Origin of the sequence: Alkalihalophilus pseudofirmus OF4 (genome assembly GCF_000005825.2) — a bacterium.
GTDB classification, from domain to species: Bacteria; Bacillota; Bacilli; order Bacillales; family Bacillaceae_D; genus Alkalihalophilus; species Alkalihalophilus pseudofirmus.
The window spans coordinates 519,041-634,383 of the sequence record NC_013791.2 but is presented as its reverse complement, the minus strand read 5'-3'; the positions used below and the strand labels follow the sequence as shown (position 1 = coordinate 634,383).

Annotated in this window: 110 protein-coding genes, 16 tRNA genes, 3 rRNA genes and 1 pseudogene (2 of these 130 running past the window's edge); 45 read left to right on the top strand and 85 right to left on the bottom strand. The window is 40.9% G+C overall.

Annotated elements, in window-relative coordinates:
* Positions 1-374 carry the 5' portion of a DUF3298 and DUF4163 domain-containing protein gene (locus BPOF4_RS03195; protein ID WP_041822578.1) on the bottom strand. Its footprint begins 229 nt before the window's first position, so the window shows 374 of its 603 coding nt (coding positions 1-374); it begins with the start codon at positions 372-374; its stop codon lies beyond the left edge, outside the window.
* 123 nt (positions 375-497) lie between these two features.
* Complete coding sequence (locus BPOF4_RS03190; protein ID WP_012957615.1) at positions 498-3,317, bottom strand: 5'-nucleotidase C-terminal domain-containing protein; 2,820 nt, start codon at positions 3,315-3,317, stop codon at positions 498-500.
* Between the two features lie 399 nt (positions 3,318-3,716).
* On the opposite strand from BPOF4_RS03190, the gene BPOF4_RS03185 reads away from it, so the two are divergent.
* Positions 3,717-5,342: a PAS domain-containing sensor histidine kinase gene (locus BPOF4_RS03185; protein ID WP_012957614.1), complete on the top strand. Its 1,626-nt coding sequence runs from the start codon at positions 3,717-3,719 to the stop codon at positions 5,340-5,342.
* A 40-nt stretch (positions 5,343-5,382) separates the two neighbouring features.
* Here the strand turns inward: BPOF4_RS03185 and BPOF4_RS03180 are convergent, their stop codons facing one another.
* The 28 genes from BPOF4_RS03180 to BPOF4_RS03050 form a co-directional block, all read right to left on the bottom strand.
* A complete protein-coding gene (locus BPOF4_RS03180) occupies positions 5,383-5,748 on the bottom strand; it encodes a rhodanese-like domain-containing protein (RefSeq protein ID WP_012957613.1) in 366 nt (121 codons plus the stop codon).
* A gap of 11 nt (positions 5,749-5,759) precedes the next feature.
* Positions 5,760-6,098 (bottom strand): polysaccharide deacetylase family protein, encoded by a 339-nt coding sequence (locus BPOF4_RS22760; RefSeq protein ID WP_274378527.1) that lies wholly within the window; start codon positions 6,096-6,098, stop codon positions 5,760-5,762.
* Between the two features lie 38 nt (positions 6,099-6,136).
* Positions 6,137-6,379 carry a polysaccharide deacetylase family protein gene (locus tag BPOF4_RS22755; RefSeq protein WP_012957611.1) on the bottom strand — a complete coding sequence of 81 codons (243 nt, stop codon included), beginning with the start codon at positions 6,377-6,379 and terminating at the stop codon, positions 6,137-6,139.
* 43 nt (positions 6,380-6,422) lie between these two features.
* Positions 6,423-6,800 (bottom strand): rhodanese-like domain-containing protein, encoded by a 378-nt coding sequence (locus BPOF4_RS03170; protein ID WP_012957610.1) that lies wholly within the window; start codon positions 6,798-6,800, stop codon positions 6,423-6,425.
* A gap of 44 nt (positions 6,801-6,844) precedes the next feature.
* On the bottom strand, positions 6,845-7,249 hold the full coding sequence (locus BPOF4_RS03165; protein ID WP_012957609.1) for a YidH family protein: 405 nt from the start codon (positions 7,247-7,249) through the stop codon (positions 6,845-6,847).
* 330 nt (positions 7,250-7,579) lie between these two features.
* Positions 7,580-8,407, bottom strand: a complete 828-nt coding sequence (locus tag BPOF4_RS03160; RefSeq protein ID WP_012957608.1) for an SPL family radical SAM protein — start codon at positions 8,405-8,407, stop codon at positions 7,580-7,582.
* Positions 8,408-8,523: 116 nt separating this feature from the next.
* A complete protein-coding gene (locus BPOF4_RS03155) occupies positions 8,524-8,898 on the bottom strand; it encodes a VOC family protein (RefSeq protein WP_012957607.1) in 375 nt (124 codons plus the stop codon).
* 284 nt (positions 8,899-9,182) lie between these two features.
* Entirely contained in the window at positions 9,183-10,853 is a 1,671-nt protein-coding gene (ilvD, locus tag BPOF4_RS03150; protein WP_012957606.1) for a dihydroxy-acid dehydratase, read from the bottom strand.
* Between the two features lie 571 nt (positions 10,854-11,424).
* A tRNA-Leu gene (locus BPOF4_RS03145) sits at positions 11,425-11,506 on the bottom strand.
* Positions 11,507-11,532: 26 nt separating this feature from the next.
* Positions 11,533-11,609 (bottom strand) — tRNA-Arg (locus tag BPOF4_RS03140).
* A gap of 6 nt (positions 11,610-11,615) precedes the next feature.
* Positions 11,616-11,704, bottom strand: a tRNA-Leu gene (locus BPOF4_RS03135).
* A gap of 16 nt (positions 11,705-11,720) precedes the next feature.
* A tRNA-Cys gene (locus BPOF4_RS03130) sits at positions 11,721-11,794 on the bottom strand.
* An 18-nt stretch (positions 11,795-11,812) separates the two neighbouring features.
* A tRNA-Gly gene (locus tag BPOF4_RS03125) sits at positions 11,813-11,887 on the bottom strand.
* Positions 11,888-11,893: 6 nt separating this feature from the next.
* Positions 11,894-11,968, bottom strand: a tRNA-Gln gene (locus tag BPOF4_RS03120).
* Between the two features lie 10 nt (positions 11,969-11,978).
* A tRNA-His gene (locus tag BPOF4_RS03115) sits at positions 11,979-12,054 on the bottom strand.
* 13 nt (positions 12,055-12,067) lie between these two features.
* Positions 12,068-12,141 (bottom strand) — tRNA-Trp (locus BPOF4_RS03110).
* 7 nt (positions 12,142-12,148) lie between these two features.
* Positions 12,149-12,233, bottom strand: a tRNA-Tyr gene (locus BPOF4_RS03105).
* Between the two features lie 74 nt (positions 12,234-12,307).
* A tRNA-Phe gene (locus BPOF4_RS03100) sits at positions 12,308-12,383 on the bottom strand.
* A 12-nt stretch (positions 12,384-12,395) separates the two neighbouring features.
* A tRNA-Asp gene (locus BPOF4_RS03095) sits at positions 12,396-12,472 on the bottom strand.
* A gap of 4 nt (positions 12,473-12,476) precedes the next feature.
* Positions 12,477-12,553 (bottom strand) — tRNA-Met (locus tag BPOF4_RS03090).
* Positions 12,554-12,583: 30 nt separating this feature from the next.
* Positions 12,584-12,659 (bottom strand) — tRNA-Val (locus BPOF4_RS03085).
* 25 nt (positions 12,660-12,684) lie between these two features.
* A tRNA-Glu gene (locus tag BPOF4_RS03080) sits at positions 12,685-12,759 on the bottom strand.
* Positions 12,760-12,785: 26 nt separating this feature from the next.
* Positions 12,786-12,879 (bottom strand) — tRNA-Ser (locus BPOF4_RS03075).
* Between the two features lie 4 nt (positions 12,880-12,883).
* A tRNA-Asn gene (locus BPOF4_RS03070) sits at positions 12,884-12,958 on the bottom strand.
* 8 nt (positions 12,959-12,966) lie between these two features.
* Positions 12,967-13,082: ribosomal RNA gene (gene rrf / locus BPOF4_RS03065) — 5S ribosomal RNA — on the bottom strand.
* 242 nt (positions 13,083-13,324) lie between these two features.
* A 23S ribosomal RNA gene (locus BPOF4_RS03060) occupies positions 13,325-16,264 on the bottom strand.
* 242 nt (positions 16,265-16,506) lie between these two features.
* Positions 16,507-18,058: ribosomal RNA gene (locus BPOF4_RS03055) — 16S ribosomal RNA — on the bottom strand.
* Together the 16S, 23S and 5S rRNA genes with 16 tRNA genes alongside form the textbook arrangement of a ribosomal RNA operon.
* A gap of 273 nt (positions 18,059-18,331) precedes the next feature.
* Positions 18,332-19,201: a nucleotidyltransferase-like protein gene (locus BPOF4_RS03050; RefSeq protein ID WP_012957605.1), complete on the bottom strand. Its 870-nt coding sequence runs from the start codon at positions 19,199-19,201 to the stop codon at positions 18,332-18,334.
* Between the two features lie 193 nt (positions 19,202-19,394).
* On the opposite strand from BPOF4_RS03050, the gene BPOF4_RS03045 reads away from it, so the two are divergent.
* On the top strand, positions 19,395-19,751 hold the full coding sequence (locus BPOF4_RS03045) for a YgzB family protein (RefSeq protein ID WP_012957604.1): 357 nt from the start codon (positions 19,395-19,397) through the stop codon (positions 19,749-19,751).
* 68 nt (positions 19,752-19,819) lie between these two features.
* On the opposite strand, the gene perR is transcribed toward BPOF4_RS03045, so the two are convergent.
* The 5 genes from perR to BPOF4_RS03020 form a co-directional block, all read right to left on the bottom strand.
* Entirely contained in the window at positions 19,820-20,257 is a 438-nt protein-coding gene (perR, locus tag BPOF4_RS03040) for a peroxide-responsive transcriptional repressor PerR (protein WP_012957603.1), read from the bottom strand.
* Between the two features lie 118 nt (positions 20,258-20,375).
* On the bottom strand, positions 20,376-20,663 hold the full coding sequence (locus tag BPOF4_RS03035) for a cyclic-di-AMP receptor (RefSeq protein WP_012957602.1): 288 nt from the start codon (positions 20,661-20,663) through the stop codon (positions 20,376-20,378).
* A gap of 18 nt (positions 20,664-20,681) precedes the next feature.
* Positions 20,682-21,635: a D-2-hydroxyacid dehydrogenase gene (locus BPOF4_RS03030; protein ID WP_012957601.1), complete on the bottom strand. Its 954-nt coding sequence runs from the start codon at positions 21,633-21,635 to the stop codon at positions 20,682-20,684.
* A gap of 84 nt (positions 21,636-21,719) precedes the next feature.
* A complete protein-coding gene (gene bcp, locus BPOF4_RS03025) occupies positions 21,720-22,193 on the bottom strand; it encodes a thioredoxin-dependent thiol peroxidase (RefSeq protein ID WP_012957600.1) in 474 nt (157 codons plus the stop codon).
* Positions 22,194-22,258: 65 nt separating this feature from the next.
* On the bottom strand, positions 22,259-22,684 hold the full coding sequence (locus tag BPOF4_RS03020; RefSeq protein WP_012957599.1) for a potassium channel family protein: 426 nt from the start codon (positions 22,682-22,684) through the stop codon (positions 22,259-22,261).
* Positions 22,685-22,890: 206 nt separating this feature from the next.
* On the opposite strand from BPOF4_RS03020, the gene sda reads away from it, so the two are divergent.
* The 3 genes from sda to BPOF4_RS03010 all read left to right on the top strand — a co-directional run bounded on the left by sda (position 22,891) and on the right by BPOF4_RS03010 (position 26,035).
* Positions 22,891-23,046, top strand: a complete 156-nt coding sequence (gene sda, locus BPOF4_RS21510; RefSeq protein WP_012957598.1) for a sporulation histidine kinase inhibitor Sda — start codon at positions 22,891-22,893, stop codon at positions 23,044-23,046.
* A 188-nt stretch (positions 23,047-23,234) separates the two neighbouring features.
* Entirely contained in the window at positions 23,235-24,533 is a 1,299-nt protein-coding gene (locus BPOF4_RS03015) for a glutamate-1-semialdehyde 2,1-aminomutase (RefSeq protein ID WP_012957597.1), read from the top strand.
* Positions 24,534-24,949: 416 nt separating this feature from the next.
* A complete protein-coding gene (locus BPOF4_RS03010; RefSeq protein ID WP_012957596.1) occupies positions 24,950-26,035 on the top strand; it encodes an FUSC family protein in 1,086 nt (361 codons plus the stop codon).
* A gap of 51 nt (positions 26,036-26,086) precedes the next feature.
* Here the strand turns inward: BPOF4_RS03010 and BPOF4_RS03005 are convergent, their stop codons facing one another.
* The 4 genes from BPOF4_RS03005 to fabL all read right to left on the bottom strand — a co-directional run bounded on the left by BPOF4_RS03005 (position 26,087) and on the right by fabL (position 29,788).
* Complete coding sequence (locus tag BPOF4_RS03005) at positions 26,087-27,832, bottom strand: ABC transporter ATP-binding protein (protein ID WP_012957595.1); 1,746 nt, start codon at positions 27,830-27,832, stop codon at positions 26,087-26,089.
* A gap of 78 nt (positions 27,833-27,910) precedes the next feature.
* Positions 27,911-28,438 carry a nucleoside tri-diphosphate phosphatase gene (gene ntdP, locus BPOF4_RS03000; RefSeq protein ID WP_012957594.1) on the bottom strand — a complete coding sequence of 176 codons (528 nt, stop codon included), beginning with the start codon at positions 28,436-28,438 and terminating at the stop codon, positions 27,911-27,913.
* A gap of 309 nt (positions 28,439-28,747) precedes the next feature.
* The gene (locus tag BPOF4_RS02995; protein WP_012957593.1) at positions 28,748-28,978 is read right to left on the bottom strand and encodes a gamma-type small acid-soluble spore protein; all 231 of its coding nucleotides are present in this window, start codon (positions 28,976-28,978) and stop codon (positions 28,748-28,750) included.
* Positions 28,979-29,038: 60 nt separating this feature from the next.
* Entirely contained in the window at positions 29,039-29,788 is a 750-nt protein-coding gene (fabL, locus tag BPOF4_RS02990) for an enoyl-[acyl-carrier-protein] reductase FabL (RefSeq protein WP_012957592.1), read from the bottom strand.
* A gap of 121 nt (positions 29,789-29,909) precedes the next feature.
* On the opposite strand from fabL, the gene BPOF4_RS02985 reads away from it, so the two are divergent.
* From BPOF4_RS02985 to BPOF4_RS02970, 4 genes are all read left to right on the top strand, one after another.
* Positions 29,910-30,131 (top strand): hypothetical protein, encoded by a 222-nt coding sequence (locus BPOF4_RS02985; RefSeq protein WP_012957591.1) that lies wholly within the window; start codon positions 29,910-29,912, stop codon positions 30,129-30,131.
* 129 nt (positions 30,132-30,260) lie between these two features.
* Positions 30,261-31,415: an LL-diaminopimelate aminotransferase gene (locus tag BPOF4_RS02980; protein ID WP_012957590.1), complete on the top strand. Its 1,155-nt coding sequence runs from the start codon at positions 30,261-30,263 to the stop codon at positions 31,413-31,415.
* Positions 31,416-31,427: 12 nt separating this feature from the next.
* Positions 31,428-32,390 (top strand): NADPH:quinone reductase, encoded by a 963-nt coding sequence (locus tag BPOF4_RS02975; protein ID WP_012957589.1) that lies wholly within the window; start codon positions 31,428-31,430, stop codon positions 32,388-32,390.
* Positions 32,391-32,495: 105 nt separating this feature from the next.
* Positions 32,496-32,831 (top strand): hypothetical protein, encoded by a 336-nt coding sequence (locus tag BPOF4_RS02970; protein ID WP_012957588.1) that lies wholly within the window; start codon positions 32,496-32,498, stop codon positions 32,829-32,831.
* 294 nt (positions 32,832-33,125) lie between these two features.
* Here BPOF4_RS02970 and BPOF4_RS02965 read toward each other — a convergent pair whose 3' ends face one another.
* Genes BPOF4_RS02965 through BPOF4_RS02955 form a run of 3 tightly spaced genes read right to left on the bottom strand, consistent with a single transcriptional unit; the run spans position 33,126 to position 35,340 of the window.
* Entirely contained in the window at positions 33,126-33,881 is a 756-nt protein-coding gene (locus BPOF4_RS02965; RefSeq protein WP_012957587.1) for an SDR family NAD(P)-dependent oxidoreductase, read from the bottom strand.
* A gap of 48 nt (positions 33,882-33,929) precedes the next feature.
* Entirely contained in the window at positions 33,930-35,018 is a 1,089-nt protein-coding gene (mutY, locus tag BPOF4_RS02960) for an A/G-specific adenine glycosylase (RefSeq protein ID WP_012957586.1), read from the bottom strand.
* A gap of 10 nt (positions 35,019-35,028) precedes the next feature.
* Complete coding sequence (locus tag BPOF4_RS02955) at positions 35,029-35,340, bottom strand: MFS transporter (RefSeq protein ID WP_012957585.1); 312 nt, start codon at positions 35,338-35,340, stop codon at positions 35,029-35,031.
* 153 nt (positions 35,341-35,493) lie between these two features.
* Here BPOF4_RS02955 and BPOF4_RS02950 point away from each other — a divergent pair, with 153 nt between their 5' ends.
* The gene (locus BPOF4_RS02950) at positions 35,494-36,477 is read left to right on the top strand and encodes a metal-dependent hydrolase (protein WP_012957584.1); all 984 of its coding nucleotides are present in this window, start codon (positions 35,494-35,496) and stop codon (positions 36,475-36,477) included.
* 48 nt (positions 36,478-36,525) lie between these two features.
* Here the strand turns inward: BPOF4_RS02950 and BPOF4_RS02945 are convergent, their stop codons facing one another.
* Positions 36,526-36,792 carry a YfhJ family protein gene (locus tag BPOF4_RS02945; RefSeq protein WP_012957583.1) on the bottom strand — a complete coding sequence of 89 codons (267 nt, stop codon included), beginning with the start codon at positions 36,790-36,792 and terminating at the stop codon, positions 36,526-36,528.
* A gap of 140 nt (positions 36,793-36,932) precedes the next feature.
* On the opposite strand from BPOF4_RS02945, the gene sspK reads away from it, so the two are divergent.
* Both sspK and BPOF4_RS21500 read left to right on the top strand, forming a co-directional pair.
* Positions 36,933-37,073: a small acid-soluble spore protein K gene (sspK, locus tag BPOF4_RS21505; protein ID WP_012957582.1), complete on the top strand. Its 141-nt coding sequence runs from the start codon at positions 36,933-36,935 to the stop codon at positions 37,071-37,073.
* A 26-nt stretch (positions 37,074-37,099) separates the two neighbouring features.
* On the top strand, positions 37,100-37,249 hold the full coding sequence (locus BPOF4_RS21500; protein WP_012957581.1) for a YpzG family protein: 150 nt from the start codon (positions 37,100-37,102) through the stop codon (positions 37,247-37,249).
* Between the two features lie 31 nt (positions 37,250-37,280).
* On the opposite strand, the gene BPOF4_RS02940 is transcribed toward BPOF4_RS21500, so the two are convergent.
* On the bottom strand, positions 37,281-37,592 hold the full coding sequence (locus BPOF4_RS02940) for a YfhH family protein (RefSeq protein WP_012957580.1): 312 nt from the start codon (positions 37,590-37,592) through the stop codon (positions 37,281-37,283).
* A 54-nt stretch (positions 37,593-37,646) separates the two neighbouring features.
* On the bottom strand, positions 37,647-38,468 hold the full coding sequence (gene recX, locus BPOF4_RS02935; RefSeq protein ID WP_012957579.1) for a recombination regulator RecX: 822 nt from the start codon (positions 38,466-38,468) through the stop codon (positions 37,647-37,649).
* A gap of 124 nt (positions 38,469-38,592) precedes the next feature.
* Between recX and BPOF4_RS02930 the strand changes: the two genes are divergently transcribed.
* From BPOF4_RS02930 to BPOF4_RS02910, 7 genes are all read left to right on the top strand, one after another.
* Entirely contained in the window at positions 38,593-39,498 is a 906-nt protein-coding gene (locus BPOF4_RS02930) for a TIGR01777 family oxidoreductase (RefSeq protein WP_012957578.1), read from the top strand.
* Between the two features lie 332 nt (positions 39,499-39,830).
* Positions 39,831-40,415, top strand: coding sequence for a GNAT family N-acetyltransferase (locus BPOF4_RS02925; protein WP_049779907.1), 585 nt, complete (start codon positions 39,831-39,833; stop codon positions 40,413-40,415).
* A 63-nt stretch (positions 40,416-40,478) separates the two neighbouring features.
* Positions 40,479-40,601: a YfhE family protein gene (locus BPOF4_RS21495; RefSeq protein WP_012957576.1), complete on the top strand. Its 123-nt coding sequence runs from the start codon at positions 40,479-40,481 to the stop codon at positions 40,599-40,601.
* A gap of 89 nt (positions 40,602-40,690) precedes the next feature.
* Entirely contained in the window at positions 40,691-40,855 is a 165-nt protein-coding gene (sspA, locus tag BPOF4_RS21910) for a gamma-type acid-soluble spore protein SspA (protein WP_012957575.1), read from the top strand.
* A 379-nt stretch (positions 40,856-41,234) separates the two neighbouring features.
* Positions 41,235-41,699 (top strand): diaminobutyrate acetyltransferase, encoded by a 465-nt coding sequence (ectA, locus tag BPOF4_RS02920; protein ID WP_274378526.1) that lies wholly within the window; start codon positions 41,235-41,237, stop codon positions 41,697-41,699.
* A 98-nt stretch (positions 41,700-41,797) separates the two neighbouring features.
* Positions 41,798-43,081, top strand: coding sequence for a diaminobutyrate--2-oxoglutarate transaminase (ectB, locus tag BPOF4_RS02915; RefSeq protein ID WP_012957573.1), 1,284 nt, complete (start codon positions 41,798-41,800; stop codon positions 43,079-43,081).
* A gap of 89 nt (positions 43,082-43,170) precedes the next feature.
* Positions 43,171-43,560, top strand: a complete 390-nt coding sequence (locus BPOF4_RS02910) for an ectoine synthase (protein ID WP_012957572.1) — start codon at positions 43,171-43,173, stop codon at positions 43,558-43,560.
* 252 nt (positions 43,561-43,812) lie between these two features.
* Here BPOF4_RS02910 and BPOF4_RS02905 read toward each other — a convergent pair whose 3' ends face one another.
* Entirely contained in the window at positions 43,813-44,109 is a 297-nt protein-coding gene (locus BPOF4_RS02905; protein ID WP_012957571.1) for a hypothetical protein, read from the bottom strand.
* 310 nt (positions 44,110-44,419) lie between these two features.
* On the opposite strand from BPOF4_RS02905, the gene BPOF4_RS02900 reads away from it, so the two are divergent.
* The 3 genes from BPOF4_RS02900 to BPOF4_RS02890 all read left to right on the top strand — a co-directional run bounded on the left by BPOF4_RS02900 (position 44,420) and on the right by BPOF4_RS02890 (position 46,701).
* The gene (locus tag BPOF4_RS02900) at positions 44,420-45,223 is read left to right on the top strand and encodes a glutamine ABC transporter substrate-binding protein (RefSeq protein WP_012957570.1); all 804 of its coding nucleotides are present in this window, start codon (positions 44,420-44,422) and stop codon (positions 45,221-45,223) included.
* Between the two features lie 126 nt (positions 45,224-45,349).
* Positions 45,350-45,979 carry an amino acid ABC transporter permease gene (locus BPOF4_RS02895; RefSeq protein WP_049779906.1) on the top strand — a complete coding sequence of 210 codons (630 nt, stop codon included), beginning with the start codon at positions 45,350-45,352 and terminating at the stop codon, positions 45,977-45,979.
* Complete coding sequence (locus BPOF4_RS02890) at positions 45,979-46,701, top strand: amino acid ABC transporter ATP-binding protein (protein ID WP_012957568.1); 723 nt, start codon at positions 45,979-45,981, stop codon at positions 46,699-46,701. The genes BPOF4_RS02895 and BPOF4_RS02890 overlap by 1 nt, the downstream gene beginning before the upstream one ends.
* A 626-nt stretch (positions 46,702-47,327) precedes the next feature.
* Here the strand turns inward: BPOF4_RS02890 and BPOF4_RS02880 are convergent.
* The gene (locus BPOF4_RS02880; protein WP_012957564.1) at positions 47,328-48,974 is read right to left on the bottom strand and encodes a M20/M25/M40 family metallo-hydrolase; all 1,647 of its coding nucleotides are present in this window, start codon (positions 48,972-48,974) and stop codon (positions 47,328-47,330) included.
* A 160-nt stretch (positions 48,975-49,134) separates the two neighbouring features.
* On the opposite strand from BPOF4_RS02880, the gene BPOF4_RS02875 reads away from it, so the two are divergent.
* Positions 49,135-49,890 carry a (S)-benzoin forming benzil reductase gene (locus BPOF4_RS02875; RefSeq protein ID WP_012957563.1) on the top strand — a complete coding sequence of 252 codons (756 nt, stop codon included), beginning with the start codon at positions 49,135-49,137 and terminating at the stop codon, positions 49,888-49,890.
* Positions 49,891-49,967: 77 nt separating this feature from the next.
* Here BPOF4_RS02875 and BPOF4_RS02870 read toward each other — a convergent pair whose 3' ends face one another.
* Positions 49,968-50,870 carry an aldo/keto reductase gene (locus BPOF4_RS02870; protein ID WP_012957562.1) on the bottom strand — a complete coding sequence of 301 codons (903 nt, stop codon included), beginning with the start codon at positions 50,868-50,870 and terminating at the stop codon, positions 49,968-49,970.
* A 171-nt stretch (positions 50,871-51,041) separates the two neighbouring features.
* On the opposite strand from BPOF4_RS02870, the gene BPOF4_RS02865 reads away from it, so the two are divergent.
* The gene (locus BPOF4_RS02865) at positions 51,042-51,305 is read left to right on the top strand and encodes a hypothetical protein (protein ID WP_012957561.1); all 264 of its coding nucleotides are present in this window, start codon (positions 51,042-51,044) and stop codon (positions 51,303-51,305) included.
* Between the two features lie 47 nt (positions 51,306-51,352).
* Here the strand turns inward: BPOF4_RS02865 and BPOF4_RS02860 are convergent, their stop codons facing one another.
* On the bottom strand, positions 51,353-53,755 hold the full coding sequence (locus tag BPOF4_RS02860; RefSeq protein ID WP_012957560.1) for a penicillin acylase family protein: 2,403 nt from the start codon (positions 53,753-53,755) through the stop codon (positions 51,353-51,355).
* A gap of 122 nt (positions 53,756-53,877) precedes the next feature.
* Positions 53,878-55,293: a 23S rRNA (uracil(1939)-C(5))-methyltransferase RlmD gene (gene rlmD, locus BPOF4_RS02855; protein ID WP_012957559.1), complete on the bottom strand. Its 1,416-nt coding sequence runs from the start codon at positions 55,291-55,293 to the stop codon at positions 53,878-53,880.
* A 135-nt stretch (positions 55,294-55,428) separates the two neighbouring features.
* Between rlmD and BPOF4_RS02850 the strand changes: the two genes are divergently transcribed.
* Positions 55,429-55,791 carry a hypothetical protein gene (locus BPOF4_RS02850; RefSeq protein ID WP_012957558.1) on the top strand — a complete coding sequence of 121 codons (363 nt, stop codon included), beginning with the start codon at positions 55,429-55,431 and terminating at the stop codon, positions 55,789-55,791.
* Positions 55,792-56,129: 338 nt separating this feature from the next.
* Here the strand turns inward: BPOF4_RS02850 and pdaA are convergent, their stop codons facing one another.
* The 6 genes from pdaA to BPOF4_RS02825 all read right to left on the bottom strand — a co-directional run bounded on the left by pdaA (position 56,130) and on the right by BPOF4_RS02825 (position 60,518).
* Positions 56,130-56,930 carry a delta-lactam-biosynthetic de-N-acetylase gene (gene pdaA / locus BPOF4_RS02845; RefSeq protein ID WP_012957557.1) on the bottom strand — a complete coding sequence of 267 codons (801 nt, stop codon included), beginning with the start codon at positions 56,928-56,930 and terminating at the stop codon, positions 56,130-56,132.
* Positions 56,931-57,314: 384 nt separating this feature from the next.
* Positions 57,315-58,838, bottom strand: a complete 1,524-nt coding sequence (locus BPOF4_RS02840) for a fumarate hydratase (protein ID WP_274378533.1) — start codon at positions 58,836-58,838, stop codon at positions 57,315-57,317.
* Positions 58,839-59,012: 174 nt separating this feature from the next.
* The gene (locus BPOF4_RS02835; RefSeq protein ID WP_012957554.1) at positions 59,013-59,210 is read right to left on the bottom strand and encodes a cold-shock protein; all 198 of its coding nucleotides are present in this window, start codon (positions 59,208-59,210) and stop codon (positions 59,013-59,015) included.
* A gap of 161 nt (positions 59,211-59,371) precedes the next feature.
* Positions 59,372-59,545 carry a hypothetical protein gene (locus BPOF4_RS21905; RefSeq protein WP_012957553.1) on the bottom strand — a complete coding sequence of 58 codons (174 nt, stop codon included), beginning with the start codon at positions 59,543-59,545 and terminating at the stop codon, positions 59,372-59,374.
* Between the two features lie 133 nt (positions 59,546-59,678).
* On the bottom strand, positions 59,679-60,317 hold the full coding sequence (locus BPOF4_RS02830; protein WP_012957552.1) for a histidine phosphatase family protein: 639 nt from the start codon (positions 60,315-60,317) through the stop codon (positions 59,679-59,681).
* A gap of 12 nt (positions 60,318-60,329) precedes the next feature.
* On the bottom strand, positions 60,330-60,518 hold the full coding sequence (locus tag BPOF4_RS02825) for an SE1561 family protein (protein ID WP_012957551.1): 189 nt from the start codon (positions 60,516-60,518) through the stop codon (positions 60,330-60,332).
* A gap of 257 nt (positions 60,519-60,775) precedes the next feature.
* Between BPOF4_RS02825 and yfkAB the strand changes: the two genes are divergently transcribed.
* The gene (gene yfkAB, locus BPOF4_RS02820; protein WP_012957550.1) at positions 60,776-61,888 is read left to right on the top strand and encodes a radical SAM/CxCxxxxC motif protein YfkAB; all 1,113 of its coding nucleotides are present in this window, start codon (positions 60,776-60,778) and stop codon (positions 61,886-61,888) included.
* Between the two features lie 262 nt (positions 61,889-62,150).
* Here the strand turns inward: yfkAB and BPOF4_RS02815 are convergent, their stop codons facing one another.
* Complete coding sequence (locus tag BPOF4_RS02815; RefSeq protein ID WP_012957549.1) at positions 62,151-62,999, bottom strand: YfkD famly protein; 849 nt, start codon at positions 62,997-62,999, stop codon at positions 62,151-62,153.
* Between the two features lie 126 nt (positions 63,000-63,125).
* Here BPOF4_RS02815 and proC point away from each other — a divergent pair, with 126 nt between their 5' ends.
* Positions 63,126-63,920: a pyrroline-5-carboxylate reductase gene (gene proC, locus BPOF4_RS02810; RefSeq protein WP_012957548.1), complete on the top strand. Its 795-nt coding sequence runs from the start codon at positions 63,126-63,128 to the stop codon at positions 63,918-63,920.
* A gap of 135 nt (positions 63,921-64,055) precedes the next feature.
* Here proC and BPOF4_RS02805 read toward each other — a convergent pair whose 3' ends face one another.
* The 4 genes from BPOF4_RS02805 to BPOF4_RS02790 all read right to left on the bottom strand — a co-directional run bounded on the left by BPOF4_RS02805 (position 64,056) and on the right by BPOF4_RS02790 (position 68,088).
* A complete protein-coding gene (locus BPOF4_RS02805) occupies positions 64,056-65,405 on the bottom strand; it encodes an IS1182 family transposase (protein ID WP_012957547.1) in 1,350 nt (449 codons plus the stop codon).
* A 131-nt stretch (positions 65,406-65,536) separates the two neighbouring features.
* Positions 65,537-66,151 (bottom strand): YczE/YyaS/YitT family protein, encoded by a 615-nt coding sequence (locus BPOF4_RS02800; RefSeq protein ID WP_012957546.1) that lies wholly within the window; start codon positions 66,149-66,151, stop codon positions 65,537-65,539.
* Between the two features lie 47 nt (positions 66,152-66,198).
* On the bottom strand, positions 66,199-67,569 hold the full coding sequence (locus tag BPOF4_RS02795) for an MATE family efflux transporter (protein ID WP_012957545.1): 1,371 nt from the start codon (positions 67,567-67,569) through the stop codon (positions 66,199-66,201).
* A 138-nt stretch (positions 67,570-67,707) separates the two neighbouring features.
* Complete coding sequence (locus BPOF4_RS02790; RefSeq protein ID WP_012957544.1) at positions 67,708-68,088, bottom strand: OsmC family protein; 381 nt, start codon at positions 68,086-68,088, stop codon at positions 67,708-67,710.
* 159 nt (positions 68,089-68,247) lie between these two features.
* Here BPOF4_RS02790 and BPOF4_RS02785 point away from each other — a divergent pair, with 159 nt between their 5' ends.
* The gene (locus tag BPOF4_RS02785; protein WP_012957543.1) at positions 68,248-69,453 is read left to right on the top strand and encodes an MFS transporter; all 1,206 of its coding nucleotides are present in this window, start codon (positions 68,248-68,250) and stop codon (positions 69,451-69,453) included.
* Positions 69,454-69,493: 40 nt separating this feature from the next.
* Here BPOF4_RS02785 and BPOF4_RS22110 read toward each other — a convergent pair whose 3' ends face one another.
* The 5 genes from BPOF4_RS22110 to BPOF4_RS02770 form a co-directional block, all read right to left on the bottom strand.
* The gene (locus tag BPOF4_RS22110; protein ID WP_158305547.1) at positions 69,494-69,646 is read right to left on the bottom strand and encodes a hypothetical protein; all 153 of its coding nucleotides are present in this window, start codon (positions 69,644-69,646) and stop codon (positions 69,494-69,496) included.
* Between the two features lie 328 nt (positions 69,647-69,974).
* A complete protein-coding gene (locus tag BPOF4_RS02780) occupies positions 69,975-70,331 on the bottom strand; it encodes a hypothetical protein (protein ID WP_012957542.1) in 357 nt (118 codons plus the stop codon).
* 118 nt (positions 70,332-70,449) lie between these two features.
* Positions 70,450-71,409, bottom strand: a complete 960-nt coding sequence (locus BPOF4_RS02775) for an MBL fold metallo-hydrolase (protein WP_012957541.1) — start codon at positions 71,407-71,409, stop codon at positions 70,450-70,452.
* Between the two features lie 70 nt (positions 71,410-71,479).
* Complete coding sequence (locus BPOF4_RS22405) at positions 71,480-71,626, bottom strand: hypothetical protein (protein WP_012957540.1); 147 nt, start codon at positions 71,624-71,626, stop codon at positions 71,480-71,482.
* A 241-nt stretch (positions 71,627-71,867) separates the two neighbouring features.
* Positions 71,868-72,293, bottom strand: coding sequence for a hypothetical protein (locus BPOF4_RS02770; protein WP_012957539.1), 426 nt, complete (start codon positions 72,291-72,293; stop codon positions 71,868-71,870).
* A 208-nt stretch (positions 72,294-72,501) separates the two neighbouring features.
* Between BPOF4_RS02770 and BPOF4_RS21490 the strand changes: the two genes are divergently transcribed.
* From BPOF4_RS21490 to BPOF4_RS02760, 3 genes are all read left to right on the top strand, one after another.
* A complete protein-coding gene (locus tag BPOF4_RS21490) occupies positions 72,502-72,642 on the top strand; it encodes an FbpB family small basic protein (RefSeq protein ID WP_012957538.1) in 141 nt (46 codons plus the stop codon).
* Between the two features lie 167 nt (positions 72,643-72,809).
* Positions 72,810-74,153 carry a cytochrome ubiquinol oxidase subunit I gene (locus BPOF4_RS02765; protein WP_012957537.1) on the top strand — a complete coding sequence of 448 codons (1,344 nt, stop codon included), beginning with the start codon at positions 72,810-72,812 and terminating at the stop codon, positions 74,151-74,153.
* Between the two features lie 31 nt (positions 74,154-74,184).
* Positions 74,185-75,213, top strand: a complete 1,029-nt coding sequence (locus BPOF4_RS02760; RefSeq protein ID WP_012957536.1) for a cytochrome d ubiquinol oxidase subunit II — start codon at positions 74,185-74,187, stop codon at positions 75,211-75,213.
* A gap of 306 nt (positions 75,214-75,519) precedes the next feature.
* Here the strand turns inward: BPOF4_RS02760 and BPOF4_RS02755 are convergent, their stop codons facing one another.
* The 4 genes from BPOF4_RS02755 to BPOF4_RS02740 form a co-directional block, all read right to left on the bottom strand.
* A complete protein-coding gene (locus BPOF4_RS02755) occupies positions 75,520-77,217 on the bottom strand; it encodes a methyl-accepting chemotaxis protein (protein ID WP_012957535.1) in 1,698 nt (565 codons plus the stop codon).
* Between the two features lie 175 nt (positions 77,218-77,392).
* Entirely contained in the window at positions 77,393-79,165 is a 1,773-nt protein-coding gene (locus tag BPOF4_RS02750) for a M3 family oligoendopeptidase (RefSeq protein ID WP_012957534.1), read from the bottom strand.
* A 584-nt stretch (positions 79,166-79,749) separates the two neighbouring features.
* The gene (locus BPOF4_RS02745; RefSeq protein ID WP_012957533.1) at positions 79,750-80,292 is read right to left on the bottom strand and encodes a chromate transporter; all 543 of its coding nucleotides are present in this window, start codon (positions 80,290-80,292) and stop codon (positions 79,750-79,752) included.
* A complete protein-coding gene (locus tag BPOF4_RS02740) occupies positions 80,289-80,855 on the bottom strand; it encodes a chromate transporter (protein WP_012957532.1) in 567 nt (188 codons plus the stop codon). Before BPOF4_RS02740 ends, BPOF4_RS02745 begins: the two co-directional genes overlap by 4 nt.
* Before the next feature lie 224 nt (positions 80,856-81,079).
* Here BPOF4_RS02740 and BPOF4_RS02735 point away from each other — a divergent pair, with 224 nt between their 5' ends.
* On the top strand, positions 81,080-81,529 hold the full coding sequence (locus BPOF4_RS02735) for an Lrp/AsnC family transcriptional regulator (protein WP_012957531.1): 450 nt from the start codon (positions 81,080-81,082) through the stop codon (positions 81,527-81,529).
* A gap of 166 nt (positions 81,530-81,695) precedes the next feature.
* On the opposite strand, the gene BPOF4_RS02730 is transcribed toward BPOF4_RS02735, so the two are convergent.
* On the bottom strand, positions 81,696-83,315 hold the full coding sequence (locus BPOF4_RS02730) for a gamma-glutamyltransferase family protein (protein ID WP_012957530.1): 1,620 nt from the start codon (positions 83,313-83,315) through the stop codon (positions 81,696-81,698).
* Between the two features lie 205 nt (positions 83,316-83,520).
* Here BPOF4_RS02730 and BPOF4_RS02725 point away from each other — a divergent pair, with 205 nt between their 5' ends.
* The 4 genes from BPOF4_RS02725 (at position 83,521) to BPOF4_RS02710 (ending at position 87,797) form a co-directional block, all read left to right on the top strand.
* Positions 83,521-84,072, top strand: coding sequence for a GNAT family N-acetyltransferase (locus tag BPOF4_RS02725; RefSeq protein ID WP_012957529.1), 552 nt, complete (start codon positions 83,521-83,523; stop codon positions 84,070-84,072).
* A gap of 85 nt (positions 84,073-84,157) precedes the next feature.
* A complete protein-coding gene (locus BPOF4_RS02720; protein WP_012957528.1) occupies positions 84,158-85,246 on the top strand; it encodes an endospore germination permease in 1,089 nt (362 codons plus the stop codon).
* The gene (locus tag BPOF4_RS02715; RefSeq protein WP_012957527.1) at positions 85,243-86,664 is read left to right on the top strand and encodes a spore germination protein; all 1,422 of its coding nucleotides are present in this window, start codon (positions 85,243-85,245) and stop codon (positions 86,662-86,664) included. The genes BPOF4_RS02720 and BPOF4_RS02715 overlap by 4 nt, the downstream gene beginning before the upstream one ends.
* The gene (locus tag BPOF4_RS02710) at positions 86,661-87,797 is read left to right on the top strand and encodes a Ger(x)C family spore germination protein (protein ID WP_012957526.1); all 1,137 of its coding nucleotides are present in this window, start codon (positions 86,661-86,663) and stop codon (positions 87,795-87,797) included. Before BPOF4_RS02715 ends, BPOF4_RS02710 begins: the two co-directional genes overlap by 4 nt.
* A 24-nt stretch (positions 87,798-87,821) precedes the next feature.
* On the opposite strand, the gene BPOF4_RS02705 is transcribed toward BPOF4_RS02710, so the two are convergent.
* The 4 genes from BPOF4_RS02705 to rnhA form a co-directional block, all read right to left on the bottom strand.
* Positions 87,822-89,279: a catalase gene (locus tag BPOF4_RS02705; RefSeq protein WP_012957525.1), complete on the bottom strand. Its 1,458-nt coding sequence runs from the start codon at positions 89,277-89,279 to the stop codon at positions 87,822-87,824.
* Positions 89,280-89,566: 287 nt separating this feature from the next.
* Positions 89,567-90,943 (bottom strand): lysine N(6)-hydroxylase/L-ornithine N(5)-oxygenase family protein, encoded by a 1,377-nt coding sequence (locus BPOF4_RS02700; RefSeq protein WP_012957524.1) that lies wholly within the window; start codon positions 90,941-90,943, stop codon positions 89,567-89,569.
* Between the two features lie 48 nt (positions 90,944-90,991).
* Complete coding sequence (locus BPOF4_RS02695) at positions 90,992-92,353, bottom strand: aldehyde dehydrogenase (protein WP_012957523.1); 1,362 nt, start codon at positions 92,351-92,353, stop codon at positions 90,992-90,994.
* Positions 92,354-92,404: 51 nt separating this feature from the next.
* Positions 92,405-93,046 carry a ribonuclease H gene (rnhA, locus tag BPOF4_RS02690; protein ID WP_012957522.1) on the bottom strand — a complete coding sequence of 214 codons (642 nt, stop codon included), beginning with the start codon at positions 93,044-93,046 and terminating at the stop codon, positions 92,405-92,407.
* A 103-nt stretch (positions 93,047-93,149) separates the two neighbouring features.
* Between rnhA and BPOF4_RS22400 the strand changes: the two genes are divergently transcribed.
* On the top strand, positions 93,150-93,287 hold the full coding sequence (locus tag BPOF4_RS22400; protein ID WP_012957521.1) for a hypothetical protein: 138 nt from the start codon (positions 93,150-93,152) through the stop codon (positions 93,285-93,287).
* Positions 93,288-93,346: 59 nt separating this feature from the next.
* Positions 93,347-93,598 carry a hypothetical protein gene (locus tag BPOF4_RS02685; RefSeq protein ID WP_012957520.1) on the top strand — a complete coding sequence of 84 codons (252 nt, stop codon included), beginning with the start codon at positions 93,347-93,349 and terminating at the stop codon, positions 93,596-93,598.
* A 278-nt stretch (positions 93,599-93,876) separates the two neighbouring features.
* On the opposite strand, the gene BPOF4_RS02680 is transcribed toward BPOF4_RS02685, so the two are convergent.
* The 4 genes from BPOF4_RS02680 to nadB all read right to left on the bottom strand — a co-directional run bounded on the left by BPOF4_RS02680 (position 93,877) and on the right by nadB (position 98,925).
* Positions 93,877-95,235, bottom strand: coding sequence for an MATE family efflux transporter (locus BPOF4_RS02680; RefSeq protein WP_012957519.1), 1,359 nt, complete (start codon positions 95,233-95,235; stop codon positions 93,877-93,879).
* Positions 95,236-95,388: 153 nt separating this feature from the next.
* Positions 95,389-96,486 carry a quinolinate synthase NadA gene (nadA, locus tag BPOF4_RS02675; protein WP_012957518.1) on the bottom strand — a complete coding sequence of 366 codons (1,098 nt, stop codon included), beginning with the start codon at positions 96,484-96,486 and terminating at the stop codon, positions 95,389-95,391.
* A gap of 1 nt (position 96,487) precedes the next feature.
* Positions 96,488-97,342: a carboxylating nicotinate-nucleotide diphosphorylase gene (gene nadC / locus BPOF4_RS02670; RefSeq protein ID WP_041822566.1), complete on the bottom strand. Its 855-nt coding sequence runs from the start codon at positions 97,340-97,342 to the stop codon at positions 96,488-96,490.
* The gene (gene nadB / locus BPOF4_RS02665; RefSeq protein ID WP_158305546.1) at positions 97,339-98,925 is read right to left on the bottom strand and encodes an L-aspartate oxidase; all 1,587 of its coding nucleotides are present in this window, start codon (positions 98,923-98,925) and stop codon (positions 97,339-97,341) included. Before nadB ends, nadC begins: the two co-directional genes overlap by 4 nt.
* Positions 98,926-99,011: 86 nt before the next feature.
* Between nadB and BPOF4_RS02660 the strand changes: the two genes are divergently transcribed.
* Positions 99,012-100,178: an IscS subfamily cysteine desulfurase gene (locus BPOF4_RS02660; RefSeq protein WP_041822212.1), complete on the top strand. Its 1,167-nt coding sequence runs from the start codon at positions 99,012-99,014 to the stop codon at positions 100,176-100,178.
* Positions 100,179-100,703: 525 nt separating this feature from the next.
* Here BPOF4_RS02660 and BPOF4_RS02655 read toward each other — a convergent pair.
* From BPOF4_RS02655 to BPOF4_RS02640, 4 genes are all read right to left on the bottom strand, one after another.
* The gene (locus BPOF4_RS02655; RefSeq protein WP_012957514.1) at positions 100,704-101,606 is read right to left on the bottom strand and encodes a polysaccharide deacetylase family protein; all 903 of its coding nucleotides are present in this window, start codon (positions 101,604-101,606) and stop codon (positions 100,704-100,706) included.
* A 41-nt stretch (positions 101,607-101,647) separates the two neighbouring features.
* Positions 101,648-101,986, bottom strand: a complete 339-nt coding sequence (locus BPOF4_RS02650) for a hypothetical protein (protein WP_012957513.1) — start codon at positions 101,984-101,986, stop codon at positions 101,648-101,650.
* 152 nt (positions 101,987-102,138) lie between these two features.
* Entirely contained in the window at positions 102,139-103,494 is a 1,356-nt protein-coding gene (locus BPOF4_RS02645) for a sodium-dependent transporter (RefSeq protein WP_412675589.1), read from the bottom strand.
* A gap of 156 nt (positions 103,495-103,650) precedes the next feature.
* Positions 103,651-104,052 carry a thiol-disulfide oxidoreductase DCC family protein gene (locus BPOF4_RS02640; protein WP_012957511.1) on the bottom strand — a complete coding sequence of 134 codons (402 nt, stop codon included), beginning with the start codon at positions 104,050-104,052 and terminating at the stop codon, positions 103,651-103,653.
* Between the two features lie 167 nt (positions 104,053-104,219).
* On the opposite strand from BPOF4_RS02640, the gene glcT reads away from it, so the two are divergent.
* From glcT to mreBH, 3 genes are all read left to right on the top strand, one after another.
* Complete coding sequence (glcT, locus tag BPOF4_RS02635; RefSeq protein ID WP_012957510.1) at positions 104,220-105,050, top strand: glucose PTS transporter transcription antiterminator GlcT; 831 nt, start codon at positions 104,220-104,222, stop codon at positions 105,048-105,050.
* A 212-nt stretch (positions 105,051-105,262) separates the two neighbouring features.
* On the top strand, positions 105,263-107,293 hold the full coding sequence (gene ptsG, locus BPOF4_RS02630) for a glucose-specific PTS transporter subunit IIBC (protein WP_012957509.1): 2,031 nt from the start codon (positions 105,263-105,265) through the stop codon (positions 107,291-107,293).
* A gap of 454 nt (positions 107,294-107,747) precedes the next feature.
* Entirely contained in the window at positions 107,748-108,755 is a 1,008-nt protein-coding gene (gene mreBH, locus BPOF4_RS02625; RefSeq protein WP_012957508.1) for a rod-share determining protein MreBH, read from the top strand.
* A 39-nt stretch (positions 108,756-108,794) separates the two neighbouring features.
* Here mreBH and rbsK read toward each other — a convergent pair.
* A pseudogene (gene rbsK / locus BPOF4_RS02620) lies at positions 108,795-109,685 on the bottom strand (ribokinase).
* Positions 109,686-110,053: 368 nt separating this feature from the next.
* On the opposite strand from rbsK, the gene BPOF4_RS02610 reads away from it, so the two are divergent.
* Together BPOF4_RS02610 and BPOF4_RS02605 are read left to right on the top strand one after the other, a co-directional pair.
* Positions 110,054-111,661: an ABC1 kinase family protein gene (locus BPOF4_RS02610; protein ID WP_012957504.1), complete on the top strand. Its 1,608-nt coding sequence runs from the start codon at positions 110,054-110,056 to the stop codon at positions 111,659-111,661.
* A gap of 14 nt (positions 111,662-111,675) precedes the next feature.
* Positions 111,676-111,912 carry a hypothetical protein gene (locus tag BPOF4_RS02605; protein ID WP_012957503.1) on the top strand — a complete coding sequence of 79 codons (237 nt, stop codon included), beginning with the start codon at positions 111,676-111,678 and terminating at the stop codon, positions 111,910-111,912.
* 175 nt (positions 111,913-112,087) lie between these two features.
* Here BPOF4_RS02605 and BPOF4_RS02600 read toward each other — a convergent pair whose 3' ends face one another.
* On the bottom strand, positions 112,088-112,846 hold the full coding sequence (locus BPOF4_RS02600; RefSeq protein WP_012957502.1) for a DUF1835 domain-containing protein: 759 nt from the start codon (positions 112,844-112,846) through the stop codon (positions 112,088-112,090).
* A gap of 454 nt (positions 112,847-113,300) precedes the next feature.
* Here BPOF4_RS02600 and BPOF4_RS02595 point away from each other — a divergent pair, with 454 nt between their 5' ends.
* Positions 113,301-115,343, top strand: the 5' portion of a protein-coding gene (locus tag BPOF4_RS02595; protein WP_012957501.1) for a S8 family peptidase. It continues 369 nt past the right edge of the window; only the first 2,043 of its 2,412 coding nucleotides appear in the window; its start codon is at positions 113,301-113,303; its stop codon lies off the right edge, out of view.

Here is a 115,343-nt window from a genome sequence, read left to right as displayed (position 1 = left end):
TTCAACCTCTTGATGTAAGGAGCATCAGGTTTAAATAATTCCTTCAGCTTATAAACTTTTCCTGTTTGTACATCCATTGTCAGGGAGCGCAGCGTAGATAGGCCATGAGCCCCGCCAGAATAGGAATAGTGTAGATTCGTAAGACTGACAATATTCCTTTCGTTCGTTTTCACCTCATAGCCACCCGTAATCTCAGTTTCTGGATAATCATAAAATCCTTGCTTCGTAATCATCGTTTGCACTTGCTGATAGATCCTCTCATTTAATTTCTCTTCTATGGTGTGATCAACTAAGCCAGCAAGCTGCGGGTAGTAAACATCGAGCTTCGGCTGGAGCAGGTGACGAGTACGAATCTCAACAGGCAGTATCGACATATTCAATCCACGTTCCCTCCTTCTCATCATTGTTTGATATATATGCAGAGGAGGAATACTTAACGTCAGATACATAAAACAAAATAAAGAGACAGCATCCATCTGCTGTCTCTTCTATCTTGATTAGTTAAATTCAGGGTGTTTTACTGCTTCAAATCCCTTAAAATGATCGCGTTCACCTAAGACGGTTACTTTTTCTCCGTGCAGTTCAGGATTTGTTACTAATCCATAGTTCGCACGGTCTTCAGGCTTAAGCTGAACGATCATCATTTTGCTTTGGTCCGTTTCATTCGGATCATCGGCAATAAGTACACTTAAATCATCGTAATAAGCTGGAGCTAGGGCTACATGATTTTTTGAACGAGCATTTCCAACTATATAGCCGCTTACTTCTACTTCACCCTCAGATTGATTCAGGGCATCTTCAACAGATAAAGGACCTTGTGGCTCTTGCTCTTCATCATCACCTGGTTCTTCATCACCTGGCACCGCTTCAAATGTGAAAGCTGATGGGTTTCTCATGCCTGGTGTTTGGAAATAAGCTTCAAGAGAACCAGTAATCGATACATATTTCCCTAGATTATCAAGGTGGGATACTAAGTTTAAACCTGTGCGCACTGTTGTTCCATTTACTAATTGAACTGGCAGCATCTTCTCACGATCTGTTTCATTAGGATCATCTGCAAGCAACAGGTTAGAAGCTGCATGTGTCCCTTCACCTAAGATCACTTGATTCGAGTTAATCGACCCAACAATGTATCCACGAACATTCGCAATACCTGAATTCTGTGCAATCGCTTCAGCTACTGTTAGGAAACGATCTCCATCAGGAAGGTCTACGCCTTCAATAGAAATTCGTTCTCCCTCAATATAATCAATCGCACCATCATGATTTTGAATATACTCAACTGTCGCTTCCCAAACGGTACCTTCTGATTGAGATAAAGTAGAGTCACTTAGACGATAGAATCCTTGGCCATGCATGTAATCGTTGTAAGCAACTGTATAGTTTGCATCAAGATCTAGCTCTGTACCATCTTCATTAAATAACAGAACATCCTGCATCCCTGAACCACTCTCACTAGGGATCAATTGATACTTGATTCCAGAAGCTTGCAGGTCTACTCCACGGTGGTAGCTAGATTGTGATAAAATCACTTCTTTCAATTTAGCTCCTGTAGTCTCTACAACAACAATTTCATTTCCAAATCGATCAAGTGCTTCAATTTGTTTATCTGTAATGTATCCTGCAGGAATTTCTCCTGATACAGAAGAGCCGTTTAGTAAAGCAATATCTGCATCAGCCTTATCACGGATTGCATCTGTATAAAGATTTCCCATACCTACATCAGCAATGTTTTTATTGCTAGAAAACAGTCCATTGTCCGTTGTTCCAATCACTTCACCTGGCATTGGACCGCTTGGATCAACAGAAATCTTAATTCTTCCTTCGCGAATGTAGTTAATTGCTTCTCCATTCTCTGTAAGCTCTTTTGCATAGTCGATCATCGCTGTAGTCATTTGACCTACTAACGGATTAACAATCGTTCCTTCAAACTCATAACCAGATCCGCCTGTCCCGATATAATCAGGCACAGCAATCGTGTAACGTTCCTCTAAATCAAGGGGCTGTCCATTTCTTGTTAAGTTTACATCTAATAGATTTCCAACAGGCCCTGCTACAATTTCATATTCAAAGCCTGATGCTTGCAAGTCAATTTGATTACGGTCCCCGCGAGAATAAGAGAATGCGAGAACATCTTTAATCGCCTGACCTGTCATTTCATAAACCATAATTTCATTCGCAAATGGCTCGATCGCATAAATATCGCCTACCGTTACTTCACCAGGTGCGATACTATCACGAATTCCGCCATTATTTGTAATTGCAAAGTCCGTATCTGCATATGCACTCATTGCATCTGTCCAGAAGTTTCCAAGCGGCGCATCATACTCATAACGTCCATCACGGCTTAACCCTGTATCTGAATAACCAATGACTTCACCAAGAAGTTCATTCATTTCTTCGTTGTATACATCAATGATTGCTTGTACATCTTTATCTACACTCGTTAGCTGGCTAACGTTTTGAACAAAGCCCTCTGTTACTGTCACTTCATTTGTTGCAGTATTAAGCTGCAGATTTAAGTTACCGACGAAGTTCAAGTTGCCATTTGTCTGTACAATTGGGGTTCCGTTTACGACTGCCGGTGCATTTAACAATGTGTGGCTGTGTCCGCCAATAATCACGTCAAAATAGTCTACTTCCTCTGCTAAACGGCGGTCATCATTATGTCCAATATGAGTCAACGCGATAATAATGTCGGATTGATCCTCAAGTTCTTCTTGATACTGCTTTGCAACCGCAGTATAATCAGCTTCAAAATCAATACCAACTACTCCAGCAGGGGCAGTTGATGGAGGGGCTTGAGTAAGAGAAAATACTGCTACATTTACTCCGTTCACATCAAAGATTTCATATGGCTTTGGCTGTTCAATCGCAATGGATTCATCAAATACTTCCATATTAGCAGCCATCCATGGGAAGTTTGATTCTTCCATTCTCTCAGCAAAGATCTCTTGACCGTAATCAAACTCATGGTTTCCGATTGTCATTGCATCTACACCAACAAGGTTAAGAATATCAATGATCGGTTTTCCGTAGTTTAGATCGACTACAGGATTGCCGCTAAAAATATCTCCTGCATCTAAATATAGAGAATAATCAGCCGCTTCACGTTGCTCATTAATATACGCTGCAGCAGCTCCAAAACCATCGATACTCGCATGAATATCATTGGTGTATAACACACGTAAATCTACTATTTCTTCATTTAATTCCTCTGCGTGTGCTTGATTCGAAGCAAAAGGGATTGCTAATAATACTAGACAAAGAATAATAGAGAGAATCTTCTTCCATCTAATTGAATCATTTTTAAACATCTCATACCCTCCATAATATGTAGTTTAAATGGCCATTGCCGAGCATTTTCCATTGACTCATTTCGACAACATTTTCCATTCGTTCTAAGTCTAGCATTATTTTTTGTAAATTTGGTATAGCCTAAATTAACTTATAATTACATAAAAAACTTCATTTTAACCAAACTGTTACATTATATAGTTCATAGTTAGCAGATCAAAAGATTCGTTTTTGATAGACCTAAAGGTTCATCCTCTTCTTATAGGGATTTGTCGAATTTTTTCTCCGTATTAGGAAATGTTTCTAGTGAATTAGTACATTTTTTTGATGCGAATATGGTTATAATAAATAGTTAGATACTACTTGATTCAGCTGAGACGAAACGTTGATCAAGGAATAAGAGAGAAGGCGGCTTTGAGATGAGTTACAAGAAGAAAATGCTTCTTATCTATTTGGTCTTAGGTTTGGTCTGGATTGTCTTCACGGACTACCTAGTCTTAATGTTAGACCTTGGGACCTATCTTAGCATCCAGAAAATCAAAGGAATTATCTTTGTGGTGTTAACTGGATTTTTCATTTACTATATTCTAGGAAAACGAGAAGAAGTTGAACTCCTTAAAAATGAGAAGGAGAAACTGACAACCCTGATTAATTCTATGGTTGATTTTGTTAACTTTAAAGACGGGGAAGGACGCTGGATTGAATCGAATGAATTCGGTCTAAAGCTTTTTCAACTAGAGGATGTTGATTACCGCGGAAAAACAGATGCTGAACTTGCAAAGTATACAGACTTTTATCATGATGCCCTGAATTACTGCATGACATCGGATGAGGAGACATGGCAAGCAGCTAAAGTGACACGCTGCGAAGAAGTCATACCGCTGCCGAATGGGGATGAGAAAACGTTTGATACGATTAAAGTGCCTCTTTTCAAACCAAATAAAGAACGTAAAGGATTAGTTGTGATCGGGCGAGATATTACGGAGAGAAAGCTAGCAGAGAAGCAAATGAAAGAGAATGAACTTAAATATAAATCTCTTTTTAAATATAATCCTGAGCTCGTCTTCATGGTGGATTTAAACGGAACGATTACAGACTTAAATCCTAAGTTCGAACCTCTGACTGCCTACAACGATGATGAAGCAATGGGCACACCGATTTTTAACTACATTTGCGAAAAAGACAAGACGCGGATCTTTGAAGCATTTAATGCAGTCATTAAAGAAAAGCGAGCTAAAACTAATCGTGAAGTAGCGATCTGCCATAAAGAAGGGAAAAAGGTTATCGCTCACTTCGCATTTGTACCGATTATTATTGATAATGAAACAACAGGAATTATCGGTTATGCCACTGATATTACTCAAATACTTGAGACGGAAGAAAAGCTTAAAACTACAGAAAAACTTGCTGTGATTGGAGAACTTGCTGCGGGGATTGCCCATGAAATCAGAAATCCGCTCACTTCTTTAAAAGGGTTCGTGCAAATGTTTCAGTCTGAGAGCAAAAAGGAGAACTTTATCCATACGATTATGTTAGATGAACTTGATCGGATCAATTCGATTGTCAGTGAGCTGCTCGTATTATCAAGACCGCAAGAAATTACGTTCTCTAAGAAAAATATAAATCACTCCATAAAAGATGTCTTAACCCTGCTTGAGTCAGAGATGAACTTACACGGGGTGTCTGTTGATTTTCAAACAGAGCATGATCCAACACTCCTTGATTGTGAGCCGAATCAATTTAAGCAGCTATTCATTAATCTGCTTAAAAATGCGATCGAAGCAGAGGCCAAGAACATATGCATTCATATCAAGAAACAAGATGACTCCATTATTGTGAGGATTGCAGATAACGGCCAAGGCATTAGTGAAGAGAGAATCAAAAAATTAGGAGAACCTTTCTATTCCGAAAAAGAAAAGGGAACTGGATTAGGGCTGACAGTCAGCTTTAAAATCGTGGAAGCTCATAACGGAACAATTAAATATGATAGTAAAGTTGGAACGGGCACGACCGTCACTATGACGTTTCCAACAAAAGAAGACTAGAGCAATGAATCTGCTCTAGTCTTCTTGTTTTTAATGGAGATCAGCCTCTCCAAGCGGACATTCCGCCTTTGACATTTGTTATATTCGAATATCCTAATTTCTTTAATGTACCGCAGGCCTTATTGCTTCTCATCCCGCTTTGACAGATCACAATCACTTCTTTATCCTTTGAAAGCTCGTTATGACGACCTTTTAGCTCATGCAATGGAATGTTTTTAGCTTGTTTAATTTTACGTCCGCTGAATTCCCCTTGCGTTCTTACATCAACAAGCTGTACATCTTTTCGTGTTAATTCTTTTCTTAGTTCTTCAGTTGTGATTTGTTTTACGCCATTAGCAGGTAAAATTCTCTTCACAACAAACCATACGATAAAAGCAATAAATAATCCTTGAATAATTAATTCCATTCTAACTCCCCCTATAATGTCCTAAAACTGAAGCCGTCTCTTTTTAATTCTTTTATCAATTGTGGCAGTACATATAATGTCTGCTCTAATTCATGCAGCAGGATAATTGATCCATTTTCTACGTTTTCTACTACATTTGAAACGATTTTATCCGGATCTTTTTTTAACTCCCAGTCATAAGAAGGAACATCCCAAAGGACTACATCGAGCTGCATAGCAGCTGCAATATTCAGTGTATCCACATTATATTGACCGAAAGGCGGTCTAAAATGCTGAATGGGCAGGCCTATGATCCTCTCCATTTCTCTTTTGCTCGTTTCGATCTCTTTTCTCTGCTTATCTGCATTCAATTGAGCAAGATTTGGATGTCTATGAGTATGTGTCCCTATCAATGCCCTTCAGCTATCGTTCTTTTCCACAGCCGCTTATAATGAAGTAACCGAGACTGCCAAAAGAACATGGCTTGAACCTGCTCCTCATTTAACACATCAAGAAATGAACCTATGTATTTACTAGGCCCATCATCAAAGGTTAATACAACTGCCTTCTCACCTTCTAAAGAAAAGTCAGCTTTTGTGATCAAATGATGTTCTCTTAGTGAGTGGTCTCCAACCGCTCTAGCACTTGGCATTCAAGGACTTTTCACTATAGACCCCACCTCTGCTCTGTATATTCTACAATCCGTATGCCTCTTTACCACGACAAGGGTGAGGAGTCGCCTCATTCTTAATCATAAAGCCTCCTACACGATACCCTTTACTCTTTAGAAAACGTGCGCTTAAATTAGCCTCTTGTCTTTCTGCACAAACGAGATAGATTATCTTCTTATCTAGGTCGTGATAATATCTTTTAAGATAGGCTAACGGAATATTCATTGTCCCGTCTATACTTGTTTTATTTGCAACGGGAAAATCACGTACATCGAGAATAACAACCTCATTTTTATCTTTTATATTCTGTATATCAGTACATTTTAAACCGATAACAGGTATATATCTTTTATACAAAAAGTACGCAATGCCCATTGCCATAATGACAACCACACTTGTCATGTAAATCACCTCACCCTTATACACCATTAGGTATACTGCGTTTCTTACGTTCCAGCCATTAGATAGAAATAGTACACCATAAATAATACTAAAATCATAAAAATTACGGCAGTCATATACACGATAAACTTAAAAGAAGAATGAAACTCTTGTGTATTAATCATTTTCCTGTTACGAAAATACACATGAGTAGCGAGTGCGATTGTCAATAGACCGAGCATGAGTGAAAAACCGCTTATAAACATTGCTAATGCATTATCCATAAATTGATGCAAAGGCGTATTAAAGTGAAGAGTCGTAGCTAAAAACCCTAGCCCAATAATAGCAATAGCCGTTCTAATCCACGCTAGATACGTTCGCTCGTTTGCTAGATGCTGTTGAATATATTTAGATTCGACCGTCTCATTTTTACTAGCACCATTCTTGCTCTCATTCTTCTGTTCATCCATATAAGCCTCCGATCTTACCCTTATAGCTATTTATTTGAAAAAACCCATAAAGTACAGGCCGACATTATATACAATAAAGATAGCTCCTACCAGGAACCATAAGTAAACAGCTGGTCATATAGGCGGCTTAGATGCCTTTTTGGCCCCATCTGTTCCTTTCTTTGTTATGCCTCACTGATCACTTTTGCATGCATGTTTTTCTTGTTCTGACATCAGGAACTTCCTCCTCTTCTTTTACTTTATATCTACATTATATACCTATAAGGGTATAAGGTCAAACAAAAAGAAACGTTCTTTGCATGTGGCTAAAGAACGTTAAGATTACTTTAATTAATAAGGCATAAATCCTTCCTTGCTGATTAAGATTTGATCAGAAGAGAACGCCGTTTTCATTTGTTCATACGCATACTCGTGTACATGTTCGCCGTACCATTTTTCTAATTCTTCCGCCGTAAATCGTTCTTTTATTTTAAGCCGCTCCGTTCTCTTCCCATTACTTCCATCTCCCGTGTAAAAATCATCAATGACAATTCGGTTAACGAGAGCAGCCAGCGTTTCTGGGAATTGTTTTGAAAAAGGGAGTACAGGCGCCACCGCGGCTTGTACTGGCAAGTCATTTTTTTGAAGCTCTCCGATTGCCTTCAGCCTTGCTTGAATTGGAGGGGCTTGTGGTGAGAAGTTTTTTCGTACTTCATCGAGATCTGTCTCAACTGTCACACTGAGGCGCAGGCTGTCTTTAAGCTTTAAAAACAAGTCAATGTCTCGCGTGACAAGCGGGCTCCGTGTCTGCACAAAAAGAAAGTCTGGAGGCATCTCTACCATTGCTTCAAGCAGGGACCTTGTTATGTTTTCTTTATACTCAACTGATTGATATGGATCTGTCGCAGATGCCATAAAGATCGTTACTTCCTTCCCCCGTTTTCGCAGGCTGCTCATTTCACGAATATACTTTTCATGAATGCCCTGTTTAATATCAACCCATTCACCCCACTCTTCTCCTCTAAATAAGCCAACCGGACTCTGTCTCACGTAACAGTAAGAACATCCAAATAAGCAGCCTGTATAAGGATTAAGAGAATGGGTGTATCCATATAAAAATCCGCTCGCAGGAGTTAATATTTTTTTCGGTTCTTTGTATGCCATTTGATGCCGAGTCAACTGAGATCCCTCACTTTCTATCTGTTTCTCTTATTCCCTTTTGTGCAGATTACAATCCTCCATTGCAGATAAAAAAGACCCTGACCATCGTCAGAGTCTTAGAGTAGGTATAAGAGTTACCAATGCACCTGAAGCTGATTTCCATCGGGATCATAGAAATAAAAGTAAGCATGACCGTTGTCTTCTTTTATTTCCTCTACTTTTACTCCCTGCTCAGATAAGTGCTGATGAAATTCTTGCAGCTTAGGACTTGTGAAACCAACACAAAACGCAGATTCTCCGTTCACTGAAAAATGAGCATACGTCTCCTCTGTAGTTGGCACTAAGATAATCAACAAAGGCCCCTCATTCACTTTCATGATCGCAAAAGGATCGTGGGTAATGCTCAAAAGTTGAAACCCTAACACATCTGTGTACCACATCGAGGCCTTATCTAACTTTCTTACCGGAATGCGAATGTAATGGACTTGATCAATGAATGATTGGTTCATGGTACTCTCCCCTCTTTGTAAAAACTAGTTATGAAGTGTATTAGACGTGAGGGAGAGATATCCTTTCATTTTTTAGAATAGGATAGTTATTATCTTGCTAGGGCAGGTATTCTTTATGCAAGAAGAAAGACGATTACGCTAAGGATAATCGTCTTTTAATGATTGTATACGAATGAAGTGTGAAGCATTATAAGAACCTTGTTGGTTTATAGGTATAGGTCCTCCTTGCAAATCAGCATAACAACGTGGGCCAATCTCTTTATTGTTCTTCCTCAAGTAAATTATTAATCAGTTATTGCCCCTTTAGATGCAGAGGAAACTAAACGTGCGTATTTAGAAAGATACCCTTTTAAATTTTGTTGGGGAGCAGTCCATTCCTTTGCTCTCACCTCAAATTCTTCTGGTGATATATCAACTTGGAGTTCCTGAGTCTCACTATTGATCGTGATCATATCTCCTTCTTTAATTAATGCTATTGGTCCACCTACCTGTGCTTCAGGAGCGATATGACCAACGACTAATCCATGTGTACCTCCTGAAAATCTCCCATCAGTTATTAAACCGACCTTTTCGCCTAAACCTTTTCCAACTACGATGGCAGTAATAGACAGCATTTCAGCCATCCCTGGGCCGCCCTTAGGACCTACATAGCGGATCACGATAACATCTCCTGAATTAATCTCATTGTTTAACACAGCTTTAGTAGCATCTATTTCTGTATCAAACACACGAGCAGGTCCGGTTATTTCTTTTATTTTTAATCCTGACATTTTTGCTAAAGCTCCCTCAGGTGCCAAGTTTCCTTTCAAGATAACTAAAGGCCCTGTTTTACGCTTAGGATTTTCAAAAGAGATAATTTCTTGACCTTCCCTTAATGGTTCCACTTCAGCAAGATTTTGTTCGAGTGTTTTCCCAGTAACTGTCATACACTCACCATGAAGAAGCCCCTTTTCAAGAAGTAATTTCATCACTCCCGGTACGCCTCCAATTTCTGATAAGTGTTCCATAACATATCGCCCGCTTGGTTTAAGATCTGCAATATGCGGCACACGCTCTCCGATTCGCTCAAAATCATCTAAGTCAAGGTCAACATCAACTGAATGAGCCATAGCGAGTAAATGTAGTACTGCATTAGTAGATCCACCAAGAGCCATTACAACTGTGATGGCATTCTCAAATGCCTGTTTAGTCATAATATCCTTTGGAGTAATCCCTTTTTCAAGTAAATTCATCACTGCCTTTCCTGCTTCTTCACAATCTTTTAATTTATCTGGCGTTTCGGCTGGATTGGAAGAACTTCCTGGCAGACTCATTCCCATTGCTTCGATCGCCGAGGCCATTGTATTTGCTGTATACATTCCGCCACATGACCCAGCTCCCGGACAGGCTTGACATTCAATTTTATGTAGTTCATCACGGTCTATATCTCCATTATTGTATTTTCCTACTCCCTCAAAGGCAGAAACAATATCTATGTCTTTCCCATCTACTTTTCCTGGTCGAATCGTCCCCCCATATACAAATACAGACGGCAAATTTAAACGCCCTATCGCAATCATACATCCTGGCATATTTTTATCGCATCCACCAATTGCTACAACCCCGTCATAACTTTGAGCACCGATTACTGTTTCAATGGAATCGGCTATAACCTCCCGACTCGGTAATGAATAACGCATCCCTTCAGTTCCCATTGAGATACCATCTGATACTGTAATCGTATTGAAAATAAAAGGAGCTCCCCCATTCTCTAAAGTTCCTTCCTTTGTCTTTAGAGCCAACTTATCAATATGCATGTTACACGGTGTAACTTCACTCCATGTACTAGCAATTCCTACAAAGGGTTTATTAAAGTCTTCGTCATTAATCCCCGTTGCCCTGATCATTGCACGATTTGGGGCACGATTTATATCGTTAAAAACTGAACTACGGCTTTTCGAAATATTTTTACTCATTTGAACACATTCTCCTTCATCTTTATAATTTTAAAATAAAATGTATAGCTAGATTATTGTATCTAAAAACAAGTTAAAGCATTTTGTTGATCCATCTTGGTAAACACCACTGTACACAGGTTTTGTCTATTGCAAACTTCCACTTCCAAGTAAACTATAAGTTTACTTTATTTAGAAAAAAAACAACCCCTCAACTTAAAAATCCTGAAGCTTTGTATAATTTTATCGAAATATAAAGAATATTAAAATATCATAATAACATACTTCAACAAAAAAAGCATTAATCCCTCTTTAGATCAATGCTTTTTTAGAAAGTATGTATTCAATCTTTGCAGCTATTTAACAAATTTGTAGTTGAGGTATCTTCTAACAAGATAAGACGTAAAGAGCGTGTTCACGTCGGAAGTGTTCACCTTGTTCTTAAGCTCTTCATAATTCCTCAACAGTTAATTATTTTCGTCTCTTCACTAATAGGCTCCTACACACGATTTTAATTATTTTGATCGTGTTATGAGAACAACAAAAAAGACCTCAACATAACGTTGAAGTCTTGGTATTAGAAGTTATTAAGTACCGGTGGTCGGGGTCGAACCGACACTCCAGAAGGAACACGATTTTGAGTCGTGCGCGTCTGCCAATTCCGCCACACCGGCAAATAAAAAAAGATAAAAAAAAATAATGGTGCGCCCTGAGAGATTCGAACTCCCGACCTTTTGATTCGTAGTCAAACACTCTATCCAGCTGAGCTAAGGGCGCAATATATGGTGCCGAGGGCCGGACTTGAACCGGCACGGTAGTCACCTACCGCAGGATTTTAAGTCCTGTGTGTCTGCCAATTCCACCACCCCGGCACGGCAGAAAAATCATTGGAGGCGGCACCCGGATTTGAACCGGGGATAAGGGTTTTGCAGACCCGTGCCTTACCACTTGGCTATGCCGCCTCAATTTAAACAAAAAAATGGAGCGGAAGACGAGATTCGAACTCGCGACCCCCACCTTGGCAAGGTGGTGTTCTACCACTGAACTACTTCCGCAAAAAATGGCTGGGCTAGCAGGATTCGAACCTACGCATGACGGAATCAAAATCCGTTGCCTTACCGCTTGGCGATAGCCCAAAATTAAAAATGGGGCGACTGATGGGAATTGAACCCACGAATGCCGGAATCACAATCCGGTGCGTTAACCACTTCGCCACAATCGCCGTAATAATATATTGGCAGGGGCAGTAGGAATTGAACCCACACCGGAGGTTTTGGAGACCTCTGTTCTACCTTTAAACTATGCCCCTATGAAGATGGTGGAGGGGGACGGATTCGAACCGCCGAACCCTGAGGGAGCGGATTTACAGTCCGCCGCGTTTAGCCACTTCGCTACCCCTCCAAACAACAATACCTATAATACAATATCATCTATCAATTCGTCAATACTAAATTAAGATAATTGATATATTAAGATGGTGGCTTGGGACGGAATCGAACCGCCGACACATGGATTTTCAGTCCATTGCTCTACCGACTGAGCTACCAAGCCTTATTTTTAAAATGGCGGTCCGGACGGGACTCGAACCCGCGACCTCCTGCGTGACAGGCAGGCATTCTAACCAACTGAACTACCGGACCATTTTGGTTGCGGGGGAAGGATTTGAACCTCCGACCTTCGGGTTATGAGCCCGACGAGCTACCGAACTGCTCCACCCCGCGTCGTTTTAAAGTATATAAGTATGATATAAATGGTGGAGGATGACGGGCTCGAACCGCCGACCCCCTGCTTGTAAGGCAGGTGCTCTCCCAGCTGAGCTAATCCTCCATCGCAGAAATAATAGATGTATAAATGGTGACCCGTACGGGATTCGAACCCGTGTTACCGCCGTGAAAGGGCGGTGTCTTAACCGCTTGACCAACGGGCCAACTAATAAGTATATGAAATCTTTGCTGGCGGAGAGCGAGGGATTCGAACCCTCGAGACGGTTTTACACCGCCTACACGATTTCCAATCGTGCTCCTTCGGCCAACTCGGACAGCTCTCCTAATTGGCTCCACAGGTAGGACTCGAACCTACGACCGATCGGTTAACAGCCGATTGCTCTACCACTGAGCTACTGTGGAATAATAATGCCTGGCAACGTCCTACTCTCACAGGGGGAAGCCCCCAACTACCATCGGCGCAAAAGAGCTTAACGACCGTGTTCGGCATGGGAACGGGTGTGACCTCTTTGCTATCGCCACCAGACTATGATTTACTTCAGATGATCTTCACATTTCTTCGTCAGCTTCCTCATTCATGTCCTCACGTATGCTTTATACGCTCCGGGCATTCACTTCGTTGCTTCCTCGAACTGCTCGATCCTCTTTGTAAATGTTTGAGATGGTTCTCTCAAAACTAGATAATGCCCACAGGATGTGGGTACCAGGCGTTGCGACAGGACGTCGCGAACTTAGCGTGGTTCAGTAAACACATATGTCAAGAATAATTTGGATAAGTCCTCGACCGATTAGTATCTGTCAGCTCCACATGTCGCCATGCTTCCACACCAGACCTATCAACCTCATCATCTCTAAGGGGTCTTACTGGATTAACTCCATGGGAAATCTCATCTTGAGGGGGGCTTCATGCTTAGATGCTTTCAGCACTTATCCCGTCCACACGTAGCTACCCAGCGATGCTCCTGGCGGAACAACTGGTACACCAGCGGTGTGTCCATCCCGGTCCTCTCGTACTAAGGACAGCTCCTCTCAAATTTCCTACGCCCGCGACGGATAGGGACCGAACTGTCTCACGACGTTCTGAACCCAGCTCGCGTACCGCTTTAATGGGCGAACAGCCCAACCCTTGGGACCTACTTCAGCCCCAGGATGCGATGAGCCGACATCGAGGTGCCAAACCTCCCCGTCGATGTGGACTCTTGGGGGAGATAAGCCTGTTATCCCCAGGGTAGCTTTTATCCGTTGAGCGATGGCCCTTCCATGCGGAACCACCGGATCACTAAGCCCGACTTTCGTCCCTGCTCGACTTGTAGGTCTCGCAGTCAAGCTCCCTTTTGCCTTTGCACTCTACGAATGATTTCCAACCATTCTGAGGGAACCTTTGGGCGCCTCCGTTACTGTTTAGGAGGCGACCGCCCCAGTCAAACTGCCCACCTGACACTGTCCCTGAACCGGATCACGGTTCGAGGTTAGAATGTCAGCACAGTCAGGGTAGTATCCCACCGACGCCTCCATCGAAGCTGGCGCTCCGACTTCCAAGGCTCCTACCTATCCTGTACAAACTGTACCAACATCCAATATCAAGCTACAGTAAAGCTCCATGGGGTCTTTCCGTCCTGTCGCGGGTAACCTGCATCTTCACAGGTACTATAATTTCACCGGGTCTCTCGTTGAGACAGTATCCAAGTCGTTACACCATTCGTGCGGGTCGGAACTTACCCGACAAGGAATTTCGCTACCTTAGGACCGTTATAGTTACGGCCGCCGTTTACTGGGGCTTCAATTCAGAGCTTCTCCCGTAAGGGATAACCCCTCCTCTTAACCTTCCAGCACCGGGCAGGTGTCAGCCCCTATACTTCGCCTTGCGGCTTCGCAGAGACCTGTGTTTTTGCTAAACAGTCGCTTGGATCTTTTCACTGCGGCTCTCTCGGGCATACACCCTACCAGAGCACCCCTTCTCCCGAAGTTACGGGGTCATTTTGCCGAGTTCCTTAACGAGAGTTCTCCCGAGCGTCTTAGAATTCTCTTCTCGCCTACCTGTGTCGGTTTGCGGTACGGGCACCTCTCACCTCGCTAGAGGCTTTTCTTGGCAGTGGAGGATCAGGAACTTCGGTACTACATTTCCCTCGCCATCACAACTCAGCCTTCATGAGAAGCGGATTTGCCTACTTCTCAGCCTAATTGCTTGGACGCACATATCCATCAGTGCGCTTACCCTACCTTACTGCGTCCCCCCATTACTCAAACGGTGAGGAGGTGGTACAGGAATTTCAACCTGTTGTCCATCGCCTACGCTTTTCAGCCTCGGCTTAGGTCCCGACTTACCCTGAGCGGACGAGCCTTCCTCAGGAAACCTTGGGCTTTCGACGGAGGGGATTCTCACCCCTCTTTTCGCTACTCATACCGGCATTCTCACTTCTAAGCGCTCCACCAGTCCTCACGATCTGACTTCGCTGCACTTAGAACGCTCCCCTACCACTGACACCTAAGGTGTCAATCCATAGCTTCGGTGATACGTTTAGCCCCGGTACATTTTCGGCGCAGAGTCACTCGACCAGTGAGCTATTACGCACTCTTTAAATGGTGGCTGCTTCTAAGCCAACATCCTGGTTGTCTGGGCAACTCCACATCCTTTTCCACTTAACGTATACTTTGGGACCTTAGCTGATGGTCTGGGCTGTTTCCCTCTTGACTACGGATCTTAGCACTCGCAGTCTGACTCCCGAGTAAAAGTTTTTGGCATTCGGAGTTTGACTGAATTCGGTAATCCTGTGGGGACCCCTAGTCCAATCAGTGCTCTACCTCCAAAACTCTCAACCTCGAGGCTAGCCCTAAAGCTATTTCGGGGAGAACCAGCTATTTCCGAGTTCGATTGGCATTTCACCCCTACCCACACCTCATCCCCGCATTTTTCAACATGCGTGGGTTCGGGCCTCCATTCAGTGTTACCTGAACTTCACCCTGGACATGGGTAGATCACACGGTTTCGGGTCTACGACGGCGTACTCATTCGCCCTATTCAGACTCGCTTTCGCTACGGCTCCGCCTTATCAGCTTAACCTTGCACGACATCGTAACTCGCCGGTTCATTCTACAAAAGGCACGCTGTCACCCATTAACGGGCTCCAACTAGTTGTAGGCACACGGTTTCAGGATCTGTTTCACTCCCCTTCCGGGGTGCTTTTCACCTTTCCCTCACGGTACTGGTTCACTATCGGTCACTAGGGAGTATTTAGCCTTGGGAGATGGTCCTCCCGGATTCCGACGGGGTTTCACGTGTCCCGCCGTACTCAGGATCCACTCAGGAGGAAATAGAATTTCGACTACAGGGCTGTTACCTTGTGTCGCGGACCTTTCCAGATCGCTTCGCCTATCCTATTTCTTTGTAACTCCGTATAGAGTGTCCTACAACCCCAAGAGGCAAGCCTCTTGGTTTGGGCTGATACCGTTTCGCTCGCCGCTACTCAGGTAATCGCATTTGCTTTCTCTTCCTCTGGGTACTTAGATGTTTCAGTTCCCCAGGTCTGCCTCCTCATACCCTATGTATTCAGGTATGGGTACTATTCCATTACGAATAGTGGGTTCCCCCATTCGGAAATCCTCGGATCAAAGCTCACTTACAGCTCCCCGAGGCGTTTCGCCGTTCGTCGCGTCCTTCTTCGGCTCCTAGTGCCAAGGCATTCACCGTGCGCCCTTTCTAACTTAACCAAAATTTAAAAAAGGTTGTTGAATTCTTGACATGCTCGTTCAATCTTCTCTATTAAAAGATACCGATGAACAAATATGTTTACATTTCATTATCTAGTTTTCAAAGAACCAAGTACTAACTCTTACTCAACTTGGTGAGAATTAGTATCTAATTGAAGGATAGTTCCTTCAAAACTGAACAAAAGATCCAAAGCGTATATGATCGTAAGATCATACATCGACTAGAGTTAAATACTCCATAGAAAGGAGGTGATCCAGCCGCACCTTCCGATACGGCTACCTTGTTACGACTTCACCCCAATCATCTGTCCCACCTTAGGCGGCTGGCTCCAAAAGGTTACCTCACCGACTTCGGGTGTTACAAACTCTCGTGGTGTGACGGGCGGTGTGTACAAGGCCCGGGAACGTATTCACCGCGGCATGCTGATCCGCGATTACTAGCAATTCCGGCTTCATGTAGGCGAGTTGCAGCCTACAATCCGAACTGAGAATGGCTTTATGGGATTCGCTCAACCTCGCGGTTTTGCAGCCCTTTGTACCATCCATTGTAGCACGTGTGTAGCCCAGGTCATAAGGGGCATGATGATTTGACGTCATCCCCACCTTCCTCCGGTTTGTCACCGGCAGTCACCTTAGAGTGCCCAACTGAATGCTGGCAACTAAGATCAAGGGTTGCGCTCGTTGCGGGACTTAACCCAACATCTCACGACACGAGCTGACGACAACCATGCACCACCTGTCACTTTGTCCCCCGAAGGGGAAAGCTCTATCTCTAGAGTGGTCAAAGGATGTCAAGACCTGGTAAGGTTCTTCGCGTTGCTTCGAATTAAACCACATGCTCCACTGCTTGTGCGGGCCCCCGTCAATTCCTTTGAGTTTCAACCTTGCGGTCGTACTCCCCAGGCGGAGTGCTTAATGTGTTAACTTCGGCACTAAGGGCATCGAAACCCCTAACACCTAGCACTCATCGTTTACGGCGTGGACTACCAGGGTATCTAATCCTGTTTGCTCCCCACGCTTTCGCGCCTCAGCGTCAGTTACAGACCAGAGAGTCGCCTTCGCCACTGGTGTTCCTCCACATATCTACGCATTTCACCGCTACACGTGGAATTCCACTCTCCTCTTCTGTACTCAAGTCTCCCAGTTTCCAATGACCCTCCACGGTTGAGCCGTGGGCTTTCACATCAGACTTAAGAGACCGCCTGCGCGCGCTTTACGCCCAATAATTCCGGACAACGCTTGCCACCTACGTATTACCGCGGCTGCTGGCACGTAGTTAGCCGTGGCTTTCTGGTTAGGTACCGTCAAGGTGCCGCCTTATTCAAACGGCACTTGTTCTTCCCTAACAACAGAGCTTTACGATCCGAAAACCTTCATCACTCACGCGGCGTTGCTCCGTCAGACTTTCGTCCATTGCGGAAGATTCCCTACTGCTGCCTCCCGTAGGAGTCTGGGCCGTGTCTCAGTCCCAGTGTGGCCGATCACCCTCTCAGGTCGGCTACGCATCGTCGCCTTGGTAAGCCGTTACCTTACCAACTAGCTAATGCGCCGCGGGCCCATCTGTAAGTGATAGCCAGAGGCCATCTTTTACCGCTCCACCATGAGGTGGAACGGGTTATCCGGTATTAGCCCCGGTTTCCCGGAGTTATCCCAGTCTTACAGGCAGGTTGCCCACGTGTTACTCACCCGTCCGCCGCTGACATCAGGGAGCAAGCTCCCATCAGTCCGCTCGACTTGCATGTATTAGGCACGCCGCCAGCGTTCGTCCTGAGCCAGGATCAAACTCTCCATAAAAGTGTTTGATTAAGCTCACTTACACAGGATGAAAAATCATCTTGCGTTAATAATTGACGAGATATCATGTATCTCTATTTCGCTTGGCTTTTGTTCAGTTTTCAAAGAACTCGTTTGTCGTTGTTGGCGACTTCATTATCTTATCAAATCGTAATTTGAATGTCAACAACTTTTTTGAAAGTGTTTTTCGTGCGTAACAACTGTTGTTGTCAGCGACAAGTAATAATTTATCACGCACGCAAAACAAAGTCAACACTTTTCATCAATTTTATTTTAAGTATTTAATCTATAGCGAATATGGTGGATTCCTTGTGCTTTTGATTCATGATGATCTATTACTAGAAACTCTTTCTCTATTAAGAAATTGACCAACAATTCAAGGTCAATCCGGTAATCTTGCACCTCTGGTATCTCCATCATTTCAGCAATCGTAAATGAGTCTCCTCTATCTGCTAGTAATGAACGAAAATGCTCAGAACCAATTTCTGTTTTAGAACGGACAGCTATTTCAGTTGCTAAGATTAATAATTCAATCCGTTGTTCTAGGGACTCCTCACTCTTAAGAAGTTCTCTATAGAGTTTGTATGTTTCAGGTTCAATTTTTCTTACTTGGTCCCACACAGTCACCTCTGGATAATATCCATGATTAATGACTGCAAGCCTTGCTAAGTGATGAAGAGAATGCATCATGTTACTGAACGCATCAAAAGGTTGTTCATTATAGAATAAAATCTTTCCCTCATCGAATCGTCTTAGCATCTTTGTAAATTGAATGGTCATCTTCTTCATTCGATCACCAGGAGGAAAGGTTTCAATTCTTTCTTTTACTCCTTTAAGGAATTCGTTGCGATCAAATACTACTTTACCATGAAATAGCCAATCCACTAACCTGCGATGTGTTCCTGCTATTAATGAATGGTGCATTGTTGTTTGACTTAACGAATGCAGAGCTACTTTCATATCATCCACTTGATAGTGTTTTACATGCCAGTCTACTTCTGGATTATTTTTTATGACTAACACAATGGCATCAAAGCCATCTAATATTGATAACGGGGATAACTCTTTTTGGATCACTAATATTGCAAACGTATCATCCTCACTTGCTCGATCTTGATACAGCTGCCTCAGTAAAACATTCATTCCTATTCCTCCTTATTAAGCAAAACCTTACGCAAATCCTCTAGAAAAACCTCTCATAAAAACTTCTCACATCAACCTCGCATATCCTATTCGACAATTAATGGGGGAATCCTTCACAAAGTAGTGAAATTCATACTTGATTCATAGGTTGTTCCTATCTTATATGCTATACTCGTATCTAGGAGGGACGAATATGGCTATTAAATATACAAACAAAATAAATAAGATTCGAACGTTTGCTTTATCGCTTGTATTTATCGGTATTCTCGTTATGTACATAGGAATTTTCTTTAGAGATTCTCCTATTCTCATGACGATCGCAATGCTAATAGGCTTTCTTTTTATTATTGGAAGTACGGTGGTTTATTTCTGGATTGGTATGCTTTCTACAAAGTCTGTTCAAGTAGTATGTCCAAGCTGTAAAAAACCTACAAAAATGCTAGGCCGCGTGGATGCATGTATGCACTGCAGCGAGCCGCTTACACTAGACCCTTCTCTAGAAGGAAAAGAGTTCGATGAATCATATAATAATAAATCAAAACGAAGCTGATCGGCTTCGTTTTTTTATGCACAAAAAAACCTTAAGCAATATGCTTAAGGCGTAAAATAATAAAAGATTTAATGTTGTACTTTTTTGGTGCACTCAGTACACGTTCCGTAAATTTCCATACGGTGGCTATGCACCTTAAATCCAGTCACATGCTCAGCAAGAGTTTCCACTTCATCAAGACCAGGATAGTGAAAATCAACAATCTTACCACAATCTTGGCAAATGACATGATAATGATCAGATGTAACACAATCGAAGCGGCTTGAAGAGTCTCCATACGTTAACTCTTTTACAATTCCCACTTCCTTAAACACACGCAGGTTGTTATAGACTGTTGCTACACTCATATTAGGGAAACGGCCCTCCAAAGCTTTATAAATGTCATCAGCAGTTGGATGCATTGACGTTTCATATAGAAATTCTAAAATGGCATGACGTTGAGGCGTCATACGAACACGGGTGCTTTTAAGTGCATCAATTGCATCTTGCAAGCGATGATTAGACATAGTCATGCACCTCACTTTCAACAAACATTCTTACTTTATAATATTTATAATTAGTATAATACATCTTGGCAGGATAAGTCAATGTTATAGGCAGACTCCCCTATATGCGTTTTATCAATTATAAAAAAGGAACAGCATGCGAAGCGTTCACTAAAAATGAAGTATACCGATGAGCTGTACTTGATTTTCTTTTCTTCTTTCCTTCTACCGTAAGACACGCGGCCTTTAAAGCCGTTTTCAACTTAGGAAGGTCTTCTTCTTCTACACCAAACAGAAAGGTTGTATTCCCCTTCTTTAAAAAGCCACCTGAACTAGCAAGCTCGGTCATTCGATACCCCTCATCTCGCAGTTCCTTTTCCACTTCATCCGCATAAAAATCATCAATGATACAAATTAGAAGCTTCATGGCCTGCCCCCCTTTTTATTAATACCCTTTAGTTAGATCTATTCTATTTATAAGGGTTTCGTTCCTTCCATTTAGATAGCCAATTAAGTTCTTTTTAAAGATTTCCATTGCTCTTCTTTGATACTTGGAGGACAACCCGGAGATATGTGGGGTGATCGTTACGTTTTCGTGCTTCCAAAAAGGATGGTTGGCATCTAATGGTTCTTCTTTAAACACATCTAATCCAGCTCCAGCCACTTGACCGGCATCTAGTGCTTGGATTAATGCGTGTTCATCAACTGTTTTACCACGTCCTATGTTAATAAAATACGCTCCTTTTTTCATAGAAGCAAACTTTTCTTCATCCATAAATGAAGCTGTCTTCGTAGTAAGAGGTAGGACGTTTACAACAAAATCTGATTGTCTTAATAATGCATCTACTGTATCTTCCGTATACATTTTTTCGATAAACGGGGCATCATTACCTGAACTATTCATGCCAAGCGTTCTCATCCCAAAAGCCTGGCATAATCTAGCGACTTCTTGTCCAATAGCCCCTGCCCCAAGGATTCCTACAGTTAATCCGTTAAGCTCAAAGACTGGTACGCTTCTCTCCCAGTTTACTGCCTCTTCATTTTTTATAAATGTTTTTGTCTTCTTAGCCATTTGCAGCATCATATTAAGAGTATATTCCCCCATCGGGACAGCATGAATTCCGCGGACATTAGTCACGATGATATTACGTTCGCAAATAGCCTCATGCGGCATCTTCTCGAGTCCTGCAGCAAGGACCATGATCCATTTAAGCTGCTTGGCCTCTTTTATGTGTTCATCCGTTAAATCTTCTCCGTATGTAAGCAGCACCTCACAGTCCTGCACTTCCTCTCCTACTTCTTTCATGCCATAACGAAAGGAAAAGTCGATATCAGGAAAGTCTGCTAGGAGCTGTGCTTTACTCTCATCTTTTAACCTTGCTGAAGAGACAATCTTCATAGTAGTCCCACCTCCTGGATTCCAAAAAAGCGAGAGTCCCCCCTCGCTTTTATTCTTTATGTTTTTTACACTTCTACTTCTTCTTTATACTTCTACTTCTTCTTTAATGAAAGTCAGCGCTTCTTCTACGTGATCTTTCACACGTACTTTACGCCATTCTTTAACGATCTTGCCTTCTTTATCAATCACAAAGGTAGATCTTTCAATCCCCATATATTCTTTGCCGAAGTTTTTCTTTAATTTCCACACATCAAATAACTCCGCCACAGCATGATCCTCATCTGCTAATAAAAGAAATGGGAGATCATATTTTTCAATAAACTTCTCATGTCTTGCTAAAGGATCCGGACTCACTCCTAGAATCACTGTATCTAACGATTCAAATGATTCTACTCGGTCACGGAAATCACATGCTTGAGTTGTGCATCCAGGTGTCATATCTTTTGGATAAAAATATAGCACAACATTCTTTCCTCTGAATTGACTTAAAGAGACTTGCTCCCCGCTGCTTGCTTCTAATGTAAAATCTGGTGCAACTTGTCCGATTTCAATAGCCATATTGCCACAACCTTTCTAGATCTAGTGATATGAATTAGGATACGGATTCTTCGTGTTTATTACAACTATTCTACCTTATTTTCTAGACGAATAACAGTTGTGACAACAAACGCTGCTGGCAGCAGATAACCAAATAAAGCTTGTATGATCGCTAAAATCCTCCCTACCCCCATTGGTACAATATCACCGTATCCAACGGACAAAAGTGTGATCGCACTAAAATACACCACATCTAAAACTAAATGAGTCAACTCTCCACCCACGTTTCGATTTGCTTCCGCTAATACAGGGATACCGAGTAACTCAAGCACCATATACATTAAGGCAAACGCCAGCATTACCGTCACATACACATTTACCAACATCGCAAAATGTCTTAGCGAGACCTTGTGCCGCCCTCGCATCGGTTTATACCTAAGCAGCAACAAAAAGCTCATTATGACACCCAATGCCGCAACAAACATACAAAAATACAACAGCCAATGGTCCATCAGCCCACCTCTTCACCAGAAAAACACTAATAAAATGTTGCTTATTAAATATATGACTGAGTATTCAAATAAATACTAGCCTTAATAGTTTAGGTATATTATGATGAGTGAGAACGATTGTTTGTTTTAATCACATCATACACCCTGACTTTTTATACCTCCTAGAATGTAGTGACGTTCATTGTAAAAAAGGAGGTCGTTTAGTTATGCATTCATTATCAGACGACGTTTTGATACAAAGTTATTACCGAGCACAAGAATACGGATTAGACGATGATTTCCTGGACTTATTATTTCGAGAGCTATGCAAGCGTAACCTTCAACATCTCGCATCGCAACTTTCTACACACCCACAAGAATAAACCTCAATTCTTCTTTGCACCTACACAGCCTGCTTATACATTTCCCTTTAGCTTGTCCTAAGTCTCAGCTTATGATTGAATATCTATATACATGATCTACATTAACTGCTGTATTGAATGGATAGGATTTAATCTATTATTTATAGTTCAATAGGCAGGATACTTGAGTGTTTGGAGGAAATATTTAGATGAACTTTACAAATTCAGAAGCCTTATATAAAGAGGCCCAAGAACATATCGTCGGTGGTGTGAACAGTCCTTCCCGTGCTTTTAAAGGGGTTGGCGGCGGCTCACCTGTTTTTATGGAATGTGCAAAAGGTGCTTATTTTTGGGATGTAGACGGTAATCAATATATCGATTATTTAGCCGCATACGGTCCTATTATAACTGGCCATGCTCATCCGCATATTACGGAGGCAATTACAACGGCCGCCCAGAACGGGGTCTTATACGGTACACCGACTAAGCTCGAGAACAAATTTGCCAAAATGTTAAAAGAAGCGATTCCTTCGTTAGAAAAAGTCCGCTTTGTCAATTCTGGTACAGAAGCTGTCATGACAACCATTCGTGTTGCCCGTGCGTATACAGGACGGGATAAGATTATTAAATTTGCCGGCTGTTATCACGGTCACTCAGATCTAGTTCTAGTAGCAGCAGGCTCTGGCCCATCTACCCTAGGAACACCAGACTCTGCCGGTGTAACCAAAAATATCGCTAAAGAAGTTATTACTGTCCCATTCAATGATATTGAAGCTTATAAAGAAGCACTCCGGAAATGGGGCGATGAGATCGCTGCTGTTCTTGTTGAACCGATTGTCGGGAATTTCGGGATTGTGGAACCAGATCCAGGGTTTCTTGAGGCAGTTAATACACTAACCCATGAGGCCGGGGCACTTGTTATTTATGACGAGGTAATCACAGCATTCCGTTTCATGTACGGCGGCGCTCAAAATTATCTAGGCGTGGAACCGGATATGACAGCATTAGGTAAAATTATCGGCGGAGGGCTTCCGATTGGAGCTTACGGCGGCCGTGTAGATATTATGGAAAAAGTTGCACCGCTTGGGCCAGCCTATCAAGCAGGCACTATGGCTGGTAATCCTGCTTCAATGAGTGCAGGCATTGCTTGTTTAGAAGTCCTTAAAGAAGATGGTGTATATGAAGAATTAGACCGTCTGGGAGCCATTTTAGAAGAAGGGATTGTTGAACTTGCTTCTAAACATGAAGTGGAAATTACGGTGAACCGTTTAAAAGGAGCATTAACGATCTACTTTACAAATGAAGTAATCCGTAATTATGACCAAGCTGAGAAAACAAATGGAGAACAATTCTCTGTTTTCTTTAAAGAAATGCTAAAACAAGGCATTAACTTAGCCCCATCGAAATATGAAGCATGGTTCTTAACAACCGCTCATACAGATGAGGATATCACTAAGACGTTAGAAGCTGTTGACCATGCATTCAAATGTGTCGCTGAAAAGATCTAACGATGGTGATAAGCCGCCGGTTGAATAGTAAATTGCGCATATCTACTTAATGATTGCGGTGTTAACCGGCATAATTACGCCTCTCTAGTCTCTTATTGCGTCCTTTCAATCTTGTTATGCGTCATTGATTAGTTAGAATAAATGTATCACTTCACCGGTTAATTACGTCACTTAGGTCATACGAAAAAAGCGCTGGTTTAAACCGGCGCTTTTTTTAATACACTAAAAGAGGTATGGATAAAACAAACAGACAAAAAATAATAAACGCTTACAACTTTTGTTTTTATAAAAAGTGGTTGATTCTTTTCAGTGGTCGTTGTATAGTACGTTCGGTATGATTTTATTAATGGATGCTATCGTTGCTTCTTTTTAAAGACTAGTAAAAAAACGATGAGCAGAAAGGACATTTAGTTACCATGAAACTTGGAGCTCGTATATTTAAGACGGGTCTTGCCATTATTGTATCTTTATATTTTGCGATATGGGTTGGTCTTGAACCGCCAATGTTTGCAGCACTTGCTGCCGCATTTGCGATCCAGCCATCTATCTACCGTACGTTCCAAACGATTTTAGAACAAGTTCAAGCGAATGTGATCGGTGCGGTCCTTGGAGTTATTTTTGTGATGACATTTGGTCATGAACCGTTTGTTGTCGGGTTGGTTGTTATTTTAGCCATTGCCATTATTCTTAAAGTGAAGCTTGAGCCTACAACGATTCCTTTAGCGATTGTTACCATTATCATCGTTATGGAAAGTCCAGCTGATAATTTTATCGAATTTGCTACAGGCCGATTTATGTTGATTATTATTGGGGTGTTTGCTGCCTTTTTAGTTAACCTGTTATTTATCCCGCCCCGATACGAAACAAAGCTGTATCATAAAATGCTAAAGGCAACAGAAGATATTATTCAATGGACGATGCTTTTCTTGCGGAAAGATGCTGACCCAAGAATGTTAAAACGTGATATCTCAAGACTTGATGAACAAATGGTTAAATTAGATAATTTGTATCTCCTTTATAAAGAAGAAAGAAATTATTTTTTGAAAAATAAATACGGAAAAGCACGAAAGATTGTGTTATTCCGCCAAATGCTGATCACAACGAAAAAGTCATTTATTGTCTTGAAGAATCTTGAACGGCGATCAGAGGAACTGCACCAGCTGCCTTGTGAAGTCCAAAAAGAAATCGAGATGCAATTAAATCGCTTAACCCAGTACCATGATCGTATCCTCTTACGATATGTAGGAAAAGTTCAATCACTTCCTGCTGATGAGACGGTACAGGAGATTAATGATGGGAAAGCCGCTTTAACGGATCTGTACATTAATTTATACGATGATCCGGATACTGTTCGAACGCAGTGGCTGCATATTCTGCCAGCCGTCTCGCAGATAGTAGAATATCAAGAGCAGCTTGAACACTTAGATCACCTAGTAGACAGCTTTTTCAGTTATCATAAAAAAGAAAATAAAGTAACCGTGCAAGAGCAAGAAGAAGAATAATTAAACAAAAGACGTCCATTACACTTAATCCTAAGTGATGGACGTCTTTTATTATGATAATTGCTGGACATCAAACAGTTTCTGATAATGCCCTGCTTTTTTCATTAATTCTTCATGGGTGCCGCTCTCAACAATCTCGCCGTTTTCAATTAAGACAATCCGGTCGGCATGAGTAATCGTTGACAGACGGTGTGCAACAATAAAGGTCGTTCGATTTCTTGCTAATTTTTCAAGCGCTTCTTGAATGTAGTGTTCACTTTCTAAATCTAGAGCAGATGTCGCCTCATCAAAAATTAAAATAGGCGGATTTTTCAAAAAGACACGTGCAATCGCCACACGCTGTTTTTGACCTCCAGACAGCTTTACACCTCGCTCACCGACTTCGGTGTCATATCCATTCGGCAAATTCATGATAAAGTCATGCGCATTCGCTGCTTTTGCTGCAGCAATCACTTCTTCATCAGTCGCCTCTGGACTTCCCATTAAGATATTCATTTTGACAGAATCACTGAACAAAATATTATCTTGAAGCACCATTCCAATTTTATCTCTGAGCATGCGCACTTGAAAATGTCTAATATCTACTCCATCAAGCGTGATCCGTCCGCTCGACACATCATAAAACCTTGGAATTAGACTGATAAGCGTACTTTTTCCGCCTCCGCTCATCCCTACAAATGCGACCGTTTCTCCCTCTTTTATATCCAGGGATACGTTTTTTAAGACCGGCTTCTCTTCATTATCATAATAGAACGAAACATCCTCAAACTGAACTCGTCCACGTGCGGAGTCGAGCGGTTGGGCATCTAAAGAGTCTTCAATATCATACTTTTCATCGATAAACTCAAATACACGGTCCATTGAAGCAATAGCCTGCGTTAAGGTTGTAGATGAGTTAACAAGCCGGCGCAGCGGACCATATAAGCGCTCCATATATAAAACAAAGGCCGTCATTGCCCCAATCTCAAGGTTTCCTGTAATCACAAAGTAACCCGAGACGACAATAACTAAGAGCGGAGCTAAGTCCGTGATTGTATTTACAACCGCAAACGTTTTAGCGTTCCAGCGTGTGTGATCCAGGGCACGGTCTAAGAAATGATTATTACGCTTTGCAAATTGGTGCTGTTCATGCTCCTCAAGTGCGAAGCTCCTTATCACATTCATCCCTTGAACACGTTCATGCAAATGTCCCTGCACTTCTGCTAAAGCTTGTGAACGCACTCTCGTTAGATGCCTCAATCTTGCATAGAAAAACTTCACTGAAAAACCGTATAACGGAAACATTGAAATGGCTACCAGCGTGAGCCACACATTAATATTCAACATAATTATAATGGCAATAATAATCGTAAATAGATCAAGCCAAATATTCATTAAACCAGTAATAACAAAGTTCTTCGTCTGCTCAACGTCATGTATCACACGAGAAATGATTTCTCCTACTTTTCGGTTCGAATAAAATCTAAGACTTAATTTTTGGATATGGGTAAATAATTGATCACGTATATCATACAGCACTTTACTACCTATCCACTGTGCATAATATTGCCTTAAGTATTCAATTGGAGGTCTGAGGACAAGGAAAATAAAGAACATCCCTCCCATTATCCAGAACAACGTTGAAAGCTTCTCATCTTGCGGCATTCCTTCAACCAAAATAATATCATCAATGACATACATCATAACGAGCGGAAGCAATAAAGGAATCCCAAATTTTAATACACCGATCACGATTGTCCAAAAAATTTGCTTCCAGTACGGCTTAACAAAGGCCATATAACGTTTCATACTATTCAATTATTCCCACCCCCTTTTTTAGTAGTATGACGGAAAAGAAAGCCTGGTAACCAGGCTTTCCTTCAGTGTCTAGTATTTTTATCTATATTGCAGAAAGCGCTCATACCAGCTCTCTACAAATTGCGGGGCAAATGGACCCTTGCGTTGATGAATCCATGAAATCAATTCATCGACACTGCGTTTTAGAATATCATCAATCTCAGGCGGATAATTCATTAATTTGCTATGCAGTTCGTATTCATCTTCATCTAAGAGCTTAAAGGTCATATCTGGATACACTTTAATATCAAGGTCATAGTCAATGTATTTTACTGCTTCCTCATCCCATGTAAACGGGGTGCCAAGATTACAGTAATAGTAAATTCCATCTGCTCGAATCATACCGATCGTATTAAACCATTGCTCAGAATCAAAATAACAGATCGCTGGTTCACGTGTTCTCCAGTTGCGTCCATCTGATTCTCTCACAAGAATTCGATCATTACCTCCGATTACAACCTTTGACGTCCCTTTAAGCACTATTGATTCTTCCCAAATCCGATGAATGGATCCATTGTGTTTATAACTCTGGATCTGAATAGTACTGCCTACTTTGGGAAAATTCATAAACGTCTCCTTTCCACTAGAAGTTTGGACGTCTGTAAGTAGAGTAGTCTCTTTTACGCTTGTACATTGTTAGCCACGCCATACACTTCTACATTCTACCCTACAAACTGCTTATCGCCATTCCAATTTCGTCAACTTTACTTTCATTCTCTTCTATTATACAGTGTTCCCCATCTTTTTGAAACGGTAAGCGCCTGTAACGAATAAAATTGGCCATTGACTCAAACATTTTTCATTTATTTTATGTAAAAAATATAAAAAAAGCACCCACAAGACGTATTGTCTGTGAGTGCTTTTCTCATCGTTTGATTAACGATTTTGTTGGTTTTGTTGTTGCTTGTAGTTTGTAGAAGCTTGGTTTTTGTGAGCTTCCGATTGAGCGTTTTGTTGACGAACTTCTTGAGCGTTCGTTTCGCTAGCAAACTCAGTGTTGTAGCTGTTTCCTTGAGCAGAAGCAGCATTTTGTTTTTGTACCTTTTGAGCGTTTGTTTTAGACGCTTGTTGTTGCTGTTGCTGTTGGTTTTGTTGTTGGTTGTTCATGTGATATCACCTCCACAAAAGTTAATATGTACAGAGGTGAATCATTTTATTCAAAAAAAATTAAGTTAATAATGAAATCCCGCCATCAACGATAATCGTCTGTCCGCGAATCATTTTTGCTTGATCAGATAATAAAAACATTACCGTATCCGCTAAGTCTTCTGCCTCCACAATTCTTCCTGCCGGGGTGCGTTTCGCTGCATCTTCTAATAATTCTTCACGGTTTGGAAAATGAGTTAACGCATCTGTATCAACAGCTCCGCCAGACACAGCATTGACTGCAATTCCCATCTCAGCAAGCTCTACAGCAAGATAACGCGTTAATGCTTCAACTGCTGCTTTTGATACACCTACAGTCGTATAGTTCTTTAAATAACGAATCGACCCTAGAGAACTTAAGCTGACAATTTTACCGCCGCCCGTTTTCTCCATTCGCTTAGCAGCTTCCTGTGCACAAAACAATAATGCTTTACTGTTAATATCCATCGTCCAATCCCAATGACTTTCTTCAAGCTCCATTAAAGGACGAAGCACGCCGGATGCGGCATTATTTACAAGGATATCTAATCGGCCGTATTCTTCATCAATCTTCTCAAACATTTCTTTAATTTTCTCAGGCTTTCCTACATTCGCCTTAACAACAAATGCTTTTCTTCCTAAAGCTTCAATTTCAGCCGCTGTATCTAGGGCTGCTTGTTTACTTCTTGCATAATTAATCACCAAGTCATATCCCTGCTCAGCTAATCGTAGAGCAATTCGTTTGCCGATCCCTCGGCTGCTTCCTGTTACTAATGCTACTTTTTGTTCCATATGTAAATCCTCCATCATCATTAGTCTTTTTACATTATATCGCATAGAGTTCATGACGAACAGAAACACTAAGGAAAACTTCTTCAACCTAGAAGACCATAGAATAAAGGAGCTGAGCTAGATGTATGTCGGACGAGATATGACGGAACTTACAATGATAAGCAAAAAAGAATGGACGGATAAAGAACTTGCCTTTTTTCATCATGGTCTCCAACAGATGACCCCCTACCTAAACATTGAAGGTACGACCATTCACAGAGAAATCATAAAAGAAATTGAAGCAAGAGGCGGACTTAAACAAGAAGCAACCTGGACGCAAGGAACAGAAGTACATTATGACTAAGATAAGCTGCGGCTTATCTTTTTTTCTTGTGTGAGGCTATGTTTTTTCAGATTATTCAGCTAAAATAATATAGAAGAATACTTTATTTATTTTTTTTTGACTATATAGGTTGATTGAGGAGAGTTACATATGTTTTCACCATCAAAGAAATTAGATCACTTAACAACTAGCGTATTTACAGAACTATCCTTACGAAAACAGGAGAAAGAAGCCGCAGGGGCCACTCTAATTGATTTAAGTATTGGCAGCCCAGACCTCCCTCCTCCTGCTTTTTTGAAAGAAGAATTAATCAAAGCCGTTTCAAATGACTCGGACTACGGATATGCGATTACAAGCGAATTAACGTTTAGAGAAGCAGTCTGCCGTTTCTACACGGAACGTTACGGTGTCTCATTAAACGAAGAACATGTTCTGCAGCTAATGGGTTCTCAAGATGGACTGGCTCATTTAGCTTTATCTTTCATGGATGAAGATGATATTTTACTCGTACCAAACCCGGGATACCCTATTTATGCAGCAAGCGCAGAAATTGCAGGGGCCACATTGCACCCTTATCCGTTAAATGAAGAAAACCATTACCAATTTGACTTTCGTTCCTTGCCACAAGAAGTAGCAGATAAGGCTAAAATTCTTATCTTGAGTTATCCAAGCAACCCAACGGCAGCTACCGCTTCAAAAGATTATTTAGAGCAGGTTATCGCCTACGCAAAAGAACATCGCATTCTTGTTGTACATGACTTTGCCTATTCTGAGCTTTTGTACGATAACCAAACGCCCTTAAGCATCTTATCCATTGATGGTGCACACGAGGTTGCGATCGAATTTAATTCAATGTCAAAAAGTTTTAACTTTGCTGGGGCTAGAATCGGCTATGCCCTTGGTAACCCTGAACTATTGAAGCCGCTTGCCATCATTAAATCTCATATTGATTACGGGGTTTTCAAACCAATTCAGCATGCTGCAACAAAAGCTTTAACGAACTCAGGAACATTTTTGGAAGACCAGCGCCTGCTTTATAAAAAACGGCGTGACACGCTAGTCAGCGCATTGAGAGAAATCGGCTGGGAAGTTCGCTCTCCAGGCGGCGGGATGTTTTTATGGGCAAAGATTCCTCAGGCTTATACATCAATGTCATTTACATTGGCTGCTCTTGACCTTGGTGTCGTCGTTACACCTGGTATGGCCTTTGGCAGTGAAGGAGAAGGCTTTGTCCGGATTGCTCTTGTTCAAAATGAAGAACGTTTAAAAGAAGCAGCGACAAGATTAAAACCACTATTTGACTAAGGGGATGAGAATATGCGTGTGATTCATTATAAAGAATATGGCGAGCCCAATGTACTAACTGTAGGGGAAATGGAAAAACCGACTTTAAAGCAAGGACAAGTGTTGGTAAAAGTAGGCGCGAGCGGAGTAAACCCTGTTGATACGTATTTTAGAAAAGGGATTAGAGAAGTTAACTCGTTTCCACATGTACCACATTTCGATTTAGCTGGTGAAGTCGTTGAAGCAGCAGATGGAGTTCAGAATTTGTCTGTGGGTGACCGTATTTGGGCAACCAATGCTAAAGGCGCGTCAGCAGAATACGTGGCGATTGATGCCTCTGCTGCATTTCCGCTCCCTTCTCATCTCACTTATGAAGAGGGTGCCGCTGTTGCGATGGCTTTTATGACCGCACATTTATCTCTTTTTTACCGAGCAAATCTTAAAAAAGAGGAAAAAGTACTGATTTACGGAGCAGCAGGTGCTGTAGGACAAGCTGCTGTTCAGCTAGCTAAACGCGCAGGGGCGTTTGTCATTGCTACAGCAGGAAATGATGAAAAGTCGCAAATTGCCATAAAAGCCGGCGCAGATGTGGTCATCAATTACAAAGAAGAAAATGTGGTTGAAAGAGTTCTTGGACTTACTGATGAAAAAGGCATTGATGTTATTTTGGATATGAGTGTCAGTGAAAATCTAGATAAAAACTTAGACATGATTAGAAACGGCGGGCGGATTGTCACAATAGGCTCACCTGTAAACAATACGCCAGAGCTCCCTTGGAGAAAACTTAATATGAAAAATGCGGCTCTACTCGGTATTCTTCTATTCACCGTTGATCCAAATGAGGCAGGAAAAGCAGGTCATGACATCTCAGCAGGCCTCGCTCAAAAATCATTAAGCGCTCATATTGGTGAAGTCTTCTTATTTGAAGAAGCGGATAAAGCTCATGCTAAGCTTGAGTCTAAATCAGTAGATGGCCGCATCATCATTAAACATTAATACGATTTATTTTTTGACGGGAAAGCTGTAGCTTTCTCGTTTTTTTAATGGATTCCTCATTTTTTGGTGATCATAAGAGTAACACCTTAAAAGGAGATGAAGACGATGGAAAAGCAATTGTATTATGTTAATTTGAACCCTATCAGTATGGATACGATCAGCCCGACAAGAGTCGATGACGGGCAGCTAATTGAGTATGAAATTGAGGCAACTGTGACAGAAAAAAAAGCATTAGAAGAATTATTACATGAAGTCCAATCTCATGACGTAGAGCTTGGCAACTTAATTTCATTCAGGCATTTTGATGATCAAAAAGGAGACCGTGATAAAAACGAGTACCAGCGAGGACTAAATGATGTATATGAAGCCCTTTACAATTTAGGTACAGCAGAAACGAAGCAAAAGATTCAAGAGATCCACTTAGTAAATAATGATCAATAGGCTGTGAGGGCAAAAAAGTCTCGTGCTCTGCAGCAATATGGTAAGGGCAAGGCCGCGAGTAATTGTATGTTTTCAAGCTGTTTATGCGTCAGTCTGAAGAGTTTATTTCACGGGTTCAACATGTAATTGTATCGGTTGCTAGGCTGATTGCGTCACTCTAGTCTAATTGCGTCCTTTGGATCAATTTATGCGCTAATGCGGGGCACAATAGTATCACTTCACCGGATAAATGCGTCTCTTCATTTATATGAACAATAACAAAAGAGCTGTCCCCTCAGGACAGCTCTGCCCATTTTAAAAGTTTGCATTTGATTGACCGCCATCTACATTAAGCGTAGCTCCGACAACCCAAGATGCTTTATCAGATGCTAAAAACAGCACCGCATTCGCCACTTCCTCGACTGTACCAAATCTTCCTGCTGGTATTTCCTGTTCAACAAATGCATTAATTTTTTCCGGGTTTTCATCTAAACGTTTTTGCCAGTTTCCTGTCGGGTGAAGGATAGACCCAGGGGCTACGCCATTTACTCGGATTCCGTCTTTGATCGCTTCATCAGCTAATGCTTTGGTAAAGCTGATCATCGCTGCTTTCGCACTGTTATACGTTGGCTTGCCTCCAGATTCACGTCCGAAGATGGATGAGATATTAACTATCGCACCACCCTGCTGTTTTTTCATTTCATCTAAAGCAAGTTTGCTGAAATGAACAGCAGAGAAGTAATTTAGCTCAAATGCTTCTCTAAATAAGGATAGCTCAGTCTCTGCTACCGTTGAGCCGTTGCTTCCGCCTACGTTGTTAATAAGAATATCAATGCGCTCCTCTTTAGTAAGGATTTCATTCATGACGTCATTGCGCGCATCTTCCTTAGTCAGATCAGCTTGAATAGCTGTAATTCCTTCTTTATGATCCATTTCGTTTAATGACTCTTCTCCTCTTGCTGTTACATACACTCGGGCCCCTTCATGAACGAAAGCTTCTGCAATCGCACGGCCAATCCCTTTCGTACCTCCTGTAACAAGAACCACTTTATTATGTAGGTTTAAATCCATGATCTCACTCCTAATTATTTTACAAACTCATTTTTAACATACTTACTTTTAAAATGCCTCACTAAAATAGTGTTTAATTATCTTTTGATGCGAGACAGGAAACGCAAAATCTTCAATCTGATATTGATCGACAAAACGCTGCCCTTCTTTTTCCCATTCTTTTATAGGGATAACCGCGGTATACACATCAATATCCCATACAATGTGAGAAAAGACATGCTCCACTTTTTGAATCCGGTCACGAATACTAATTGGCTTACCAATAGCCAGAGACAATGCTTCTGCCATCTCCTCTTTATTAAATGAATGACTGTCTACTTCTACGTTCGGGAACTGCCACAATCCAGCTAGCAGCCCTTTATCTGGACGCTTTTCAATGAGAACCTTTCCATCTTCATCTTTAACGACGAAAGCCGCCATCAGCTTGCGTTTCGCTTTCTTTTTCTTTGATTTTACAGGCAGTGTATCTTGAATTCCTTTATTATACGCCATGCAATGTTCACGAACCGGACAGAGCAGACAGCCAGGTGAAGTTGGTGTACAAATCAGTGCACCGAGTTCCATTAATCCTTGGTTAAAAGATGACGGGTCCTCTTTAGAAATAAGGTCATAAATGATGGCTTCGAATGTTTTCCTCGTCTTCGCTTTAGCGATATCTTCATCTATTTCAAGCACACGAGAAAGAACACGCATTACATTTCCATCTACTGCTGGTTCAGGTTTTGCATAAGCAATGCTTAAAATCGCTCCCGCCGTATAAGGGCCTACTCCCTTTAAAGCGGAAATTTCTTTCAGGGTATCAGGCACAGCCGCATTGTACTCTTCTACTACTTCTCGTACAGCTGTCTGCAGGTTTCTCACTCTTGAATAATAACCAAGTCCCTCCCATGCCTTTAAAATACGATCTTCCTCTGCATAGGCTAAGTCCTCTAGTGTTGGAAACTCACGCATAAAGTTTAAATAATAAGGGATCACAGTGTCGACCCTTGTTTGCTGCAACATGATTTCAGAGACCCATACTCGATACGGGTCTTTATTTTCTCTCCAAGGGAGCGTTCGTTGATTTTCTTTAAACCAGTTAATTAAATCCTGTTGAAATTGACTGATGTTAAACTCATTTAACTTTTCGTGCTGCACAGCTCTCCTCCTAAATCATTTTTCTCTTAAATGCCCAGCAATGAACCTTACTAGATCCTCCTGCTACATAGGCTGCGAAATCTTTTGTTAGAGATTCACTTTCATCTTGTCTTAGTGACTTTATTTTTTCATAAGCGGCGTAATCCTTCACTTTAAACATTTCTACATATAAGTTGGGTTGATCGGCGGCTTCATACCACTCAAAATCTGATGCCCCCATTTCTTGTACTCGTTCTTTGATCTTTTTCATGCTCTCTTCATATGGTTTAACATATTTTTCATGAATTTTATACTCAATAAATACGTCTAATGCTTGAGTCATTGCCATTCCCCCTTTTGAATCATTTACAATTCGGGTATAACTAAACTATATCATGCCACGACCAAAAGCGATTGTCTTGAATTTTGCATGAGATTCTGTATGATTAATACACAATACTTACTGTAACTTATAGAAAAAGGGAGGTGCCATGTAATGGATACAGGTACACATGTAGTAATGGGTATAGCCATAGGAGGTCTTGCAACGCTTGATCCTAATGTCAGCGGCGACCCAACGATGCAAAGTGCCGTTATGATTGCTGCGATCATCGGTTCTCAAGCTCCTGATTTTGATACGGTTTTAAAGCTTAAAAATAATGCCGTATATATTCGAAACCATCGCGGCATTACCCATTCTCTGCCTGCCCTTTTAGTCTGGCCTGTATTGCTGACAGCCGGTATCACTCTCTTTATGCCAGGTGTTGAATGGCTGACGATCTTTTTATGGTCGCTTCTTGCCGTCGTTCTGCATGTGTTTGTTGATATTTTCAATGCCTACGGTACCCAGGCACTGCGACCAATTTCAAACAGATGGATTGCACTTGGTGTGATCAATATTTTTGATCCGTTTATCTTTTTTATGCATCTTGGTGCAATTGCTATGTGGGCATTTGGTTCTCATCCTGGCATAACCTTTTTACTGCTTTATGTTGTATTAGCCCTGTACTACATTTGGCGGATTTATGAGAAACAAAAAGTTGTTAAACATGCGCGCAGGCTTCACCCAAATGCAACTCACATTTTTGTGTCACCAACAATCAGATGGAATCAATTCCATTTAGTTATTCGGACGCCGACAACTCTGTATGTTGCTGAATCACGTGATAACCAAATAAATTTCTTTGAGAAGTATTCCTTTGACCCTATTCCTGATGACCCGGTCATTAACGCTGCAAGAAAAGATAAAAATTTAGCAGCCTTTCTTTCCTTCTCTCCTACATACCGCTGGGAAGTAGAGATGAAGGATGATCTGACGGAAGTACGCTTTGTTGATTTACGTTACCGCAGCAAGGGTCACTACCCTTTTGTTGCCATCGTTCAGCTAGACGATAACTTGAACATTCTAAGTTCATATACAGGATGGGTGTTCTCTGAAGAAACACTGCAAAAGAAATTAAACTTAGAAGAACAGCTGTAAACATCAACAAGCCTCCAGCCCTAAATGGGTGGAGGCTTGTTATTTTGTTTAGTTTTTAGGTTGATTATCTTGGTTTAAATGCGCGAATTTTTCTTGTTTAGGTGCATATTTGTGCAAATGAGGACCATATTGCTTTATCCACTTTAGCACAATTTGTTCCGTTACTTCCTGCCCCTTATACTCACGCCCTGCCTTTGCTCGTGTCGTTTCAAAATCTTCCCATAAGCCTTCTACCCACGTACGAGCAGCTTCAGCAGATAACTCATCATTTACAGCTAATAATTCTTCTGTCAGTCGTTTAAAAATAGTCTCCATCTTTTCTCTTTCCTCCATTAACAATATCTACGTCTTATCTTTTATGAAAACAAGCTTATACTATTGATGAGCCAGTTACTAATTAAGATGATGGCTTACTGCCTTAAAATGGCGTTTAATTAAAGGAGGTTCACCTCACGATGCGTAATAAAGCGAAAGACTTCCCAGAATCAAGAAAATTTACCGAAAAAGAAAACGATGCTTTTTTATCTAAACGTCCAGATGGATCAATTAATGATCATCCCCAAGAAAGAATGGCACGTGCAAATAAAAATCAATAGCAACGATTCTTACGGAGGTGTATGTGATGGGCAAGCCACATAAGAAGTTTCCTTATAAAGATCCTTTTTGTTCGCCGCGCGCTAATCCTAAGCACGCTTTCCATCAAGTGAATGGTGAAACCGAACAAAGTTACCACAATATTGTACTTGAAGTACAAACAAGAAAACGTTCGTAGCCCTTTATAAGGATGAAGCCTCGCTTCATCCTTATTTTTGTTTTAATAACGAAATCGGCACCGCATCAAGTGTAGTCCCGTTATCACGATACCCCCATGCAAAATGGCCATTTAAGTAGGAGATTTGAAAGGTGGATCCCTCATCATTTAACATGTATTCTTCGCCCGGTTTAAAATCAGCTGGGTCTAATAAATAGGCTTTAGCCATAATCATTCGTCTTTCGTGTACGGCAAATTCATTCATCATTCCAAGTTGTTCTGCCTTCTTTGCTTTCTCGTTCAACTTTTGAATTTCTTGTTGAAGTTCATATGTTGTCATTTCACTGAAACGTTTCTCATCCACTGTTTTAGCCCCCATTATATTTCTATTTGTAGTATAGCAAATAACCTAAAAAAATTAATCCATATCGTCTTCTTTTTCTCGTGATAAGTACTCATTAATCATATCGATTGGAAATCCCTTTTGGTATAAGGCTTGCTTCATTCGCTGCTGATATTCATATCCCTCATATTTAGAACTGTATTTCCGCTTAAGCTTGCTCGCTTGATACGTTAAAGCTTCCCATTCCTCTTCATTATCTACTTCAAAAGTAACTTCTCTCATGGCCTGTTCAATAATAGAGTGCGTAAAACCCTTATTCATTAACTGTCCTGCAAGCTTTTGTTTATAGGCACTTACAGATTGTTTTGGTTTACGGCTTTCTTTTTTTGCGATCCATTTTATGAGCTTATCGATTTGTTCATCTTCTGTAAAACCCTCGAGTGCAGTTTCAATATGTGCTTGTCCAACTCCTTTTTGACTAAGCTCCTGTTTTAATTTTAAAGGACCTTTTAATAACGTAAGTTTTTTTGATTCAATGTAGGATGCAGCAAACATTTCGTCGTTTAGGAGATTCTGATCAAGCAGTCTTTTTACTACAGTATCTATATGTTTTGGCTCACGTTCTTTTTTCTGTAGATACTCCATCATCTCCTTGACTGATCTCATTCGATAAGATAAGAAATGAAGAGCTAGATGATGTGTTTTCTTTTCTTCATCCTTGTCTAGAATTTCTTTTAACTCATCTTCCTCTATTTCAAGCCCCTTACGTAGTCCAATCTTGATTAGAATATCTTCATCTACACTAAATCCGTATTCTTCTCCTTGCCCTCTGTCTATAAATATGTTGTACCGTTCTTTACTTCTTTTTTGCACGGAAACCTTTGTAATTTTAATCATTGAGTTCTCCTCGCTTCCCTTCCATACATCGCTTCAACTATCATGAAAGCAGCCCAATCAGTGAGACTATTTAAAGCTATAAATGGGTAAAGTCTTATATAACATCTAAATTAGGAGGCTCATTATGAAAATTGCTGTAACAGGTGGGACTGGTTTTATCGGTTCTAAATTAACCTCTGCCTTAACAAAAGAAGGTCATTCTGTTTACATTTTAACAAGAAACCCAGATAACAAACCAGAACAACCGTCTGTCACCTATGTAAAGTGGTTAAGTGAAGGGGCCAAACCAGAAAAGGAATTAGAAGGCATTGATGCGATTGTTAATCTTGCCGGGGAGTCTATTGGTGAGGGCAGGTGGACAGAGGAGCGCAAAAAAAGGATTAAATCTAGCCGGATTGATGCAACAAAAGAAGTGATCTCCATTCTCGAAAAAGTAGATAAGAAACCTGATGTTTTAGTTAATGCTTCTGCGACAGGCTACTACGGGAACTCTTTAACAGAAACGTTTACTGAAGAGTCATCACCGATTGAACGCAATTTTCTCAGTGATGTTGTGATTGAATGGGAAAAAGAAGCTCAAAAAGCACAAGAGCTTGGCATTCGCACTGTTTTCACCCGCTTTGGGATTGTCTTGTCAAAAGAAGAAGGAGCACTAAATCGAATGCTGCTTCCTTATAAACTATTTGCAGGAGGTCCATTAGGTTCAGGTAAGCAATGGTTTTCTTGGGTTCATATCGATGATGTCGTCGGCTTAATCTTATTTTCACTAAAACAAAAAGCCGCACAAGGGCCAATTAATGTAACTTCCCCTCACCCGCTGCAAATGAATGATTTCGGGAAAGTAGTTGGGGACGTATTAGGTAGACCTCACTGGCTGCCTGCCCCGTCTTTTGCTTTAAAAATGGCGTTAGGTGAAATGAGCACCCTGGTATTAGATGGGCAGAAAGTGCTTCCTGCAAAAGCTGAAAAATTAGGCTACACGTATCATTTTAGAGACTTAAAACCCGCTCTTTGCGACCTGCTTAAATAGTGCTTGTTTTTGTAAAAATTTCTTCATTATTTTTTTACAAAAAACAGTATCTTTTTTAACAAAAAACATTTAATATAAAGAAGGATTAAGGAGCATACACGCGAATACGTATTCAATATACACTATATCACCACTTAATCTAATGTATTGCTACTATATCGTGTTATTTGACCTTATAAACAATTATATAAGCTTTGGGAAGGCAATTGGTGCGCCACCATTCAACTGGTTCTAGTGGGTTCGATTCCCACCCCGAATTTGATACTTCATTATATTAAATTCGAGGGTGGGAGAACTCACCTGCCCTCATGTTAAAAGGAGGGTTTTTTGTGATTTTAAAGAGACGAGACGTCGCTGATTCTCATGCTTTGTTCGAACTGATGGTGGACCCGGCTGTTTTTCCATATGTTCGTCATAAAGCTTCATCTTATGATGAGTTTGCTTTCTTAACAAAACAAACCATTGAAGCTGAAGAACGCGGCGAACTCATATCCAGAACGATCGTCGATGAGTGGGGCGAGCCGATTGGAACGATTAACTTGTTTGATGTTCACGACCATAGCGGGTTTTTAGGTACATGGATTGGCAAACCTTATTTTGGCAAAGGCTATAATCAAGCAGCCAAAGATGCCTTTTTTAGTGAATTGTTTTTTCAACTAGAGATTCAAACGGTGTTTATGCGCATTAGAAAAGAAAATATCCGTTCGATCAAAGCTGCAACAAAGCTTCCGTATTGTACGTTAGCAAATGAAATTAGACCAGATGTGTATCAACAAATTAATAAAGACCAAGAAGTATATGACTTGTTTCAAATTGAAAAAGATCAGTATCACCTACACTTAATGAGACAAGAGCTTGAACAATCTCAAACATTTTCTCAACCATACTCTCAACCGTTTGAAGCAAAAGAAGCATAATGGATTATTTTTCTATTATTTGCCCACACTAAGACTATTCATAAGTGAAAGTGAGGGGTATATATGGAGAGTAAAAAACGTCACGCAACAGAAGAACGAAGTACATTACGCAAAGCACAAGAAGTTCGATTTGCTTCTGAATTCAGAGCTGCAGACCGTGCGGCAAGACGTCCTGCCAAAAGCTAACACTTATAAAACCTTTCGTTCCATCCATACTATAGGTAGATAAGCAAAGCACTTGCTTGTCTGACATTTACCTACAGGGGGAATGAATCATGGCAAAGAAGAATCGTAATAAACAACAACAAGAAATGCAGCAACAGCAACAACAACACCAAGCAGAATTTGCGAACGAATTTGCTGAAGGTTCAAGTGCTGAACAAGCACGTCAACAACAGCAAAAAGCTGCTGGAAAGCGTCAAAAGAAAAACCAACAATAATCTTTACAAAAAACACACAATCGGCCCTTCGCCTGTTGTGTGTTTTTTTATAGGTCCTAAATATCAGTCAAACCCTATGCTAGGTAAGGGTTTTATAACTTTAATACTAGATTTTTCTGATTGTTTGATTTTATCGATTTGTTAGAATACTTAACGATACTGTAGCATTTAAAACAATCACCGCCCTTACCTACCTTCACCCCACCTAAGCCCTATATAAGCGTGATAATCCTTGTTAAGCTAGTTTGCGATCATCCACGCATCATCATATGATTAAATACGTAATAACGACGATCAAAAGAAAAATGTTAAGGAGGAAACCGACATTACTAGTCAACAAGCAACTGCAACTGCTAAAAATGTAACTGATATTAACCTATTGAAACCAACTGTTAATGATGGGGCAGCAATGTGGGAATTAGTTAATCATTCTACATTGGATCAAAATTCTGCTTACAAGTACATTATGATGTGCGAATTTTTTGCAGAAACATGTGTCGTTGCAAAAGATGAAGATCGTGTCGTTGGCTTCATCACCGCTTTTATCCCTCCCACAAAACCAGATGTCGTTTTTGTGTGGCAAATTGGAGTGGATGCCTCACAGCGAGGACGGGGCCTTGCCTCTCAAATGCTAAACGAATTAGTAAAAAGAGAAGGTTGTAAGGACGTTCAATATGTAGAGGCTACAGTCACCCCATCCAACAAAGCGTCACAATCCTTGTTCAAAAGGTTAGCACGTGATCACAACACAGAGTGTGAAGTCCTAGAGTGTTTTCCTGAAGAATTATTCCCTGGAGATAACCATGAAAAAGAGTTAACTTTTCGAATTGGACCATTAAGGTAACTTAAAAGTTATTGATATGTTTCACGTGATAATCTGCGAATCAAAATGATACCCATACCTAGTAAGGTAGTAAGTATATGAAGGAGGAGAAAGTAACGATGAAACAAACTGATATGAATATATTCGCTCAATTAGAATCTGAGGTAAGAAGTTATTGCCGTAGTTTTCCAACGGTCTTCACTAAAGCAAAAGGGTACAAAATGTGGGATGAATCTGGAAAGGAATATTTAGATTTCTTCTCTGGTGCCGGCGCCCTTAATTACGGACACAATGAAGACAGCATGAAAGAAAAGCTGGTTAATTATATTATGAGTGACGGTATTACCCACTCTCTTGATATGGCTACACAGCCGAAAGCTGAATTCCTTGAGACATTCAATGAAGTCATATTAAAACCACGCAATTTAGAGTACAAAGTCATGTTCCCAGGACCGACTGGTACGAATACAGTTGAGAGTGCCCTAAAGCTTGCTCGTAAGGTAACGGGCCGCACAGATATTATTAGTTTCACTAACGGTTTCCACGGCATGACGATTGGTTCACTTTCCGTAACTGGTAACGCCTTTAAACGTAAAGGTGCAGGAATACCATTACAAAATGTAGTAACAATGCCATACGACAGCTTTGTAAACGAAGGCCTCGACACTCTGGAGTATCTCGAACGCTTCCTAGAGGATGGCGGCAGTGGAGTTGACATTCCTGCTGCGATGATTCTCGAGACAGTCCAAGGTGAAGGCGGTATTAATGCTGCAAGTTTCGAGTGGTTACAACGAATCGAAGCGATTTGTAAGCGTTGGGGCATTTTACTCATTGTCGACGATGTTCAAGCTGGTGTCGGCCGTACAGGTACGTTCTTCAGTTTTGAGAAAGCAGGAATTAAACCAGATATCGTATGTATGTCTAAATCAATCGGCGGTTATGGTCTACCTCTTGCTATCACTCTTATTCGTCCAGACTTAGACATCTGGGCACCAGGTGAACATAATGGTACCTTCCGCGGAAACAATCATGCATTCGTAACTGCAACTGCAGCATTAGAGTTCTGGAAAGACCCTGAATTTGAACAAAACATTCAAAAACGTTCTGAGCTTATTTACTCGTTCTTAGAAAGTATTGTAGAGAAATACCCTGAAGTGAAAGGTGAAGTACGCGGACGCGGCTATATGGTCGGTATTGGATCTGAAGTGGAAGGGTTGTCTGAAAAAATTGCTGCGGAAGCATTTAATCGCGGTTTAATTATGGAAACATCCGGACCAAAAGATGAGGTATTCAAGCTCTTCCCACCATTAATTATTGATGATGCAGGTCTTGAGGCTGGCTTTGAAATCATTGAAGCAAGTGTTAAAACAGCTCTTGAAGCAGCTGAGCCTGTTGCTAACTAAGGACGCACAATTATGAGGGAGTCCTGGCTGCTCCCTCTTCTCTTATCATTTCAACACGATAATCATACTAAATTCGGAGGTAATCAAACATGAAAGTAGTAGCTCTTAAAGACATTATCGGATCAGATCAAGAAGTAAAAGGTGAAAACTGGACGAGCCGCCGTCTGCTTTTAAAGAAAGATGGCATGGGGTATTCTGTCCATGATACGGTTATTAAAGCAGGTACAGAAACTCATATTTGGTATCAAAACCACCTAGAAGCGGTTTACTGCATTGAAGGTGAAGGAGAAGTAGAAACGCTTAAAGATAATAAAGTTTGGCCGATCAAAAAAGACGAGATCTATGCGTTAGATGAAAATGATGAGCACCTTCTTCGTGCAAAGACAGATATGCGCATGGTATGTGTATTCAACCCTCCTATTACAGGAAAAGAAACACATGATGAAAATGGTGTATATCCAGTAGTTGATGACGAATAAATGATCAAAGCACAAAAAGGCTGGGACAGAAGTGTTTAATTGATTGAGAAGAAATAGCAGGTGGTGGATGTGATCCGCTCTTGAGATATACTTCGCTTTCCGTGGTAAGCTGTTGAGCCTCCTCGAGCTTCGCTCTGTGGGGTCTCAGCTTTGCTTTAGTTACCACAGGATTCCACGAATATTTCTAGGTAGACCTTCGTATTTGCTTCTCGATTAAACATTTTTATTAATGTCCCAGCCTCTTTTTTCTTTCTAATGAAGGATCATTTGCTTGAACTCAACATCGTCTGCACTTAACCCTAATTTAGTTAAAAAAAGCACGGCTTCAGATAGGTCTTCTACTGGGTATTGGGTAAGACAGATATTAGACGCCTGTTCTAGATTTACTTGAAAGTATTTGTCTTGTTCGAGATCATTTTTCAATTCATAAAGAATATTTAATACTGCTTCATCTTTTTCAAATGTTACATAGCCATCTCGCTCATTAAAATAAGCAATTAGAGGAATTTGAGTATGTGGATGAACAATATGAGCTTTATATACATTCATAACAGCTCCCCCTTTTCACTACGATTATCTTAAATCAAACGAACAGAACTATCCCTTTACCCCTTCCCCGGTTATGTATAAATAAACCATACTTTTTCACATTATTAAATATACCAGCTCTTTTCCCCTCTTGAAAAGAGAATGATTGTTTTCTATCTTTGCTTTTTATTAAGGGAATCAGTTCACTCCCATATTCTACTATAAGTTCACATATTATTTTCAGAAAATTTTATTTTATGTTATAATTCTGTAATGTAGAGTCCTTGAATTATTTACATATGGCTCTTCTAAATAAAAAAGGGGGAATTTGATGAAGAAAAGTTATTGGAAATCAGTAGTATTTGGCGGGCTGCTCCTTGTGGCTACTGCATGTGGCTCAGAGGACACGAGCAGTGAGGCTGATAACGGTGCAGCGGCTGAAGACGGAGAAAGAGAATCTTACGTTGTAGCAACAGATAATGCCTATGTCCCTTTTGAGTTTTTAGATGAAGAGACTGGGGAACTTGTTGGGTTTGACATTGATCTAATGACAGCTATTGCAGAAGAAGCAGGTTTTGATATTGAATTTGAAGCAATGGAGTTTGATGGAATCGTAGCAGGTATTGGTTCTGGACGCTTTGATATTGGAATTGCAGGTATGACCATTACAGAAGAGCGTAAAGAGAATATCGACTTCTCTCAGCCATACTATGATGCCGGTTTAATTGTTGCCGTTCATGCGGACAATGATGAAATCAACTCTGTAGATGACTTAGACGGAAAAGTAGTAGCCACTCGTACAGGCTCTACAAGTGAAACGTACATCCGTGAAAATACGGGAGGAACGCCAGAAGCATTTCCTCAAATTACAGAAGCGTACCAGAATGTTATTCAGGGGCGTGCTGATGCTGTAATCTACGACATTCCAAACGTTCAGTATTATGCCTCAACAGAAGGCGGCGGCCAGTTAAAAACGGTTGGTGAGGCGCTGACTGGTGAAGAATATGGTATTGCTTTCCCTAAAGGTTCAGAGCTTCGTGATATTGCAGATGAAGCCTTAACGACATTAAAAGAAAACGGAACTTATGCTGATCTATATGAAAAATGGTTCGGCGAGCGTCCTGATGGAATGTAAGTAAGATCGAAGTGGCGTGACAACTGCGTGTCACGCCATTTTTCTTCTAATCTATCAAATAATAGCTGAAAAAATTAAATTGAGGTGAGAACGTTGACTACATTCGCATTCATCAGTCCTCATTATATGAATGTCCTTCCTTACTTGCTTAAAGGACTCCAATTAACATTGCTCATCACTCTAGTTGGTGTTGCAATCGGTTTTGTCATCGGAGCCTTTATAGGACTTGCCAGAGTATCTAAAAACAAATTTATTTATGGAATTGCTACGGTGTATGTTGAGGTTATTCGAGGCACTCCCATCCTAGTGCAAATTTTATTTATCTATTTCGGTTTTCCGGATTTGCTCGGGATTACACTAGATAAAGTTACTGCCTCTATTATTGCGATCGCTTTAAATGCCGGAGCATATATTGCAGAAATTGTGCGTGGTTCTGTTGAGTCCATTGAAAAAGGCCAGCGTGAAGCAGGACGCTCTCTTGGATTATCCTCTTCTCAAACGATGCGCTATATTATTTGGCCCCAGGCGTTAAGACGAATGATTCCACCGCTTGGAAATCAATTTATTATCAGTTTAAAAGATACATCCCTCTTCTCTGTTATCGCAGTGGGAGAATTATTATACCAAGGCCGACAATATGCCTCAGCGACATTTACATATTTTGAACCGTATTTAATGGTATGTGTGCTCTATTTAATGATTACCATTCCAGCGAGTGTGTTTTTACGTCGAGTTGAACGGAGGTTAGACCGCTGATGATTCAAGTAAAAGATCTACGTAAATCATTTGGAGAAACAGAAGTATTGAAAGGGATCACTACAGAAATTCATGAAAAAGAAGTGGTCTGTGTCATTGGCCCTTCAGGTTCCGGTAAAAGTACGTTCTTACGTTGTTTAAATTTATTAGAAGACGTGACCTCAGGAGATGTTATCGTTGATGGCAGCAATTTAATCGATCCAAAAGTAAACATTAACGATGTCAGGTCTAGAGTAGGTATGGTGTTCCAGCACTTTAATCTTTTCCCACATATGTCGGTGCTTGATAATGTAACCCTTGCGCCTATCAAAGTAAAAGGCCTCTCAAAAGCTGAAGCAGAGCGCGCAGCTAAGCCTTTATTAGACAAAGTTGGATTAGGAGAAAAAGCCAACGTCTATCCAAACAGCCTGTCTGGGGGGCAAAAACAGCGAGTAGCGATTGCCCGCGCCCTAGCGATGAACCCAAAAATTATGTTATTCGATGAACCCACCTCTGCACTCGATCCAGAACTTGTTGGAGAAGTACTTGAGGTTATGAAAGAGCTTGCCGAAGAAGGCATGACAATGGTAGTTGTCACTCACGAAATGGGCTTCGCTAAAGAAGTCAGCGACCGAGTCTTCTTCATTGATGAAGGAATTTTCATGGAAGAAGGAGAACCGACCCAAATATTCGATGACCCCCAACACCCAAGACTAAAAGCATTTCTAAGCAAGGTGTTGTAGGAAAAGCTGAATTGGCTGTTTAGGTCTAAGGAGGGTGGAGCTTTGACAATGAGAAGCGTTTGTTGCTTCGTTTGGCAAAGTGAAGCCGACGATGACCTAGCCAATGAAGCTAGACAGCAGGAAAGGCTGAGGCGACTGGGCTGGCTTGCGGTAAAATAAGGGGGAGCGATATGAAGACGCTTTTTGTCTTCATTCGACGCACCGTTTTTACCCGCAAGGCAAGGAGCGGAAGCTAGACAAGAAAAGCTGAATGATTCGTTTAGGTATGAGGGGGCTGGAGCTTTGACAATGAGAAGCGTTTGTTGCTTCGTTTGGCAAAGTGAAGGCACCGATTACCTGAATCATGAAGCTAGACAAGAAAAGCTGAGAAAAAATGAAGGAGCTGTCCCAGCGGGCAGCTCCTTCCACTATGATTGACGCAATAGTCAGTGAAAATAAATCAATTCAGCTTATCCTGAAGCATATCACGGCAGAATGGACGCAATTACATCAGATCGGTGCAATTAATCGTTCACCCAACGCAATAACTACAAACATCCACGCAATCAGCTCTCTGACTTACGCATAAGCAGCCTGAAATCAAACAATTACAACATAGCCTAATGTCTAGCGACAGCTCTCTCTTCTTACTTCTTTATCATCTGATCAATAAAGCGCATTAACATATACGGAGTAACATCTGTAAAAAACGGCAGATGCAGCCGCTCCGTACGTTTATGTGCATCTTTTCCATACGGCCCAATATTCACAGTAGCCATTTGTAAACTCTGTATGGCGGTGATCGGCAAGTCATATCCATTTGATAAGGCAGGCATTTCTCGCTCAAGGGTTTGTTTAACTTTTAAGTCCTTATCCATTTTCCCATAGCTAACATCAGACAGGCCCGGGAAATAATGCATTCTGCTAATGTTCTCTCCAAATGTTTCTTCGGTCCACTTTTGCAGCTCTCCTACCTCATGAAGCAATGCTGCTTCATCCGCATTTTTCTCTTCTAATCTTACCGAAGGATAAAATGGCGGCGCGAGCATGACTAGATAGAAAGGCGCAAGGTCAACAAAATAGTCTCCAACTTCTTTTGCAAGGGCAATGGTGACATCTCGTGTGTCACCTCCATTTTGATATACACGCTTTGTAATGCTCTCTAATTGAGCTGTGAAAGATTCACCGTATAAAGCTGTTCCTCTCTCTTTAAGTTCTCCGTACGTATAAACAGAAACAGCAGGGTGCTGACGCTTCACTTTATAGGTTTGATAACGGTCGCTTAGTCTTTGATTAATTTTAGTCGCAGACTCAGATACAACCTCGTTTACTTCATCTAATATATCCTGTACGGTTTTTGTATAGGTCAAAATATTAAATGTTGCATAGGCAAATGTAGGAGTTTGCACATTGTACTCATACTTCAAATCAGCAAGACGCAGTACGGTTGGCGGGGGAACGATCTCCTCCCCGCTTTGTTCATAAAAACGGTCAGATAACTCCATCTCAGAAACTACCTCTGAGATCATCCAAGATGCATTCACTCCAGCAAGCGGTTCACCAACATGCGTCTCAAGTCCTACCGCACAGACAAGCGGCAGCATTTTACCAACTGAGCCAGTATAGACATATTTAGATTGATCCCCAGGAAAGCTCGTGAAGCTAGGCTCTGAACAAATCCCGACCATTTGATCATATCCTTTTGTTTGCTTCAACTCAGCTAACCACTCAACAGCCGCAAGCATTCCATCTGAGTTTCTTTCTTCATCTGGGGTTGCAAGCAAAATAAGATTGATTGGTTTCCGATTCTCAATCGCATCACTCATAACGGCCAGCTGGACTGCTAGACCGGCTTTCATATCCATTACTCCACGTCCAAAAAGCCATTCTCCAGTTGCTAAGTCTGTTGCTGCATCTACTGGGAGATCTTCTAGCTGCTCTAATTGCTTCGTATATCTGTGGTGGTCAAAGGCTAGATCTTTATATTGACCGAAATCATCCACCCCTACCACATCAAAATGACTTAATAGAACGTAAGCCGACGAATCATCTGGATTGCCTTCATAAACTGCTGTTACGCTAAAACGATTCCAATGGTCGTCCTTAATAGGAATTCTGCAAACAGCCTCTGGATGTGCTTTGAAGTATTCAATTTGGTTTACAAGCTCTTCTATCTTCTCTCCCATTTCTACTTCTTTAGACGTTCCCACGACACTTTCTACTGCAGTCAGCTCTCCAAGTAAATGTATGAGCTTCTCTTTTGAATTCCAATTTCCTTTCATACTCCGATTCATTGCACCACCTCATTTCAAAGCTTGCATGTCAATCTACATTAGCTTTTTACATGTCTTATGTCAGAATATCATAACTATTCAATCTTTCCTATGTATCCTTTTTAACTAACTGCAAACCCTATGGTAAAATAATGAAAAGTTAATGGAGGAGAGGATAAGAATGAATTACTTAATTATCACAGGCGGGACAAGAGGTTTAGGAGAAGAGATTGTGAAATCATTTGCCAAAGAAGATACTCATATTATTAGTATTGCACGAGGAGAGAATCAAGAGCTTCAAGCATTAGTTGAAGATAGAGGCGGAAAGTTCACACCTATTCAATTTGATCTTGCGGATATAGAGAAAGTGGAAAATTTAATGGAAGAAGTATTTCATCGTATCGATAAAAAGAGTGCTAAGAGCATCCATCTTGTTAACAACGCTGGCATTGTTGCTCCTATTAAGCCGATAGAAAGATGTGAAGCAGAAGAGATCATCAAAAGCCAGCATGTAAATTTAGTAGCGCCGATGCTGATGATTTCATCGTTTTGCAAGATGACTGCATCACTTCAATGTGAAAAACGAGTGATTAATGTGTCCTCAGGGGCAGCTAAGCGACCTATCTATGGTTGGAGCAGCTATGGAAGTTCTAAGGCTGGGTTAGACTTATTTAGTCAAGGGGCAGCGCTTGATCAAGAAAAGACAGAGCATCCAGTCAAAGTGCTTTCGTTCTATCCAGGAATTATGGACACCGACATGCAAGCAGAAATCCGTTCTTCAGCAAAAGAAGATTTTATTAACGTTGAAACATTCCAGAACTATAAAGAAGAAGGAAAGCTCCTTCCACCGAAACGAGTGGCTGAGGTGGTCGTTCAGCTGTTAGAGACTGATTCTTTTCCTAATGGAGAAGTAGTAGCGGTTCAAGATTATCTATAATAAAGAAGGATCAGTCTCTATTGCGGACTGATCCTCTATATTTGAAGTGACGCATTCTTAATTTAACAGACGAAAACTTAAGGTATTTCATGCCCCATTGAACTGTGCAAAATCTCAAACCATTGATCTAAGCTCAGTTCAATCTCTGCCGCTGCAGCTGCCCCTTGAATCCGTTCGATATTTCCTGATCCAATGATCGGCATGATCTTTGCTGGGTGCTTCAACAGCCATGCATAAGCGACTTGATCCATAGAGGCTGCCCCTGTCTCATGTTGGATCTTTGTTAATGATTCTCGCAGTCTAATACTCTTATCATCTTCTCCTGTAAATAGCTTCCCTCCTGCAAGAGGTGACCAAGCCATAGGAGCTATGCGCTCACGCAGACAAACATTCAGTGTCCCATCATGAATATTTTCAAGTTCATAAGGAGAAACTTCGATTTGATTTGTTACCAGCTTTTCATCTAGATATGATTGCAGCATCGACAACTGATGTTCCTTGAAGTTAGAGACTCCAAATGCTCTTACTTTCCCTTCTTTCTTTAACTGAGAGAATGCCTCAGCAACTTCACTAGGGTCCATCATTGGGTCAGGACGATGAATAAGTAAGACATCAATATAGTCCGTATGTAAATTGGCCAGGGATCTTTCTGCCGACTGAATAATATGTTTTTTTGACGTATTATAATGGTGGGAACGATGCTCTGGACGATTTTCAGACTCGAGTACAATGCCGCATTTTGTAACAATCTCCATTTTCTCGCGGATTGATGGCATGAGAGCTAAAGCTTCTCCAAAACGTTCCTCACATGTGTAGCTCCCATAAATATCGGCATGGTCAAACGTTGTAATGCCTGTTTCTATTGCTTCGTTAATTAAAGAGAGAGTCTCTTGTTTTGTATAATTCCAATCTGATAAACGCCATAACCCATGTACAAAGCGGGAAAATGACAGGTCTTCTGTTAGTTGGATACGCTCCATTACTAACACCTCCATTTCTTTTTATTGCCTCATTATATCGTGTTTACCCTACTTAGAAAATGATTTCTCCTTTGTACGCCACAAGCATGAATATCTATCCGCTCCGTATCATACATAATGATGTAGTGCCTTTTCAAAAAAATCTATTCAACTTAGAAATGAGGCGATAAGATGTCACAACCTGTTCAACCTCTTAAAAACGCTGGACTGGCGGCTGTATTAAGCGCACTCTGGTGTGGACTTGGGCAGATTTACAATGGACAAATCGGTAAAGGGCTCTTATTTATGTTTATTCAATTTATTAATGCGCTGCTTTGTTTCGTCTTTATCGGTTTTATCACTTATCCTATTATGTGGATTTGGGGTATGGTCGATGCTTACAGACAGGCTGAAGAGTTAAACAAACAACAAAATGTGATCCAAGCAGATGCTTAGCTAATAAAAAATCCTCTATGCTGCATGTGGCATAGAGGATTTTTTTGCTATGGAGTCAGGGTTAAATGCTTGCTTTCTGTTTGGTATTCTTCAGGATTAAGCAATGTTTTATGATAGCCTGCTTGTGTCCAATCTTTTATTTGATTGTGATACCAAGGGCTTCTGACATGACCTGATTGTCCAGGACCAACTACATGCTCACTTCTAGATAAATCCGAAAGGTCCATAACCCCTCTCCAGCCTGCACCATTTGTAACATTTCCCGTTTCAGCATTCCAACTCGCCGCCATCACCGTGACACGACTTCCGCTCATTGGCGTCGGCTCGCTATTGAATAGCAGATGAAGAGGCGCTACACTCGAGAGCGGATGAGCAAATGCGACCGAATGAAACTCTCCCCAATTCCAATCATTTGCATCACGTCCTTGCAGCTCAACGATTCGATCCGTTGTTGCTTGTAAGGATGTCAAAAGCAATTGGTCAATCCCCCCTTGTGCTTCGATCCATTCACTTTTCTCTCCTCGGTCTGCTCGCCTGATTAATTCATCTACCGCACCAGCACGATTATCAAAAAGCTCCATCATGGATTCATCAATTCGATCTTTAAAGAGCTCATCAGAAATTTGCTGCATCCATAAATGAAAAATGAGCGGCGCCCCTAAATCTTTATGGTCTTTAAAATCCCACTCGCGAAGAAGTTTTAATGCCTGTTGATCTTCATCCCTTAACTCTGCAGAATCTTCTACACTATTTAATAAAATAGGTAGCATTTCTTCAGCTTGTAAATTATGAATATCATTCTGCAGCTGTTTCATATCTTCTGTCGTAAATGTATCTCCGCTTCCAAGCACATCATAAATTCGCTGCTGTCTAAACGGCTGAGCCCATGTGTGAGTGATATGATATGGGTAATCATCATTCACAATCTTATTGTTGGCCGTTGCAATAAATCCATGTTCAGGATTGACCACAGTCGGAAGCTCTTCCCATGGGATAAATCCTTCCCACTCATACTCCCCAGTCCAGCCAGGCACAGGAATTAAGCTGTCTCCCTTAGAGCGGATAGGAATTAAGCCGTTTGCACGATAAGCAATCGTCCCGTTAACATCTGCAAAGACAAAATTTTGTGCCGGTGTATGAAAGGATTCGAGCGCCTCGCTAAAGCTGTCCCAATCTGTTGCTTTATTAAACTTCAACACAGCCTCTAATTCAGGTGATGGGAGATGTGCTGTCCATCTAAGAGCGAGAGCATATTCATCATCGTCATCATGGGCAAACTCAGAAATGATGGGTCCATGCCTTGTCTCAACAACTTCATAATGAACATCTTCCTCGTCTTTTACTTTAATCAGCTCATCATATACCGTTGCTTCCTCCCACTCTCCCATATACTCAAATAAGTAAGCGTCTTCAGCATGTCTTCTTTCGATATATAAATCCTGCACATCAGGACCTACGTTCGTCACGCCCCAAGCAATATTTTCGTTATGCCCTAAAATAATGCCTGGAACCCCTGCAAAAATAACACCAGTCACATTTTGTTCAGGTGACTGCAGGTGAGTTTCATACCAAATGGCTGGTGTCGCTAATCCTAAATGTGGATCATCAGCTAGAATCGGCATTCCCGTCTCGGTCTTATCTCCGCTTAGAACCCAGTTATTACTCCCGTTAAAAGGATCGGGAATGACAGCTGCAAGAAAACGATCGGTTAAATCAAGTTTATGTGCTTTTAATTCCTCTATGACGAGCGCCCCATTGTCAGGATAGCTAGGAAACAATTCAAGTGCTTCGTCCTCTGAAAAGTTTTGCGCTAAATAATATCTAAATGCTTGGCCTTCCCAATGTCCCCCTAAATCAAACGCCATATATTTTCCGATTGTTAAAGAATCTGTCTCTGACCATTCCTCCGGTTCATACCCTAAGATTCGAAACTCAATTGGCAAGGCACCCTTTTCTTTCGCTTCACGAATAAATGCATTAACACCGATCGCATAGGCGCTAAGCACCTCTTTCGCTTCATCTGAATATAATTCTGCTGATGCCTCTGCTGCCCTTCTTAAGCCAAATGAGCGAAAAAATTTATCCGTATCAAGAGCCGCTTCACCTATCACTTCACTTAACATACCTGAAGCTTGTCTACGGCTTAAGTCCATTTGAAATAATCTGTCTTGAGCTGTCACATATCCTTGAGCAATATAGAGATCCTTCTCATTTTCAGCTTCAATATGAGGAACCCCCATCTCGTCTCGCCATACAGATACCGGCATATCAAGAGCTTCTAGAGTGACCTCCCCCTCGATTGTCGGGAGCGGCTTTACAACCTGCATGTATAACCAGCTCCCCGCCCCAATGAGTATAATGAACAATACAGCTGCTGTAATTCCTACAATTTTAGGCCATTTTTTCTTTGTCCTAATCGCTTGATCCCCAACCCCCGTCTGAATCGCCAATGGAATCCCCCTTTATTCGTTTATACATACTTATTCCCAGTCAGAACACGATAATCCTTTTTCCTAACAGGACTTTTTTATCAGGAAATAAAATAGCAGCCAGGAATCCTGGCTGCTATTGATTATGATTTTGATAACACCGTAACACTCTCAACCTGCGCCGTCCATGGAAACATGTCGACTGGCTGAATATTATCTACCTTATATCCTTTTGTTCTCAAGTACTCAACATCTTTGGCAAGAGTAGACGGATTACAGGATACATAGACTACTCTTTTGGGTTTAACACCCGTAATAGTACGAAGCAACGTCTCGTCACAGCCTGTTCTTGGCGGGTCTACTATGACCACATCTGGTTTCCATCCTTCTTTCACCCACTTTGGCAGCCATTCTTCAGCCGTTCCTACCTCGTACGTAAAATGATCATAACCATGCTTATCGGCATTCACTCTTGCGTCGATAATAGAAGCTTCAATCACATCCATGCCTCGAACTTCTTCTGCCCCATCAGCAAGCCATAAGCCGATTGTCCCAACTCCGCAATACGCGTCAACCACTTTTTCCGTCCCGGTTAACTTCGCTGCACGCTTTGCTTCATTATATAGTTTAACGGTTTGAATAGGGTTCAATTGAAAGAACGCTCTCGCTGACAATTCAAATGAAATATCTCCAAGTTTCTCTTCAATTACTTCTTCCCCGTCTAGGTGGACGGTTTCTTCTCCAAAAATAAGCGACGTCTTGTTGCCGTTAATATTCTGCATAAGCGAATTCACTTCAGGAAGGCGCTTCTTAATCTCTTCAATCAATACATTCTGTCTTGGAATTTCCTTTTCATTCGTCACTAATACGACCTGAACATGACCTGTTTCAAATCCAACACGGGTAACGATTGTTCGAATAAGCCCTGTATGCTTGCGCTCATCATAAATAGAGACGTTTAAATCAGATAAAATCTGTTTCATTACTCTCGTTACTTTATTCGTTGCTTTATGCTGCACCATACAGGCTGATAAATCGATTACCTTATGGGAATTCATCGCATAAAGTCCAGCAATGACACGACCGCCCTTTTTAGCAACTTGCAGCTGGCTTTTATTTCGGTAGTACCAAGGGTCTTCCATGCCAATTGTCGGCTGAATAACCTGCTTCTCCATATTAAGCTTTGTATGACGTTCAAAAGCTTGTCTGATAATATCTTGCTTGCTTACAAGCGTAGCCTGATATTCCATATGCTGCAGCTGACAGCCGCCGCATTGATCATAGATCGGGCAAGGTGGCTCAATTCGTTCCTTAGATTTCTTTCTGATCTTCGAAATCTTAGCTTCTGTGAACCTAGCACCTGCCTTTGTCACTTCGCCGACTATTTCCTCACCTGGTAATGCTCCTGGTACAAAGACAACCTTACGTTTAAAATAGCCGACTCCTTCCCCGTTAATGCCAAGGCGCTTGATGGTTAAAGGAATTTTCTGGCCCACTTTTAACTCAACAGACTGCTTTTCATCACGGGCTTTTGTATTTCGTTTATATGGCTGTTTCATTTTATCAACTCCGTCCTCATTTCCGGCTCCTATTATAGCATGTATCGTACATTCTTCCTAAACTTACTAGGTCGCTTCCTGTTTCATCTCTGTTAGAATAAGTTAAGGAAACACTTAGTGGAGGAGAGATTGTTCGTGTCTATACCAACAGATGTTGCATCCTTGCAAATCATGGCTCACGTCTACAAGCGGGCGAGCCTACAATCGATTTTTAATAAAACGGTGGAAAGTCTTGTTGAACAAGTTCCATATATCGATTGGGTAGGGATCTATATGTATGAAAACTTAAATCACAAGCTTGTAGCCGCTTCCTGCTTAGAAGACGACCTAAAATGGGAATGTAACGGAGAATTAAAATTCCCAATTAAAAATGCAGCAGGAGAAGAAACAGGAATGATGATCGTTCGCAGCCGTCAGCCAATAGCATTTGACGTGACGGATGTATCAACTTTAGAAACCATCGCTTCAGCTATCGGACAAGAAAGTCTTGTCAGTTAATAAAATCCCCGTCAATGACGGGGATTTTTTGTGCGTTGATTTTTTCTCATGCTAGAAAGTCGCCATATATCTAAACGAATCAATCCGCTTTTCTTATTGTCCAGCTGCAGCTCCTTGTCCTACGCGAAATAACGGTGCACGAATGAAGACAAAGAACATCTTCATATCGCTCCCCCTAATATTTCCGCATGCCAAACCAGTCGCCTCCGCTTTTCTTATTGTCTAGCTGCCGCTCCTTGTCCTGCGGGTAAAAATGGTGCATTGATTGAAGCCAAAGAACGGCTTCGAATCACTCCCCCTTATTTTACCGCATGCCAGAACAGTCGCTTCCGCTTTTCTTATGGAAATGGGAGTTGTTCGATTTTTTGGCTGAACATGTAGTCATCTAGGCTTTTGAAGGTGTAGCCTTGTTTTCTAGCCTCATCGATTACTTTTGGCAGAGCTTCTGCATTGTCACTAGAAATAGAGTGTATCAGCATGATGGCTCCTGGATGAATTCGTTTCATGATTTGATCATATGCGTACTGTCCGCCTTTTTGATTATTCACTTCCCAATCTTTATAGGCCATGGACCAAAATACATTGGTGTAGCCTAATTTGGCAGATAAGGCTAACGAACGTTCGCTGAATTGTCCTCGAGGAGGTCTGAGGTAATTCATCTCTTTTTCGCCTGTGAGTTCTGTAAATCTGTTTTTTACCTTAGTTAACTCTTCCATCAACCTTCCCTCACCGATTTCAGGAAGACTTGGATGATGCCAAGAGTGATTACCGACAATATGGCCCTCATTGACCATTCTCACTACAAGGTCTGATGCAGAATCTAAGTAATGACCGGTGACAAAAAACGCAGCTGGTACTTCTTTTTCTTTTAACACATCTAAAATCTTTTCTGTGTATCCATTTTCATACCCATTATCAAACGTTAAGTACAGTTCTTTTTTCGTTGTATCCCCAATAAAGAAGCCTCCTGTATCTTCGAGCATTTGAATATATAGAGACTCGGTTGTAACAGGCTTATTATCTTTTGCAGGTTTGAAGCTCCAGTTATACGTTTTGGAGTCGTAAGCATTAATGCCGCCTGCTGTTATGTTGAAACAAACGAAGAAAAGAAAGAGGAGGACTGTTGTTTTTTTGATCATGATGTATCATACTCCCTCACTTTTTTCTTAGTTTGTCACTAGTGCAGTGCAATATGTATTCTTTTCATTGATTAGACAATATGAGGAAGGATGTATTGTAGATGATCAGGGACTTGGCTTACGAAACTTGTACAGTGACTGAACTGCACTTGATTGTATTTTTTCACACTGTTTATGCGCCTGTTGATAAGCTGATTGCGTGGGTATGAAATGTCATTGTGTTATTTGCTGGTCTTATTGCGCCAATTATACACTATTGCCTCCTTTCAAGCCCGATATGTGTCGTTGTTGATCATAATTAGATCTTTTAAAGGAAGAATTGCATCACTTCAGAAACGAGGAAAAAGCTGCCTCGTACAAGGCAGCTTCATGTTCAACAATTACTTATTTAAATACCGGCTCTTTAAATTCAGCTAATTTTTCAAGTGAAGATTTATCTACATCAGCATGCAGACTGTTGCCGTGTGAATCCATCGTTACGATTGCAGCAAACCCTTCTACTTCTAGGTGCCACATCGCTTCTGGGATTCCAAATTCCATTAAGTCTACCCCTTTTACTTCTTTGATACAGTCAGCATAATACTGAGCCGCACCGCCAATGGCATTTAAGTAGACGCCGCCATGCTCCTCTAGAGCTTTAAGCGTCTTAGGTCCCATACCGCCTTTACCCATTACTGCTCGGATACCAAATTTCTTCATGATATCACCTTGATAAGGCTCTTCGCGAATACTTGTCGTAGGACCGGCCGCTTTCACATGCCAGTTTCCTTCTTCGTCCTTAAGCATTACTGGTCCACAGTGGTAAATAATTTGTCCGTTCAAATCAATTGGTGCATCATGATCCATTAAGTGATGGTGAATCGCATCACGGCCTGTATGCATCATTCCGTTAATAATAACAACATCTCCGACTTTAAGATCACGAATTTGTTCTTCTGTGATTGGTGCTTCAAGGACCACTTCACGTGTTTTTTCCTGTACTTCGGCAGCTGCTGCGATTTCTTTGCTCGCCGTGTTTAGGTCAACTGTTTCGCCATCTTTGTATAACCACTCTTTAATATCACCAGTTGATTGATCAATAACTACACCTAATCGGCGATATGCCCAGCAGTTGTACGCTACGGATACAAAGAAGCTTGCTGGTAAGCGGTTCATTGCTCCAATTTTACAGCCGAGTAATGTCGCTTCTCCGCCGAATCCCATTGTTCCAATACCAAGTTTATTCGCATTTTCCATTACATAATCTTCAAGCTTCTTAAGGTCTTCAACCGGGTTTACATCATCTACTGTGCGGAATAATTGCTCCTTAGCTAAGGAATAACTCGTCGTACGATCGCCGCCAATTCCAACACCAATGAAGCCCGCACTACAGCCTTGTCCTTGTGCTTGGTAGACAGAGTGCATGATACATTTGCGAATACCATCAAGGTCACGTCCAGCACGGCCGAGCCCTTCTAACTCCGCTGGCAAGCTGTACTGTACATTTTTATTTTCACAGCCGCCGCCCTTTAAGATCAAGCGAACATCAATCACATCTTCTTCCCATTGAGAAAAATGAATAACCGGTGTCCCGCCGCCTAGGTTGTTGCCGCTGTTTTTACCTGTTAAGGAATCAACAGAGTTCGGACGAAGCTTTCCATCAGCTGTTGCTTGCTCCATTGCTTTATGAATGGCTTTTTTAATTTCGATTTGATTTACGCCTACAGGAGTTTTAATTTCAAACGTAGGCATACCTGTGTCCTGACAAATAGGTGACACTTTCTCATCTGCCATTTCAATATTCTCTGTAATTGTTGATAAAGAAAGTGCTGCTCTTGTGCCTGCATTCTCTTGTGCTTTTGCCTTAGCAATCGCACGACGTACATCATTCGGTAAGTTTGTTGATGTTTCCACGATTAACTCATACATGCTTTGTTGCAATTTCTCCACTTCTGCCAGCTCCTTTTCCGCTCTTCTCTATGTTCTTCGTCTTCTATTATACTGCTAGTCTAAACATTCCGAAAGACCAAATTGAAAGCGTCTACAGAAGAGAAAACAAAAAAGGACCCCCCATAGGGAGTCCTCTATATTGTACTTCAGTTATTACTTCTGTACGTTTGCAGCTTGAGGTCCGCGAGCGCCTTGCTCGATTTCAAATGAAACAGCTTGACCTTCTTCAAGTGATTTGAAACCTTCACCTTGGATAGCTGAGAAGTGTACGAATACGTCGTCTCCACCTTCAACTTCGATGAAACCGAAACCTTTTTCTGCGTTGAACCATTTAACTGTACCTTGTGTCATGAAAATTCCTCCATCGTGGATTACCCACATATTATTACTACTCTTGCTCATGTAATCCAATAGAAGAAAACCACTTGTAAAAGAAAGGCTTAACTTTATCGAGATATCCGAACAAAAATAATGTAAGTTCATCATAACAGTTATGATGAAGAAAAGCAAATTTAAGTTGTAAGTTGTTCTAATTCCTCTTCAAAATAGAAAGTGTGGGGGTATTCTTTGACTGTGTAAGAGTAACGTTTCATGTTCGGCACATAACTGAATTTATTCACTGTGACCGTCTCTTTTAAAGATTTGAGTAAAACCTTTTCATTTGTATCAAATTTATTTTTTCGCACTATTTTTCCCACTTTCTATTTTTTAACGTCCTTCTATTGTCTCATAGTTATCTCACTTGTAAACCATCAAAAAAAGGGAGCAACTAAAAAGACGCTAGGGAACACTGCTCCTTAACGCCTTTTATGATAAAAATTATAATAAGCCCATTTTTTTTGAGGCCATTCCTTCCATCGATAAGTGATGATCACGATTAATATAATGGAATAAAGGCTTGCCCGATCTGCTCAACTCGATATGTGAAATACTCGTATTCCCTATCTGAAACGGACGATGGAATTCTCCCCAATTATCCCCAATCATAAGGTACATGAGAAATATACTAATGAATCCGCCATGAGAAACGATGGCAACATGGTCATTTTTATGAGCTCTTTTCAATTGATCGACAACGTATTTACAACGTTCTGTCAGCTCGTGAACAGACTCTGTTCCAGCAATGCCTGAGGTTAGAATCGATGTCTCCCTCACTTTAGGAAAGTGTTCATAGATCTCCTCACGAGACAAACCTTGAAACGGACCTAAGTTTACTTCCCGAACTTTTTCCCACTTATGAACGGTAAGATCTTTTTCACTACCTATTGCAAGAGCTGTATCATGTGCACGTGTTAAGTCACTGCTGTATAGATAATCGAGTTGGATTCCTTGAAAAAAATCCCCAAGTTTTAACGCTTGTTTTTTTCCTATTTCTGAAAGAGGAAAATCACTCCAGCCTTGAATCTTACCTAATCGATTACCCTCAGATTCACCGTGACGGATTAAATAAAGATTCATTTAAATGCCTCCTTATTCAGACCAATCGTTACGGAATTGCTTACACTTCACTTCAATATCATCCAACATAGCAAGTAATCGATCAATCTCTTCAACACCAGCTTCTTCTGGGTCAATTGAATCCAGTACATTCATTACTAAATCTAACCTGCGGTGTAAGTAATCCATTTGTTCTTTCTTGTTGTGAATAGCTCCGCCCACTCGTAATCGCTCCTTTATAGTACATTTACCTTTATATTCATTCGATTTAACATGCCATACGTAACGTACTCTTCATTAAAACTGTTTAAAGTTTAACAGATTCAATTGATCGGGACAACTAAGGAGCGGTATGTCAATTGTTGTTAAGTCTTTTTCTTACTTTCTATTTACGTTATGATTAGGGTTAGTATGAGAATTCATGATGTTTTGCATGTTGCATACGCAGAACTGTAACTAAAGTAAGGAGTTCGATTTTTTTGAATCAAACATTACCAAAAATCACCCCCTCCTATGACCCATGGGAGGCTTATGAAGATATCATCTCTTTTGGCAGACAAGAACTTACAAACATAGAGTTCACTACGACTACCCTCTGTAATATGAGGTGTGAACATTGTGCGGTCGGTTACACCCTGCAGCATAAAGACCCGACTCCCCTGCCGCTTGATTTACTTATTATGCGATTAGATGAAATTCCCCATTTAAAAGCATTTAGTATTACTGGCGGAGAACCTATGCTCTCGATGAAATCCGTCGATCAATATGTCGTTCCGTTACTAAAATATGCGCATGAACGTGGAGTCCGTACACAAATCAACTCCAACTTAACACTTGATTTGAAGCGGTATGAAAAAATCATTCCATATCTCGATGTTCTTCATATCTCTCATAATTATGGGAGTGTAGATGATTTTGCGGAAATTGGATTTGCGGTAATGGATCGTAAACCGAGCTATGAGCAGCGTGCGGCTCTATTTGAACGTATGGTCAGCAACGCAAAAGAATTAACAAAAAGAGGGGTTATCGTATCTGCGGAAACGATGATTAACAAACGAACGCTTCCTCACTTAGATAAGATCCATCAACAGATTGTAGAAATGGGCTGTCAAAGGCATGAGGTGCACCCTATGTACCCTAGCGACTTCGCTTCCACTCTTGAAGTGGCCTCATTAGATGAAATCCGTGCTGGCATCCACCAACTCCTTGACGTGCGAGACCCTGATACATGGATGTTATTTGGTACTTTACCATTTTACCCTTGCAGTGATAACGCGGATGACCTTCTCCTTCAAAAGAGGTTGTTTAGCGAGAATAATGTAACGGTACGAAATGATCCAGACGGCCGTTCACGCTTGAATGTAAATATTTTTGACGGGGACATTATCGTGACTGATTTTGGAGATACACCACCTCTTGGCAACATCACAAATACATCTTTAAATGAGGCGTACGAAACATGGCGAAACACCGAATTAAACAAGTCTTTATCTTGCCACTGTGCTTCCGTTAAATGTCTTGGACCCAATGTCCTTGTAAAAGATGCATACTATAAAGAGATAGATTTCACGAAACGCAAATCAAATATTTAACGAAAAAGGAGCTTGTCCACGAGGACAGCTCCTTATTTCCCGTATGAACGAGCAGGTGAGGGAGAATTGTATCGTTTGAAAAGATACAATTCTCCCTCGCACCGACGCATATGTTAGTTGAAGTAATGCAATTACTCGAGACTAGCGCAATTAACCCGTCAAAACATATAATTCCATGAAATATAGACGCAATCAGCTCACGAACTAACGTATAAACGACTCCAATCATACAATTACCCCAACCTTAAGCTCAGCCTTAATACTATTTAGGCTGATTCGCGGCAATAAAGGCAAAGGATAAATGATCTTGAACAGGAATCCAGGCCCCTACCCCTTGCTGTGTTACATTTTTCACTTCAAGTTTGCGTTTGCCGCCTTTAAACGTTAAATACACTTCTCCGTAAGTCACTTTTCCCTTTTCATGTGCTGCTGGCACATAGCTATGCAAATATCCTACCTGCTTAGGGGCAATATGATACGAATTATTCTTTTTCGTTCCTTGGCCAATGACTGTATCAAATGCGAGCGGTAAATTCGTATGCTCAGCTGCTTTAATCATCATCATTTTCTTTACTGCTTCACTATTTGGTATTTTTGCTGTTAACCCGCCATTCACCCGTTTTTGTTGTTCCTGAGTATAGGCAAGCTTTTGCGGAGACTGTCCCCCGCGATTATCGATGAAATTAGTGTTCACTTTCTGGTATTCCCAGTTCACTTCGGTTCCATTTGATTCATAAGCTAACGGCCATTCACCCAAGTAAATAGAAGCACGGAACCCAATTGCCAGCTTGGAATCGTTAATGGTTGATTCATTAAAAATCCGGATAAGGTCGGGGTTTTCAATTTTCACATCAGTTGTACCTAGTAACTCTTCTGCTAACGTGCTCGGCTGAAGATAAGGAAGGTCTTGGGTAGGGTTTGTGTACGTATTCTCTTTAGAAATAGGCAAGACTGAGCTTGGAATGGTAAAATCTTTCTTTTCTTCAGTGACTTTTTCATCTTTACCATCTTTCCCTTCACTATCTCCTTGGGCCATTACTGTATATGGTGCGCTTTGAAATGAAATACACACAAAGAGAAGCATCATAAGAACCGATATTGTCCGCTTCATCATTATTTCCTCCTTAATTTAAATGTTTTTGTTAACGGTAGTGTAAGCAGGAAATAAAAAAATATCCGTCGCTTTCCGTTTCCTCTTCTTTTTGGTACGGTATAGGAATAGAAAGGATGATGAGGGATGCACATACTATTTATCGGGGCTGGTCGAATGGCAGAAGCTATTTTCGCTGGAATTCTTCATAAAAACGACAGAGATGTAAAGGTTACCGTTACAAATTTACATAATAAAGAAAAATTAGCTTCCTTAAAAACACGCTATCATATCGAAACAATCAATCATTGGAGCGAGGGGATTGATGAGGCAGATACGCTTTTGCTTGCTTGTCCCCCTAGTGCCCATGACCAGTTATTAGAAGATCTTTCTCCGCGTATAAACGGTCAATTTGTCATTACCGTTGCTGCAGGTGTAGATCCAACTTTCTTAGAGGCTCGCCTGCCAAATAAAACACCAGTTGCCTGGGTTATGCCCAACACAGCAGCAAGCGTTGGCAAATCGATGTCAACCTATACATACGGACAACATGTTAACGAAGCTCATAAAGAACAACTTCAAATGATTTTGAACTCCATAGGCGCATCAGAACAATTGACCGAAGATCAGATCCACAACCTTACAGCAGTTACTGGGAGTGCTCCTGCTTTCTTATATTATTTCACAGAAGCATTACAAGTTGCGGCTGCTGAATACGGACTTAGTCAAAATCAAGCTGAGAAGCTAGTCCAAGAAATGGTTATAGGAAGTGCTGAAATGCTAAAAACATATAAAGATCCAGCTTTGTTAAGAGAGCAAGTAACCTCTCCTGGCGGTGCAACAGATGCTGGCCTGAAAGCGTTAGAGAAAAATCATTTTCAAGCAGCCATTATGGAAGCAGTTAAAGCGACGAATGACCATGCGAAAGCTAAGAAAAATTAAGAAAAGGACTGACATTATGTCAGTCCTCAGATTGTTGAGAAACCCCACTTTTTAAAAAAGTGGGGTTTCTCATTTACTGAGTTAGACATCTAAAATATAAATGAAGTGAACGTCTAAAGAGGATGGCAAGCCACCTCACCCTCTAGTGAGGTGGTTTGCGATCTTCTTTATGTTCTGCGCAATCGCAGTCATTAGCGCTTGTTCGCTCGCGCCCTCTAAGCTGCGTAACCGGCAGTAGCGAAGCCCGTGGAGTTGTTTTGAATCCGCAAAGCTTCGCTCTATTGTTTCTTTTCTCATTTTGTAAATGGTCTTTCCTTCGGGTGAGAGGCGATTCTCTCGAACCTTCTCTTTCTTATCCTCCCATACATGACGGGTGATAACCTTCTTATGGCTTTTAGATTTTGTACATTGAGAAAGCAACGGACAATCTTTACAGATCTCTGGGTTGGAATGGTATTGCCGATATCCTTCACGATTTGTCGTTGAGTAGGTTAAAATTTGTGACTGAGGACAAGTGTAAGTGTCTGTTACATGATCAAACGTAAACTTCCATTTAGGTAGTAGTCCTTTTACGGTCGAAAATCTTCGGTGAGCAATCACACCCATAATTCCTCTTTGGTCAAGTCCATGACAAATAGGCATGGTTAAATACCCTGCATCAAGTCCGACAGCCTCTAGTTTAAAATCGAATCGAGTACATTGCCGATCTAACCGTTCCAAGTAAGGGCGAGAGTCATGAACATTGCCAGGGGTAACATAGACATCTGTAATAATATTGTATTTGTGGTCAGTCGTACGGTGATCTAAATAGAAGAACCCTTCAGGCTTTCCATCTCTAAACATATATCCGCTATCTTTATCCGTTGTACTCACTTTAATCTCTTTTTCCTCCACCTCCTTCTCCTTTTTGGGTAATGGCTTTTTTCCATGAGCTTTGCGATCGTCTTCGATCGCTTGATTTAGCTCCTCTATGTATTCTCTTGTGTCTACTTGAACGGTTTCTTTTACAAATTTACGCTTGTTTGCATTCGCTTTTAAGTGCGTCGAGTCTGTAAAAAGTAATCGACCACCAACCATACGGTGTTCCATAGCCAATAGCACCACTTCATCGAAGATGTTTTGAAAAATCTTCGTCCCTTTAAAGCGTTTATGGCGATTAAAGCTAATAGTAGAATGATGAGGAACAGAATCCGTTAAGTTTAAACCCAGGAACCAACGGTAAGCTACATTTGTTTGAATTTCCTTCTCAAGCTGTCTTTCAGAACGAATACCAAAAAGGTATCCAACGAGCATCATCTTGAATAGCATGACAGGGTCAATGGGAGGACGCCCATTATCTTGGGAATAAAAAGACTTCACCCGGTCATAGATAAAATTAAAATCAATCGACGCATCAATTTTCCGTAATAGATGATCTTCAGGAACCAGCTGATCAATAGATACGATTTCTAATTCAATTTGTTTTTCACGAATCGGACGTAACAATGTCATCACCTCAGCACTTTTCTTCTATTTTTATTATATCTATATGTATAATCGGTTTAAAGTATAAAAATAGGCTGTTGAGAAGACTTTCTCAACAGCCTGAGGACTGACATTATGTCAGTCCTTTTTTCTTATGCTTCTTTTGTGCCATAAACCATTTTCTCAAGTTTAGGGAAGAAAAACTGAATCATCGGCCCAATTAAAAAGGTAACTAAAATCGTTCCCACACCAATCGGCCCGCCTGCAAAGAAAGCCGCGATTAATGCTGTCACCTCTCCAATCGTCTTTGCAACCATCAGTTTAACCTTGAACAAGTCTTGTAAGACAAACATAAAACGATCAATTGGGATGACAGCAAATTTAGCTTGAAGATATGTTGCAATACCTAAAGCCATCATCACTATCCCTACGAATAAAACAATGTATTGCAAGATCACTTCGGTTATAAACATATTAGGAAACACGATTAACAGCCAAAAATCAATAAAGAATCCTAATACCACAATTGTGATTAAAGAAAGCACTTCCGGCTTTGATTTCGATAATAATGCATTCAAAATTATTAAGATGATCCCGATGAAAATAACCCAGTTCCCCACTGTAAATGGCGTCATTAATGACAAACCAACATTTAGAGCATCCCATGCACCTGCCCCAAGCCCAGCTAAGATCGTCATTGTAATTCCAAAGGACAAAATTAAGAGCCCTACTAAATAAAACAGCCCTCGTTTAACTGATACAGACATTCACTATTCCTCCATCATATTACTTTTTCCAACTTTACCACTATACCTTATTTCGTTCCTTCTGTGTGCTTTATCACATCTTCACTTATCTTTCGCCAATTTCCGAGGAAATAATAGCTTGCTGCGATGATACTGCTCACTACAAAGCTCATTCCCATACCAACTGCGATGCCTCTCTCACCGAGCCATTCAGCAAATAGATAGGTTAGCGGAAAACGCAGCACCCAAAACGAAATGATATTTAATACGAGGACTTGTACCATCGCTCCAGAGGCACGAACAATTCCATTTAACACGAAGTTAATTCCTAAAAACGGATAAAAGAAAGCGATCGTTTGCACATACATCGCACCAAATGCAACGGTTGCAAGGTCTTGAATAAATAAAGACACAAAGTACTCTGCAAATAAAAACATGATAGTGCTGATCAGCAGAGTGACAGCTACAATCAGCTTGATTGCCTCTTTGGCAACCTCGCGAACACGCTCCCACATTCTAGCGCCTATATTTTGACCAGCCATGCTATTTACAGCAGAACCAAGGGTAAGTGCTGGCAGCATAATAATACTATCAAGTCGTTGAGCAGCTCCAAATCCAGCTACGACATCTTCACCAAAGCCTGTTACAACTGTCATAATCGCTAAGATGCCAGCTGAGATAGCCATCATTGAGAGTCCGGCTGGCAATCCCATTTTAAAGAGGACGACAAAATATTTTCGCTCAGGAAGTGTCGGAATACTAAAGGGCACACCTGCACGTAAAATCGAGTACAACAGCCCATAAATAAAAGCTGTACCTTGTGCGATAATCGTGGCATAAGCCGCACCATCTATACCTAGGTTAAACACGCTGATAAACAAGGGATCTAAAATGGCGTTTAAAATGACGGCGAGCATGACAAATCGAATGGGAGTCTTACTATCCCCAAGCGCTCTGAGTACCGTCCCAATAAAATTATAGCCAAATAAAAACAAGATCCCAATAAAGTTTATTTTCAAGTAGGATTCAGCATAAGGTAAAATCGCATCGGGAGTTCCCATGGCACGCAAAATACTACCTGAAAAAAGGAAACCAATAGCACCTAATATAAGAGCAAGTGATCCAAGAACAAAAACGAACGCATTCAATGATTCTTTAAGTCCCTTCTCATCATTCGCTCCTTTTCGTTGAGAAAGAACTGTTAACGTCGCACCATTTACTCCGATAATAAATGATAAAATCGTAAAGACGACCGTAGCCGAGATCGAGATTGCACCTAATGCATTGGTTCCAAGTAAGTTTCCGACCCAAAGAGAGTCAACAAACTGATACGAGGCTTGTAGCATATTAGCAAAAAAGATCGGCCAAGAGAATAGAATCATCTTCTTCCTAATACTGCCCTCTGTAAAATCAATTTGCTTAGTCTGCGCGGTTTTCATATAAATCCCTTCTATTCATATTAGCTTCTATTCATTTTAATTCTCATTATTTATCCAAGCCTCATTATAGTATGAAATAGGTTTTAATAAAAAGAGTAAGCCCTGCTGACCATGTTTGACCAGCAGGGCGGAAAAAGTTTATTTTAAATCAAAGGACTCGGTAATCTCAATACTTTCTTTCACTGATTGTACCATTGAGCAGTTTTTTCTTGTTACTTCTAATGACTTTTCAATTTTTTGCTCACTAGCATCGCAGCCGCTAATCGTAAAGTGCATATGTACAGCTTGGATTTCTTGCGCTCCTTCTGTATTGCGTACTACATCTGCTTTAATATGAATATCCTCATAGGCAACTCTCTTTTTCTCGAGCACCTTGCGTAATACTCCTCCGCTGCATACAGCAATCGAAGAAACGAGCAGCTGATAAGGTCTGAAGCCGTGCTCGGCATTTCCAGAAACCTGTAAAGTTCCAAATTCCACATCCGTTTCAAAGCCATTTTCTTTCATTTTAAATTCCATCATACATCCTCCTTTATATCTTCCTACACTTAATACTAATCTCCTGTACCATCATCTATTGTACCATTTTTTCTCCAAACTTCATCGTTTGATAGTCAGAAGGATAGATAGAAGGTACAATAGACGATGTTGTATGTAAATGAAAAGAGGTGAACCCTGATGATACGTGAACAACAAGAGGAAAACCGCCCTTTATACCGCTTAATCGTCTTAATAATTATGGTTGCCATAGCAGGCTTTGCCCAAGGAATGCTCTTGCCTCTTTTGGCTATTATGCTAGAAGATGCCGGCGTCTCATCATCCCTTAACGGCTTAAATGCAGCAGCTCTTTATATTGGTGTTCTGCTTGCTTCGCCTTTTATCGAGCACCCTGTAAGGAAGTATGGATATAAGCCTGTCATTACGATCGGTTTAATTCTTATGATCACCTCTCTTTTATTACTTCCTGTATGGCAGGCTTTTTGGTTTTGGTTTATCCTTAGAATCATTATTGGCATCGGCGATAATATGGTTCATTTTGCTACACAAGTATGGATTACAACGACCAGTACACAGGAAAACCGTGGTCGAAATATATCATTGTACGGTCTCGCTTTTGGGTTAGGGTTTGGAGCAGGTCCATTTATGACTAGGCTTCTAGCCATCAACGAATGGCTGCCATTTTTAATATCTGCCGGCCTTAGTTTACTCGCATGGTTATTAATTCTTCAAATGAGAAACGAGTTTCCTTTATCTGACTTGGAAACCGGAAGCAAGCTTTCAACGTGGAGTCGTTATAAGGAAGTATTCAAACTTGCATGGTTTGCCTTTCTGCCGGCCTTTGGATATGGCTTTCTTGAAGCATCTCTTCACGGGAATTATCCTGTTTATGCGCTTAGGTCAGGTATGACAATAGAACTCGTATCCATTCTTTTGCCAGCCTTTGTAATCGGGGGTCTGATTACTCAATTGCCGCTGGGTCTTCTTAGTGATCGTATCGGCAGAAAACGAATCTTATTAATTCTATCCGCCCTTGGTGCCTTCTGTTTTTTTGCAATGATTACTTTTGAATCATCTAGCACAATCCTATTTATCTTATTTATTTTGGCTGGAGCGTTTGTCGGCTCCTTCTTTTCTCTAGGAGTTATGTACTTAGCCGATCTTATCCCTGCCCACCTTTTGCCGACTGGAAACGTGATGATGGCGATCAGTTTTGGCGTAGGAAGTATGACAGGTCCGCTTATCGGGGGTGTGTTTATTGATATCTTTGAAAGAGGCAGTATTTATTATTCGATTGGCGGCATGCTCCTCTTCATCTTAGTAACAGGAACGTTATTTAAGTCTGCTCAAACGAATACAAACCAAGAAGTTACGTTATCAAAATAATAAGAATCCCTCATTCTAAAAAGAATGAGGGTTATATGTTTTAGTGATATCCATTTTGTTTGTTAGCAGAACTGCTTGTCTTATGATTGTTGGCATGTTTATGCCCAGAGTGATGTGCATTTGCTTTTGGCTTTTTCTTCTGGCTCATATCAGACACCTGCCTTTTTGAAAGTAATGGAGGTGACCGACGCAATGTGGCCACCTCCATTTCACCATAACCTAAAACAGATATTCTTTATTCAATGAACAATCTGGGGTCGTAACGATCTTTGTTTTTAGGAGACACCTCACTCAATATTGTAAAAAACATATTGTTAAGAACAAATGTTAAAAACAATCTGAACGTACTAGTAATACTCCTTCAATGTAATCACCTCATGTAAGGATCTTACTCAAAATTCGTAACTTGCCTATTGTACCTCTGAACAACTTCTTGCCTTAGGGTTGGTGGTAAGAACAGCAGATCAACTGCCGTCCTCAAACATTATGATGTCCGCAATTTATGATATTATGCGCCAGTTTTATTCTTTATTTTTAAGTTGCTTTACTTCTTCGGCAGCTTCCTTCGTTGCTTGAATAATCTCTTCTGAACTTTCCTTCAGGTGAGCTGCAGTCTCAGAAAGTTTTTTAACATCTTCTGATATATCACGGATAACTTGAGAAACTTCTGTAGCGGTTTCACGCACTTGATCAAAAATCTGCTGGCGATTATCACGGATAAATGTCACCGCTTCTGTTGTGCCTTCTTTTAAATCAGTTACTTCTTCTTTAAGTTTTTGACGCCATTCTTTTTTTGCGAGTACAATCGTTAATGCAACAGCCCCGCCAATCCATAAACCTTTGCAAAGCGACTGGCACCCTTTTTTTTCCGTTTCCATTACAACTTCCTCCTTAAGAAAATGCTCTTTCTCATTATTTTACCAATAATTAAGCTGAAATAGAAACGAATGTTGTCTGAATAATTAAATCTTAGTTATATAATGAATGATCGACCATTCATTTTGCTTTAAAATAAATAAAATCTCCATCATTGACCTCAGACACTAACTCATCCTGCACTAATAAATCAAGGTGCCCGAACACTTCAGAAAATGTTAATTCCGGCTGTTTTTCATGACTTCTGCCAAACATCTTTGCACCCAGCTCATTGACTGTCATCGGACCTTCTTTTAAGTGGCCATAAATAACTTTCGCTCGTTCCTCTTGAGAAGCTAAGCGTTTGTCTACTAAAGCTGCTACTTCCTTAATTTTTTCTCCATGCCCTGTATAAAGTTCTTTAATATCAAGGTCTTTTAACTTTTGAAGAGAATCGCGGTATTGTAATAATGTTTTCGGCCTCTCTTCTCCATCTAAAGGGGCTTCAAGCAAGGCATTTGAAGAAACAGATGCTAATAAGACATCTCCTCCTATGGCCATACGGTCAGTGTCTCTAATAAAAAATAAATGACTTTGCGCATGACCTGGCGTTTCTACTACCTGCCAGTGAGGCAATCCAGGGAGCGTATCGCCTTCACTGATGAAAATATCTACATTGGTTCGATCAACAAAATGTAGATAACCTAATGACGAACGTTCAATGACTTTTAACTGATTTTCACTTAGGCCGTGCTGCATATAAAAGGTTTTGAAATAGCTGGCATACTGCTCAAAAAACACCCGGTCTCGCGACAACCACAGCTGATTTAATTTATGACCGATCACTTTGGCATGAGGAAATGAAGCAGTGAGCCCAACATGATCAGGGTGATGATGAGTGAGAACAATTTGTTCAATATCATTCATCGTGTAGCCAATTTCTTTAATTCGAGATTTTAAAACGTTTAATCCTTCCTCTGTTTTTGGGCCTGTATCTACTAAAGTAAGGACAGCGCCTTCAATGAGGTAACAATTCACAGGACCTACAAGAAAAGGCGTAGGTATCGTTATACAATGAATTTTCTCGGTCTTGACGGTCATCACAATACTCCTTCCATTAACATAATAAAAAGAAGATGCTTAACAGCTGTTAAACATCTTCATCTTAACATTAATTGTAAGCTTGTGTAAGAAAATGATCTGTTTCAAGAGGCTCAAAGCCTTCTTGTTGAACTTTCTTTAATTCATTTAACTCATGAGTAAGACTTTCAATCTTTCTTTGTAGATCCTCAAATTTCTTCTTTTCTGATACTGTCATGCCTCTCTCCTCCTATACGTTTCTCTGTGTATTTTGGGAATAAACCCAGCTGTCGAACAATCGTTCAACTAAAGAATGGGTTAATCCAATGAACTTTCTTTAAATGTTAAAAATATTCTAACAATTAAACAACCTCTTGTAAACACCTATTTTTTATGGTAAGCGCTTACATTCAAAATTAATTTTTTCCAGTTCTAGAATGAACAAAAAGAGCATATCATGGTGAGATGATATGCTCCTTTTAGAACCGTCTAAGATGTCTAAGCAACAATTCTTCATACAACAATTGATTATAAATAATTTGAAGGGATTGACTGAAATATACGGATGCATATAGCATCTGATTCATTAAACTCTGCATATGGAGTTTTCTTCTTTCTGTTCTTGTCAATTGGGTTGTAAGTCCTTCCTCATATGAAGAAGGACGTCTAAAAATTTCTTGATCCACCTCCGGCCACCTTCCGTTTAGTTGATAATACACGCTCCTAAGCCAATCATAATGTCTTCTTCTGCTTTCTAATATTTGCTTCCATAAAAAAGAAGCTTGCTCACTAGGAGAAATAACAGAGAGATAATCAATCATCAATACATCTGAACTCTCCGTCTCCATCAAATCCTCTAACATCTCATTCACTTCTATCGTTTGTCTAAACGCAGATCTGTCCATTCCAACACCCTTTCCACGTTTTTACCATCCTATGCGTTCAAATGAATCAATAGAAATGTTAATAAAAATGTTCGACATCATCCGTCATTTTTCACCTTTATCAAAAAATTGTAACAATTTAACCTGTATATACGTCTTTTTCTTGTTATAATTACTGTACAGCAAGGTTTTACCCCTTGTTAATAAAATGTATAAGGAATGGTGCTAAATGAGACGTCAAACGGTTAATTTTGATAAATTAGTACTTGAAAATAAAAAACAATTACTAAATGACCCTGAATTTCTCGATAAGCTTGAGAAGCGGCTAGAAGAGAAAAAGATTGCTTCACAAAAAATAAAACATTCATAAATATATAAACCACCTGTCCATTATTCAGTGTATTGCTTCTGAATGGATGAGGTGGTTTTTTTATGCTGGAAAATATAGTGCATAATTCCATTAACCCTAACACAAAGTAATGACAGCGCTACATACTACTGTGATGGACTTACATCAGCTAGAAGGGAACGAACTAGATGGATAATGTACTATTAGCACGTAGCTTATTCGGATCCTCAATGGCCTTTCATATTATTTTTGCCACATTAGGTGTTGGGATTACATTAATGATACTGCTGGCTGAAATACTCCGGCTGATCAAAAAAGACGAAGACTATGGGTTACTTGCCAAAAGATGGACAAAAGGTGTGGCGATCTTGCTTGGAGTCGCTATCCCATCAGGAACAATCGTAGCTGTCATGCTGTCTTTATTATGGCCGGGCTATATGGAAATTGTCGGACAAGTCATTGCCCTGCCGTTTCAAATTGAGATCTTCGCCTTCTTTATCGAAGCTCTCTTTCTTTCTATTTACGTGTATGCTGCAGACCGCCTTTCTCCCACCATGCGGATTATCACTGTATTCTTTGTCGCATTAGGGGCGACGGCTTCTGCTGTATTAATTACTGATGCGCATGCCTGGATGAATACGCCGAGAGGGTTTGATTATGTAGATGGAGTCGTTTCAAATGTCCGCCCTCTTGAAGCTGTATTCAATCCCAGTATTTATGTAACGGCTATGCATGTACTGGGAAGCGCTTATATGACTGGCGCCTTTATGTTAGGTTCTGTTGCTGCGTATAAGCTGTTTCGCGGAGGGTTAACTGCTCGTGAAACAACCTATCACAAGAAAGGGCTGATGCTCTCGCTTGGTGTCGCACTCGTTATGTCATTTTACACGGCTAATAACGGCCATGACACAGCAATCATGCTGCATGAAGAAATACCTGTGAAACTGGCTGCGGCTGAAGGATTGTTTGAAACACAGGACAATGCACCGCTTGCCATACTAGGCACTCCGGATCCTGAAGCAGGACGAGTGATTGGAGGAATTGAAATTCCAGGGATGCTAAGCTGGCTTGCGACTGGTTCAACCGACGGGGTAGTCCAAGGATTAAACGACTTTCCTCGGGATGAGTGGCCGCCTTTATTCGTCCATACGTTATTTAATGTCATGGTTGGGATTGGGACCGTTCTGTTAGGACTTGCCGGTATCTTTTGGGTCATTTGGTTTTTGGGAAGAAAAAAACAAAAAGCATTTCCAAAATGGTTATTAGGAGCGCTTATTTTATGCGGACCGCTTTCAATGATCGGCATTGAAACGGGATGGATTTTCAGCTGTACCGGCAGACAGCCTTGGACGATTTTCGGAGTGCAAAGAACAGCCGAAGCCGCGACAAATTCCGGAAACTTAGGCATGCTCTTCTTTTTATTCCTGACTCTTTATTTGAGCTTGCTCGTACTGACTGGTCTTGTCATGTATTTTTATTTCAAGAGAAATCCTGTCACTCACGAGCTGCATTCGACAACACCTACAGCTTAAATCATGCTTTAAATAGAAGGGAGTTTAAAAGATGGAAAATGTCTATATTGCCATTATCATTTTGTGGGTGTTCTTATTTGTCTACGCCATTGCAGGCTCTATTGATTTTGGCGCAGGTTTCTGGGCGATGTTTTATCGTAAGCGAACGGACACAAAAGCTGCAAGTATTGCGAATAGGTATCTCTCACCTTCATGGGAAGTAACGAATGTTTTTTTAGTACTCCTTGTCGTGGCTCTTGTCGGTTTCTTTCCAGGAGCTGCCTCTTCACTAGGTACAATTATGATCGTTCCTTTTTGCCTGGTGTTAATTCTGTTAACGATCCGAAGTGCCTTTATGGTGTATTCATATTCCGTACAGAAGTATACGAATATGCTTGTCATCATATCAGGGGTGACCGGCTTATTAATTCCAGCCTTGCTTATTAGTATTCTGCCTGCAGCAATCGGCGGCTTCGTAGAGACAGTAGGGGACAGGCAATATGTATTAGTGAATCAGCTTTTCTCAAGCCCCACTTTCTACACTCACCTTGGCTTTGGAATAAGTACAGAGCTGTTTTTATCTTCACTATTATTAAGTGATTATGCAAGAGAAGCCAATTCTGAAGAGACCTACCATGTGTATAGAAAAAATGCGATTATTCTTGGTCCGATTACTCTGGCGTTTGCAGTCGCTGCGATTTTCACGTTAATTCCTGAAGCATTCTGGATGTTTGAAAATATGGCGAACGAATGGCTTTTGTTCTCGCTATCCTTGTTAGCATTCAGCATAGGGTACAGTGCGCTTTGGTGGCCGTCAAAAAAAGTAAGTGTAGGGCAACCTAGAGCAGCTGTCCTTTTAATTGCTGCCCAGTTCGGCCTTGCTAGCTTTGCTTACGGGTCCGCCCACATGCCTTATTTCCTCTATCCTGATGTCACAATTTATGATGCGTTTACAAACGACACGATGTTTGGTCTGCTTCTGATTGGATACGGGGTGGGGATGGCGGTGCTTGTGCCGATCTTCATTTTCTTCTGGAGATTATTTATGAAAGATAAACGTTATTTGAAGCAAGAGGGCTAACATTCACTACCCCATCTGAAAAGGAAGTGCCCGCGCTAGCTAGCATGTGTAGAATCAGATTGGCACGTGACAAATTGTAAGTTTTCACCTTGTTTATGCGTCCGTTGAGGAGCTTAATGCGTGCATGTTTCGAGGCATTGCGTCGTTTACGGGCTAAATTACGCCTATCTCTTCGTATTGCGTCGCTTCAACCAATTTTTGCGTCCGTGTGAATTGGAATTGTATTCATTGACTGAGGATATGCGCCTCTTCCCATGGATCAAACGAAAGAAGCTGCTCCTAAGCTGGACAGCTTCTTCTTACGTATTAACGATCAATTTTAAATGTTTTCACAAGCTGCTGCAGCTCTTCGGCCATTGTTGTCAGCGCATGAGCAGAAGACGTTACTTCTTCCATCGATGCCAATGTTTCTTGAGCCGAAGCACTTACTGTCGAACTGTGCTCTGATGATTCTTTGGCAATATCCGTCATCTCATTTACAGAATACGAGACAACCTCTGATCTCTCAGCCATTGTTTGAGCAGTATCATTGATTTGTTCGATCTGCTCGTTCATTAATTCAATGGCCTCGCTAATCGCTGTAAATTTACGATCGGTATCATTTGCCGTAACAAGTCCTTCCTGTACCTCTTCTTTTACAAGCCCCATCATGGTAACAGAATGTTTTGTTTCATTTTGCATTTCAGAAATAAGATCATTAATTTTTAACGTACTGTCTGAAGATTGTTCAGCAAGCTTCCTCACTTCATCTGCTACAACCGCAAAGCCTCTCCCATGCTCACCTGCTCTCGCTGCTTCAATTGCTGCATTTAATGCAAGCAAATTCGTCTGATCTGCAATCCCGCGGATCACATCCAAAATGCCTCCAATCTCCTCTGCCTTAGTAGACATTCCTTGAATCGCCTTATCTGAATCTTTGACAGATTGATCGATTGCTTTCATTTTATCGACGGTCTCACGGACAAGCTTGCCCCCATCTGCAGCATACTGACGAGATTTTTCGGACTGTTCCTCAACTGCAGCAGTACTTACAGCCATTTCTTCTACACTAGATGAAACTTCACCTAATAAAGTATTACTTTTTGCCGCTGTAGCTAATTGATCGTCACTGCCTTTTGCAATCCTCTCGATAGCCGACGCTGTATGTTCGGTTGCTCTTGAAGTCTGTTCAGCACTTGCTGAGAGTTCCTCTGATGCTGCTGCCACTTGATCAGAATTGTATAAAAGCTGGCCCACAAGTGTACGCAGCTGTTCTTGCATCACAGCAAAGGAAGCAGATAGCGCTGCGATCTCATCATTCCCTCTCACTCTTGCTGTATTAACAGTCAAATCTCCATTTGCCATTCTCTCAGCAGCGGATTTCATTTCTTTTAATGGCTTTGTCAACAGCATTGATAAGGCAATCCCAATCCCAATTGCGACTAAGAAGGCCACAATACTAATTACAACTGTTAACACAATCGCATTTCTTACCTCACTAGCAATAGCTGATGCCCGTTCTGCTCGGTAATCTTGAATTTGTGCAGTAAATTGGTCCGCTTCGTTAATCATATCTCTCGCGATCGGCTGGACTTCATTATTGACGATTGCAATTGCTCCTTCAGGATTAAGCTGAAATTGATTAATTGCAGTATTAGACAGTTGTAAATAGCTTGCATTTAATTCCTCAAGAAGCTCCATCCGCCCAGCAGTCTCACCATCAGGAACCAGTTGCTGCAACTCTTCTATGTAGAGATTCACTTGTCGGTTATAATCATAAAACCGCTCAAGCATCTCACGTTCACCTGTTAATAGATATCCTCGTAAATTACTGCTCGTACGATTTAAATTACTTTCCATACGAAGGGTCGTTACTTCAAGGTCTCGTACAAAACCAGTTAACTCCTGATATGATTGATCAACATTTTTAACATTTATGTATGAAAAAAAACTAGCAATACTAAATATGATAGCAACCACCACAAACCCTGCTATCATTTTTTGAGCTACTGATCCCCTTTTCATCGGCTTCTCTCATCCCCCATTGTTTCGCAATATTTGTTAAATTTAATCGATTGCAAATATATAGTACCATAACCTCTCAATAAATAGTTATTTTTGTTACCTATTTTACCAGTAATAAAGTCCTGTTTTGAGAGAAATTAAAAGAACCAAGGAATCATCTCCTTGGTTCTGTCTATTATTTATCTGTTAATCTCATAAACTCATCTACATCAGCTAAAACGACGTCAATTGCTTCCTGCCAGAATTCTTTTGTAGTGAGGTCTGCTTGTAGATGCTTCATAGCAAGCTCTTCTACACTCATACTCGCTGTATCTTCAAGCAAGGAAATATAATCATCTTCAAATGATCTTCCCGCTTCTAGTGCACGTTTGTAGATTCCCATACTGAACAAGTACCCAAACGTGTATGGGAAGTTATAAAAAGGGACTCCTGTAATATGGAAATGGAGTTTAGATGCCCAGAAGGTCGGTGAGTAATTTTCAAGCTGATTTCCATATGCTTCACGCTGAGCCTCTTCCATTAAAGTATTTAGTTCACCAGTAGATACAAGTTTCTCTTTACGAGCCTCATAGAATCGCGTTTCAAATAGGAAGCGGGCATGAATATTCATAAAGAAAGCAAGCGCACGGTTTACTTTATTTTCAAGTAATGAAAGTCTTACATCCGCATCCTTCGCTTCATTTACTAGAGCATCGGCTACGATTGTTTCTGCAAATGTAGAAGCCGTTTCTGCTACATTCATTGCATAACGCTGTGCAAGCGGCTGCTTCGTTTTTAAACAATGACTGTGATAGGCATGACCTAACTCATGAGCCAATGTCGCCACATTCGCCATAGAACCGTCATAGGTCATAAAAATACGAGACTGTTTCGATACAGCAAACGAAGTGCAAAAGCCGCCAGGACGTTTACCAGCTCGGTCTTCTGCCTCTACCCAGCCATCACGCAGGGCTCCTTCAGTGAAACTCGCAAGCTTTGGACTAAATTTATTAAAATGCTTAATAATTAAATCACAAGCATCATCGTAAGAAATCGAAGCATCCCCCTCGGTCGGAAGCGGTGCGTGAACATCATGCATCGCAAGCTTTTCGACTCCAAGCAATTTTGCTTTACGATTCATAAATTCATAAAAGCGCGGTTTATTATCATTAATCGCTTCCCACATCGCGTTAAGCGTCTTCTCACTCATTCGATTAATATCTAGCGGTTCTTTTAATACGTGATCCCAGCCTCTTGCTTCGTACAATTTCAAGCGAAAACCCGCTAGATGATTAAGAGTGGATGTGAATAAAGGGGCTTCTTTCTGCCATGCCTCTTCAGAAACCTCAAATGCCTGCTCTCTTGTTTTGCGATCTGCGCTATTGAGTCGGTTTTGGAGCTGGCCTGCTGATAATAATTTGGTTTCGCCGTTCTCTTCAAATGGAATCTGCATGCGTCCCACTGCTTGATTATATACCGTTCCCCACGCATGGTACCCGTCAACAGCAAGAGCTGCAGCAAGCTTCTCCTCTGCAGGGTTTAATTTTTCATCGGCTGCTTTCTTTTTTTCTTCTAGATTAAAGGCAATTTCCCTTAAAGATTCTGTATTTATCAGAGCCGTCCACTCATCTGCTGTCAGATCTGTTAACTTTTCTTCTAAGCCTACCGTGACATTTTGTACAGAAGTAAACAGCTCTTGTACGCTCCCTTGCCAAAGGGATGCCTTTTCATCTTTCACATCCTGCGCAGTAAGACAGCTGACAAATGCTCCAGCTTCTCTAGCATGCTGCATTAAGGTTTGAAGGTCATGAATGAAAGATTCTAGCTCATTAAGAGATAAGGATTGCTGTAATCTTTCGTTTAGCTCCTTGCTCATTTCATTTGCCTTTTGTACAAATGTCTTAAATTCCTCAGAATCACTGCCTCCTTTAAAGAAGGTCTCTAGGTCCCACACTTGAGGGTATTTCATATGTATGTTCCTCCTTAATTATTTCGCATTCCGTACTAACCTTACTTTAACAAACCTTTTTCTATACCGCTATAAGATTTTGAACATTTAAAAAATAAAAAATAGACGATGACTACCTAAAGAAGTCGCTCCTGCTTACAGCGACTGTTGATTTACACTCCAGGTACACGCTTTCTGCAGGCGGCACCAGTTACCTCCTCGTCGGTTTTCTCTAGCCGGATACCTATTAGCCCCGTACAATATGAAAAAGCCTACCCTGCTGTAGTTGTTGCTTTCAGCTGCAGGCGCACGCTTTCCGCGGGCGGCCCGGGAGCCTCCTCGTCGTTACATACACTCCGGTGGGGTCTCCCTGGTCACGCGCATCCCGCTGGAGTCGGCGCCTTCCGCTCCAATCAACAGAGGAAGGATGTTATATAATGCACCCTTATCGAACTTGTTCGTTGCTCAGTGATTTAGTAAACGGAGGACGGTTCAGATTTTGAACTGAGCCTAACTAAATCGCTCCACATAATCATTACAAAATGCAATAACCCAATCGGATGAACTATGCGGAGACTCCTGCGGTGCCTAGAGCAGGATTAACCCTACACACCGCCGTGTCCTAGGAACAAACCGCCGTACAGCAAGGCGCCAGCTATGACTAATGCAGGGTGTACTTTCCATTTTTCAAGCAACAGGTAGCTAATAACAATTAGAAAGATCGTTTGAGCCCATCCTGAGCTGAATACAGATGTATCAAAGAACTCAAAGGCAAGAACGCCAAGTAAAATAGCAATGGTAGGTTTAATAAGCCCTGTCATTCTTTTCACACGCGGCGAATCTTTGAACTTATACAAAATGCCCAAGAGGAAAATCATAATAATTAAAGAGGGAGCGATCGTTGCAAATAAAGCAACAGATGCACCGAGTACACCACCTACTTCATAGCCGATATAACCTGCCATTTTTGTGGCAATCGGTCCCGGCAGCGCATTTCCAATAGCAAGCAGCTCTCCAAATTCTTCTACTGTCACCCACCCATAGCGGTTGACAACCTCTGTCTGAATTAGAGGAATAGACGCTGGTCCTCCCCCATAGCCGACAATACCAGGAATGAAGAAGGCTAAAAACAACTCCCAATAAATCATGATGCCGCCCCCTCTTTTTCACGTCTCGGACGTACAGCTAATCCGTACACAATTAATATCCCAATCACAATGGCAGGATGAATGCCTAAAAGTTGATAAGCAGCTAAACTCATGATACTTAGGACGATTGTTACAGCAAGACCAATACCTTTTTTAGACTGCTTTAGAAATTGCATCGTTAAAACGAACAGCATCACGCCGACAACCGGGGCCACTGCAGCTGTCATTCCAGCCACCACACGCGACTCTCGAAATGACGATAAAAGACCGATCAGCCCGACCATTAAAAGAACAGTAGGCAGAACTGTCGCGATGAGGCTATTGATTAAACCAACCCATCCCCCTACTTTGTAGCCGATATAGCCCGCCATTTTTGTCGCAATTGGACCCGGCAGGGCATTTCCAAGCGCTAATACATCCGCAAACTCTTGATCATTCATCCAGCCAAAGCGCTCGACCACTTCCTTATGGACAAGCGGAATGGTCGAAGGACCTCCTCCGTATCCAAGGATGCCCGAACGAAAAAAGGCAATAAATAAGTTTCTTTGCAATGTAATATCCATTCTCCCACTCCCTGCAAAACGTTCCTGCTAACATTTATATAGTATATTAATGATTACATAATACCTTATTAAACTTACAAAATGAACATTTTTTGATATATTTGATTCCTTTTTATTATAGACTACTCTTCAAACAAAGACATTATGTTTGCTCAAACCAAAAGTGACAGATGATTTTTGGTTATATATAATAAACTTAGCCTAATGAATAAGTGGTGAATGAGATGAAAATAGATGCAACAGACCGAAAGATTCTAGCTTTGCTTACTGATAACGGCAGGATGTCTTATGTTGATATAGCTAAGGAATTAGGGCTCTCACGTGTGGCGATCAGGGAGCGAATTCATCAGCTCCAAGAAGAAGGAGTCATTGAGAAGTTCAGTGTCGTTATCAACTCTGATAAAGTCGGTAAATCCGTCTCTGCGTTTTTTGAAGTGGATTGTGAGCCAACCTCTCTTGTCCAAGTGGCTGAGACCTTAGCTGAAAACCCTAAGGTGGCTAGCTGCTATCAAATGACCGGACCAAGCACTCTGCATATGCATGTCCTAGTCGAAGACTTCGATCAATTAGAGAACTTTATCAATGAAGAGCTGTATGCACTTGAAGGGATTAGCCGCGTAGAAAGCCATATTCTCCTGAGACGATTTAAAAGCCGAAGCGGATTAAAACTATAATAATTAGAACACTGTTTTTAAGCCGTATTTTTTAGGTACTCTGCCCGTTTTGCGTAATTTTACGTAAAACATTATTTCTGAGAAGGAACATTATGGTGAGACAGTTTCTAAATAAAAAACAAAACAGGTTCAAACCAAATAGGATTGAACCCGTTTTTTATTCGCATTACCAAGCTGCTACTTCACCGTCTGTACGATGTTCTGTGCCTCCTGCTAGTACGCCCGTCTTGGGGTCTCTCCAGATAATCTGTCCTCTTCCAAATGGACCTCCTTCAAGAGCGACTTGAATGTCATGACCTTTTCTTTTTAAGGCTTGTGCTAAATGAGAAGGCAAGCTTCCTTCTACATGTACTGTTTTCCCTTCTGACCACATCCAGCGTGGTGAATCTAGAGCAGCTTGCGGATTTAGATGAAAATCAACTGTATTCATCACCACTTGAACATGTCCTTGCGGCTGCATAAAGCCTCCCATTACACCAAATGGTCCTACTGCCTCATCGCCTTTGGTTAAAAAGCCCGGAATAATAGTATGATAGGTTTTCTTGCCAGGCTTCAAACAGTTGTCATGGGTTTCATCTAAAGAGAAATTATGACCACGGTTTTGCATCGCAATGCCCGTTCCCGGAACGACAATACCAGAACCGAATCCCATATAGTTGCTTTGAATAAAGGAAACCATATTCCCCTCACCATCAGCTGCAGCAAGGTAAACAGTTCCTCCTCTTGGCGGCGTTCCTGGCTCCGGTGTGAGCGCTTCCTCACCAATCAGCATTCTGCGCTCTTTGGCATAGCTTTCTGAAAGCAGGGCATCCGGTGTCACCTTCATGTCTTTTGGATCGGTAATGTATTTCATTCCATCAATAAATGCAAGTTTCATCGCTTCAATTTGTTTATGAAGGGTATCAACTGAATCTTTCTCGGTAAATTCATAGCCTTCTAGAATCTTCAGCGCTTCTAATGCAATCAGACCTTGGCCATTAGGCGGGATTTCCCACACATCATATCCACGGTAAGAAACAGAGATCGGTTCTACCCACTCAGGCTGGTACGCTTCTAAGTCCTCCTTGCGTAAATATCCATTATATTCTTTAAAATAAGCATCAATCTGATCGGCAATTTCTCCTGTGTAAAAATCTTCTGCATCTGTTTGGGCAATCTTTTTTAACGTAGCAGCATGACCAGGAGATTTCCACATTTCTCCTGCACGCGGAGCACGCCCTTCTGGAGTAAACGTCTCAAACCACGCCTTAAATTCTTCTCCTTTAAACAGCTTAGAAAAGGTAGTAAATGCCCCATTCCAATATTTCGCAAGAGTTGGCGAAACCGGAAAGCCGCCTTCAGCATAATCAATCGCTGGTTTAAGTACCTCTGTTAAAGGAAGCTTACCAAATTTCCTAGACAGCTCAGCCCACGCACGCGGAGTTCCAGGAACCGTGACTGGTGTCATCCCGAATGTAGGGAGCTCCTTTTCATGTCCTGCAGCCTTTACGGAATCAATAGATAAAGCGTTCGGAGCTTGACCGCTGCCATTTAATCCGTGAAGCTTGCCATCTACCCACACTAGCGCAAAGCAATCTGAGCCAATTCCATTAGATGTCGGCTCTACAACTGTCAGACAGGCTGCAGTAGCAATAGCTGCATCAATTGCATTTCCGCCCTGTTTCAAAATGTCTAAACCCGCTTGAGCGGCAAGCGGCTGTGAAGTAGCAACCATTCCCTTCCGACCATAGACGACATTCCTCTGGGAAGGATATGGATACATTTGCGGATCATGTTGTACATTCATTTAAAATTCCTCCTTGTTAATCAAATGATATATTTCCAGTCAAATAAGAAAGAAAAATATTAATTTTCTTACAATATGTATATTTTTTATTATATTACTAGTTTTTTTGTACGTAAAGCTAGAACTACCTTTTTAAAAATTGATTGATCAGAGTCTATACCCATGATATGGTAATAGAAATTTTACCCAAATGGAGGCCTGTGCTATGTTTTATCACCATATTCGTGAAGATCTCGCTTTAAAATTAGTCGCTGTACAAGACGTTGAAGAAACGTTTCAACTGGTAGACCGCAACCGTGCTTATTTAAAAGAATGGCTTCCTTGGGTTGATTACTCGAAAACAGCAGAAGATACTAAATCGTTTGTACTTGCTAACTTAAAAAATTATGCAGAACAAAAAAGCCTAACCACCTACATTGTCTATAAAAACCAAATTGCAGGCATTGCTAGTTTTAATACGATCGATTGGAACAATAAAAGTGTCTCCATAGGCTATTGGATAGGGCAGGAATTTCAAGGAAACGGTATCGTGTCTGATGCAGTCATAGCGTTAACCAATCATGCTTTACATGACCTCGGCTTAAACCGGGTTGAAATACGAGCAGCTGTTCAAAATGAAAAAAGCCGTGCTGTAGCTGAGCGGCTTGGTTTCACGCAAGAAGGCATTGTCAGAGAAACCGAGTGGCTTTATGATCATTATGTCGATCATGTGATTTATTCGATGTTAAGACGAGATTGGAAAGCACTACAAGCCTGAGACTTTGTTAAGTCTCAGGCTTTCTTATATTTAAAGTATAAATTTACCTATTGGATAGATAATACAGGCGAAGGGGGATTAGAAAATGCCGTTTGGAATCGTCACATTAGCCTTCATTGTCTTCTTATCTGTTGGTTTATTTGCTCATGTACAAGTTATTCCGGCTTTATTATCCGTATCTCATCGTGATTCCTGGATCAGCATTCTTCTGACGATCTTTCTGTGGCTTGTGTGGGCATTTGTTATCTATAAGATTCTACGCCTTCTCTACAAAAAAGATATCCCTGTTTTTCTAAAGAAACAGTCAAAGTCTCCTAGTTGGTATTACGTGATAACTCTCCCTTTTGCAACTTACCTTTTCTTTGGTGTAATCATTACTATTAAAGATATTGCCTATTGGAGTCAATTAACCTATGCACCTAATCTGTCTATATGGATTATTAACGGATTACTGCTGTTATTTTGTTTTTTCTGTGTCCGTTCAGGATTTAACACGATCGGAAATGTGAGCTTATTAATTTTACCCCTCGTTGTCTTTTTAGGTTTTTTCGTTGCGACGGCTAATATTCCGAAAAAGCATTACGAGTTACTGCTGCCGCTATTTGAAAATGGGCTTATTCCAACATTTCAAGGATTGACGTATACTTCTTTACCAATCATGGAGTTTTTTATTTTGTTTTTTATTCATTCTCATTTCAATAAGAACTTTTCGTATAAAAGCATCCTCGTTATCGGGCTGTTAATCATCGGATTAATGTTAGGTCCAACTGTCGGCACCATTGTCGAATTTGGTCCCGAGTACTCTTCATTATTCAGGTACCCGGCATATGAACAATGGAGGATCCTAACCATTGGGAAATATTTTTCAAACGTTGATTTTTTCGCGACCTTTCAATGGCTCTCAGGCGGCATTGTGCGGATAAGCCTTTTCCTCTTTGTACTGTTAAATATTTTCAAAAATGATAAGTGTAAAACAAGTAAAAATGTATACGTCTTTTTCATATTAACGTATCTTATTTCTATTCTTCCAATTGACCCTTACCTTTTTTACGACTGGATTTTTACTTATTACTTTCCAATTGCTTTATTCGTTTTAGTTATCCACACTCTCTTCTTACTCATAATCCTTTATAGAATGGATCGAAAAACAAAAGAAAGGAATGTTTCGCTATGACACGATATACAGATAAAGATTGGTTATCTGAACAGTTTCACAACTCCTCAGACATCGTGATTAAAGACTATCCTAACGAGAATGTTTTGTTGATGTTTTGTGAACCGTTAATAGATCATACGGCCCTGCATTCCAACCTTTTATATTTAAAGGAAAACGAGTTTAAATTAGAAGAATTATCGACCTTAGTTCAACTGACAAGGATAAAGAAACATTCTTTTTCGTTTGATTTATTATATAAATATCTTTATGAAGGTTACCTCTATATCGCTTCTAAAGAGGAGTCCTCAGATTCTGTTTTCTTTTTAAATATTGCCAAAATCCCTGCACGCTTTCCTGATGAATCTGTCTCAGAGGTATCGACAAGAGGTCCTAAAGATGGGTTTATTGAACAAGCATCAGTAAATGTGGGGTTAGTTCGAAAGCGTTTGAAATCCCCTAGTTTTGTAGTAGAAGACTTCACTATAGGGAAACGATCAAATACAAACGTTTCATTACTCTATATCGCAGACATTATTGACGAAAACATCTTAAAAACTGTAAAGACTAGATTGACTAAAATCAACACCGACATCCTTACAAGCAGCGAAGAGTTAGAGGATTACATATCTGACCAAAAATTTTCGTTATTCCCTTTAATAAATTATACAGGCCGTCCAGATTTCGTTACAAAAGCCATAAACCAAGGTCGAGTTGCTCTAATAGTAGACGGCTCGCCAACGGCACTTATTGCCCCTGCGAATTTATCCTTTCTATTAAAAACAGCCGAAGATAACAATACTAGTTTTTATTTTGCCTCTGTTGAGAGAGTCATTCGCACCATTGGGTTGTTAACAAGTATTTTTCTTCCGGGATTTTATACGGCACTAACTTCACATAATTTAGGGCAGCTTCCTTTTCCCTTAATCGCCACGATATCTGTATCAAGGAGCGGCTTGCCATTTTCAAATTTTCTAGAAATGCTTATTATGTTAATTATGTTCGAGTTATTTAAAGAGGCTGGTGCAAGGCTTCCAAAAGGGGTCGGCCAAACAGTAGCCGTCTTAGGCGGGTTAATTATTGGAGATGCCGCGATAAGGGGCGGCATTACTTCACCCACCATGTTGGTGGTCGTCGGGGTAACAGCCATTTCTAGTTTCACATTAGTCAATCAATCACTTACAGGAAATCTATTTATTGCTCGGATTTATATCCTCTTTTTAAGCTCCGGGTTAGGGTTATTTGGATTCTTTGTAGGGTTTCTGTCTCTTACTATTCATGTCGCTTCTCTTCGATCTTTCGGAACTTCTTATGTTTCATTTAGTAAAGTGGAGTCGTTCAAAGATTTAGTTAGTATATTTATCAGGCTGCCTAAACCTTTACTAACCAAACGAGCACCTGAATTAGATGCTAATGATAAAACTCGGGGGCAGTCATGAGAAAAATTGTATTTACTCTATGTTTATGTATGATCTTATGCGGCTGTCTAGAAAGCAAAGAAATACAGTCTGTCTCCTATGCCATTTCAATGGGCGTGGATTTTAAAGATGAACAGTATGAACTTACCCTGCAATTCTTAGATTTTAGTAACGTGGCTAAATCTGAACAAGGAAAGGGCGGAGAAGTCCCATTATGGATAGCTGTCGGCCGGGGGAGGAGCCTTGATGATGCCATTAGAGAAATATATCGAACCATTCAGCTCCCGGTAAATTATGAGCATCTATATAACATTGTCTTAAGCGAATCCGTACTTGAGCGGAAAACAAGTGAAACGATCGACTTATTAACCGAAAACTTTCTTATCCCTTATTCTGCCTGGATCTACAGCACAACGCAGTCTATGGAAGAAATTTTGGCGAGCAAAGTCATCTTTAATTACCCTTTTCTCTATTCGAGGTTATCACAGCCAAAAGATATGCAGGGACAGCTCTCAAGTGTTCCACCACTCTCACTGCAAGAATTTATGCTCGAATACGAAGAACCAACAAAAACGATAATGACTCCTTCCATAAATATTGATAAAAGTGCAATTAAAGAAGACCTTACAGGGATTCCAGTGCCCTATTTTGAAGGTGCTCATATTGTAAAAGACAAGAAGCATTTAGGGTATCTTTCTATTACTGATCTTGAAGGTTATATTTTAACGAACAATGAATCAGAACGCTCTCTTTTTGACTTAAAAGAAGAAGATATGTTCTTAACCGTTGAGTTGAATAATCCAAAGTATAAAATAAAGCAGACGTCATCAGCTGATGGGACAGGCTTTGAATTAGCAGTTACTATACCAGCTGTTCTTCGTGAGAACTCAACTGAGCTTTCAATGGATGAAGTTAAACGGAAAGTAGAAACAGCCATAAAAGCTGAAATCTCTCACTCGATTAACAAAGGGAGGGAATTAGGGGCTGATATTTTTCAATTAGAAGATTATCTATATAGGCGCCACCACGCAGATTGGCGAAGCATCCAAGAAACGTCTGATACATTTGAATTTGAAAAAATCGTAGTCACGTTACATCCATTCAATTCTATAAATAAAACAGATTTCAAGTTCAAAAATAAGAGCAAGGAGTGAGATCCCCCTTGCTCTTATTTCTTCTTACATCTGCTTCAACTTCTCTACATACGGCGTAATATCTTTACCTAGTGAATCTGCTAAACGCTGGCCAAATTCTTCATCAGCTCGGTAGAAGTTGCAGATCGCAAGCATGACTGTTTGTTCTGCTACTCCCTGAAGGTCGGCTGTCATATTCTTAATAACGGCATCCTGTTCTTCTTTAGAGTAACGTCTCCATACTTGACCTGCTTGACCAAAGTTATTTGGCTTATCAATCGGCTGACGGCCTGCCATCCCTTGAACAGGCATCATAGGATCAGTATGAGCGCCATCTTCTTTCGGTGTATCCGCATAACGGTTAGGTTCGTAATTGATATGACCCGGCTGCTGTTTAAAAGCCATTGCCCCGTCACGCTGGTTGTTGTTTACTTGGGCAAACGGGCAGTTGATTGGCAGCTGCATATAGTTAGGTCCAACGCGGTAGCGCTGTGTATCTGAGTATGAGAATAGTCGGCCTTGCAGCAGTTTATCTTCAGATGGCTCGATACCAGGAACCACCACACCAGGGTTGAATCCTACTTGCTCGGTTTCAGCAAAAACATTCTCCGGGTTTCTATTCAATGTCATTGTTCCAACTAATTGATAAGGAATATCTTCTTCAAACCAATCTTTTGTCGCATCAAGCGGATCAAAGTCAAACTTGTCCATATCAGCTGGATCTAGAATCTGAACATAAAGGTCCCATTCCGGATAATCCCCATTCTCAATCGATTCATATAAATCTTGTGATGCATGGTTGAAGTTCTCAGCTTGAATTTCAGCCGCTTCTTCCATTGATAGATTTTTCACCTCTTGCTTTGGTACCCAGCGGAATTTAGCATAGACGGTATTTCCAAACTCATTAATCAATTTAAATGCATGAACACTTGACCCGCGCATGTGGCGGTAGCTGGCTGGAATCCCCTCATCAGAGAACAAGTGGGTTAACATATTTGTAGACTCAGGACGAAGCGTCATAAAATCCCAGTAACGGTCTGGGTCTTGACGATTTGTACGTGGGTCTGGCTTCAATGAATGAACCATGTCAGGGAATTTCATTGCATCTCGTATAAAGAACACCGGCAAATTATTACCTACAAAGTCCCAGTTTCCCTCTTCAGTATAAAATTTCACCGCAAATCCACGCGGATCACGTAATGTTTCAGGTGAATGCTGACCGTGTATAACGGTTGAGAAACGAGCGAATACAGCCGTTTGGGCTCCTTCTTGAAATACAGCTGCTTTAGAGAAACGCTTTAGACTGTGTGTTACTTTAAATACACCATGAGCTCCTGCACCGCGAGCATGGACGACACGCTCAGGAATACGCTCACGATCGAAATGAGCAAGCTTTTCAATCAATTGATAATCCTCAAGCAGCGCCGGACCGCGTTGACCTGCTGTACGAGAATTTTGGTTGTCATAAATTGGGGCACCTTGGTTTGTCGATAATTTTTTCATCGTTGCAATTCCTCCTAATTGAACCTGATTAAATAAAGGTCATGTATCTAACTTTTATTTCTACTTTTCAGAAGCTATTGTAATAATAACTACTTATTTATAATTATTATTAATTGATTACAGTTATCATTGTACTCAGAGCAAACCTCAATGTCAATAATTATTAATAATAATTTTAATTAAATAATTAACATTAATAAATATCCTCTTCTTTCTTCTAGCTATATGGCTTGGTGGATACTTTACACAACCTCTTATTCATTAATCGATTTAACTCACTTTATCAATCAGTCAATATTATTGATAACTCCTCCACTTAACAGAACGTAAAAAAGGAGCACAGCCTTAGGCTGTGCTCCTTCATTTTTTCGATCAAATTGTTGAAAAACCGTATCGTTATTTAGAGAGAAAATCTCATTTCTTGTAATGGTATTGATAATCGTTTGATTTCTACGAACAGATAAAGCTAGGTTCGTTGCACTTGCACCATGCGAATGCTCAAGATTCGTAAGTACAAATAAATGATTTTCACGTTCATCATTAAACTTAAGACGATAATCATTAGTTACAGCAAATTCTTTCTCGCTTTCCCATTTAAATTCATCTTTCATATCGAGAAGCCAATCCGGAAGATGAGGTTTATAGCCAGTTGCAAACACAACTTTCTCTGTTTCATGTGTAAATTCTTCTTCTTGCTGCCATTGTTCACACATTAACTCGTATCTCATCGGTTCTTTTTTGATAACATCATTCACAGAAGTCATCGCCTGGATCATTACTGCTGGGTCTTCTCTTCTAATAGAACGGTGGTACAGCAAATCATAAATGGCATGCAGGGTTTCTGCTTCTACGCCATTACGCAGCCCGCCAAGCATCGGCAGAGCATCTTTTCTTTTCTCGTAAGAAAGCTCATGAAAATACTGAACATAATCTGGTGAAAATACCTCTTGTCCAAGTTTCCCCGCTTCAAGCTGAAAGAAGCCTGGCGAACGAGTAAACCATGTTAATTGATAGTTATTTTCCCGCTGAGTAAGCAGCAGATCATAGAATACTTCTGCCGCACTTTGCCCAGACCCTACAACTGTCACACTTCTTGATTCTTTAAATTCTTTTTCATAATGCTTATAGCGGCTCGTATGAATGACATCTTCATTTAATTTCTCATCGATTGGAGAGGGAATAAAGGGTGTGCTGCCCGTTCCCATAACAATATGAGCTGTTGTATAGGAGGTCGCTTCACCCGTCTGTACATCTTGCACCTCAATATTGTAAAGCTTATGATCACGATCGTACTCCACTGATGTGACCATTTTTCCAAAATGAAGCGTGGACAGCTCTGATACGACCCACTGACAATAGTCATTATATTCTACTCTAGGCACATCAAAGCGTTTAAAGAAATAAAACTGATACATCCGGTTATGCACATGCAGGTAGTTAAGAAAACTATACTTGCTTGTCGGATCTGCTAATGTGACGAGATCTGCTAAGAAAGGGACTTGAAGATCCGACTGCTCAAGCAGCATGCCAGGATGCCATTGAAACACCTCTGTTTTATCAAAAAATGCTGCTTTTATCTCGGTGTTTTCTTCTAGTAATGCAGCGAGCCCTAAATTGAACGGCCCTATTCCGACCCCTATCACATCATAATGACTGTCTTTCATCTAGTTCCCCTGCCTATCTTCTTATTTCAACACTGATTTCTTACTTGTTTAATTAAATAATTTACGCAGTACTTTCATCGTCAATTTACCTTGTTTATATCTAAGAGGCAGATCCACCTTAGTTGATTGCTTTAAAATACTCTTACGATGAGAGAAGGTACGGAAGCTTTCTACCCCATGATACGCACCCGTCCCGCTCTCTCCAACACCGCCGAACGGCAAATACGGGGTAGCTAAATGCATAACCGTATCATTAATACAACCGCCGCCAAAGGAGAGGTTTTCTGTAATCAGGGCTTCAACTTTTTTATTTTCAGTAAATACATATAAGGCTAATGGATTCGCTTTGTCTCTTACTTTATCTAATACCTCATCCAACGATTGATACGTAAAAATAGGAAGAATCGGTCCAAAAATCTCTTCCTGCATGATAGACGCTTCCCAATTTACTTCTGTTAGAATGGTCGGTGTTAAAGTGCGTGATTCCTTATTGTACTGCCCGCCAAGTTCGACCTGTCCATCTGAGAGGAATCCAGCTAACCGCTCTAGATGGCGTCCGCTGACCACTTGAGGATACGTTCCTTTTAGTAAAGCCTTATCAAATAACGCTTTCGTATGTTTCTTAACCTTTTTCAGAAAGGCTGGATAGACTCTCTCATGCACAAGGACATAGTCAGGCGCTACACAGGTCTGACCTGCATTAAGGAATTTCCCCCACGCGATTCGTTTAGCAGCAAGATCAAGCTTCGCATCTTCATGAACAATGGCAGGACTCTTCCCGCCGAGTTCGAGAGTAATAGGCGTCAGGTTCTTTGAAGCGGCTTCCATCACAATCTTTCCGACACCAACACTTCCCGTAAAGAAAATATAGTCAAACGGCTCTTTTAACAAAGCCTGGCTGACATCGACGGCCCCTTCAACAGTTTTAACAAAGGCCTCATCAAATGTTTGATCTAGAAGCTTTGCTATTGCTTTTGATGTGTGCGGAGTCAATTCTGATGGTTTGACAATCGCACAGTTCCCTGCAGATATAGCTCCCACTAATGGAGAAAGCGCTAATTGGAGCGGATAATTCCAAGGGGCAATGATTAACGCCACTCCGTAAGGTTCATAATGTATTTTCCCAACTGAACCAACATGAGAAGCTGGTGTCTTCACTTTCTCCGGCTCCATCCATTCTTTTAAATGCTTTAATGTATGATTAATTTCTTGATAGGTTGGTCCAAGCTCTGTTAAAAAAGCTTCTTCATTCGTTTTATTTAGATCGAGCTTTAACGCTTCTAAAAGCTCTGCTTCATTTGTTTGAATCGCCTCTTTTAAGCGCTCTAACTGTTTTTTTCTAAAGGCATACTCTTTTGTCTGTCCTGTATAGAAGAAATGCTTTTGTTTTTCTCGTAAAGACGTAAACATCGCTAAAGTCCCCCTAACATGTAATAACATCATCTCATTCTTACTATACCTTTATTTGCGCCCGTAGTCTGCTTTAATCTCTCCCCATTTTTCTGTGTGCCATTTCAGTATCGGCGTATCATACTCATTTTCTTGAAGCCACTTCTCTGCACGGTCGACAAGCGACCAAATATAAGCCGTCCGTTCGTTACGGTCAAGTGTAGACTTTGCCTTCTTTTGTTTTACCCATTTAATAGCTGTAAGAGAGTCCGAATAGATTGGCTTGGTCAGTCCGTGTTCCTTTAAATAAGCAAGCCCGTGTACAATTGCTAAAAATTCTCCCATATTATTTGTCCCGATATGGATCTCATCATGTGCAAACAGTATTTCTCCCGTTTGTGTATGTACCCCTTTATACTCAACAATTCCAGGGTTTCCCCGGCATCCAACATCAACAGAAATGCTGTCCCAATTGACTTCAGCGATTACATCGGTTTCCTTTTTTGATGAGGAAGTTTTTGCTTTACTCTTTGTCTTTGAACTAGAGGATGCAGACGCCCCGCCGCTAAATGCCGCTTTAGCCTCCGCCTCTGTTGGAAAGGATTTAAAACGAGCTCCTGTAAAACCTTTCACTTGCGCCTCACATTCAGCCCAAGTCGTAAAAATTCCTTTTTTTCGTCCATTCCAAACCACGTAATATTTCTTTTTTGCCATAGGGACACCTTCTTCGTATAAGTTTTCCATTTAATCAAATAGTAACAATGAAACACTTTTTATACAATCAAATGCATATCACAAACTGAAAGGAGCATCACCCATGACAAAACGAAATAAACAGCACAATAAAGCCGTAACAAATAACCAAACTCCGACTGAGAGCATGTTCAATCAGGAAGTAGCAAGTGAAATGATTGATAACGGCGGGAACAAATCCAACGAAAAGAAAAAGAAATAACGTATAAAAACAATACAATGTGGATACCCTGTTGAAAAAACGTTTAGGAGGGTAAACTCATGAACATTACGATTAATCGAAAGCGCTCAGTGAAAGAAGTCGGGGATCTTGTTAGTACGAAGAGTAATAAGCTCTATGCGATTATTGAGGATAAAGGAGAGAAGTATCCTTATCATCTCCTTTGTCTTGAGAGCTTTACGATTATCGAAAGTTATGATGAACTCCCTTCTAATCAGGAAATTGAAGAAGATATCGGCGAGAAGCTTGATGGAATATACCAGCATCGCGACTCACATATCACATTAAACTAAATAGGAGCTGCCCGGTTTAGGGACAGCTCCTTTTTATTAGGGTGAAGAGAATGAAATGAAGTGACGCAATTAATGGATAGTACGATACAATTCCGTCTGAGAGTGACGCAATAGACTTCTTGAACCGGCGCAATTAGAGCAGATTGACACATAAGACTCAGCAAGTGACGAATTACACGATGAATAAGCGCACTCACCTCACCTACAGGCACATAAACAGACTCAAATAATACAATCCACCCTGACCCATCGCAATCAACGCGCACTCATCTTTTCTCTTACCTCTCTAATTGAACTTTCGCTCGTTTCTCAACTGTATATAATCTCCATAATAAAGCAGCTGCACATACGGCAAGGCCTGTTATCAAACCGATCCAATATCCAAACGGACCGAACTCTGTGTAGTTGGCAAGGATATATCCTGTAGGAAGACCGATCAGCCAAAACGAAACTAGCGCCATTACAAATGGGATATTAACATCTTTATGACCGCGTAACACCCCTTGTATCGGTGTAGCAAGTGCATCAGACAATTGGAAGAATATCGAATAAATAAGGAACTGTTGAATTAACCGCGCAACATTCGGATCATTTGTATAGAGCCCTGATACAGGTCCTCGCATGACATAAATGATAAGACCCGCGATGACACCCATGCCGAGCGCCATCCATATCCCCATTTTGCTATACTGCTTTGCGTCATCAAATCGTTTAGCGCCTACCTCATACCCAACCGCGATCGTTAAAGTGAACGCAAAACTTAATGGGATCATATAGAGGAAGGAAGCGAAATTAATCGCAGCTTGATGTGCTGCAATAGTGGCCGTGTTAAACTCACTCATTAATAACGTAACGGCAGCGAAAATACTCGTTTCAAAGAAAATGGTAAAACCAATAGGAAGCCCTAAAATTAAAAGCTCTTTCCATTTTGCAAATGATACTTTATATACCTTTTTAAAAATCTGGTACGTTGAAAAAGGCTGTACACGAGCAATGAAATAAATCGTAATTCCGAGTATGCTCCAATAAGTAATCGTTGAAGCAACCCCGGCTCCAATTCCTCCTAAACGCGGAAAGCCCCACGCACCAAAAATAAGGACATAGTTAAAGAACACGTTAATCGGCAGCGACAAAAGCGTAATAAACATCGTCACACGTGTTTGGCCAAGAGAATCAATAAAACAGCGCAGCACGGTGTACATAAATAAAGGTATGACACCAAAGCCAAGTGCGACTAAATAATAATAAGCCACTCGATGCACTTCTGCTTCTAATGACATTAGATTTAAGATCGGCTCAAGCACTAGACCTCCGCCTATAATAATGACGATTGATACAGCAATCGATAAATACAAGCCTTGAACGACTGTATACGGCACTTCTTCTTTATTACCTGCACCGATATTTTGAGCGATCATCGGCGTCAGCGCCAAGAGAACACCACTTAACCCAGTAAATACGGGCACCCATAAACTCGAACCAATGGCCACACCAGCTAAATCTTCAGCACCGGCCTGACCGGACATTGTGGTATCAAAAAAGTTCATGGCATACAGCCCTAATTGTGTAATGAGAATCGGCATCATAACAACAAGGAACAGCTGAAGCTTCTCTTTTAATGTTTTTGTTTCTCTCATCTTACTCCTCCTTGCCACCCCTTCTTGTATAAAAACTATGCCATTATATCACGCTTCTTACATAAAGGTTAATCATAAATCTTTCGTTTCACTAAAAAAATCACTGACAAAAAAGCTGCAGACTCGTTTAATCTGCAGCTTTCCTTAATGTATTTATACACAAGTAAACATCCGCTCAATAGCCAGTTTAGCCGATTGGGCTGTTTCTTCGTCTACTTTTATGACATTTACAGGCTGTTCTTCTGCTATTTGTTCAAGCGTCCATACAAAATGAGGAAGATCAATCCGGTTCATTGTTAAACACGGGCACATATCAGGATTAAGTGAGCGGATGGACTGATCTCGATGCGTGTTCATTAATCGATTCACTAGATTCATTTCCGTTCCGATTGCCCACTTTGTCCCCTTTGGAGCCGCTTTGATTTGATCAATGATATACTTTGTGGAACCTGCATCATCACTCGCATCAACCACATCCCATGTACACTCCGGATGAACAATGATTTTACGTTCAGGCTCTTCTGCTCTTATCTTGTGTACATGTTCTAGGCGGAACTTCTCATGAACCGAGCAGTGTCCCTTCCATAAAATCATTTTCACTTTATCCTTCTTACAAGAGCCTTCTACTTCCTCAGTTAGTTGATTCCATATGACCATCTCATCAAGGGGAATCCCTAGTTCATATGCCGTATTCCTCCCTAAGTGCTGATCAGGCAGAAATAATATGCGTTTCTTTTTTGTAAAAGCCCATTCAAGCATCGCTTTTGCATTAGAAGAGGTTACCGTCGCTCCCCCGTTCCTGCCAACAAATGCTTTTATTTCAGCCGAAGAATTCACATAGGTTAACGGGATTATCGTATCTCCAAATTCGTCGGTTAATTTTTCCCATGCAGATTCTGTCTGATCTTTTGTTGCCATGTCGGCCATCGAACAGCCCGCCCGCATGTCAGGGAGAATGACTGTTTGTTCGTCATTCGTTAAGATATCTGCTGTTTCTGCCATAAAATGAACCCCGCAAAACACAATGTAACGTGCTGTCTGATTGGAAGCAGACAGCCTTGCAAGCTGCAGGGAATCACCTGTCACATCAGCAAATTGAATGACTTCGTCTTTTTGATAATGATGACCAGGAATAAACAACGTATCACCGAGCTCACTTTTTATATAGGATGCTCTTTTTATTAAATCTTGGTCGCTCATTTGTTTGTAATACGCTGGGATTGTTGGGCCTGCTTTTGAAAAAAGATCCATCTTAAGCATGGGACACACCTTCTTTCACTGAAACATCCAGACTGATATCTAACGCCTTAACCGAATGCGTCAGGGCCCCCATCGAAATATAGTCTACCCCTGTGTGAACATACTCTTCTAATTGATGAAGCGTAATCCCTCCTGATAATTCGACCACTATGGTATCAGGAACAAGCTTTCTCCATTCTTTTGCTTCAGTTGGAGAACAGTTATCAAACATAATCACATCTACGTTTGATGCAACGGCTCTCTTTACCTGTTCACGCGACTCAACCTCTACTTCAACTTTCACCATATGGCCGAGCTTCTCTTTTACTCGTTTCACGGCCGTATCTAAATCTCCTCCGCATTGAGCAATATGATTATCTTTTATTAACACAGCATCATGCAGCCCAAAACGGTGATTAAACCCGCCGCCGCATGTTACCGCGTGTTTTTCTAGCATGCGTAGACCTGGTGTTGTTTTTCGTGTATCACAAATTCGAATTGATGTTCCTTCCATTTTCTTAACCGCTTTGTTCGTTTCTGTGGCAATCCCTGAAAGGCGCTGAATGATATTTAAGATCACTCGCTCAGAGGTTAATAGATCACGAGCTTTCCCATAGACTTCACAGATTATCTCGCCACCCCTGACTGCATCCCCGTCTTTCTTGTGCATAATCACCTCAATAGCAGGATCGAATAACTGATATGCAGAAAAAATAACCTCTTCTCCGCAAAAAATCCCTTCATCCTTTGCCAGAAAATAAGCCTTACCTTTTTCATTATCAAAGATAGCTTCTGATGTTAGATCTCCATGTCCGATATCTTCTGAAAAAAACTGAATTAATTGCTCCCTTAACATAAGTTTGTTCACTTCAACACCCTCTCCTTCTCCTTCACAGGTTTTGCCCATATATCGCCTCTTGCCTGCATCATAGCTTGGGGGTTCATTGGCATCCTGCCTATCTCTTGTGAATCATTTCGAAAATGTGCTCCCAAGCTCTCTTTCCGTGCTAGTGCAGACTTGGCAATCAGCATTGCAGCAGTACACATCGTATCTATTTCTATTTGTTCTCTCGTCCAATTCACCCGCCTGTATACGTCTTGATCAAATTGTCTAAAGCTGCCTAACCATGAAAGTAACTGTTCTAGATCGTGGCTGGTGCGGGTAATGCCTAAAGCTTGTGTTACTTTGCGTTTCAACTCATTTTTAGAAGGCAAAGCAGAAGGGTCATCGACTTCCTCAGCACGAATATATCGATTATGGTCCCTAGTCAGCTCTCTTTTAAGCGGTTGGCTCAAAAGGAATTCTCCTAAACGTTCACCGAATACAAGAGCCTCTAACAGCGAATTGCTTGCGAGCCTATTTGCCCCGTGAGCATTATTCCCGCTCACTTCTCCTACCGCATATAAGTTTGCTATAGAAGTGGCCCCGTTCGCATTCGTCTCCACTCCGCCCATATGAAAATGTGCGCCTGGACATACAGGAATAAGCTGCTTTTCTAAATCAACTTGAGCTTGATTGCATAAGCTGGTAATCTGAGGAAATTTATCTTTAAAGTTAGGAATGGGTGAAATATCTAAGAAAATGGGCTCCTCTTTTTTTGTATACTCGTAAATTACCCGTGCCACCACATCTCTTGGGGCAAGGTCACCACGGTCGTCTCTTCCCTCCATAATAGGAGTACCCTCTTGATCCACAAGCCGAGCTCCTTCTCCTCTTAAAGCCTCTGATGCTAATCCCGCAGTCCTTCCTTGTGAATAAATGAGCGTAGGATGGAACTGAATAAACTCTAAATCTCTCAAAATAGCACCTGCTCTATAAGCCATTACTAAACCTTCGCCTATTAAAGATGGATCATTCGTTGTCGCTTCGTATAATCCTCCAATTCCACCTGTTGCTAGGATAGTTGCAGAGGCTCTGACTTCTATTAATTCATTTTGCTTATTCTTAAACCAGGCACCATCACAAACCTCATTCTCTGCAATTAAATCAATCGCTTGATAATGTGATAGAATACGGACCTTTTTTTGCTGCAGTTTACTCCAAAAATAACTCATGCAGACTTTGCCTGTCTGATCCCCTTGGTTATGTACGATTCGCCGGATCGAATGGGCTCCTTCTTGACCGAGGAGAAGCTCCCCATCCATCGTTTGATCAAAGGTAAGTCCTTCTTTCATCCAACCTCTCAGCCGCCTTGGCCCTTCTTTGACAAGCATTTCTACTAACTGCTTATTATTTTGATTACAACCAGCCTTCATCGTGTCTTTATAGTGAATAAATGGATGATCTAAAGATGAAAATGCTGCCGCAATTCCTCCTTGAGCCCTCCATGAATTTCCATTTTCGATCGACCCTTTCATAGCTATTGTTACTTCATAGCGGTCAACGAGCTTCAATGCACAGACGACGGCTGCCAGTCCCCCGCCAATGATTAGTACATCTGTTTTCAACATGCAACCACCCATTCTTTACATGTGTCTTGACACCTATATTTACATAAAATTAAACTAAAGACAAGACTTAACTAACAGGAGTGAGGATGTTGATCTATTTAGACCATGCCGCAACAACCCCTATTTCAAAACAAGCGATCGATGCATGGATTCGTGCGAGTGAACATTATTTTGCCAACACCCAGAGCCTTCATGAAGAGGGTGAAGAGGCAAGGCATTTATTTGAGATATGTAAAAAAGAAATGGGAGAACTTCTTGGTTGTGAGGGGTCTGAAATCTACTTTACCGGTAGCGGTTCTGAGGCAAATCAATTACTATTAGAAAGTTTATTCAAATCTATTAAAACAAGAGGAAATCATGTGATCACTTCCTCTATTGAACACCCTTCTGTCTTATCCTTTTTTCAAAAGCTAGAAGAGCAAAGAGTGGAAGTTACGTACTTACCTGTTTCAAGTGAGGGCTTGATATCTATCACCGAGCTTAAAGAATCCATTCGAAGCGATACGGTTTTAGCTTCGATTCAGCACGTCAATTCAGAAACAGGTTCCATTCAACCACTTAAAGAGATTGGAGCCATATTGAAAGAGAAGAATATCATTTTCCATAGTGATTGTGTGCAATCTTTCGGAAAGCTTCCGCTTAATGTCCGTCGGAACCAGCTTGATGCCATTTCAGTGGCCAGCCATAAAATTTACGGTCCTAAAGGAGTCGGTGCTGCTTACATCAACAAACAAACCGCTTGGAGTCCGACTCTTCCCTTCACTCATCATCAAAATGGATTTAGGCAAGGAACGATTGACCTGCCTGGAATAGCTGCCTTCACTACAGCTGCACTGGAGATTCAGGAAACGCTTAGTCAGCAGCTTGATCATTTTTGGAAGCTTAGAGAGCAATTATTATCTGCACTGTCTAACGCAGGCATTTCTTTTAAAGTTGAGGGGAGTACAGCAAAAGATAGGCAGCTCCCTTCAATCATCGGACTTTCGATAAAGGGCATTGAAGGTCAATGGATGATGCAGATGCTTGACCGGCACCATATTCAGATCTCTACTGGAACAGCCTGTCAAATAGGAAGTCAAACGCCATCAAAAACAATGATTTCATTACAAAAAACCGAACAGGATATTAACCGCTACTTTCGCATTTCTCTAGGCAGAAGTACGACCAGCGAACAAATATCCTATACGGCAAATAAAATCATTGAAATTGTTCACGGCCTTCAAAAAAAGGAAGGTGGAGTAGCGTTGCTTTAGTTCGGGTTAATAACTAGGCTTGCCTTGCAGCAGTGGTTGATCTCCGCTGCAGGCACACGCTTTCCACGGGCTTACGCCCTGTGGGATCTCCCTGGTCACGCGCATCCCGCTGGAGTCGGCGCCTTCCGCTCCAATCAACGGAGGAAGGGATTTGGTTAAGTTGCTCCCATTTTTATAAGGAGCAGTTCAGTGATCTTAGCCGATTAACCTAATAATGTCTGCTTTCGTATAATTTGAAGTGGTACATAACTAAATCGTTCCACTAAATAAATGGACGAAGCAAGTAACATAGCGGATGAAATATGTGAAGACTCCTGCGGTGCCTAGAGCAGGGCTGAGATCCCACAGGGCAAAAAAGCCCGAGGAAGCTCAGCAGCTCACCGCGGAAAGCGAAGCATATTTCAGGAGCGGTGATCCTACGCCTACACTGCATTTTTTGTTTTTTCACTTGAACTGATTTCTGACATAACTAAGTTTCACTATTCTCAGAAAGAAGTCCACCCCGGCGTTAAGTATGTCTAAACTTTACTTCAACTCAACATCTTGAAGCTGGACAAATTCAAACCCCTTTTCTTTAAGAAGCGGGACAGCTTCCTTTACCCCGCCTGCCGTTCCACTTTGCGGTTGATTCATATGCAAAAGAGCAATAGAGCCCGGCTTGGCTTGAAGTAATGCGTTCGTTACTTGTTCCTTGCTAAACGTTGCCCCTGCATCACCTAGAATGTCAAAATTCACGACTTCATACCCTAGGGCTTCAACGAGACTGACAGCCACTTCATCATAATAGGCCGTTCCTGAGCGAAACAAAGACATTTCTTTCCCTGTCAGCTCATACACTCGTTTATGGTTGCCCAATACTTCCTGCTGTGCTTCTTTCGGGCTTTCTGTTGCTTCTATGCCCCATGCCGTTCCTCCGTTTACCGAAAGTGGTATATGCTGTGTTCCGTGATTCTCAATTTGAAACAAAGGCTCATCCGCTAACATTAGAAAGAGCTCTTCATTTTCATCAATCCATCGCTGATTTACAAATAACGTAGCAGGTATCTGGGCTTCTAGTAAGTATGTGATCAGTTCTTCATCATAGCCATTCCCATACGGACCACCGCAAGCATCAAACGTCAGCGCGATCTGCTGTTCATCTGTATCCATTCTCGTTTTCACTCCATCAACATTTTCGCCCCACTGACTAGGTTCACGTTCAAATGGGCTCAGATCAAGATCGTAATTGAGCGTAGTCTCTTCCACCTCCCTCTGATTCACATCGGGCTGATCTTCTTCTTTAGGAGCCGCTTCCTCTTTAGATGGCACATTCTCAGATTCATCATCTGAGGGCTCTTCACCTACTTTACATGCTTGAATGATCAAAACGAATATCAACGCTAGTACTATAAACCCTAACCTTCTCAATTTATAACCACTCCAATACATAAGGAACCCCCTAAGCCTCAAGTACTTAGGGGGGCTGATATTTATTCATTTTGAGCTGATTGCTCCGCTTCTTTTTCTTCTTGCATCTCATACCAGTCATCAAGAACTTTTGCGTCCAAAATGCGTGATTCAATGTAGGATTTCTGCTTGTCGGTAAACAGTGACTTCCAATCAAATTCATTGTCTTCTGTAATGCTAACGACTGTCAACAATTCTTGCCAAGCAACATAACGTTTATACCAGAAGAATTGCGGCTGCTCAGTCATGTAAGGATAGAGGTCATCAAATTCCGTGTGTTTACAATCAATTGTTCGTTCAAATTGTTGTTTTGCTTTTTCCAACCGTTCATTTAGGTAAGCTTGAAATTTGTTTGTCTCCATAAGGTTCCCTCCCCATTGATGCCCTTAGATGCATCTCTTGTTTACCTATTTTAACACGTTAAGAGGATTTGAAAAACATAAATGAATCAGAAAATTATGTCATATTTATGCAACAAAAAAGAGCAGCCCCTAAAAGACTGCTCCACTCCCTTTTATCTAAACATACCTATGGCATCTAAAAAGACAACAATAATTGCAAGCGGCGTCACATATTTTAGTAATACGTACCACACCATAAATAATTTTGACCCTATAGAAGACCCTTGTTTTAATTCTTCAAATAACGTTGTTTTAGACATCTTTAAAGGAATAAAGATTGAAATTAACAGCGCTCCAAAAGGCATCAAGATGTTACTCACCAAATAATCAGCGTTATCAAAGAACGTCCGGCCGAATATCTGTACATCTGCCAGGGCCCCGTATGATAAACAAGCAGGAATCCCTAATATGAAGATAAGAAGACCTACAATCCAGCTTACTTTCGGGCGTTTTGTGATATCTTTTTTTACTCGTGTCGCAACAATAATCTCTAGCATTGAAAAAGCGGATGTAAGTGCTGCAAAGACAAATAAAATAAAGAATGCGATCAAAAAGATTTCACCAAATACCATTTGTTCAAAAATGGCTGGAAGTACCACAAAGATTAACGGCGGCCCTTCACTTGGTTCAAGGCCGAACGTAAAGACTCCAGGAAATATAATCAGTCCTGATAAAAGAGCAACAAAGATGTTCATAATTCCAATTGATGCAGCTGACAATGGCAGACTTTGTGTTTTTGGTACGTATGAGCTGTACGTTACCATAATGGAAACACCTAATGATAAAGCAAAGAATGCTTGTCCTAATGCAAATAAAACTGTTTCTGATGAAATATTTGATACATCAGGAAGTAGTAAGAAACGCACACCTTCCATCGCACCCTCTAATGTAAGAGACCTGATAGCAATAATAATTAATAAAATAAACAACGCAGGCATCATAATCTTACTAGCTCGTTCAATCCCTTTTTGAACACCTTTTGATACAACGAGAATGGTGAATACAATAAAGAGCAGCTGTGCTCCAAGTGTCGGCACAGGGTTCGCAATAATTTCACCAAAGCGCTCACCGTATTGTTCCACTGTCAGTCCAGACAATTGCCCTGTAATAGAATGGAATAAATATAGTAAACTCCATCCCCCTACTACGCTATAAAAGGATAAAACGATAAAACATGTAATCACGCCGATCCAGCCTGTTGAAACCCATGCTGTTTTAGGAGCTAATTGTTTGTACGTAGAAATAGCATCTTTTCCAGTATGCCGGCCGAGTAAAAATTCTCCAATTAATAGAGGCAGCCCGATAAGTGCAGTAAACAAAATAAATAAAAAGAAAAAAGCACCCCCACCGCTTGTTCCAGCTACATAAGGAAATTTCCAAATGGCTCCAAGTCCGATTGCAGTACCAGCGGTCGCATAGATAAACCCTAGTTTTGACGACCATTGTTCTTGTTGTTTCAACCTGCTCAACTCCTCACTTTCACTACTATAAAACGTTCGCCTGACGAAATTCTTTAACCCTTCAACGCGTCCGTCATTTAAACCATTCCACATATAATAACTTCACTATAGTAGCAAAGCAATACTGGCAGAACAACCGGAAATTTCTTACCATTCTAACTTCTATTAGTCAAGGAAACGCTTTCTCTCTTCTGGCGCAGGGATTCTGCAGCTTTCTTTTTTTCCGAAAAATTGATATCTACGCTTAGCAAACTGCCGATAGAGGGTATCGCGCAATGGCTTAGGCAAAATGACAAATAGGCGGAATAACTGCCAGCCAAGCGATAGTTTTGGAATGATTTTCAAAACTGCTGTGCTGTATGTATAGACCTTGCCATGTTCTATTACAATAATAGAATCAACTGTTTCTGAAATCTTATACCGATTCTTTATCTCTTTTGCTTTCTCTGACTGCAATGAAGCAAATTGAAACTGCTCTTCTTTCTCATGTTTTAAAATAAAATCTACAGCTACGTTACATACATTACAAACCCCGTCAAATAATAAAATAGGTTTCTCGTTTGACATGACACCCTCACCCGCCCTTTTTCTTCATCCTTTTTTGTTGGCTCTACTTATATCCTCGCATCCATCGTATCATTTTAAAAAAGAAATATAATGATCTTTTATTGACCTGATCGAATAAAAACAGCTATTATGATACCTACTTATACCTTACTGAGAGGAGGGGCAGTATGCTTACTGTTAAAAAGGTCTTAAATAACAACGTGTTGATAGCGGAGCACCCGGAATATGCTGAAGTCATTTTGATCGGGAAGGGACTTGGGTTTGGCAAAAAACCTGGTGAAGAAGTCGCTGGTGAGGTTGCTGAGAAATTCTTTGTATTAAAAGAGGAAAAGGAACAAGAACAATACAAGCAGCTGCTTGATTATGTAGATGAAGCCTTTATCGGACTTATGAATGATGTTATTTCAATGATTGAAGAGAGGTTTAAAGTGCGATTGCATGAACATATTCATATTGCCCTGACTGATCACTTATTCTATGCAATCAAACGCATTCACCAAGGGTTTGATATTAAAAATCCATTCCTTCCAGAGACCGAATTAGCTTACCCAGATGAATTTGAAATGGCCCAAACGATCATTCAACATATGAATCAAGAGCTTAAAATTAATATTCCTGAAGGAGAAATTGGATTTGTAGCCCTGCATATCCACAGCGCCCTTACTCGGAGGCCGCTTCAGGAGGTAAATCGGCATACTCGTTTGATCAGTGAACTCGTCGGAGTCATCGAAAGCTCATTAGGGATCTCTATTGATCGTAAAGATGTGGATTACCTGCGTTTAGTCCGTCACCTTCACCATGCAATTGAGCGGATTAACAAAGAAAAATATGAAGACAATCAAGAAGCTTTAAAAAGTGTCTTGCAATCTGAATATCCTGTATGCTACAATTTGTCCTGGAAGCTGATCAAGATTATGCAGCAAGCTTTAAGGAAAACGGTTCCAGATGCTGAAGCAGTTTATTTAACGCTTCATTTACAACGTTTATCGAAGCAGTAATTAAATACTCAATACGTTTCTTTTTTACGTGTTACTGGTTATGCAGGCATGAGAGGAAAAGAAAGCGGTCACATGAATTGAACAAGAAGTATGCCTTTTGCCATATTTCGTTATTCAGTTGATGTGTTCGCTTTTTCCGCTCATGCCTTTTTTTGTTGTTTTAAAGATCAGCTTACTACTTTTAATTCTAAACAAAATTGGAGGAATGTTACATGTTTAAGCAGTCTTTTAGTGTATTGCAGCGTGTCGGTAAAGCATTGATGCTCCCTGTTGCTCTCTTGCCTGCTGCAGGTATTCTGCTCGCATTAGGAAATGCGATGCAAAATCCAGACTTAACAGCACGCCTTCCCTTTTTGACAGCAGATTGGATTGTGCTGTTAGCTAGTGTAATGGAAAGTGCAGGCGACATCGTATTTGCGAACCTGCCTTTACTATTCGCGGTTGGTGTTGCGATTGGATTATCAAATGGAGACGGGGTTGCAGGTCTTGCTGCTCTAATTGGGTATCTCATTATGAATGTAACAATGAGCGTTCTAGGAGGATACGGCGAGTGGACACCAGAGATGATTGGTGCTGACCCTGGTATTTCTTCAGTACTTGGAATCCCTACTCTTCAAACAGGTGTATTCGGCGGTATTATAGCCGGGCTTCTCGCCACCTACACCTATAAAAAATTCTTTAATATTGAGTTGCCTTCTTACTTAGGTTTCTTTGCAGGCAAACGATTTGTACCGATTGCTACAGCGTTTTTTGCTTTATTCATCGGGGTTATTCTCTATTGGGTATGGCCGACGATACAAGTTGGGCTAAACAACCTGTCCTACTTAATGGTTGAGTCTAACCAAACATTATCAGCTTTTATTTTTGGTGTGATTGAACGTGCGTTAATTCCATTTGGACTTCACCACATTTTCTACTCACCATTCTGGTTTGAGTTCGGACAATATACTAATGCTGCCGGACAAATTGTACGAGGAGATCAAACAATTTTCTTTGCACAAATTCGTGACGGGGTTGAGCTTACAGCTGGTACGTTTATGACTGGTAAATTCCCATTCATGATGTTCGGACTGCCTGCTGCTGCTCTAGCAATCTATCACTGCGCACGTCCTGAACAAAAGAAAGTCGTCGCAGGAATTATGGGTTCAGCTGCCTTAACATCTTTCTTAACTGGTATCACTGAACCAATTGAATTTAGTTTCTTATTTGTAGCACCATTATTATTTGCGATTCACACGGTGTTTGCTGGTTTATCATTTATGATTATGCAGATTCTAGACGTTAAAATCGGAATGACTTTCTCCGGCGGTGTGATTGACTTCCTACTATTCGGGGTCCTTCCTAACCGTACGGATTGGTGGCTTGTTATTCCAGTTGGACTCGCATTCTCAGCTATCTATTACTTTGGTTTCCGTTATGCGATTAAGAAGTTCAATCTAATGACTCCTGGTCGTGAAGAAGTAGCTGAAGACGCTGATACGACTAGCGTTTCAGCTGGCGATCTGCCATATAACGTCCTTCGTGCTCTTGGAGGAAAAGAAAATCTAGTAAACCTTGATGCATGTATCACTCGCTTACGTGTAAGTGTTAAAGACGCTGATCAAGTTGAAAAAGACACCTTAAAGAAACTTGGTGCCTCTGGCGTTATGCAAATGGGCAACAATATTCAAGCAATCTTTGGACCACGTTCAGATCAGATTAAAACACAAATGCATGATATTATCAGCGGTCGTACACCGGTAGCAGAAGAACCTGTTGAAACGGTAGAAGCGGTAGCTGGCGACATTGATTTTTCAATGCCAATCTCAGGTAAAGTTCTTCCAATAACTGAAGTTCCTGACCAAGTATTCTCACAAAAAATGATGGGTGATGGGTTTGCGATTGAACCTGCTGAAGGTGTCGTGCATTCTCCAATCTCAGGTAAAGTTGTGACACTATTCCCGACAAAGCATGCTCTTGGTCTAGTAACAAACGAAGGAAAAGAAGTATTGATTCATGTCGGCTTAGATACTGTGAACTTAAAAGGAGAAGGATTTGACGCTCTTGTTTCAGAAGGCGATCACATTAAGCAAGGCCAAGAGCTATTGCGCTTTGATTTAGAATTCATTAAAGAAAAAGCAACCTCTTCTATTACTCCGGTTGTCTTTACTAACTTAACCGAAGATGAATTTATTGAAGTGAAAAAGACCGCTTCTGCTAAACATGGTGACAAGAATATTGTCTCTATTAAACAAGCAAAATAAATATCAAAAAAAATAACTGTTTTTAGGTTTAATTGATTTTAAGGCGGGTATTTATAAGACTAGACAGGCGCTAAGAAGTAAGGCTTGAGCACCCTTACGACTCCCCCGCCTAGCCTAACAAGCAATGAGCATCACCCTCCCCCACCTTATGTGGAAAGACCTGGCTGCGGCTGGGTCTTTCTTGTGTTTAAATCAATTTAGCATAGACAGCCCTATTTAGTAATAGCTTCTAGCAAGCAAGAGGAAAAACCCGCACCAAAAGACCTACCAAAGCCTTATATTAGCAAGGTTTGGAAGATTTTTAGATAAATTTATAACAAGTCCCATACATCTCTCATATTCTTACATAGAAGATAAGCGTTACGCCCCTTTGAATCTATTCGAAGGACTGTTAAACTAGCTTACTATGAAGACTTTTATAAGATGACTTTTAAATGAAAAGTTGGTGAATACTATGTGGTCAAATGCAGAATTAGGAATTGACTTAGGAACAGCAAATTTACTTGTTTACAGTAAAGATAAAGGTATCGTTTTAAATGAACCCTCCGTTGTAGCATTAAACACAGAAACACGTGATGTGCTTGCTGTTGGTGCTGAAGCAAAAAGCATGGTAGGGAAAACTCCTGCTAATATTGTAGCTGTACGCCCTCTACGTGATGGTGTCATTGCAGATTTTGATGTGACAGCTAGTATGCTGCGTGCCGTGATGAAAAAAGCGAGCAAACAGCTTGGTTTATCTTTAAGAAAGCCAAATGTCGTCGTGTGTGCGCCGTCTGGCTCTACCTCTGTTGAACGCAGAGCAATCCTTGATGCTGTCAGAAGCTGCGGTGCTAAAAATGTACACATCATTGAAGAACCTGTAGCAGCAGCAATCGGTGCAGACTTGCCGGTAGATGAGCCTGTAGCCAATGTTGTAGTTGATATTGGCGGCGGTACAACGGAAGTCGCGATCATTTCATTTGGCGGGGTTGTCTCTTGTAACTCTGTCCGTATCGGCGGAGACAAGCTAGATGATGCGATCATTCAACATGTACGTAAATCCTACAATGTACTAATCGGTGAACGTACTGCAGAACAAATCAAAATGGAAATCGGTTATGCTCCTATCGAACATGAAGAGCTGACAATGGAAGTACGCGGCCGTGACTTAGTGAATGGTCTTCCTAAAACCATCACTCTTCACTCGACTGAAATTCAACAAGCATTAAGCGAATCACTTCTGCAAGTGCTTGAAGCGGTCCGAGCTACTCTTGAGGACTGCCCTCCTGAACTGAGCGGTGATATTGTTGACCGTGGTGTAATGATTACAGGCGGCGGTGCTTTATTAAACGGTATTCAAGATTGGTTCTCAGAAGAGATCTCAGTTCCTGTGCATCTTGCTCCAAATCCACTTGAATCAGTGGCTGTAGGAACAGGACGATCTCTAAAGTTTATCGACAAACTGCAAAAAGCAACAGTCTAAACAAAGAAACGACTCATCGTCATACGATGAGTCGTTTTTCTATTGCTTTTGTATGAAAGCTTCCACTTCTCCTTTTGTAGGGATCGAGACTTGAGCACCTAGTCTTGATATGGCCACCGCTGATGCTGCTGTTGCAAATTGCAGGGCCTCTTCTATTGCCTTACCAGCTGTTACACCAGCAATAAAGCCGCCAATAAATGTATCACCTGCTGCGGTTGTATCGACAATATTTTTTACAGGGTATGCAGGAATTCTTAACACTTTATCCTGCGTAACATAAAGAGAGCCTCGCGCTCCGAGAGTTAACAGGACTGCTTTAGCACCTAGCGAAACCAGCTTTCTGGCAGTGTCTTCTTCCGAAAGCTCATCTGCTTTTGCGCCCATTATTTCCATTGCCTCCACTTCATTAACGACTAGCACGTCAACCAATGGATATAAGTTGTGCGGAATAAATGCAGCTGGTGCAGGATTAACCAGTACCTTCACACCACGTTCATGAGCAAGCTTAATCGCTGCTTCGGTTACGCTCCATGGAATTTCATTTTGCACGACCAGCCATTCGATTCCATCTAATTCCTCGGGGTTGACCAGTGTGACATATTTATTCGCACCTTGTGATAAAATAATTCGATTTTCCCCATTTTGTTCTACCGTAATAATAGCTGCCCCAGATGCGCCTGATGTTCTTTTCACATAACTAATATCTACTAAATTAAGTTAAAGGGAATGGATCAATTCATCTCCATAAAAATCACGCCCGACTGCTCCAACCATCGTTACCTTTGCTCCTAAACGGGAAGCCGCAACCGCTTGATTGGCACCCTTTCCTCCTGGAAACCATGCAAGCTCTGAGCCGTTCAGTGTTTCACCGGCATGAGGGTAACGTTCTACCTGTACGACTAGGTCACTATTTATACTTCCTACTACCATTACTTTAGCCATAACACATTTTAATCTCCTTTTAGTTGTTTCTATGAGAACGTCTATTTATATATTCCTCGCTAAAACCTAATTCTTTGTTTATCAGCCATTCCATTTCTTCAAGATCCCTGCGGAGGACAATGGGATCATATTCTGACCATTGTATTACGTAAACAAAATAATAAGACCCTATCTTGCTAAATATAACAGGAGAGTCTGGAAAGTGATCAAAATACGCTTTTATACGATTTCTTTTCATATAGGAATAACGTTCAAGTTTCAACCTATCACCCGCTTCCCCCTAACATAAGGTCTTATATGTGCACAATCATTATACAGCATGTATAATAAAATAAAAACTGAAGGTGATTGTTTCTGTGAAAAGTTTGCCTATTTATCGAATGTTCACCATCGTCTTCATGAGTATAAAGTTCTTCCTACAAATTATCCGATTCCAAAGAAAGCATCAAAACCACTGGGATGAAGAGAAGTGGAACAGCCTCCTGCACCAGCAAGCACGAGAATATAAGCAAACAGCTTTAAAACTTGAGGGCTTGCTTATTAAACTAGGACAATTCCTTGCTGCTCGTGCCGATCTCCTCCCAGAAGTCTTCTTAAAAGAATTGGCCGATTTAATAGATCATGTTCCCCCCGTTCCATGGACTCAAACTAAAAAAGTCCTAGAAAAAGAATGGGGCACCTCTTATAAAAATGTTCTTCAATCTCTTACAAAAGAACCTATAGCTTCTGCTTCCATTGGACAAGTATACAAAGCTACTCTAAAAACAGGAGAAACAGCGGCCATTAAAGTCCAGCGCCCAACCATTTCTAAATTAATCAAAGCAGACCTTAAGGCTTTATCCATTGTCATGAGGTTAGCTGGCCGATTTACCATCATAGGAAAAACAGTGGATACAACACGTTTATTTAATGAAATAAAACGAGTGATAACGGCAGAACTCGACTTTAAGCAAGAATTAAAAAATGGTCTTATTTTTAAAGAAAGATATGCAAACTCTGATCATGTACACATCCCTGCATTTAACAACGAACTAACAACCGCTAAGGTTCTAGTCATGGAATGGATAGATGGCAAAAGCGTAATCAATACAGAACAAATCGAAGTCATTCCTTACTTAAAAGAAGAGCTTGCTAAGCGAATCCTCACTATTTTTCTTGATCAATTATTACAAGAAGGAATTTTCCACGCAGACCCTCATCCCGGTAATATCCTGCTAAAAGAGGATGGGACAATTGTTTTAATTGACTTTGGAATGGTAGCTGCTATCAAAAAAGAAGATAGCAAGGAGCTGCAAACTCTCGTAGAAGCCCTTGTAATAGATGATTACAGCCAAGTTGTTGACTCACTTGAACGTTTACGCTTCCTTTTGCCGAATGCAGATAAACAGCAGATAGAAAGAATGATCCGCCAATTTCTAGATGTAGCTCTCACAGCAAATATTAATGGCTGGGACGAGGACGTTATGAACCAGCTATTAGCAGATTTCAGGCTGCTGCTTAAAGATCTACCTGTTCAAATGCCTAGTGAATTCGCTTTTCTTGGCAGAGCTGTCTCAACTTTAACTGGAGTATTATACAGTATAGATCCTAAATTGGATCTATTCGAATTAGGTAAGCCGATTGTCCTTGATTGGTTAGAACGAAACCGAGAGAAGGATGAATACTCATCCTTCTCTCATTGGCTCAGAAAGTATGGAGCACCTATATTGAGGTTCCCTAGCAAACTGGATGCACTTTTTGATGAACCAAAATTATACCGAGAACTTCAAGAAAAGCAGCATAGGGAAAATAGAGAACACGAGAGACTAAAATGGTCGAGACATTATTCATTTCTATTTACGTTAATCGGCTTGATTGGAATCTTGACAGCTTTATTTTTTGATCATATTGCATTGTTGATTGGGAGCAGTATTCCTTTGGTCATCGGTGGGATTTCCTTTTATGCGACAAGCAAAAGACTTTAACAGGAGGAATTTTCATGCAAAAGAAGCTAGAAACGACAGAAAAGGTTGGTGCAAAGGAGATTAAAATTGAAGGTTTGGAAGATGGCTACCGCGTTACGGTTCGTGCTGATGAAGATGAGTTACGCAAACACCGCCGTCTTGGCGGAGCATTTATCAACTTGCTACGTCAATTCGAAAAGGCAGGCTATAAACTCCCCTTTCCATTCTCATGGATTCTCACATTCTGGAACAGATATAGTAAGCAACCATAGATGATGGAGAGCTGCTTTAGTTGAGCAGCTCTTTGTTTCATTATGTGGAGTGGCACAATTACTCGCCGAAGCTATACTATTCCCGCTCACACTGACGCGTAAAAAGGGTGGAATCATACAACTGCTTTCCCCCTCAAACAAGAACCACCCTCGGTCTCACGCAATCACTTCTCTTCTAGGATCTCAACAGAACCTTACCGGACATCGGCTGCTTGTCACCCTTCTCTATCCAATCGATTAACTTCATGTCATGCATCACATATAATCTCCATAGAAAAAATGGAAACGGCAGATGAGGAACTTTTCCATACATCTCTCCGACTAAAGCAGCCGCTTCATCTATGTCGTTATCTTTTATATTCGATAAAATGATGGGATCATAGTGATGAAATGAATGATGTTCAAAGATAAAGTCTGCCTGCCGCACTCTCAGATCGCTTTCTTTTTCTTTTACCCGTTCCCATGTCTTTTGAAGCTGGGAGAGGGCATCATTCGTTAGTTCTACCGGGTTAAAATGAGCTTCCAACCGCTCAGGCGGCAGCTCCCGAACTAATAATGGCCCCCTTACCCTGTTGACCTGCAAAGAAAAACTACCTCGAGCTAGTTCTACTTTAGAAAGCAGATACATAAACGCCAGCTCATCCGCCGCTTCTTCACCAAGCCAAACAATTACTTTTTCTTGTTGGCTTATTAGGTTAATAATAGTATCTACTTGTTCGTTTAACATGTTCTTTAACGCTTCTCGCTCACTTTGATCGCTCTTTGTTCCAAACACTTGGCTAAGCTGCTTTAGCCTTAGATCCTCATCTGAAAGATTACCAATTTGAAAATAAGGTTCGAATACAAATACCTCTCCGGAAAAAGGCAAGATTGTATCTTCGAACGCTTGAGTGAACGTTGCTTTCGCTGCATGAGAAAAAAGGATGTGGACCATAGAAAACTCCTCCCTTTCTTATCGTTATTACGATGTCATTAATACCTTTAAGGATAGCATGCATATTTCATCCCCTCCAACTCCCTGCTCCTCTAAAAAAATTTCGTATTTTAAAATATTTTATTCACTAAATATTACCGTCTCTAAACAAAATAGTCCTTTAAACTCATAACTTAATACTCATTCATAATATTAGTATACTAATAGTTTTGATCAATTCAGGTAATTATTGATTGAATTAAATGAGTTTTCTATATGTGTCTTTAGTACCACTCGCCTCATTTTTAAGCATTTTTTACAACATAAGGAACTAAGACTCAATTTAGGGAAATCATGAAGGAATATGTAAAAATTAATAGAATATTGCCATTACAACGAAAATAATTGCGTTCTTGTGCAGGATCCCACCAGAAAGCGACTATTTTCTACTTAATCTAAGGAGATGATCTATTACATGAAACGAACCTTCCAATCGTTCGTCATTTATACATTAGTGTTGGCCTTAGCTCTTACTAGTTTCGGCACAGCATCTCTTGCTAATCAGACGAACACACCTCTTGCAGAAATTATGGGAGAGATTGATACGAAATCATCTGCTCCTACAACGGTTATTGTTGAGTTAGAAGAAGAATCAATTGTAGAAGCAAAGCACAAAGGTAAAAACCAAACAAAACAAAATTTAAAAGCAAAGCGTGATCAAGTTAAAAACAATGTGTTGAAGGAAACAGCTTCTAGTAAAATCGGACAAGAATACGAGTATATCTTCTCTGGATTTGCTGTAGAGTTAAAAGGAAACGAAATTCCAAACCTTCTTACAATCCCAGGAGTTAAAGCAATTTATCCTGATGTTAAATACAAAACGACAACGATTGATGAAGGATTTATGATTGAAGAGGATGCATACAGTCCGGCAATGCTTGACAGTGCCCCACATATCGGTTCAAACGATGCATGGGATGCAGGTTTTACTGGTGAAGGCGTAACGGTTGCTGTAATTGATACAGGTGTCGATTATACTCACCCTGATCTTGCACATGCATTCGGCGATTACAAAGGATGGGACTTTGTTGATAACAATGATGACCCACAAGAAACACCTCCAGGTGACCCGCGCGGCCGTCAAACAAACCACGGAACGCACGTTGCTGGAACAGTTGCTGCTAACGGTCTAATTAAAGGTGTCGCACCAGATGCTACACTTCTTGGATACCGCGTTCTTGGACCAGGCGGAAGCGGAACTACTGAAAATGTTGTAGCAGGTATCGAGCGTGCCGTTCAAGACGGTGCAGATGTTATGAATCTATCATTAGGAAATTCTTTAAATAACCCTGACTGGGCAACAAGTATCGCACTTGACTGGGCAATGGCTGAAGGTGTTGTTGCTGTCACATCGAACGGAAACAGCGGTCCTAACAACTGGACTGTAGGTTCTCCTGGTACTTCTCGTGAAGCAATCTCTGTAGGCGCAACTCGCTTGCCTTACGAAGTATACAGCGCAGACATTTCAACTGGCTCTGATCAAGAGTTTGATAGTGCAAAAGTGATGGGCTTCTCAACGGTTGAAGAGTTATTAGCATTAGACGGAGAAGAGTTTGAATTTGTTTATGCTGGACTTGGTGCTCCATCTGATTTTAATAATTTAGACGTTGATGGCAAAATTGCTTTAATCGTACGCGGTGAATATCCATTTGTAGAAAAAGCTGAAAATGCGAAAGCAGCAGGAGCTGTTGGAGCAATTATTTTCAATAACGTAGATGGCGCAATGCCAGAAGTTCCTGGTATGGCCGTTCCAACAATTATGTTATCAAACGCTGATGGCGTAGCAATGCGTGAAGGCGTTAAAGACGGCTTTAATACAGTAAGTTTCTCAATCGAATTTGATAAGATGGTTGGCGAAACAGTTGCTGACTTCTCATCTCGCGGTCCTGTTATGGATACATGGATGATTAAGCCTGACGTATCAGCACCTGGTGTCAATATTACAAGTACAGTTCCTACTCACCAAGCAGATAACCCGCATGGTTATGCAGCACTTCAAGGTACAAGTATGGCAGCTCCTCACGTGGCAGGTGCAGCAGCACTTATTCTTGAAGCGAACCCTAACTGGGGAGTAGATGCTGTTAAAGCAAGTTTAATGAATACAGCAGAAAACTTATATGATGCGAACGGAAATCTCTACCCTCATAATACACAAGGCGCAGGTAGTATCCGTGTATTAGATGCCATTGAAACAAAGACACTTATCACTCCTGGAAGCCATTCTTTTGGTGTGTTTGATGCAGATGGTGAGTTAACAACAGAGCGTCAACACTTTACTATTAACAACCTATCTAATGAGCGTAAATCCTATTCATTTGATGTGTCATTTGAAAAAGGATCAGAAGCAATTAAAGTAAACACAAGTAACAATTTACGCGTACAGCCTAACCGCTCACAAAAAGTTAACTTTACGGTTGAAGTAGATGCGAGTAAGCTTGCCCCTGGTTACTATCCAGGA

Excerpts from the sequence above, each read along its gene's own strand:
- BPOF4_RS03190 (WP_012957615.1), bottom strand. The coding sequence starts at position 3,317 with ATGTTTAAAAATGATTCAATTAGATGGAAGAAGATTCTCTCTATTATT.
- BPOF4_RS03185 (WP_012957614.1), top strand. The coding sequence starts at position 3,717 with ATGAGTTACAAGAAGAAAATGCTTCTTATCTATTTGGTCTTAGGTTTG.
- BPOF4_RS03180 (WP_012957613.1), bottom strand. The coding sequence starts at position 5,748 with ATGGAATTAATTATTCAAGGATTATTTATTGCTTTTATCGTATGGTTT.
- BPOF4_RS22755 (WP_012957611.1), bottom strand. The coding sequence starts at position 6,379 with ATGCCAAGTGCTAGAGCGGTTGGAGACCACTCACTAAGAGAACATCAT.
- BPOF4_RS03170 (WP_012957610.1), bottom strand. The coding sequence starts at position 6,800 with ATGACAAGTGTGGTTGTCATTATGGCAATGGGCATTGCGTACTTTTTG.
- BPOF4_RS03165 (WP_012957609.1), bottom strand. The coding sequence starts at position 7,249 with ATGGATGAACAGAAGAATGAGAGCAAGAATGGTGCTAGTAAAAATGAG.
- BPOF4_RS03155 (WP_012957607.1), bottom strand. The coding sequence starts at position 8,898 with ATGAACCAATCATTCATTGATCAAGTCCATTACATTCGCATTCCGGTA.
- ilvD (WP_012957606.1), bottom strand. The coding sequence starts at position 10,853 with ATGAGTAAAAATATTTCGAAAAGCCGTAGTTCAGTTTTTAACGATATA.
- BPOF4_RS03050 (WP_012957605.1), bottom strand. The coding sequence starts at position 19,201 with ATGAATGTTTTACTGAGGCAGCTGTATCAAGATCGAGCAAGTGAGGAT.
- BPOF4_RS03045 (WP_012957604.1), top strand. The coding sequence starts at position 19,395 with ATGGCTATTAAATATACAAACAAAATAAATAAGATTCGAACGTTTGCT.
- perR (WP_012957603.1), bottom strand. The coding sequence starts at position 20,257 with ATGTCTAATCATCGCTTGCAAGATGCAATTGATGCACTTAAAAGCACC.
- BPOF4_RS03035 (WP_012957602.1), bottom strand. The coding sequence starts at position 20,663 with ATGAAGCTTCTAATTTGTATCATTGATGATTTTTATGCGGATGAAGTG.
- BPOF4_RS03030 (WP_012957601.1), bottom strand. The coding sequence starts at position 21,635 with ATGAAGATTGTCTCTTCAGCAAGGTTAAAAGATGAGAGTAAAGCACAG.
- bcp (WP_012957600.1), bottom strand. The coding sequence starts at position 22,193 with ATGGCTATTGAAATCGGACAAGTTGCACCAGATTTTACATTAGAAGCA.
- BPOF4_RS03020 (WP_012957599.1), bottom strand. The coding sequence starts at position 22,684 with ATGGACCATTGGCTGTTGTATTTTTGTATGTTTGTTGCGGCATTGGGT.
- sda (WP_012957598.1), top strand. The coding sequence starts at position 22,891 with ATGCATTCATTATCAGACGACGTTTTGATACAAAGTTATTACCGAGCA.
- BPOF4_RS03015 (WP_012957597.1), top strand. The coding sequence starts at position 23,235 with ATGAACTTTACAAATTCAGAAGCCTTATATAAAGAGGCCCAAGAACAT.
- BPOF4_RS03010 (WP_012957596.1), top strand. The coding sequence starts at position 24,950 with ATGAAACTTGGAGCTCGTATATTTAAGACGGGTCTTGCCATTATTGTA.
- ntdP (WP_012957594.1), bottom strand. The coding sequence starts at position 28,438 with ATGAATTTTCCCAAAGTAGGCAGTACTATTCAGATCCAGAGTTATAAA.
- BPOF4_RS02995 (WP_012957593.1), bottom strand. The coding sequence starts at position 28,978 with ATGAACAACCAACAACAAAACCAACAGCAACAGCAACAACAAGCGTCT.
- fabL (WP_012957592.1), bottom strand. The coding sequence starts at position 29,788 with ATGGAACAAAAAGTAGCATTAGTAACAGGAAGCAGCCGAGGGATCGGC.
- BPOF4_RS02985 (WP_012957591.1), top strand. The coding sequence starts at position 29,910 with ATGTATGTCGGACGAGATATGACGGAACTTACAATGATAAGCAAAAAA.
- BPOF4_RS02980 (WP_012957590.1), top strand. The coding sequence starts at position 30,261 with ATGTTTTCACCATCAAAGAAATTAGATCACTTAACAACTAGCGTATTT.
- BPOF4_RS02975 (WP_012957589.1), top strand. The coding sequence starts at position 31,428 with ATGCGTGTGATTCATTATAAAGAATATGGCGAGCCCAATGTACTAACT.
- BPOF4_RS02970 (WP_012957588.1), top strand. The coding sequence starts at position 32,496 with ATGGAAAAGCAATTGTATTATGTTAATTTGAACCCTATCAGTATGGAT.
- BPOF4_RS02965 (WP_012957587.1), bottom strand. The coding sequence starts at position 33,881 with ATGGATTTAAACCTACATAATAAAGTGGTTCTTGTTACAGGAGGTACG.
- BPOF4_RS02955 (WP_012957585.1), bottom strand. The coding sequence starts at position 35,340 with ATGACTCAAGCATTAGACGTATTTATTGAGTATAAAATTCATGAAAAA.
- BPOF4_RS02950 (WP_012957584.1), top strand. The coding sequence starts at position 35,494 with ATGGATACAGGTACACATGTAGTAATGGGTATAGCCATAGGAGGTCTT.
- BPOF4_RS02945 (WP_012957583.1), bottom strand. The coding sequence starts at position 36,792 with ATGGAGACTATTTTTAAACGACTGACAGAAGAATTATTAGCTGTAAAT.
- sspK (WP_012957582.1), top strand. The coding sequence starts at position 36,933 with ATGCGTAATAAAGCGAAAGACTTCCCAGAATCAAGAAAATTTACCGAA.
- BPOF4_RS21500 (WP_012957581.1), top strand. The coding sequence starts at position 37,100 with ATGGGCAAGCCACATAAGAAGTTTCCTTATAAAGATCCTTTTTGTTCG.
- recX (WP_012957579.1), bottom strand. The coding sequence starts at position 38,468 with ATGATTAAAATTACAAAGGTTTCCGTGCAAAAAAGAAGTAAAGAACGG.
- BPOF4_RS02930 (WP_012957578.1), top strand. The coding sequence starts at position 38,593 with ATGAAAATTGCTGTAACAGGTGGGACTGGTTTTATCGGTTCTAAATTA.
- BPOF4_RS21495 (WP_012957576.1), top strand. The coding sequence starts at position 40,479 with ATGGAGAGTAAAAAACGTCACGCAACAGAAGAACGAAGTACATTACGC.
- sspA (WP_012957575.1), top strand. The coding sequence starts at position 40,691 with ATGGCAAAGAAGAATCGTAATAAACAACAACAAGAAATGCAGCAACAG.
- ectB (WP_012957573.1), top strand. The coding sequence starts at position 41,798 with ATGAAACAAACTGATATGAATATATTCGCTCAATTAGAATCTGAGGTA.
- BPOF4_RS02910 (WP_012957572.1), top strand. The coding sequence starts at position 43,171 with ATGAAAGTAGTAGCTCTTAAAGACATTATCGGATCAGATCAAGAAGTA.
- BPOF4_RS02905 (WP_012957571.1), bottom strand. The coding sequence starts at position 44,109 with ATGAATGTATATAAAGCTCATATTGTTCATCCACATACTCAAATTCCT.
- BPOF4_RS02900 (WP_012957570.1), top strand. The coding sequence starts at position 44,420 with ATGAAGAAAAGTTATTGGAAATCAGTAGTATTTGGCGGGCTGCTCCTT.
- BPOF4_RS02895 (WP_049779906.1), top strand. The coding sequence starts at position 45,350 with ATGAATGTCCTTCCTTACTTGCTTAAAGGACTCCAATTAACATTGCTC.
- BPOF4_RS02890 (WP_012957568.1), top strand. The coding sequence starts at position 45,979 with ATGATTCAAGTAAAAGATCTACGTAAATCATTTGGAGAAACAGAAGTA.
- BPOF4_RS02880 (WP_012957564.1), bottom strand. The coding sequence starts at position 48,974 with ATGAATCGGAGTATGAAAGGAAATTGGAATTCAAAAGAGAAGCTCATA.
- BPOF4_RS02875 (WP_012957563.1), top strand. The coding sequence starts at position 49,135 with ATGAATTACTTAATTATCACAGGCGGGACAAGAGGTTTAGGAGAAGAG.
- BPOF4_RS02870 (WP_012957562.1), bottom strand. The coding sequence starts at position 50,870 with ATGGAGCGTATCCAACTAACAGAAGACCTGTCATTTTCCCGCTTTGTA.
- BPOF4_RS02865 (WP_012957561.1), top strand. The coding sequence starts at position 51,042 with ATGTCACAACCTGTTCAACCTCTTAAAAACGCTGGACTGGCGGCTGTA.
- rlmD (WP_012957559.1), bottom strand. The coding sequence starts at position 55,293 with ATGAAACAGCCATATAAACGAAATACAAAAGCCCGTGATGAAAAGCAG.
- pdaA (WP_012957557.1), bottom strand. The coding sequence starts at position 56,930 with ATGATCAAAAAAACAACAGTCCTCCTCTTTCTTTTCTTCGTTTGTTTC.
- BPOF4_RS02840 (WP_274378533.1), bottom strand. The coding sequence starts at position 58,838 with ATGTATGAGTTAATCGTGGAAACATCAACAAACTTACCGAATGATGTA.
- BPOF4_RS02835 (WP_012957554.1), bottom strand. The coding sequence starts at position 59,210 with ATGACACAAGGTACAGTTAAATGGTTCAACGCAGAAAAAGGTTTCGGT.
- BPOF4_RS02830 (WP_012957552.1), bottom strand. The coding sequence starts at position 60,317 with ATGAATCTTTATTTAATCCGTCACGGTGAATCTGAGGGTAATCGATTA.
- BPOF4_RS02815 (WP_012957549.1), bottom strand. The coding sequence starts at position 62,999 with ATGAAGCGGACAATATCGGTTCTTATGATGCTTCTCTTTGTGTGTATT.
- proC (WP_012957548.1), top strand. The coding sequence starts at position 63,126 with ATGCACATACTATTTATCGGGGCTGGTCGAATGGCAGAAGCTATTTTC.
- BPOF4_RS02800 (WP_012957546.1), bottom strand. The coding sequence starts at position 66,151 with ATGTCTGTATCAGTTAAACGAGGGCTGTTTTATTTAGTAGGGCTCTTA.
- BPOF4_RS02795 (WP_012957545.1), bottom strand. The coding sequence starts at position 67,569 with ATGAAAACCGCGCAGACTAAGCAAATTGATTTTACAGAGGGCAGTATT.
- BPOF4_RS02790 (WP_012957544.1), bottom strand. The coding sequence starts at position 68,088 with ATGGAATTTAAAATGAAAGAAAATGGCTTTGAAACGGATGTGGAATTT.
- BPOF4_RS02785 (WP_012957543.1), top strand. The coding sequence starts at position 68,248 with ATGATACGTGAACAACAAGAGGAAAACCGCCCTTTATACCGCTTAATC.
- BPOF4_RS02780 (WP_012957542.1), bottom strand. The coding sequence starts at position 70,331 with ATGGAAACGGAAAAAAAAGGGTGCCAGTCGCTTTGCAAAGGTTTATGG.
- BPOF4_RS02775 (WP_012957541.1), bottom strand. The coding sequence starts at position 71,409 with ATGACCGTCAAGACCGAGAAAATTCATTGTATAACGATACCTACGCCT.
- BPOF4_RS22405 (WP_012957540.1), bottom strand. The coding sequence starts at position 71,626 with ATGACAGTATCAGAAAAGAAGAAATTTGAGGATCTACAAAGAAAGATT.
- BPOF4_RS02770 (WP_012957539.1), bottom strand. The coding sequence starts at position 72,293 with ATGGACAGATCTGCGTTTAGACAAACGATAGAAGTGAATGAGATGTTA.
- BPOF4_RS21490 (WP_012957538.1), top strand. The coding sequence starts at position 72,502 with ATGAGACGTCAAACGGTTAATTTTGATAAATTAGTACTTGAAAATAAA.
- BPOF4_RS02765 (WP_012957537.1), top strand. The coding sequence starts at position 72,810 with ATGGATAATGTACTATTAGCACGTAGCTTATTCGGATCCTCAATGGCC.
- BPOF4_RS02760 (WP_012957536.1), top strand. The coding sequence starts at position 74,185 with ATGGAAAATGTCTATATTGCCATTATCATTTTGTGGGTGTTCTTATTT.
- BPOF4_RS02755 (WP_012957535.1), bottom strand. The coding sequence starts at position 77,217 with ATGAAAAGGGGATCAGTAGCTCAAAAAATGATAGCAGGGTTTGTGGTG.
- BPOF4_RS02750 (WP_012957534.1), bottom strand. The coding sequence starts at position 79,165 with ATGAAATACCCTCAAGTGTGGGACCTAGAGACCTTCTTTAAAGGAGGC.
- BPOF4_RS02745 (WP_012957533.1), bottom strand. The coding sequence starts at position 80,292 with ATGATTTATTGGGAGTTGTTTTTAGCCTTCTTCATTCCTGGTATTGTC.
- BPOF4_RS02740 (WP_012957532.1), bottom strand. The coding sequence starts at position 80,855 with ATGGATATTACATTGCAAAGAAACTTATTTATTGCCTTTTTTCGTTCG.
- BPOF4_RS02735 (WP_012957531.1), top strand. The coding sequence starts at position 81,080 with ATGAAAATAGATGCAACAGACCGAAAGATTCTAGCTTTGCTTACTGAT.
- BPOF4_RS02730 (WP_012957530.1), bottom strand. The coding sequence starts at position 83,315 with ATGAATGTACAACATGATCCGCAAATGTATCCATATCCTTCCCAGAGG.
- BPOF4_RS02725 (WP_012957529.1), top strand. The coding sequence starts at position 83,521 with ATGTTTTATCACCATATTCGTGAAGATCTCGCTTTAAAATTAGTCGCT.
- BPOF4_RS02720 (WP_012957528.1), top strand. The coding sequence starts at position 84,158 with ATGCCGTTTGGAATCGTCACATTAGCCTTCATTGTCTTCTTATCTGTT.
- BPOF4_RS02715 (WP_012957527.1), top strand. The coding sequence starts at position 85,243 with ATGACACGATATACAGATAAAGATTGGTTATCTGAACAGTTTCACAAC.
- BPOF4_RS02710 (WP_012957526.1), top strand. The coding sequence starts at position 86,661 with ATGAGAAAAATTGTATTTACTCTATGTTTATGTATGATCTTATGCGGC.
- BPOF4_RS02705 (WP_012957525.1), bottom strand. The coding sequence starts at position 89,279 with ATGAAAAAATTATCGACAAACCAAGGTGCCCCAATTTATGACAACCAA.
- BPOF4_RS02700 (WP_012957524.1), bottom strand. The coding sequence starts at position 90,943 with ATGAAAGACAGTCATTATGATGTGATAGGGGTCGGAATAGGGCCGTTC.
- BPOF4_RS02695 (WP_012957523.1), bottom strand. The coding sequence starts at position 92,353 with ATGTTTACGTCTTTACGAGAAAAACAAAAGCATTTCTTCTATACAGGA.
- rnhA (WP_012957522.1), bottom strand. The coding sequence starts at position 93,046 with ATGGCAAAAAAGAAATATTACGTGGTTTGGAATGGACGAAAAAAAGGA.
- BPOF4_RS22400 (WP_012957521.1), top strand. The coding sequence starts at position 93,150 with ATGACAAAACGAAATAAACAGCACAATAAAGCCGTAACAAATAACCAA.
- BPOF4_RS02685 (WP_012957520.1), top strand. The coding sequence starts at position 93,347 with ATGAACATTACGATTAATCGAAAGCGCTCAGTGAAAGAAGTCGGGGAT.
- BPOF4_RS02680 (WP_012957519.1), bottom strand. The coding sequence starts at position 95,235 with ATGAGAGAAACAAAAACATTAAAAGAGAAGCTTCAGCTGTTCCTTGTT.
- nadA (WP_012957518.1), bottom strand. The coding sequence starts at position 96,486 with ATGGATCTTTTTTCAAAAGCAGGCCCAACAATCCCAGCGTATTACAAA.
- nadB (WP_158305546.1), bottom strand. The coding sequence starts at position 98,925 with ATGTTGAAAACAGATGTACTAATCATTGGCGGGGGACTGGCAGCCGTC.
- BPOF4_RS02660 (WP_041822212.1), top strand. The coding sequence starts at position 99,012 with ATGTTGATCTATTTAGACCATGCCGCAACAACCCCTATTTCAAAACAA.
- BPOF4_RS02655 (WP_012957514.1), bottom strand. The coding sequence starts at position 101,606 with ATGTATTGGAGTGGTTATAAATTGAGAAGGTTAGGGTTTATAGTACTA.
- BPOF4_RS02650 (WP_012957513.1), bottom strand. The coding sequence starts at position 101,986 with ATGGAGACAAACAAATTTCAAGCTTACCTAAATGAACGGTTGGAAAAA.
- BPOF4_RS02640 (WP_012957511.1), bottom strand. The coding sequence starts at position 104,052 with ATGTCAAACGAGAAACCTATTTTATTATTTGACGGGGTTTGTAATGTA.
- glcT (WP_012957510.1), top strand. The coding sequence starts at position 104,220 with ATGCTTACTGTTAAAAAGGTCTTAAATAACAACGTGTTGATAGCGGAG.
- ptsG (WP_012957509.1), top strand. The coding sequence starts at position 105,263 with ATGTTTAAGCAGTCTTTTAGTGTATTGCAGCGTGTCGGTAAAGCATTG.
- mreBH (WP_012957508.1), top strand. The coding sequence starts at position 107,748 with ATGTGGTCAAATGCAGAATTAGGAATTGACTTAGGAACAGCAAATTTA.
- BPOF4_RS02605 (WP_012957503.1), top strand. The coding sequence starts at position 111,676 with ATGCAAAAGAAGCTAGAAACGACAGAAAAGGTTGGTGCAAAGGAGATT.
- BPOF4_RS02600 (WP_012957502.1), bottom strand. The coding sequence starts at position 112,846 with ATGGTCCACATCCTTTTTTCTCATGCAGCGAAAGCAACGTTCACTCAA.